This is a genomic window from Pseudomethylobacillus aquaticus, assembly GCF_003730115.1.
Taxonomy (GTDB): Bacteria; Pseudomonadota; Gammaproteobacteria; order Burkholderiales; family Methylophilaceae; genus Pseudomethylobacillus; species Pseudomethylobacillus aquaticus.
In genome coordinates, this window is record NZ_RJVP01000005.1 from 114,139 (window position 1) to 220,665 (window position 106,527).

96 protein-coding genes (1 of these 96 only partly in view) are annotated in these 106,527 nt (G+C 58.9%); 58 read left to right on the top strand and 38 right to left on the bottom strand.

From position 1 onward, the window contains the following. The 7 genes from ED236_RS09870 to waaC all read right to left on the bottom strand — a co-directional run. Positions 1-248, bottom strand: partial view of a hypothetical protein gene (locus ED236_RS09870; RefSeq protein WP_123237803.1) — the 5' portion only. 79 nt of this gene lie to the left of the window's left edge; only the first 248 of its 327 coding nucleotides appear in the window; its start codon is at positions 246-248; its stop codon lies beyond the left edge, outside the window. Between the two features lie 167 nt (positions 249-415). Continuing rightward, a complete protein-coding gene (dnaJ, locus tag ED236_RS09875; protein ID WP_123237804.1) occupies positions 416-1,546 on the bottom strand; it encodes a molecular chaperone DnaJ in 1,131 nt (376 codons plus the stop codon). Between the two features lie 45 nt (positions 1,547-1,591). Then, complete coding sequence (locus tag ED236_RS09880) at positions 1,592-1,951, bottom strand: four helix bundle protein (protein WP_275669246.1); 360 nt, start codon at positions 1,949-1,951, stop codon at positions 1,592-1,594. A 24-nt stretch (positions 1,952-1,975) separates the two neighbouring features. Then, entirely contained in the window at positions 1,976-3,904 is a 1,929-nt protein-coding gene (dnaK, locus tag ED236_RS09885) for a molecular chaperone DnaK (protein ID WP_123237806.1), read from the bottom strand. A gap of 92 nt (positions 3,905-3,996) precedes the next feature. After that, positions 3,997-4,509: a nucleotide exchange factor GrpE gene (gene grpE, locus ED236_RS09890; protein WP_123237896.1), complete on the bottom strand. Its 513-nt coding sequence runs from the start codon at positions 4,507-4,509 to the stop codon at positions 3,997-3,999. 117 nt (positions 4,510-4,626) lie between these two features. Then, complete coding sequence (locus tag ED236_RS09895) at positions 4,627-6,849, bottom strand: lipopolysaccharide kinase InaA family protein (RefSeq protein WP_123237807.1); 2,223 nt, start codon at positions 6,847-6,849, stop codon at positions 4,627-4,629. Beyond that, positions 6,846-7,865, bottom strand: a complete 1,020-nt coding sequence (gene waaC, locus ED236_RS09900; RefSeq protein ID WP_123237808.1) for a lipopolysaccharide heptosyltransferase I — start codon at positions 7,863-7,865, stop codon at positions 6,846-6,848. Before waaC ends, ED236_RS09895 begins: the two co-directional genes overlap by 4 nt. Positions 7,866-7,918: 53 nt before the next feature. On the opposite strand from waaC, the gene ED236_RS09905 reads away from it, so the two are divergent. The 11 genes from ED236_RS09905 (at position 7,919) to ED236_RS09955 (ending at position 20,023) form a co-directional block, all read left to right on the top strand. Further along, complete coding sequence (locus ED236_RS09905; RefSeq protein WP_123237897.1) at positions 7,919-9,034, top strand: glycosyltransferase family 4 protein; 1,116 nt, start codon at positions 7,919-7,921, stop codon at positions 9,032-9,034. Between the two features lie 34 nt (positions 9,035-9,068). Continuing rightward, positions 9,069-9,869: a lipopolysaccharide core heptose(I) kinase RfaP gene (gene rfaP, locus ED236_RS09910; RefSeq protein ID WP_240032115.1), complete on the top strand. Its 801-nt coding sequence runs from the start codon at positions 9,069-9,071 to the stop codon at positions 9,867-9,869. Between the two features lie 8 nt (positions 9,870-9,877). Next, a complete protein-coding gene (locus tag ED236_RS09915) occupies positions 9,878-10,666 on the top strand; it encodes a lipopolysaccharide kinase InaA family protein (protein WP_123237898.1) in 789 nt (262 codons plus the stop codon). Next, a complete protein-coding gene (locus tag ED236_RS09920; protein WP_123237810.1) occupies positions 10,663-11,658 on the top strand; it encodes a glycosyltransferase family 9 protein in 996 nt (331 codons plus the stop codon). The genes ED236_RS09915 and ED236_RS09920 overlap by 4 nt, the downstream gene beginning before the upstream one ends. Continuing rightward, positions 11,658-13,178, top strand: coding sequence for a lipopolysaccharide kinase InaA family protein (locus ED236_RS09925; RefSeq protein WP_123237811.1), 1,521 nt, complete (start codon positions 11,658-11,660; stop codon positions 13,176-13,178). The genes ED236_RS09920 and ED236_RS09925 overlap by 1 nt, the downstream gene beginning before the upstream one ends. Next, positions 13,175-14,893, top strand: a complete 1,719-nt coding sequence (locus tag ED236_RS09930) for a carbamoyltransferase family protein (protein ID WP_123237812.1) — start codon at positions 13,175-13,177, stop codon at positions 14,891-14,893. Before ED236_RS09925 ends, ED236_RS09930 begins: the two co-directional genes overlap by 4 nt. Before the next feature lie 190 nt (positions 14,894-15,083). Then, positions 15,084-16,898, top strand: a complete 1,815-nt coding sequence (gene edd, locus ED236_RS09935; protein ID WP_123237813.1) for a phosphogluconate dehydratase — start codon at positions 15,084-15,086, stop codon at positions 16,896-16,898. A 162-nt stretch (positions 16,899-17,060) separates the two neighbouring features. After that, complete coding sequence (locus ED236_RS09940) at positions 17,061-17,687, top strand: bifunctional 4-hydroxy-2-oxoglutarate aldolase/2-dehydro-3-deoxy-phosphogluconate aldolase (protein ID WP_123237814.1); 627 nt, start codon at positions 17,061-17,063, stop codon at positions 17,685-17,687. A gap of 75 nt (positions 17,688-17,762) precedes the next feature. Continuing rightward, positions 17,763-18,437 carry an HAD family hydrolase gene (locus ED236_RS09945; protein WP_338053169.1) on the top strand — a complete coding sequence of 225 codons (675 nt, stop codon included), beginning with the start codon at positions 17,763-17,765 and terminating at the stop codon, positions 18,435-18,437. A 92-nt stretch (positions 18,438-18,529) separates the two neighbouring features. Continuing rightward, the gene (locus ED236_RS09950) at positions 18,530-19,414 is read left to right on the top strand and encodes a glycosyltransferase family 2 protein (protein ID WP_123237815.1); all 885 of its coding nucleotides are present in this window, start codon (positions 18,530-18,532) and stop codon (positions 19,412-19,414) included. Between the two features lie 15 nt (positions 19,415-19,429). After that, positions 19,430-20,023, top strand: a complete 594-nt coding sequence (locus ED236_RS09955; protein WP_148042282.1) for a methyltransferase domain-containing protein — start codon at positions 19,430-19,432, stop codon at positions 20,021-20,023. Here the strand turns inward: ED236_RS09955 and ED236_RS12750 are convergent. From ED236_RS12750 to hrcA, 7 genes are all read right to left on the bottom strand, one after another. Continuing rightward, complete coding sequence (locus tag ED236_RS12750; protein WP_123237900.1) at positions 20,007-20,645, bottom strand: CatB-related O-acetyltransferase; 639 nt, start codon at positions 20,643-20,645, stop codon at positions 20,007-20,009. The two genes, ED236_RS09955 and ED236_RS12750, sit on opposite strands and share 17 nt — an antisense overlap. Beyond that, positions 20,638-21,663 carry a lipopolysaccharide heptosyltransferase II gene (gene waaF / locus ED236_RS09965; RefSeq protein WP_123237817.1) on the bottom strand — a complete coding sequence of 342 codons (1,026 nt, stop codon included), beginning with the start codon at positions 21,661-21,663 and terminating at the stop codon, positions 20,638-20,640. The genes ED236_RS12750 and waaF overlap by 8 nt, the downstream gene beginning before the upstream one ends. Beyond that, a complete protein-coding gene (rfaE1, locus tag ED236_RS09970) occupies positions 21,653-23,119 on the bottom strand; it encodes a D-glycero-beta-D-manno-heptose-7-phosphate kinase (protein ID WP_123237818.1) in 1,467 nt (488 codons plus the stop codon). Before rfaE1 ends, waaF begins: the two co-directional genes overlap by 11 nt. A 3-nt stretch (positions 23,120-23,122) precedes the next feature. After that, positions 23,123-23,689, bottom strand: a complete 567-nt coding sequence (locus tag ED236_RS09975) for a D-sedoheptulose 7-phosphate isomerase (RefSeq protein WP_123237819.1) — start codon at positions 23,687-23,689, stop codon at positions 23,123-23,125. A 71-nt stretch (positions 23,690-23,760) separates the two neighbouring features. Then, positions 23,761-24,741, bottom strand: a complete 981-nt coding sequence (gene rfaD, locus ED236_RS09980) for an ADP-glyceromanno-heptose 6-epimerase (RefSeq protein WP_123237820.1) — start codon at positions 24,739-24,741, stop codon at positions 23,761-23,763. Between the two features lie 94 nt (positions 24,742-24,835). After that, a complete protein-coding gene (gene hemH / locus ED236_RS09985) occupies positions 24,836-25,942 on the bottom strand; it encodes a ferrochelatase (RefSeq protein ID WP_123237821.1) in 1,107 nt (368 codons plus the stop codon). A gap of 25 nt (positions 25,943-25,967) precedes the next feature. Next, on the bottom strand, positions 25,968-26,987 hold the full coding sequence (gene hrcA / locus ED236_RS09990; RefSeq protein ID WP_193726092.1) for a heat-inducible transcriptional repressor HrcA: 1,020 nt from the start codon (positions 26,985-26,987) through the stop codon (positions 25,968-25,970). Between the two features lie 316 nt (positions 26,988-27,303). Between hrcA and ED236_RS09995 the strand changes: the two genes are divergently transcribed. Both ED236_RS09995 and recN read left to right on the top strand, forming a co-directional pair. After that, positions 27,304-28,167, top strand: coding sequence for an NAD kinase (locus ED236_RS09995; RefSeq protein ID WP_193726093.1), 864 nt, complete (start codon positions 27,304-27,306; stop codon positions 28,165-28,167). Positions 28,168-28,173: 6 nt separating this feature from the next. Then, positions 28,174-29,835, top strand: coding sequence for a DNA repair protein RecN (gene recN / locus ED236_RS10000; RefSeq protein WP_123237823.1), 1,662 nt, complete (start codon positions 28,174-28,176; stop codon positions 29,833-29,835). 93 nt (positions 29,836-29,928) lie between these two features. Here the strand turns inward: recN and fur are convergent, their stop codons facing one another. Then, positions 29,929-30,354: a ferric iron uptake transcriptional regulator gene (fur, locus tag ED236_RS10005; RefSeq protein WP_123237824.1), complete on the bottom strand. Its 426-nt coding sequence runs from the start codon at positions 30,352-30,354 to the stop codon at positions 29,929-29,931. Positions 30,355-30,442: 88 nt separating this feature from the next. Here fur and ED236_RS10010 point away from each other — a divergent pair, with 88 nt between their 5' ends. The 6 genes from ED236_RS10010 to ED236_RS10035 all read left to right on the top strand — a co-directional run bounded on the left by ED236_RS10010 (position 30,443) and on the right by ED236_RS10035 (position 37,958). Beyond that, a complete protein-coding gene (locus tag ED236_RS10010) occupies positions 30,443-31,249 on the top strand; it encodes an outer membrane protein assembly factor BamE (RefSeq protein ID WP_240032116.1) in 807 nt (268 codons plus the stop codon). Between the two features lie 132 nt (positions 31,250-31,381). After that, entirely contained in the window at positions 31,382-32,191 is an 810-nt protein-coding gene (gene dapB / locus ED236_RS10015) for a 4-hydroxy-tetrahydrodipicolinate reductase (protein WP_123237826.1), read from the top strand. 250 nt (positions 32,192-32,441) lie between these two features. Next, positions 32,442-33,569, top strand: coding sequence for a glutamine-hydrolyzing carbamoyl-phosphate synthase small subunit (gene carA / locus ED236_RS10020; protein ID WP_123237902.1), 1,128 nt, complete (start codon positions 32,442-32,444; stop codon positions 33,567-33,569). An 87-nt stretch (positions 33,570-33,656) separates the two neighbouring features. Next, a complete protein-coding gene (carB, locus tag ED236_RS10025) occupies positions 33,657-36,872 on the top strand; it encodes a carbamoyl-phosphate synthase large subunit (protein ID WP_123237827.1) in 3,216 nt (1,071 codons plus the stop codon). A gap of 154 nt (positions 36,873-37,026) precedes the next feature. Continuing rightward, a complete protein-coding gene (gene greA / locus ED236_RS10030; protein WP_123237828.1) occupies positions 37,027-37,503 on the top strand; it encodes a transcription elongation factor GreA in 477 nt (158 codons plus the stop codon). A gap of 2 nt (positions 37,504-37,505) precedes the next feature. Continuing rightward, positions 37,506-37,958: a DUF4149 domain-containing protein gene (locus tag ED236_RS10035; RefSeq protein ID WP_123237829.1), complete on the top strand. Its 453-nt coding sequence runs from the start codon at positions 37,506-37,508 to the stop codon at positions 37,956-37,958. A gap of 106 nt (positions 37,959-38,064) precedes the next feature. Here ED236_RS10035 and yhbY read toward each other — a convergent pair whose 3' ends face one another. After that, positions 38,065-38,358, bottom strand: coding sequence for a ribosome assembly RNA-binding protein YhbY (gene yhbY, locus ED236_RS10040; protein ID WP_123237830.1), 294 nt, complete (start codon positions 38,356-38,358; stop codon positions 38,065-38,067). Positions 38,359-38,421: 63 nt separating this feature from the next. On the opposite strand from yhbY, the gene ED236_RS10045 reads away from it, so the two are divergent. The 5 genes from ED236_RS10045 to ED236_RS10065 all read left to right on the top strand — a co-directional run bounded on the left by ED236_RS10045 (position 38,422) and on the right by ED236_RS10065 (position 44,005). Beyond that, entirely contained in the window at positions 38,422-39,075 is a 654-nt protein-coding gene (locus ED236_RS10045; RefSeq protein WP_123237831.1) for an RlmE family RNA methyltransferase, read from the top strand. Between the two features lie 51 nt (positions 39,076-39,126). Then, positions 39,127-41,022, top strand: coding sequence for an ATP-dependent zinc metalloprotease FtsH (gene ftsH / locus ED236_RS10050; RefSeq protein WP_123237832.1), 1,896 nt, complete (start codon positions 39,127-39,129; stop codon positions 41,020-41,022). A 65-nt stretch (positions 41,023-41,087) separates the two neighbouring features. Then, positions 41,088-41,921 (top strand): dihydropteroate synthase, encoded by an 834-nt coding sequence (gene folP, locus ED236_RS10055; RefSeq protein WP_123237903.1) that lies wholly within the window; start codon positions 41,088-41,090, stop codon positions 41,919-41,921. A gap of 31 nt (positions 41,922-41,952) precedes the next feature. After that, positions 41,953-43,293, top strand: a complete 1,341-nt coding sequence (gene glmM, locus ED236_RS10060) for a phosphoglucosamine mutase (RefSeq protein ID WP_123237833.1) — start codon at positions 41,953-41,955, stop codon at positions 43,291-43,293. Between the two features lie 172 nt (positions 43,294-43,465). Continuing rightward, a complete protein-coding gene (locus tag ED236_RS10065; RefSeq protein ID WP_240032117.1) occupies positions 43,466-44,005 on the top strand; it encodes a phosphatase PAP2 family protein in 540 nt (179 codons plus the stop codon). A 234-nt stretch (positions 44,006-44,239) separates the two neighbouring features. Here ED236_RS10065 and ED236_RS10070 read toward each other — a convergent pair whose 3' ends face one another. Beyond that, on the bottom strand, positions 44,240-45,124 hold the full coding sequence (locus ED236_RS10070) for a zinc dependent phospholipase C family protein (protein ID WP_123237834.1): 885 nt from the start codon (positions 45,122-45,124) through the stop codon (positions 44,240-44,242). A gap of 173 nt (positions 45,125-45,297) precedes the next feature. Between ED236_RS10070 and ED236_RS10075 the strand changes: the two genes are divergently transcribed. Together ED236_RS10075 and ED236_RS10080 are read left to right on the top strand one after the other, a co-directional pair. Beyond that, entirely contained in the window at positions 45,298-45,663 is a 366-nt protein-coding gene (locus ED236_RS10075; protein ID WP_123237835.1) for a diacylglycerol kinase, read from the top strand. A gap of 197 nt (positions 45,664-45,860) precedes the next feature. Next, a complete protein-coding gene (locus tag ED236_RS10080; protein WP_123237836.1) occupies positions 45,861-47,033 on the top strand; it encodes a glycosyltransferase in 1,173 nt (390 codons plus the stop codon). Positions 47,034-47,161: 128 nt separating this feature from the next. Here ED236_RS10080 and ED236_RS10085 read toward each other — a convergent pair whose 3' ends face one another. The 10 genes from ED236_RS10085 to ED236_RS10130 all read right to left on the bottom strand — a co-directional run bounded on the left by ED236_RS10085 (position 47,162) and on the right by ED236_RS10130 (position 56,982). Further along, positions 47,162-47,689, bottom strand: a complete 528-nt coding sequence (locus ED236_RS10085) for a glutathione peroxidase (protein ID WP_123237837.1) — start codon at positions 47,687-47,689, stop codon at positions 47,162-47,164. A 165-nt stretch (positions 47,690-47,854) separates the two neighbouring features. Next, positions 47,855-48,457, bottom strand: coding sequence for a Yip1 family protein (locus ED236_RS10090; RefSeq protein ID WP_123237838.1), 603 nt, complete (start codon positions 48,455-48,457; stop codon positions 47,855-47,857). Positions 48,458-48,529: 72 nt separating this feature from the next. Further along, positions 48,530-49,867 (bottom strand): chromate efflux transporter, encoded by a 1,338-nt coding sequence (chrA, locus tag ED236_RS10095; RefSeq protein ID WP_123237839.1) that lies wholly within the window; start codon positions 49,865-49,867, stop codon positions 48,530-48,532. A gap of 159 nt (positions 49,868-50,026) precedes the next feature. Beyond that, positions 50,027-50,266: a BrnA antitoxin family protein gene (locus ED236_RS10100; RefSeq protein WP_123237840.1), complete on the bottom strand. Its 240-nt coding sequence runs from the start codon at positions 50,264-50,266 to the stop codon at positions 50,027-50,029. Next, positions 50,266-50,793, bottom strand: a complete 528-nt coding sequence (locus ED236_RS10105) for an REP-associated tyrosine transposase (RefSeq protein WP_123237841.1) — start codon at positions 50,791-50,793, stop codon at positions 50,266-50,268. The genes ED236_RS10100 and ED236_RS10105 overlap by 1 nt, the downstream gene beginning before the upstream one ends. A gap of 139 nt (positions 50,794-50,932) precedes the next feature. After that, positions 50,933-52,846, bottom strand: a complete 1,914-nt coding sequence (locus tag ED236_RS10110; protein WP_123237842.1) for an ATP-binding cassette domain-containing protein — start codon at positions 52,844-52,846, stop codon at positions 50,933-50,935. Positions 52,847-52,889: 43 nt separating this feature from the next. Continuing rightward, a complete protein-coding gene (locus ED236_RS10115) occupies positions 52,890-54,296 on the bottom strand; it encodes a glycosyltransferase family 2 protein (RefSeq protein ID WP_123237843.1) in 1,407 nt (468 codons plus the stop codon). Then, on the bottom strand, positions 54,293-55,342 hold the full coding sequence (locus tag ED236_RS10120) for a HEAT repeat domain-containing protein (RefSeq protein ID WP_148042284.1): 1,050 nt from the start codon (positions 55,340-55,342) through the stop codon (positions 54,293-54,295). Before ED236_RS10120 ends, ED236_RS10115 begins: the two co-directional genes overlap by 4 nt. A gap of 7 nt (positions 55,343-55,349) precedes the next feature. Then, positions 55,350-56,615 (bottom strand): YaiO family outer membrane beta-barrel protein, encoded by a 1,266-nt coding sequence (locus tag ED236_RS10125; protein WP_162299608.1) that lies wholly within the window; start codon positions 56,613-56,615, stop codon positions 55,350-55,352. Continuing rightward, positions 56,599-56,982: a response regulator transcription factor gene (locus ED236_RS10130; RefSeq protein WP_123237846.1), complete on the bottom strand. Its 384-nt coding sequence runs from the start codon at positions 56,980-56,982 to the stop codon at positions 56,599-56,601. The genes ED236_RS10125 and ED236_RS10130 overlap by 17 nt, the downstream gene beginning before the upstream one ends. Before the next feature lie 308 nt (positions 56,983-57,290). On the opposite strand from ED236_RS10130, the gene ED236_RS10135 reads away from it, so the two are divergent. The 3 genes from ED236_RS10135 to ED236_RS12505 all read left to right on the top strand — a co-directional run bounded on the left by ED236_RS10135 (position 57,291) and on the right by ED236_RS12505 (position 61,124). Continuing rightward, a complete protein-coding gene (locus tag ED236_RS10135) occupies positions 57,291-59,837 on the top strand; it encodes a response regulator (protein ID WP_148042285.1) in 2,547 nt (848 codons plus the stop codon). 81 nt (positions 59,838-59,918) lie between these two features. Beyond that, the gene (locus ED236_RS10140) at positions 59,919-60,305 is read left to right on the top strand and encodes a response regulator (RefSeq protein WP_123237905.1); all 387 of its coding nucleotides are present in this window, start codon (positions 59,919-59,921) and stop codon (positions 60,303-60,305) included. A gap of 75 nt (positions 60,306-60,380) precedes the next feature. After that, entirely contained in the window at positions 60,381-61,124 is a 744-nt protein-coding gene (locus ED236_RS12505; protein ID WP_162299609.1) for a response regulator, read from the top strand. Between the two features lie 76 nt (positions 61,125-61,200). Here ED236_RS12505 and ED236_RS10150 read toward each other — a convergent pair whose 3' ends face one another. Both ED236_RS10150 and ED236_RS10155 read right to left on the bottom strand, forming a co-directional pair. Further along, positions 61,201-62,337, bottom strand: a complete 1,137-nt coding sequence (locus tag ED236_RS10150; protein WP_123237848.1) for an MFS transporter — start codon at positions 62,335-62,337, stop codon at positions 61,201-61,203. Between the two features lie 113 nt (positions 62,338-62,450). Then, a complete protein-coding gene (locus ED236_RS10155; protein ID WP_123237849.1) occupies positions 62,451-64,457 on the bottom strand; it encodes a UvrD-helicase domain-containing protein in 2,007 nt (668 codons plus the stop codon). An 88-nt stretch (positions 64,458-64,545) separates the two neighbouring features. On the opposite strand from ED236_RS10155, the gene ED236_RS10160 reads away from it, so the two are divergent. From ED236_RS10160 to ED236_RS10175, 4 genes are all read left to right on the top strand, one after another. Next, on the top strand, positions 64,546-65,007 hold the full coding sequence (locus ED236_RS10160) for an MEKHLA domain-containing protein (RefSeq protein WP_123237850.1): 462 nt from the start codon (positions 64,546-64,548) through the stop codon (positions 65,005-65,007). A 31-nt stretch (positions 65,008-65,038) separates the two neighbouring features. Further along, positions 65,039-65,665, top strand: coding sequence for a dihydroxyacetone kinase subunit DhaL (gene dhaL / locus ED236_RS10165; protein WP_123237851.1), 627 nt, complete (start codon positions 65,039-65,041; stop codon positions 65,663-65,665). A 67-nt stretch (positions 65,666-65,732) separates the two neighbouring features. After that, positions 65,733-66,722: a dihydroxyacetone kinase subunit DhaK gene (gene dhaK, locus ED236_RS10170; protein WP_123237852.1), complete on the top strand. Its 990-nt coding sequence runs from the start codon at positions 65,733-65,735 to the stop codon at positions 66,720-66,722. A 159-nt stretch (positions 66,723-66,881) separates the two neighbouring features. Further along, the gene (locus ED236_RS10175; protein WP_123237853.1) at positions 66,882-68,045 is read left to right on the top strand and encodes a nucleotide sugar dehydrogenase; all 1,164 of its coding nucleotides are present in this window, start codon (positions 66,882-66,884) and stop codon (positions 68,043-68,045) included. A 106-nt stretch (positions 68,046-68,151) separates the two neighbouring features. Here the strand turns inward: ED236_RS10175 and ylqF are convergent, their stop codons facing one another. Further along, entirely contained in the window at positions 68,152-69,108 is a 957-nt protein-coding gene (ylqF, locus tag ED236_RS10180) for a ribosome biogenesis GTPase YlqF (protein WP_123237854.1), read from the bottom strand. A 234-nt stretch (positions 69,109-69,342) separates the two neighbouring features. Here ylqF and ED236_RS10185 point away from each other — a divergent pair, with 234 nt between their 5' ends. From ED236_RS10185 to ED236_RS10240, 13 genes are all read left to right on the top strand, one after another. Continuing rightward, the gene (locus tag ED236_RS10185) at positions 69,343-70,182 is read left to right on the top strand and encodes a class I SAM-dependent methyltransferase (protein WP_123237855.1); all 840 of its coding nucleotides are present in this window, start codon (positions 69,343-69,345) and stop codon (positions 70,180-70,182) included. Between the two features lie 4 nt (positions 70,183-70,186). Then, positions 70,187-71,695, top strand: coding sequence for an NAD(P)H-hydrate dehydratase (locus tag ED236_RS10190; protein ID WP_123237856.1), 1,509 nt, complete (start codon positions 70,187-70,189; stop codon positions 71,693-71,695). A 38-nt stretch (positions 71,696-71,733) separates the two neighbouring features. Further along, on the top strand, positions 71,734-72,189 hold the full coding sequence (locus ED236_RS10195; RefSeq protein WP_240032118.1) for a hypothetical protein: 456 nt from the start codon (positions 71,734-71,736) through the stop codon (positions 72,187-72,189). Between the two features lie 51 nt (positions 72,190-72,240). Then, on the top strand, positions 72,241-72,504 hold the full coding sequence (locus tag ED236_RS12400; protein WP_148042286.1) for a hypothetical protein: 264 nt from the start codon (positions 72,241-72,243) through the stop codon (positions 72,502-72,504). Between the two features lie 230 nt (positions 72,505-72,734). Then, entirely contained in the window at positions 72,735-73,112 is a 378-nt protein-coding gene (gene rpsF / locus ED236_RS10200) for a 30S ribosomal protein S6 (RefSeq protein ID WP_123237857.1), read from the top strand. A 14-nt stretch (positions 73,113-73,126) separates the two neighbouring features. Continuing rightward, positions 73,127-73,417, top strand: coding sequence for a primosomal replication protein N (priB, locus tag ED236_RS10205; protein ID WP_123237858.1), 291 nt, complete (start codon positions 73,127-73,129; stop codon positions 73,415-73,417). A gap of 10 nt (positions 73,418-73,427) precedes the next feature. Continuing rightward, entirely contained in the window at positions 73,428-73,655 is a 228-nt protein-coding gene (gene rpsR / locus ED236_RS10210; protein ID WP_123237859.1) for a 30S ribosomal protein S18, read from the top strand. A 12-nt stretch (positions 73,656-73,667) separates the two neighbouring features. Next, entirely contained in the window at positions 73,668-74,117 is a 450-nt protein-coding gene (gene rplI, locus ED236_RS10215; protein ID WP_123237860.1) for a 50S ribosomal protein L9, read from the top strand. A gap of 445 nt (positions 74,118-74,562) precedes the next feature. Further along, a complete protein-coding gene (locus ED236_RS12680) occupies positions 74,563-78,333 on the top strand; it encodes a beta strand repeat-containing protein (RefSeq protein ID WP_123237861.1) in 3,771 nt (1,256 codons plus the stop codon). A 177-nt stretch (positions 78,334-78,510) separates the two neighbouring features. Next, on the top strand, positions 78,511-79,893 hold the full coding sequence (dnaB, locus tag ED236_RS10225; RefSeq protein ID WP_123237862.1) for a replicative DNA helicase: 1,383 nt from the start codon (positions 78,511-78,513) through the stop codon (positions 79,891-79,893). Between the two features lie 8 nt (positions 79,894-79,901). Then, complete coding sequence (gene alr, locus ED236_RS10230) at positions 79,902-80,969, top strand: alanine racemase (RefSeq protein ID WP_123237863.1); 1,068 nt, start codon at positions 79,902-79,904, stop codon at positions 80,967-80,969. Beyond that, a complete protein-coding gene (gene radA / locus ED236_RS10235; protein ID WP_123237864.1) occupies positions 80,969-82,333 on the top strand; it encodes a DNA repair protein RadA in 1,365 nt (454 codons plus the stop codon). Before alr ends, radA begins: the two co-directional genes overlap by 1 nt. 100 nt (positions 82,334-82,433) lie before the next feature. Further along, positions 82,434-83,681, top strand: coding sequence for a glycosyltransferase (locus ED236_RS10240; RefSeq protein ID WP_123237865.1), 1,248 nt, complete (start codon positions 82,434-82,436; stop codon positions 83,679-83,681). 148 nt (positions 83,682-83,829) lie between these two features. Here ED236_RS10240 and ED236_RS10245 read toward each other — a convergent pair whose 3' ends face one another. The 6 genes from ED236_RS10245 to ED236_RS10270 form a co-directional block, all read right to left on the bottom strand. Then, positions 83,830-85,293: a bifunctional 2-methylcitrate dehydratase/aconitate hydratase gene (locus ED236_RS10245; RefSeq protein WP_123237866.1), complete on the bottom strand. Its 1,464-nt coding sequence runs from the start codon at positions 85,291-85,293 to the stop codon at positions 83,830-83,832. Between the two features lie 126 nt (positions 85,294-85,419). Beyond that, on the bottom strand, positions 85,420-86,595 hold the full coding sequence (gene prpC / locus ED236_RS10250; protein WP_123237867.1) for a bifunctional 2-methylcitrate synthase/citrate synthase: 1,176 nt from the start codon (positions 86,593-86,595) through the stop codon (positions 85,420-85,422). Positions 86,596-86,632: 37 nt separating this feature from the next. Next, a complete protein-coding gene (gene prpB, locus ED236_RS10255) occupies positions 86,633-87,523 on the bottom strand; it encodes a methylisocitrate lyase (RefSeq protein ID WP_123237868.1) in 891 nt (296 codons plus the stop codon). A 9-nt stretch (positions 87,524-87,532) separates the two neighbouring features. Further along, on the bottom strand, positions 87,533-88,519 hold the full coding sequence (locus tag ED236_RS10260) for an HpcH/HpaI aldolase/citrate lyase family protein (RefSeq protein ID WP_123237869.1): 987 nt from the start codon (positions 88,517-88,519) through the stop codon (positions 87,533-87,535). 8 nt (positions 88,520-88,527) lie between these two features. Continuing rightward, positions 88,528-89,601: a MaoC family dehydratase gene (locus ED236_RS10265; protein WP_123237870.1), complete on the bottom strand. Its 1,074-nt coding sequence runs from the start codon at positions 89,599-89,601 to the stop codon at positions 88,528-88,530. Then, the gene (locus ED236_RS10270; protein ID WP_171001749.1) at positions 89,594-90,475 is read right to left on the bottom strand and encodes an HpcH/HpaI aldolase/citrate lyase family protein; all 882 of its coding nucleotides are present in this window, start codon (positions 90,473-90,475) and stop codon (positions 89,594-89,596) included. Before ED236_RS10270 ends, ED236_RS10265 begins: the two co-directional genes overlap by 8 nt. A 431-nt stretch (positions 90,476-90,906) precedes the next feature. Between ED236_RS10270 and mqo the strand changes: the two genes are divergently transcribed. After that, positions 90,907-92,415 (top strand): malate dehydrogenase (quinone), encoded by a 1,509-nt coding sequence (gene mqo / locus ED236_RS10275; protein ID WP_275669248.1) that lies wholly within the window; start codon positions 90,907-90,909, stop codon positions 92,413-92,415. 62 nt (positions 92,416-92,477) lie between these two features. Further along, the gene (locus ED236_RS10280; RefSeq protein ID WP_205125676.1) at positions 92,478-92,867 is read left to right on the top strand and encodes a DoxX family protein; all 390 of its coding nucleotides are present in this window, start codon (positions 92,478-92,480) and stop codon (positions 92,865-92,867) included. A 263-nt stretch (positions 92,868-93,130) separates the two neighbouring features. On the opposite strand, the gene acs is transcribed toward ED236_RS10280, so the two are convergent. Both acs and panD read right to left on the bottom strand, forming a co-directional pair. Beyond that, complete coding sequence (gene acs, locus ED236_RS10285; RefSeq protein ID WP_123237872.1) at positions 93,131-95,086, bottom strand: acetate--CoA ligase; 1,956 nt, start codon at positions 95,084-95,086, stop codon at positions 93,131-93,133. A gap of 78 nt (positions 95,087-95,164) precedes the next feature. Then, positions 95,165-95,554: an aspartate 1-decarboxylase gene (panD, locus tag ED236_RS10290; protein ID WP_123237909.1), complete on the bottom strand. Its 390-nt coding sequence runs from the start codon at positions 95,552-95,554 to the stop codon at positions 95,165-95,167. 207 nt (positions 95,555-95,761) lie between these two features. Between panD and ED236_RS10295 the strand changes: the two genes are divergently transcribed. From ED236_RS10295 to ED236_RS10340, 10 genes are all read left to right on the top strand, one after another. Then, positions 95,762-96,502 (top strand): GntR family transcriptional regulator, encoded by a 741-nt coding sequence (locus ED236_RS10295; RefSeq protein WP_123237873.1) that lies wholly within the window; start codon positions 95,762-95,764, stop codon positions 96,500-96,502. 95 nt (positions 96,503-96,597) lie between these two features. After that, complete coding sequence (locus ED236_RS10300; RefSeq protein ID WP_123237874.1) at positions 96,598-97,797, top strand: malic enzyme-like NAD(P)-binding protein; 1,200 nt, start codon at positions 96,598-96,600, stop codon at positions 97,795-97,797. Beyond that, on the top strand, positions 97,794-98,186 hold the full coding sequence (sdhC, locus tag ED236_RS10305) for a succinate dehydrogenase, cytochrome b556 subunit (protein ID WP_240032119.1): 393 nt from the start codon (positions 97,794-97,796) through the stop codon (positions 98,184-98,186). Before ED236_RS10300 ends, sdhC begins: the two co-directional genes overlap by 4 nt. Further along, a complete protein-coding gene (sdhD, locus tag ED236_RS10310; protein WP_123237876.1) occupies positions 98,180-98,539 on the top strand; it encodes a succinate dehydrogenase, hydrophobic membrane anchor protein in 360 nt (119 codons plus the stop codon). Before sdhC ends, sdhD begins: the two co-directional genes overlap by 7 nt. A 38-nt stretch (positions 98,540-98,577) precedes the next feature. Then, positions 98,578-100,332 (top strand): succinate dehydrogenase flavoprotein subunit, encoded by a 1,755-nt coding sequence (sdhA, locus tag ED236_RS10315; protein WP_123237877.1) that lies wholly within the window; start codon positions 98,578-98,580, stop codon positions 100,330-100,332. 178 nt (positions 100,333-100,510) lie between these two features. Continuing rightward, on the top strand, positions 100,511-101,278 hold the full coding sequence (locus ED236_RS10320; protein WP_123237878.1) for a succinate dehydrogenase iron-sulfur subunit: 768 nt from the start codon (positions 100,511-100,513) through the stop codon (positions 101,276-101,278). Beyond that, complete coding sequence (locus tag ED236_RS12510) at positions 101,275-101,535, top strand: FAD assembly factor SdhE (protein WP_162299610.1); 261 nt, start codon at positions 101,275-101,277, stop codon at positions 101,533-101,535. The genes ED236_RS10320 and ED236_RS12510 overlap by 4 nt, the downstream gene beginning before the upstream one ends. 79 nt (positions 101,536-101,614) lie before the next feature. Beyond that, complete coding sequence (locus ED236_RS10330; protein ID WP_123237879.1) at positions 101,615-102,772, top strand: HpcH/HpaI aldolase/citrate lyase family protein; 1,158 nt, start codon at positions 101,615-101,617, stop codon at positions 102,770-102,772. A 247-nt stretch (positions 102,773-103,019) separates the two neighbouring features. Next, entirely contained in the window at positions 103,020-104,663 is a 1,644-nt protein-coding gene (locus ED236_RS10335) for an acetate--CoA ligase (RefSeq protein WP_123237880.1), read from the top strand. Positions 104,664-104,811: 148 nt separating this feature from the next. Next, a complete protein-coding gene (locus ED236_RS10340) occupies positions 104,812-106,326 on the top strand; it encodes a fumarate hydratase (RefSeq protein ID WP_123237881.1) in 1,515 nt (504 codons plus the stop codon). Positions 106,327-106,527 lie beyond the last annotated feature (201 nt).

The following is a 106,527-nucleotide window of genomic DNA, read 5'->3' on the forward strand; positions in this document are numbered from 1 at the left end:
TGCGGATGCCAGTTATCCCGGTAGTAAGGACGGCTGTAAGAACGGTAATGAGGGCTGTAGTACGGGCTGTAATAGGGCCTGTAGCTATAGCCGAAGGTGACGATGGGAGGCTGATAGGCAGGTTCGACATAGACCACGCCTGGAGGCCCGCCATAACTGACACGTGCTGGTTGTATGGTGCAGCCGGTAAAGCTGATCAAGGCCAAGGTCGCCAAGCCAGCGAGTGACATGAAGCGTTTGATTTTCATGATGTGGGACACCTGAACGTGAACATTGACCTATAACGTTCCAACCCGGCTATGGTTTACTTGAGCGTTCATTACTTAGCCTGGCCGATAAAACAAAAAACCTGCGCAAGCAGGTTTTTTGTTAAGGGATCATGCGCGTTTCAAGCTTGCGCTTGGTGGCGGCGAACTCAGTTGAACAAGTCTTTCACCTTGGTCATCCAGGACTTCTCGCGTGGGCTGTGTTTAGCCGAGTCGGTCTGGTTGATCTCTTCCATCTCGCGCAGCAGTTCTTTCTGACGCTCGGTGAGCCGTACCGGCGTTTCCACCACCACATGGCACATCAGGTCGCCAAGCTCGTTGCTGCGCAGCGGCTTGATGCCCTTGCCACGCAAACGGAACACCGCGCCGGTTTGTGTTTCGGCCGGGATCTTCATCTTGGCGTGACCATCCAGTGTGGGGATCTCGATCTCGCCGCCCAGTGCTGCGGTGGTGAAGCTGATCGGCATCTCGCAGTGCAGATTGGCCCCGTCACGCTTGAAGATCTCGTGTGGTTTGAGGTGTACCACCACATACAGATCGCCGGTGGGGCCGCCGTTGACACCGGCTTCGCCTTCACCGGACAGGCGGATACGATCGCCTTCGTCCACGCCAGCCGGGATCTTCACCGACAGGGTCTTGTGCTGTTTGACGCGGCCGCCGCCATGGCAGGTGGGGCAGGGTTCTTTCACCATCTTGCCGCTGCCATGACACTTGGGGCAGGTCTGCTGCACCGAGAAGAAGCCTTGCTGCATGCGCACCTGGCCATGCCCGTTACACGTGGTGCAAGTCACTGGCTGGGTACCGGGACGCGCGCCTGAACCGTGGCAGGTCTCGCATTCCGACATGACCGGGATGCGGATCTTGGTTTCGGTGCCGCGTGCAGCGTCTTCCAGCGAGATCTCCATGTTGTAGCGCAGGTCGGCACCGCGATAGACGTTGGAGCGACGTCCGCCACCGCCTCCGCCACCAAAGATATCACCGAAGATATCGCCAAACGCATCAGAGAAGTTGCCGAAACCGGCACCACCGCCTCCGCCACCGCCCATGCTGGGGTCTACCCCGGCATGACCGTATTGGTCATAAGCGCCACGCTTCTCTTCGTCGGACAGGATCTCGTAAGCTTCCTTGGCTTCCTTGAAGCTTTCCTCGGCTTTCGGGTTGTCCGGGTTGCGATCCGGGTGGTACTTCATCGCCAGTTTGCGATACGCCTTCTTGATCTCCTCGTCGGAGGCATCGCGGTTGACGCCGAGTACTTCGTAAAAGTCTTTTTTGGTTGCCATATTGTTTGTCGTGAAATGTGAAACGTGAAAAGTGAAATGTAAAAATCACTCAAGCTTCTGCTTGAGTGATTTTATGAGCGCCATGTTCAGTGCAGATACCTCGTCCAGTCTGGTTTTCAAGGCCTCATCTGGTGTGGCATAAGCCAACCTGACAGCCAGTTCTATCTGGGTGTCGATCTCGGCCAGCGAGCCGGAGGCGATGCCCAAAAAATGGATCAACTCTTTAGCCCCGTTGCGGGCGGCACCCTCTGCAATGTTCGAAGGTACCGAGATCGCCGCACGTCTAAGCTGTGAAGTTAAACCGAACTGTTCGTCTTTTGGAAGGGTGGATGTGAAACGGTACACGTCTTCTACAAGCTGCATCGCAGCCTGCCAGACTCGAAGCTCCTTGTGCCCGCGTTTCACATTTCACCTTTCACTTTTTACACATTATTTCTTCGCATCCTTCACTTCTTCGAACTCGGCATCGACCACTTCCGCGTCGACGGTCTTCTCGGCTTGCGGTTGCGCTTCATCGCCAGCGCCTTGTTGCGCTTGCTGCTCGGCGTAGACCTTCTCGCCCAGCTTTTGTGAGGCGTCCATCAGCGCGTTGGTCTTGGCTTCGATGGCGTCCTTGTCGTCGGACTTCAGTACATCTTCCACGTCCTTGATGGCGGCTTCGATGTTGGCCTTTTCGTCAGCACTCAGCTTGTCGCCATGTTCGCCCAGCGATTTCTTGACGCTGTGGATCATGCCATCGGCCGCATTGCGGGCATCGACCAGTTCGCGCAGCTTCTTGTCTTCGTCTGCGTACTTGGCAGCATCTTCTTCCATGCGCTTGATCTCATCTTCAGACAAACCGGAGTTGGCCTTGATGGTGATCTTGTTTTCCTTGCCAGTGGCCTTGTCCTTGGCCGATACGTGCAGGATGCCGTTGGCGTCGATGTCAAAGGTGACTTCGATCTGTGGCATGCCACGTGGTGCCGGCGGGATGTCAGACAGGTTGAACTGGCCCAGGCTCTTGTTACCTGCGGCCATCTCGCGCTCGCCCTGCAGCACCTGGATGGTCACGGCATTCTGGTTGTCTTCGGCGGTGGAGAACACTTGCGACGCCTTGGTCGGGATGGTGGTGTTCTTCTTGATGAGCTTGGTCATCACGCCGCCCAGGGTCTCGATGCCCAGCGACAGCGGGCTGACGTCCAGCAGCAACACGTCCTTGACATCACCCTTGAGCACGCCACCCTGGATCGCAGCACCAACGGCCACGGCTTCGTCCGGGTTCACGTCCTTGCGTGGTTCCTTGCCGAAGAATTCCTGCACCTTTTCCTGCACCTTGGGCATGCGGGTCTGACCACCGACCAGGATCACGTCCTGAATGTCGGACAGCTTGACGCCTGCATCCTTGAGCGCCATTTCGCATGGCTTGATGGTACGTGCGATCAGGTCTTCCACCAGCGACTCGAACTTGGCGCGGGTGATCTTCACCACCAGGTGCTTGGGGCCGGTAGCGTCAGCCGTGATGTAGGGCAGGTTGACATCGGTTTGCGTGCTGGAGGACAGCTCGATCTTGGCTTTTTCGGCCGCTTCCTTGAGGCGCTGCTTGGCCAGCAAGTCGTTGCGCAGATCCAGGCCGCCGTTGTCCTTCTTGAATTCGTCCGCCAGGAAGTCGATCAGGCGGTTGTCGAAGTCTTCGCCACCCAGGAAGGTGTCACCGTTGGTGGACAGCACTTCGAACTGGTGTTCGCCGTCGATCTCGGAGATCTCGATGATGGAGATATCAAACGTACCACCGCCCAGGTCATAGACGGCGATCTTGCGATCACCTTCCTGCTTGTCCATACCGAACGCCAGTGCCGCGGCAGTGGGTTCATTGATGATGCGCTTCACTTCCAGACCAGCGATACGGCCGGCGTCCTTGGTGGCCTGACGCTGGCTGTCATTGAAGTAAGCCGGTACCGTGATCACGGCTTCGGTGACTTCTTCGCCCAGGTAGTCCTCGGCGGTCTTCTTCATCTTGCGCAGCACTTCGGCGGAGATCTGCGGTGGCGCCATCTTCTGACCGCGCACTTCTACCCAGGCGTCGCCGTTGTCAGCCTTGGCGATGGTGTAGGGCATCAGACCGATGTCTTTCTGCACTTCTTTTTCTTCAAAGCGACGGCCGATCAGGCGCTTTACTGCGTACAGCGTGTTCTTGGGGTTGGTCACCGCCTGACGCTTGGCGGGTGCGCCGGTCAGGATCTCGCCATCTTCCTGATAGGCGATGATGGAAGGGGTGGTGCGAGCGCCTTCGGCGTTCTCGATCACGCGTGGCTTGCCGCCTTCCATGACGGCTACGCAGGAGTTGGTGGTGCCCAGGTCAATACCGATGATTTTTGACATGATGTCTGTTTCCTCTACACATTCTTAGAATAAATACTGATGTTGCCAACATGGGGATTGCAGCAACGATTTCAAGGGGTGTCGCTGGCGGCTCAGGCCTTGGCTTTTGCCACCATCACCAGTGCCGGGCGCAGGATGCGCTCATTCAGCGTGTAGCCTTTTTGCAGCACGGTGATCACGGTGTTGGGTTCAGCATCGGATTCCAGCATGCTGATGGCCTGATGCTTGTTCGGGTCGAATTTCTCGCCTAGCGGATTGATCTCGGCGATACTGAATTTTTCGAACACGCTGCTCAATTGTTTCACGGTGAGTTCTACGCCGTTCCTGTAGCTGGCGATATCGGCGGTTTCCACCGTCAATGCGGCATCCAGGCTGTCTTTCACGGCCAGCAGTTCGCTGGAGAATTTCTCCAGCGCGTATTTGCGTGCCTTGTCGATGTCTTCTGCGGCACGGCGGCGGATGTTCTCGCCTTCGGCCTTGGCGTACAGCACCGCCGCTTGCTGTTCGGCGATCTGGGCTTCCAGCTCGGCGAAGCGCTCATCAAGCGAGCCAGCCGCACCGCTGTGCTCGTTGTCGTGAATCTCGTTATGTTGATCTTGTTGCATGGCATTCCCTGAATAGTTTGTCATCCATAGCACTGTATGGAGGCGGGTGAAAAGAATTCAAGCCTGCAGCACGCACAATTTTTAGTGAAATGTGCGTGTTGCAGGCCTTGTTCCAGCTTAGTGGGCGGGGCGTTTTTTGCGGAACAGGCGCGTGATGGCTTTGCGGCCCAGGTGGCGCTTGAGCCAGACTTTGCTGTCATACAGATAGAACGGCAGTTTGAAACGCAGGCTGAAGGGCCTGCCAAGGGCGGCGAGATAGCGGCCCACCAGTTGCTCGCGGCCTTCCCAGTGCAGCTTGTTGCAGATGCGCGTGAGGTCGGCGATACGCTTGGACAGTACCGTGGACTTGTTGAAGAAATGCGCACGGTTGATGTCGATCAGGCTGAACGCCAGCGTGCCATCCGCTTGTTTGCGAATCAGGATGTTGCCACCGGACAGGTCGCGGAAGAACACGCCACGCCCATGCAGCATGAGCAGGAACTGACTCAGTTGCTGATACGCCGCTTCCTGCGAGATCCCTTCGAATTCTGCTGCCCCGGCTGCAAATGCGGATAGCAGTTCGCGTGCAGAAAAATCCGCCGGGAAGAAGTCGCAGATATAGTAATTTTCTTTCAGCGAGCGGTCGTTGATGCGTTCGAAATAGGCGATCGGCTCGGCAGTGGGAATGCCGCGGCGCATCAGTTCGGCAGCGGCGTCCCAGCTGCGTCTGGCTTTGGATGGCTTGAAGCGGTCCACCAGGTGCTTCTGCAGCGCGATCTTGATGGGCTGTTTGGCGACCACTTTGCCGATCAGCGGGTTCTCTATAGCCCAGATCACATTGCGTGCATTGCGCAGCGTGGTGGCTTTGGTCGGTGCTGGCAAACGCGCCGGGTGCAGCACTTCTTGCAGGATGCCAGCCGCCGCTGCGCTGGATGCTACGAACATGCCGCGCCAGCCATCGGCCTCGAACAGATGATAATATCGGCCGCGCATGTGACGGTGGATGCTGAAGAACGGCGATGACGGTAATTTGCTTACGGCCTGATTGTTTGTATCGGCAGGCCAGCACAAATAGATAGGCGCTTCGCTGACCAGTGCAGGCAATGCAGCCAGCAACTCGCCATCTCTATCCAGGCAGCGCGCCTGTGACAGGGCGCTAGCTGGGTATACGCTAGCCAAGGCGATGGCTTTGCCATTGCTGGTCCAGACCGCGTGCACATACTGTTCGGCCGACCTGAAGGCATGCAGTTCCAGGCCACGCGTGGTGTGCATGGCGCCTTCATAACGCGAGCCCGGGATCAATGTATTGAAGGTACGCATGGCCAGCAATGCCGGGCGTGCGCGGAACTGGGTGCCGGCCACGCTGGCATAGTGCGTGATGCGCTCCAGTGCGGGGTAACCGTCACTGCCGTCATCGATCAAGCCTTCACGCTGGCAGATCAACGGCCCCCAGAATGCCTGTTCCAGCACCCCGGAAGCGGCACATAGCAGCATGTGGCGTGCCAGATAGTCGGCCTGTTTCTCTTCGCCGTCCGGCAGCAGGCGTTCGATACGTGGCAGGGTCCAGAACGCGGCGGGCGAGCTTAATCTGGATACCCCGAAATGCAGGCCGATGTCCTGCAATAGCCTGGCTTTTTTCACCAGATTGACTTTGAGTCTACGTGCCCATTGAAACCCCAGAATACGGTGATCATAGCGCTCCGGCTCGGTCACGCGTTCACTGAACAGATTGTTGGTGTGGATGTCGGGTAATTGGCCCAGTTGCGCCAGCTTACCCAGCACGGCGATGTTATAGAGCGGCTCGAAGTCGGTCACATTGGGACCGGCTAGGGTGACGCCGTGCGCGCGTATCAGCCGGTAGGCGATGTCCCAGGCAATGAAGAAGCCTTTGGAATCGTAGCCTGCCCAGCGTCTACGGTTGATGGTGGAGCCGATCTCGATACAACGGATGCGTTGCCCGTAGCGTTGCAGCACGTTGGCCACGAAATTATGCCATTCCTGCTGCACGCTGGCCTCGGCCATGCGGCGGGCAGCAGAGTACGGTTGCACCAGATGCAGCATCACGCCGATATCGGCGGCCAGCAAGCGTTCCAGCAGGCGGTTGGGTGGCCCTTCGAGATCCCCATAGCTAAGGTCTATCCTGGCCTGGCGTAAGCCCATGTGCTGCAACGCCTGCATCACCACCTCATCCACGGCCGTATCGTCAGCGGTGGCCACACCCACGCCAGCGAAATCGGCCGGAACCGTGTGCCCCGTTGATGGCAGATGCCCGCCAGGTTTTGCCAGGCCACCGCGCAACACATAACGCAGCCCGGCCCATAGCAGTGCCGGCGTCAGCACGCCTTTGTTTTCAGCACTCATGCGCTGCTCCTGTCGGATGGATGATGTGCTTGTGACCGGGCGCGATCGGGCATTTCACAGAGTGATTGCAAGGCTTGCCAGGCTTCATCAGGTGAGGGCGTGATGCCTTTGCCACCGATGGTGACCGCCTTGCCGGACGCGGCTGGCAAAGCGCCTGCCTGCCAGATATGGGTGTCGCAGAAAATGGCCAGCGTGGGGATATCGAGTGCCACGGCAAGATGCATCAGGCCTGTATCCAGGCCTATGGTCAGCGGGGCTTGCTGGATCAGTGCCGCCAACTGGCTCAAGCGCATGCGCGGCGGAACAATGGCGGCAGGCACCGCCTCGGCGATCTTTACCGCGCGCAAACGCTCCACCTCGCTTCCCCAGGGCAGCAGGATCTGCAAGCCGTGCTGCTGCATGGTGACGCCCAGTGCGATCCAGTGTTCCACCGGCCACAACTTGGCTGCACGCGCCGTGCCGTGGAACACGGGGACAATGTGCTTGCTGATGGCGAAGGGCAGGGCGGTGTCGGGCACCTTCAGCTCATAACGCAAGGGCAGGGTATCCAGGCTGTAGCCGAGCGCCTTGGCCGCCACCAGGCGATTGCGTGTTACGGCATGCAAATCCTTGGGGATGTCATGCGCATGGTCGTAGACACGGCCGGCGATGGCTTCTCTGGCGGTGTGGCGGTCTGCACCATGCGACGGCCCGTGCGCCCAGTGACAGATCAGCGCGCTCTTGAGCAGGCCCTGTGTGTCCAGGATGGCATCGTAAGGTCGCTGACGTAAACGCTGACGAAATGCAAAGAACGCCCGCCAGGTCGCTGTGCTGAACAGCTGCTTTTTCCAGCGCCGCATGGACACGATGATGCGCTGGTCGATGCGTGGGTTGAGGGCGGCGATCTCGGCGAAACTGTCTTCGGTGACCCAGTCGATCACGGCATCCGGATGGTGGGCGCGGATATCCGCGATCACCGGCATATTGTGGATCAGGTCTCCCATGGAGGAGGTTTTGACGAGCAGGATGTTCAGCATGGCCAATATTTTCGCATACAATGCCTCATTTACTCTCAGCCGGCTGCTACGCCTTGCGATTCGCTTTCCTGATCTTCAAATACTTTCCTTACGGCGGCGTGCAGCGCGATATGCTGCGCATTGCCAAAGATTGTGTCAGTAAAGGCCATCAAGTCACCATCTACACGGGCAGCTGGCGTGGTGACGCGCCGCCGGACAATATCCGGGTGGAGCTGCTGAAGGCACGTGGCATCCTCAATCATCAGCGTCATCAATCCCTGATCGACGGCATGGCCGCCTCGATACAGCGCGACGCTCCAGACTTGATCGTGGGTTTCAATCGCATGCCCGGCCTGGATGTCTATTACGCCGCAGACCCCTGTTTCCTCGAGCGCGCGCATCATGACCGCGGCTGGTGGTATCGCTTCAGCGGGCGTTATCGTTTTTTTGCTGGTACCGAACGTGCGGTATTCGGAGCAGAGGGCCGCTGTCATGTCCTGTTGTTGTCCTCGCGAGACTTGCACACCTTCCAGCGCTGGTATCAGACGCCTGCCGAGCGCTTCCACATCCTGCCCCCTTCCATTCCTGACTTTGCGGTCTTTGATCGCGCTAGACAGCGTCATGCGCTGCGTCAGGAATTCGGTTTGCCCGAGCAGGCAAATGTACTGTTGATGGTGGGCTCTGCTTTCGTGCGCAAGGGGCTGGATCGCAGCATACGGGCACTGGCCGCGTTGCCACAGCGCTTGCTTGATAACACCTGGCTACTGGCCGTAGGCGAGGACAGGGCGGAGCCCATGACGAAACTGGCGCGTGAGCTGGGCGTGGCGGATCGTGTGATCATCACGGCAGGCCGCCATGATGTGGCTCAGCTGATGCAGGGCGCGGATGTGTTGATGCATCTTGCGCGCTCCGAGCTGGCTGGCATCGTGATCATCGAAGCGCTCACCGTGGGCTTGCCGGTGATGGTCACTGCAGCGTGTGGCTATGCTCAGCATGTGGCGGATGCAGAGGCCGGGCGCGTGCTACCTGAACCCTATGATCAGGTGCACTGTCAGCAGCAATTGGCCGAGTTGCTGGACAGGAATGTGCTGGCTGCGTGCTCTGCGGCTGGCATGCGCTATACCGCGACTATCGCCGCACAGCATTCAGCCACGCTGGAAGCAGATTTATTGGAACACTATGCGCGATAGGCACGCGGCAAAGCATCGCCAGGGCACCGGGTGCGTGAATGAGCAGATACCGCTGCCCCTTGCCAGGCATTTTGGCGATGACCAGGCATTCACCCAGATCATGGCGCTCAGCGGCGAAGTGTTCCGCGAGATGCCGGGTCGCCGTACTTTACGCTTCCATCTGGATGGACGACCTTACTTCGTCAAGCTGCATTTTGGTGTGGGATGGCGCGAGATATTCAAGAACCTGCTGACGCTGCGCCTGCCTATCGTCAGCGCCATGCCCGAATGGCGGGCGATCCACCGCTTCAACAAAATCGGCATCCCCACGACGCCGCCGGTCGCGTTTGCGAGTCGTGGCTGCAACCCGGCACAACGGCAGTCATTCGTGATGACCGAGGACTTGGGCGATATCGTTTCGCTGGAGACGCTGTGTGCAGACTGGAAGACCCAGCCGCCAGAGCCAGCCTTCAAGCGCAGCTTGATCCTCGAGGTGGCGCGCCTGACGCAGTTGCTGCATGCAAACGGCATGAACCACCGTGACTTGTATATCTGCCATTTCTGCCTGGATCTGCCCAGGCTGGCGCAGGGTGATCTGCATCTTTATCTGATCGACCTGCACCGGGTCGGCATGCGCCGTCGCATTTCTTATACAGATCGTATGAAAGATATCGCGGCCCTGCATTTTTCGGCCATGGATATTGGCCTGACCCGGCGCGATGTTTTGCGATTCCTGAAAGCCTATTATGGGCAGCCGCTCGGAGATGTTCTGGTAGCACAGCGGGCATTGCTGGCCAAGGTTGAATCCAGAGCGCGACGCCTGTATATCAAGTTCCAGCAAAAATATACATCGTGAGTCATGCGGTGCAGAACACGGAATTTATTGCGGATGACTACCGCGCCTTATTGTCCAGCAATGCACTGGATCGCTTTGATCTGGCCTGGGCGAGGAATGTGGCCTGGGTAGAACCGCCCAACCTGGATCGTGGCGGCTTCAGTGGCGTAGGCCGGCTTGGTTTGCAAGCGGCCGGTGGCAGCACAGTGCATGTCTATCTCAAGCGTCAGGAAAACCATGTGCGCAAAAGCCTGGCTCACCCATGGCGCGGCGAACCCACCTTGCTGCGCGAGTTTTCCATCATCCAGCATTTGCAGCGCCACGGCGTTCCCACGCTGGAGCCCATCTTGTTCTGTACGCAGTCGCGTTCAGGGCAGCAGCGCGCTGTGATGGTCACGCTGTCGCTGGAGGGCTATGTCCCCATGGATGTGTTCACGCAGTCAGCGGACTTTTTGGGAATGTCGCTGACACAGAAAAGAGCGTTCATCGCGGCGGCGGCAAACATCATAAAAGAGATGCATGCCGCCGGAGTGCAGCACCGTGCCCTGTATGCCAAGCATGTGTTTGTAAAATTGCAGTCCGGGCAGTTCAAGCTTGCACTGATCGATCTGGAGAAGGCGCGTAAAAGCTGGTTGCCGCTGGCGAGCACCTACTTTGACCTGACGACCTTGAATTACCGTACAGCGGTCTGGAGCCGTACCAGCAGGCTGTATTTTCTAAAGCAATACTTTGCCGTTGCGCGCCTGACTGGCTGGCAAAAACTGATAGGCAGGCTGATCGCAGCACGTTCAATCAAGAAACAAAAGGTGTTGGTATGAACCAGGATAATCAACAGCGCTTACAGGACGGCGCACGCATTCTTGTGCTGACCTCGAGTAGTACAGGCAATAATGTGTTTTGCACGCCCGCCATCAGCCTGCTCAGGCGCCGATTCCCGCACAACAGGATCGATGTGGCAGCACTCAGCAAGCTCAGTGCTGAAGTGTTCGAGAATAATCCGGACGTGGGTCAGGTGCATGTGGTCAAACATGCCAGGGCACTGGACAAGCTGGCGCCGGGCTATGACAGCATCCTTGCCTTGAATGTCAACGCGCTCAAGAAAATGAAGGGCGCAAAAGCCACCATGCTGACGGTGGGGCCATTGTCGGAGAACCTGCATCATGCTGAACAATTGTTGCAGTTCGTTGCTGGCCTTGCAGGAGTCGAAGTGCTGGAAAGCGATAGGCGTTATGTTGTTTCCGGCAAGCCCTTTGTGGGGAAGTTGGCGCTGGATCCGGCCAGCCTCGCCGCCGACAGTCTGCTGGTGAACATTCATCTGGGCTGCGGGCGTACGCTGCTGCATGGATGGAAATTCTTTTACCGTAGCCGCGCCAACGATAAAAAGATGTGGCCTATCCAGTCCTATGTGGAATTGGGCAAGCAATTGATCGCGGCCAACCCCAGGATACGCATCGTGTTGACGGGCACCGCGAACGAAGCATATCTGGCCAGGCAATTCTGCCGCCTTGTGCCGGGCAGCATCAATCTGGCCGGCAAGACCACGGTGCCGCAACTCACTGCCTTGATGAAAAGCTTGAGCCTGTTCATCGCGCATGACTGCGGTGTGTTGCACATCGCCGCTGCCAGTGCAGTGCCTATCGTTGCTTTGTTCGGGCCAACCAATGAGGTACTGACCGGCCCTTATCCGTTAAGGCCACAGCATCGCTTGCTCAAGAAGCCATCCATGACGGATATCACACCCGCAGAAGCGAGTGCGGCAGCGATCGAGCTGATGACAGCGTTTCCCCGAACGCTGACACAGGCAAGCTGATGCTGCCTGCAACAGTGCCTACATTGCAGGCCAGCGACCTGTATGCCATCGAAAGGCCGTCTGAGCGGCGTTTCGTCATCATGCTCAATGCCGCGGACGATCTGCATGTAGAGGCAGTCGTCAGGGTGGTAAAGCATAGGCGTGTCGTGGTGCGTGCTGTCTGGCAGTCAAGGCCGGTGTATGCCAAGTTGTTCATAGGCCGCGATGCGGCCCGCTATGCCGAGCGTGACCGTCGTGGAGCGCAAGCGTTGGCGGATGCAGGGGTCATGACGCCTGCCTTGCTGTATGCCGCCGCATTGCCGGACTCTGCAGCGCACGTGTTGCTGTATGCAGCAGTGAGCGGCGCCATGAATGCTGATCAAGCCTGGAACAGCATGGATAGCGCACAGCGCAGCAGGCTGGCATTCGCGCTGGTGCGCGAGGTGGCGCTACATCATCAGGCCGGGCTGCAGCAGACCGACCTCTACCTGAAGAATTTTATGCTGCAGGGCGACACCATCTACACGCTGGATGGGGATGGGATCCGCGGTTTACCCAGCTGGTACACACGCAGGGCAGCATTGCAGAATCTGGCCATGCTGCTGGGCAAGCTGGATGTGCTGGACGTATGGCCAGTGTTGCCGGGCTTGCTGGATCAGTACGCGCGCTTGCGTGGCTGGGAGCACAGCCCGGCGCTGGGCAGGTTCAAGCGCATGATGGCGGCACAGCGTTATCATCTTGCGCAGGGCTACGCGCAGCGCAAAGTGCTACGTCAGTGCAGTGATGTGAACGTGCAGGTTTCATCCAGCCAGTTCCTGGCCATCAGCAGTGAACGTGATACCCCAGCACTGCGCTCTGTGTTGCAGGCGCCGGACCTGTGCATGGGTGCTGAGCACGTGCGACTTAAATCTGGAAACACGTGCACGGTCAGTTTGATCCAGCTTGGCGAGCGGAACATAGTCGTCAAGCGCTACAATATCAAGACTTTCTGGCACGGCCTGAACCGTGCCTTGCGCAAGACGCGTGCTGCGGCCTCCTGGTCGAATGCCTTCCGCTTGCAATTGCTGGGTGTGGCTACGCCATCACCAGTAGCATTATTGGAGCGGCGCATGGGATGCATACGGCGCGAAGCTTATTTTCTGGCCGAGTATCTGCCTGCGCCGGATGTTGCCGGGTATTTTGCAGCACCGATGGAACAGGCGCGACGTGATGCCAGCGCATTGCGTATTGCGCGCCTGTTTTATCAGTTGTATCTGCTGATGATCGTGCATGGTGACTGCAAGGCCAGCAATATCAAGATCGCTGATGACCAGCCTGTGCTGATCGACCTCGACAGCATGCGTCAATACGCGCCGGGCTGGCTGGGTGAGCGGCGTTTTTTGCGCGGTCATGTGCGGGATTTGCGGCGTTTTCTGCGCAACTGGTCGCCGGGAGATGTGGTCAGAGTGGCGATTGAACAGGCATTTGTGATGACTTATAAAGATCCGGCACTGTTGCGAGCGGCCGGTATCCACATTGAAAAAGACGTGAAAAACATATGATTATTCTCGGTTTATCTGGGGCGCTCGGGCACGATGCGTCCGCAGCGATCATCGTCAACGGCAAGATTGTGGCAGCAGCGGAAGAAGAGCGTTTCATCCGTGACAAGCATGCCAAGAACCTGTTTCCGTACGAAGCTGCCAGGTATTGTCTGCGCGAGGCAGGTGTACGCCCTGAGCAGGTCGATGTGGTGGCGTTTCCGTATGGCGAGATCCCACTCACAAGCGCTGCGCGCTGGCACTATGCCAAGCGCCACTGGTATGCGCCGGACCGTGTCATCGATGCCATCTTCAATGGCAACCGCCGTTTTCGACGTAACCGAGACAAGGCATTGACCTTGATGGCGGAGCTGGGACTCAGCAAGGCCGAGTATGTGCCGGTGGAACACCATCTGGCGCATGCCAGCAGTGCGTATCACCTGAGCGGTTTCAAGGAAAAGACCGCCATCGTCGGCATAGACGGCAAGGGGGAATACGCGACCACCTTCTTCGGCTATGGCGAGCATGGCAAGATCCACAAGATCAAGGAGTTCTACGATCCGGATTCGCTGGGGGGCATGTATGGCGCCATCACCGAATATCTGGGTTTCGAGATGCTGGACGGCGAGTTCAAGGTGATGGGCATGGCCCCGTATGGCGATGCGAACAAATACGACCTTTCCCGTCTGGTGCAATTCAAGGACGGTGAGCTGCGCGTCAACACCAAGCTGGTCAATGTGATCGGTCTGCGCCGCTACAAGGAAAATGGCAGAGGCCATTATTTCACGCCTGCACTGGTGGACTGGCTGGGGCCCAAACGTCAGGGCGACGAGATCGACGACCCGTACATCCACTACGCGGCTTCGGTGCAGCAATTGCTGGAAGATATCGCTTTGCAAATGATTGATTATTATGTCGGCGATATCATCCGCGAGACTGGCCGCATCGCCATGGCGGGTGGTGTCGCGCTGAATGTGAAATTGAATCAGCGCATCATCGCCATGCCGGGCGTGAAAGAGCTGTTCGTGCAGCCTGCTTCCGGAGATGCCGGCACCTCACTGGGCGCTGCCAGCTTCGTCGCTGCCGAACGTGGTGAGCCGCTGGAGGCGATGCCGCATGCTTACCTGGGCCCGTCCTTCACCACCGAAGAATGCCTGGCGGCCTGTGCTGCGCACCCGTCCAAGCCGGTGTTCAAGCGTGTAGCCGACGCAGCAGCGACGGGTGCCGAACTGCTGGCGAATGGTCATCCGCTGGCCTGGTTCCAGGGGCGCATGGAGTTCGGCCCGCGTGCGCTGGGCTGTCGCAGTATCCTGGGTGACCCCAGTCACCCGGGCGTGGCGGACCGCATCAATGCGCAGATCAAGTACCGCGAGCGCTGGCGTCCATTTTGTCCTTCCATGCTGGACCGGGCGGCTGAGGATATCCTGCAGACGGCCCATCCAGCGCCTTACATGACCTTCACCTTTGATGTGGCGGAGCATTGGAAGTCGCGTATCCCGGAAGTGGTGCATGAGGATGGCACGGCGCGCGCGCAAGTGGTGACCCGCGCTACCAATCCACGCTATTACGCGCTGATCGAGGCGCTGGAACAGCGCCGCAATGTGCCGGTGGTGCTGAACACCTCACTCAACCGTCGTGGCGAACCCATGATCTGCAGCCCCAAGGATGCGCTCGATATGTTTTTTGGCTGTGATCTGGAATACCTGATCATGGAAGATGTGCTGGTACAAAAGGTTTGATGTATCAGCTGGGCTGGCCGTTTGATTTAGCATCGAAAAGTCAATCCATTATTCCTGTTTCCTTGTGTCTAGAAACCTGCTGCATGCGCTCCGTGCATAAGGGTTGAGCCTTGCAAGCCTGCATCTGGTTTGACGATAGGGGTGGCTTTCTGCATAATCGGGAAGAGTTAATTTTGATAGCGCTATGACTATGAGACAGATCCTGAATGAAGTCACTGAGCGCATTCGTGAGCGTAGTGCCCCCACCCGCAAAGCATACCTGCAGCGCATTGAAGAAACACTGAAACGTGCGCGTGGTTCGGACCGCATGGGCTGTGCCAATGTGGCACATGCTTTCGCAGCGATGCCCGAGAATGACAAATTCCGCATCATTGCCGAAAAGGCGCCGCATATCGGCATCGTGACGGCTTACAACGACATGTTGTCGGCCCATCAGCCATATGAGGTCTATCCGGCTATCATCCGCGACGAAGCCAGAAAGCATGGTGCTACCGTGCAGGTGGCCGGTGGCGTGCCTGCCATGTGTGATGGCATCACCCAGGGTGAACCCGGCATGGAACTCAGCCTGTTTTCGCGCGATGTCATTGCCATGAGTACGGCAGTCGCGCTGTCTCACGATGTGTTCGACGCCGCCTTGCTGTTGGGCGTATGTGACAAGATCGTTCCGGGCTTGCTGATAGGCGCGCTTAACTTCGGTCATCTGCCTTGTGTATTCGTTCCAGCCGGCCCAATGAGTACCGGCATAGACAACACCACCAAATCCAAGGTGCGCGAGAAGTTCGCTCAAGGTCTGTGTGACCGTGATGAATTGCTGGCGTCAGAATCTGCTGCTTACCATGGCGCAGGTACCTGTACCTTCTACGGCACTGCCAACAGCAACCAGATGTTGTTGGAAGCCATGGGCTTGCACGTGCCGGGCGCCGCTTTCGTGCATCCGCATGATGGCATGCGTGAAGCATTGACACGTGAATCCGTACGCACAGTGCTGTCCAATATCCAGGGACGTCGCTTCACCCCCATCGGCCAGTTGGTCGATGAGCGCGTGATCGTCAATGCTATCGTGGCCTTGCTGGCCACCGGTGGCAGTACCAACCACTGTATCCATTGGGTGGCGGTGGCCCGTGCGGCTGGCATCATCATCGACTGGTCCGATTTCTCCAAGCTGTCCCAGGACACGCCGCTGCTGGCACGCGTCTACCCTAACGGCACGGCAGACGTGAACGAGTTCCAGAATGCCGGCGGCCCAAGTTTTGTGATCCGTGAGTTGATCGAAGGCGGTTATATGCACGCTGATGTGTCTTCCGTGGTGATCGGTGGGCTGCGTGATTTCTGCAAGAAACCGGTGATGTTCGACAATGAACTGACCTGGATCGACCTGCCGGAAGAAAGCCCGGACGAGACTATCGTGCGCTCGCCACGCAAACCGTTCAGCGCTTCCGGTGGCCTGCGTCTGCTGACCGGTAATCTGGGCCGTGCCGTGATCAAGACGTCCTCGGTGCCTGAAGACCGCATGATCATTGAAGCACCGGCCATCGTGTTCCACGCGCAGGAAGAGTTACTGGCTGCGTTCGAGCGCGGCGAACTGGAGAAGGATTTTGTCGCCGTGGTCAGGTTCCAGGGCCCGCGCGCCAACGGCATGCCGGAATTGCATAAACTGACGCCACCGTTGTCGGTATTACAGGGCAAGGGTTTCAAGGTGGCCATCGTGACCGATGGTCGTATGAGCGGTGCATCCGGCAAGGTGCCGGCCGCCATCCATGTCAGCCCCGAAGCGCTGGCCAGCGGGCCGATCAGCAAGATCCGCACTGGCGATATCATCCGCCTCAATGCCATCGTCGGCACCCTGAACGCGCTGGTCGATCAGGATCAGTGGAATGCACGCAGCCTGCAGACCATGACGGAAGCCGAGCGCAACAACAATGGTCATGGCATCGGTCGTGAACTGTTCGGTGGCATGCGTGGCAATGTGCGTTCTGCAGAAGAAGGCGCGGTCACCTGGCTGTAACTGCTTCAGAATCAACCATCTTCGTCGCCATGTGTGCCAGTGCTGGTACGCATGGCGATGTTTGGTTGTTAAATCGCCTGATGCCCAAGCGATGAGATGCGCTACGCCAATAGCGATGACAATCCGATTCATCCCGTTCGACAAAACTTTAGAGAGAAAAGCATGAACACATTAGATCTGGCCAAGCACGGTCCTGTCATTCCAGTCATCGTCATCAACAAGGTGGAAGATGCCGTTCCCATGGCAGAAGCCCTGCTTGAAGGTGGTATCCGTGTGCTGGAAGTGACCCTGCGTTCTTCCTGCGCACTGCAAGCCATGGAAGCCATCGCCAAATCTGTGCCGGATGCGATCCTGGGTTCTGGTACGGTGCGCAATATCGCCGATGCGCAAGCGTCCAAGGACGCGGGTTGCCAATTCGCGGTCAGCCCAGGCTACACCAGCGAGCTGGGTAAAGCCGCGCGTGCCATGGGCCTGCCCTTGTTGCCCGGCGTTTCTACCGGTAGCGAGATCATGCAAGCCAATGCCGACGACTACTTCTTCCTCAAGCTGTTCCCAGCAGTTGCTGTCGGTGGCATCAACCTGCTCAAGGGGTTTTCAGGTCCGTTCGGCGACGTGAAATTCTGCCCTACCGGTGGCGTGACCCCAGAGTCTGCTCCCCAATTCCTGGCACTGCCTAACGTGGTGGTATGTGGAGGTACCTGGCTGACCCCAGCCGATGCTGTTGCTGCCAAGAACTGGGCACACATCACCAAGCTGGCACGCGAAGCCAGCGCCATCAAAGCGGCTTAAGCTTTAGTATGACGCCAGCGGCGGTGGCAGTGAAAACTGCCACCGCCGTTTCATTTTCATAAAATGTACCAGGACATGATGGCACCTGATCTCAAGGCCTTAGCCAAGTACCGCACGCTGGTGTTCGATTGTGACGGTGTGGTGCTCGATTCCAATCAAGTCAAGATCCAGGCCTATTACGACACGGCCATGGCCTATGGCGCCACGCCTGTACAGGCGCAAGCCTTGGTCGACCACCATATTGCCTTGGGTGGTATCTCGCGCTACCCTAAATTCGAGTATTTTCTGCGCACGATATTGCACAAGACGATCACGGAAACGGAGATGCAGCGCCTGCTGGGCCTGTTCGCCGCCGAGTTGGAGCATAGCCTGCTGGCGTGTGCGGTGGCTCCCGGTCTGGAACAGCTAAGAACCCTGCTACCAGATACGCGCTGGATGATGATCTCGGGCGGCGACCAGGAAGAAGTGCGCGGTGTGATGCATAGGCGTGGACTGGCAGATTATTTTGATGCCGGTATCTACGGTAGCCCGGATAACAAAGACACCATCCTCGCGCGCGAGATCGCGTCGGGTGCACTGCAGACACCGGCCATCTTTTTCGGTGACAGCCGCTATGATCACCAGTCCTCCACACGCGCCGGGCTGGATTTCGTGTTCCTGACTGACTGGACCGACGTTCCCGGCTGGCAGGAGTATTGCCAGCTGCACGGCATTTGCGTTGCCCCTGCGTTAAAGACGTTTATTCAGTAAAGTGAGTAATGTCGATTTCACCCTCGGCTTGCTGAACCAGCGACCAACAATCACCCTGTTGATTTTGCTTACTGTATGCGGAATATGAAGCCATGCCACTAATCACAGTGATTATCGTGAATTACAAAACCAGTGCCCATGTGATGGAATGCATACCGTCACTTCTTGCGCAGCAGGGGGTGGAGCTGCAGATCATCGTGCTGGACAATGATAGTCAAGATGCCGGGCTGGACAATATCTCCAGTACATTCGGTGAGCGTGTGACCGTGATCAAAAATACGCAAAATTATGGATTTGGTCGTGCCAATAATATTGGTGCCAGCCTGGCAGTTGGCCAATATATTTTGTGCATCAATCCGGACATCAAGATCGACGCCAGTGATGTCTTGAGCAAGATGGCCGGGTATCTGGACGGTGATCAGGGCATTGGTGTGGCTGGGCCTGCGGTGCTCGAGCCACGCAAAAACCGTGTCATCAAACCTAAATTGCGTTATCCGCAGCAACACCGTACAAAATACAGCCAGCATCTGGATGGACTTCCAGGCCAGTATGCCTGGATACTGGGCGCGTTCATGTTGTTTCCCAAGCACGTCTATCAGGCGATTGCAGGGTTTGATGAGGATTATTTCCTTTACGGTGAAGATGCGGACATCTGCCTAAGAGTGCGTCAGGCTGGTTACACAGTGGCGCACTATGCTGATGTGAGCGTGAGCCACTGGAGCGGTGCGAGTGAGGCGGGGGCTAGTGATTACGAAAAGTGGAAGCGCAAGAAAACCGGCTACTTCACGTTTTTTACCAAGCATTATGATGCCCGTGATGTGAAGCGTATCGCCGCCTATCGACGCTTTGTTTGTCGTTATACTTTGTTATGCAGACGATTTACTTCGATATTCATTAAACAGCATCAGAACACTCATGCTGATGCTAAAGTGCGCGCCGAGCTGGATGTGATCAAATCGATGGATTTAATAACTTAATTGAACGAGCTTATTATGAATGACAGGCAGCATCTGGACCTTGGTTGTGGTGCTAAGCCGCGCAACCCTTACAATTGTTCCCAGCTTTTTGGTGTGGATATCTATAAAGCTCCTGGCGCAAGCAATTCGGATATCCGTATCGCCAACCTCAGCGTGGAGCCGATACCATTCGCATCGGATTCTTTTGATTCGCTTTCTGCATTCGACTTTATTGAACATATTCCCCGTATATTGCCCACTGCCGATGGCAAAACCAGATTTCCGTTCATCGAGCTGATGGATGAAGTTTGGCGCGTGTTAAAGCCGGGCGGTATTTTTTATGCAGTGACCCCGGCCTACCCCAGTCCTGAAGCATTTCAGGATCCAACTCACGTGAATATCATCACGGCAAAGACGCATTTATATTTTTGTGAAGAAAAGCTTTATGCGGAAAACTATGGATTCAAGGGGAAGTTTAAGGCCTCACGAGTGGAGTGGGTGCATATAAAATATGCACAGTCTGCAAGCGTGGACATGAAAACACGCTTATCCAGCTTGAATCGAACCTTGTTCAAAGCACGTCCAGCACATCTACTTTGGGAGTTGGTCGCGCTTAAGCCTCAGGCTTGATTCTGGATTCTGCGTAGTCGAGAAATAGCTGGATATCATCGTTGCAAAGCAAATGGCCGATATTCCTTAATTCTTCTTCCGGCCATTGCCACCATGTCGTTGCTAGCAGACGGGCGATGGTTTTATCATCAAACCGATAGCGAACTACTCTTGCAGGATTTCCGGCTACCACAGCGTATGCTGGAACATCCCTGGTCACTACTGCACCAGCAGCCACGACTGCCCCATCATTCACTTTCACGCCTGAAAGTATCATGCAGCTCCTGCCTAACCAGACGTCATTACCAATAGTGACATCCCCTTTTACTTTCCCGAATTTGCTGATCAAGTGCTTCATTTCTGGAAAATACTTGGGGAAAGGGAAGGTGCTGACCCAGTCCATTCGATGATTGCCACCCAGAAAAATATCGACATTCCCTGCGATTGAGCAGTAAGCGCCAATCCTGAGGGTAGTGCCTTCTTTCCAGTCGTGCACTTTGGGAAGGCCGTAGCTGCCTCTGCCAATTTCGTAATCAGGATACGTTTTTTTAAATCTGTGACGTGAAGAGTAGCTTTTGGTTGGTTTTGGCTTGTTCAGCAGCCAGCACCAGAAACTATGGATTAGTTTTTTTAGTTTATTCATGGCGATCATTGTCCAGTGGAATAGCGGCAATGATTTGTGATGGTTTGATTTTGGTCAAGCAATCCAGGTGCCCTAAAGGACATTTACGTTTGAAGCAGGGGCTACAACCTAGCCCAAGATAGACGATCACTGCTTGCGCATTCATGGGCGGGGTGTGGGCAGGGTCGGACGAGCCATAGATGGCGATGACTTTCTTGTCCAGCGCTGCCGCCACATGCATCAGGCCGGAGTCATTGCTGACCACGGCACTGGTCAGCGACATCAGGTCGATGGCGTCGCCCAGCTTGGTACGTCCACCCAGGTCCAGACAAAGACCGTCAGCGCGCTGATTGATCTCGGCAGTGACCGGCATGTCTTTCTCGGAACCGAACAGCCAGACTTGCCAGCCAGCCGCCAGCGCAGCATTTGCCACTTCAGCATAGTAGGCGATTGGCCAGCGTTTCGCCTCACCGTACTCTGCCCCCGGGCACAAACCCAATACAGGTTGTTGCGGGAGCGCATGCCCCAGGCCTTGCAACGCAGCCTGTGCATTGACCTGATCGGCGATCAGACGTGGTTGCGGTGGTGTCGGTACCGATCTGTCATTGGCCGGGCGCGCCAAGGCCAGGAAGCGATCCACGGTACGCGGCAGCCGCTGCTTGTCCAGGCGGCGCAGGTCGTTGAGCAGACCGTAGCGCAGTTCACCTACAAAGCCGGTACGCTGCGGGATGCGGGTGGCGAACGGCAGGATGGCGGATTTGAACGAATTGGTGAGCAGTATGGTTTGCGTATAGCCTTCATCGCGCAATCGGCGGCCCATCGCGATGCGGGCGCGCAACGCAAGTTCACCATGCCGGAACGGCAGGGCGATGCCACGCCTGACTTCCGGCATGCGCTCCAGTAATGGCAGTGTCCAGGAGGGCGCCGCGACATCGATCACCGCGTCCGGCTGTGACTGTTTGATCGCCCTGAACAGGCTGTGGGCCAGTACCATGTCCCCCACCCAGGAGGGACCGAAGATCAGGATCTTAGCCGCCAATTTTTTCCAGGATCCCGCTGGTGCTGCGGCCTGGCACGATGGGGATCAGCGCGATCTGACCACCCCAGGATTTGACCTCCTTGCCGCCCACCACCTGGTCTTCGCGGTAGTCGCTGCCCTTGACGATCACATCTGGCTGCACAGCGTTGATGAGAGCCAGTGGTGTGTCTTCATCGAACAGGATCACCGCATCCACAGCCGCCAGTGCTGCCAGCACACGGGCACGGTCCTGTTCATGGATGACAGGCCGCGTCGGGCCTTTCAGTGCGCTCACCGAGCGGTCGGTGTTGAGGCCGAGGATCAGCCGGTCGCCGGTCTTGCGCGCCGCTTCCAGATAAGTGACATGGCCCGCGTGCAGCAGGTCGAAGCAACCGTTGGTGAACACGATCTTCTGACCATTGCTGCGCCAGGCGCTCACACGGGTGAGCAGGGTGTCCAGGCTGCACACTTTGTCGGCCTGCTCCACCGAGCTTTGTTGTACCAGTTCATGCAGCAGTTCTTCACGGCTGATGGGCACGGTGCCGACTTTACCGACCACGATGCCAGCCGCGATATTGGCCAGTTGCAGTGCCATCTGGTGCGGCAAGTGGTGGACCAGCCCGGCGGCCAGCGTGGCGATCACGGTGTCGCCAGCGCCGGATACATCGAACACCTTTTTGGCTGCGGCCGGAATATGCAGGATGTTGGCTTCGTCGATCACCGAGATGCCTTCCTCGCCGCGCGTCACGGCAAAAAATGCCAGTCCCAGCGTCTTGCGCAGGATGGCGGCGGCCTGCATCAGTGCCGCGTTGTTGGTGATATCCACGCGGCAGGCTTGTGCGGTTTCGAGCTTGTTCGGGGTGAGCGCGGTTGCGCCCTGATATTTGCTGTAATCGTGACCTTTGGGGTCCACCAGCACCGGAATGCTTGCGGCGCGGCATTGCTGGATCACGGATTGGCACAGCTCCGCGCCGAGCACGCCTTTGGCATAGTCGGACAGGATGACCAGCGCGGGGTTTTGTGCCACCTGTGCGCTCACCAGCGCGAGCAGATCTGCTTGTTCTTCGGCATCGAAGGGGCTGCGGCTTTCCTGATCCAGCCTGACCATCTGCTGATGGCCACCCAGGATACGGGTCTTGGTGGTGGTGGGGCGTTTGCCGGAGCGCAGCACGCCACTGGCATCGACTTGCATGTTCGCCAGCATGCTGAGCAGCGTGTCACCATCCTTATCCTGGCCTATGCAACCTGCGATGCGGGTGCGTAGGCCCAAGCCCGCGATATTGGCCGCCACATTGGCAGCGCCACCGGCGCGGTGTTGTTCGCTTTTCAGCAACACCACCGGCACCGGGGCCTCCGGCGAGATACGCTCCACCTCACCGATCAGGTAACGGTCCAGCATCAGGTCGCCGATCACCAGTATCCATTGATCACCCTGGCCGAAGCCATGGCGTACCGTATCAATCAGGCCATGCTGCATCGTTCAGTCTGCCTCCAGAATGTCGCACACGCTGTGGCCGATGAAGATGTGCGCTTCCTGGATGCGTGCTGTCACGTTGGACGGCATCACCAGGTTGTAATCGCACAATGCCGCCAGTTTTCCGCCTGTGCCGCCAGTCAGGCCTATGGTGGTGGCGCCGATCTCTTTGGCTACTTCGATGGCGCGTACCACATTGATGCTGTTACCCGAGGTGGTGATGCCGATCACTGCGTCCAGCGGTGAACACAGCGCTTCAACCTGGCGCGAGAAGATGAATTCGTAGCCATAGTCGTTGCCCACCGAAGTGATGATGGAGGTGTCCGTGGTCAGCGCGATGGCGGGCAGGCCGCGGCGTTCTTTCTTGTACCGGCCCACGATCTCGGCGGCGATGTGCTGGCTGTCCGCCGCACTGCCGCCGTTGCCCATCAGCAGGATCTTGCCGCCGCGCGCCAGACAGTCGCGCAGCGCCTGCCCGACCTCACTGATCTGCGGTAGCAGTGCTTCCAGTTGGGTGAACAGAGCCTGATGCGCAGCCAGTTCTTCGCGCAGGAATCCAATGTAGTCTTTCAATCTTGCCTCGTTTCGCTCTTGCCGTGTTTTGTGCTTACTTTGTTGTGCTCTTGCTTTGTATTTCTAGCGCCTCAGCAGTAAGGGTCGGGCTGCATCAAATAATGTTGTACATAGTCACGTACCCCGTCTTCCAGGCTATGGAAGGCTTGTGTGTAGCCCGCCGCACGCAGCTTGCGCATGTCGGCTTCGGTGAAATACTGGTATTTACCATGCAGGTCGGTAGGCATGTCGATGTAAGTGATCGAGGGCTCGCGGTTCATGCTGTGCATCACTGCTGTGGCCAGGTCGCGGAACGCGCGTGCCTTGCCGGTACCGATGTTGTACAGCCCGGATGGAGCAGCCTGTTGCAGGAAATGACATACCACGGCTGCTGCATCCTTCACGTAAACGAAGTCGCGTAGCTGCATGCCATCCTCATACCCTTCCAGATGGCTGCGGAACAGCTGCATGGTGCCGTGTTCGCGGAACTGGTTGAAGGTGTGCAGTGCGACGCTGGCCATGCGTAGTTTGTGGTATTCGTTCGGGCCGTACACATTGAAGAACTTGAACCCATACCAGCGTGGCGGGCAAGGGCGGCCCTGGGCCTGCTGGCGCAGCGCCCACTGGTCGAAGAACTGCTTGGAATAGCCATAGCCATTGAGCGGGCGCAAGGTGGCAACGGCGTCATGTGCGTCACTGTAGCCCTGCTCGCCGCCGCCATAAGTGGCCGCGGAGCTGGCATATAGCAGCGGCACGCCGTGCTCGGCACACCAGTCCCACAGTTGCTGGCTATAGCGGATGTTGCTCTGCACCAGCTTGTTGAAATCGCGCTCGGTGGTGGCGCTGATGGCACCCATGTGGATAACCGCTTCCACGCCGCTGGCATTGTGCAGGCGCGCGAACAACTCGTCCTTGTCCAGATACTGCGCGTATTGGCGATGGACCAGGTTCTGCCACTGGTCCGGATGGTCCATGCGGTCGACGATCACCAGATCGTCGCGGTTCAGAACGGTGTTGAGATGCCAGGCGATCATGCTGCCTATCATGCCGGCGCCGCCGGTGATGACGATCATTGAGCGTCCCTGTGTCTAATCAAAATAAGAGTATAACAAATGCCTACATGTGCTGCGCTCATCGCGCTATGTTTGCGCTGCCCCTGAACGGGGCCTAGTCGCTGGCTCCCAGCGCCTTCGCACGCAGGCGGCTGAGCTGGGCCTCGTGGTATGCCGTTTCAGGGTCGGCGTCAGCGCTGACCCAACCTTGCAACTCGCCCAGCACGATCTGGCTCAGCGCTTCCATCCAACCAGTACCCACATTCAGGGCAGGGATGTAATGGAAACTGCCCCCACCGTTTTGCAGGAAGGTCGCTTTGCCTTCCATGGCGATCTCTTCCAGGGTTTCCAGGCAGTCGCTGGAAAAACCCGGGCAGATCACGTCCACACGTGCGAGTTTTTGCTTGCCCAGGGATTCCAGCGTGGCGGCAAGATAAGGTTTCAGCCATTCGGCTTTGCCGAAACGTGACTGGAAGCACACCATGTACTGGTCTTTTTCCAGGCCCAGTGCTTCCGCCAGCAAGCGCCCGGTCTTGTGGCATTCGCAATGGTAAGGGTCACCCAGATCCAGCGAGCGGCGGGGTACGCCATGGAAGCTCATCACCAGTTTGTCTGGCCGGCCGTGCGTGGACCAGTATTCACGCACACTGTCCGCCAGTGCAGTGATATAGGCTGGATGGTCATGGTAATGGCGTAGCGAGCGTATGGCCGGTACGTTACGCGTCCTCAATAACAGTCGCCACACTGCATCCAGTGCAGAAGCGGTGCTGCTGGCGGCGTATTGGGGGTACAAGGGCATCACCAGGATGCGGTCACAGCCTTCCGCGCGCAGCTTGTCCAGTGCACTTGCCACCGAGGGACTGCCGTAGCTCATGCCCAGCGCCACTGATACCGGGGTGCTGACTTTACTTGCCAGCAGCTTGCTCAACTGCTCGGTCTGCCGGGTGGCGTAGACCAGCAGTGGTGAGCCTTGCTCTGTCCATACCTGTGCATACTTTTCGGCTGATTTGCGTGGACGCAGCGGCAGGATGATGCCGTTCAGGATGAACCACCAGATGGCACGCGGTATCTCCACCACGCGGCGATCACTGAGGAATTGTTTCAGATACGGGCGCAGCGCCGCTGCTGTAGGCGCATCCGGCGTGCCCAGATTGAGTAACAGGATGCCGACACGTGGCAGCTGACCGTGATGGTAAGCGGGTTCTTTGGCGTAGTAGCCCATGATGGATGCTCTGAAAGGGTGGAAGTCAGTTCTTGGACAAGGCGTTGGACAATAGTTTTGCCGTCATGTCCACGATGGGGATCACACGTTCATACGCCATGCGGGTCGGGCCGATCACGCCCAGTGTGCCCACAGTCTGGCCGTTGGTCTCGTAGGTGGCGGTGACCATGCTGCATTCGTCCAGTGGAAGATAGCCGGATTCGCCACCGATGAAGATCTGGATGCCTTCGGCACGCTGGCTGTTGTCCAGCAGCTGCATCAGGCTGGTGCGGCGCTCGAACACCTCGAACAGTTTGCGCAGCGAACCGACATTGGTGGACAGCTCGTCCACCTGCAGCAGATTGCGCTCACCGGCGATCACCACGGCATCCTTGTCATCGTCCAGCGCCTTGCTGCTGGCTTCCATGGCGGCGCCCATCAGCCGTGTCATGTCGGCCTGCATCTGCTTGAGCTCGTCATGCAGGCGCTGCTTGACCTGTTCGAAGGTGTTGCCGGCATAGTGCTGGTTGAAATAGTTGCTGGCCTGGGTGAGCTCGCTGGCGCTGTAGCTCTTTTCGGTGATGATGATGCGGTTCTGCACATTGCCATCCGAAGTGACGATGATGACCAGGATGCGTTTTTCGGAGAGCGGCAGGAACTCCAGATGACGGAACGAGACGGTCTTGCGCTTGGGTACCATCACGATGCCGGCGAACTGGGTGAGGTTGGACAGCATGCCAGCGGCATTGGTGATCAGTTCTTGCGGGTCGGGCGAGGAGAGCTCGAACTCCAGGCGCTCGATCTGCTGCTGGTGCAAGGGTTGCACCGTGAGCAGGGTGTCGACAAAAAAGCGGTAACCGCGCTGTGTGGGGATGCGGCCGGCCGAGGTGTGCGGGCTGATGATGAAGCCCAGTTCTTCCAGATCCGACATCACATTGCGTATGGTGGCAGGGCTCAGGTCCAGTCCGGAACACTTGGAAAGCGTGCGCGAACCTACCGGTTGGCCATCACTGATGTAATGTTCAACCAGGGTCTTGAGCAGTATCTGAGCGCGTTTATCCAGCATCTGTGTTCAGGGAGTCATGTTCAGAAAGTAACAGTTCTTATTGTATCGACACATCCGTATGTGTTGCAGTGACGCTATTAAGCAATATGAGGCCTGCCATCACTATAGCAAGTGTTCTGCCTCAGGCGGCCACACTAGATCACCCTGTATGGCACCATGGCGAAAATTATCCGGCAGCCCCAGTCTCCCGGCAAGCAATATATCCGGTATCACTGGATATCCAGCCACTGAGGCAACCCATCCTGCCGTTTACCGCCGCGTTATTCGGTGCCGCCTTATCTTTGCCCGGCCCGGCTTCTATGATTAAATAGCCGCCATGCAAAACGCGTTTCAAACGGTCGCTCTGATCGGCAAATACATGAACCCGGAGATGCGCGCTCACATACTCGCGCTCGCCGATTTTCTGCTGCAGCGCGGCGTCCTTGTGCTGGTCGAGGACAAGACTGCAGTGCAGTCGGACATCACCGCTTATCCCACCGTTGCCATGGACCAGATCGGGCTGACAGCTGATCTGGCCGTGGTGCTGGGCGGTGATGGCACCATGCTGACCGTGGCGCGCGCCTTGGCACAGCACAAGATCCCATTGGTGGGGGTCAACCGGGGCCGTTTCGGCTTTCTCACCGATGTCAGTTCGGACACCATGCTGGATGCCATGGCGCGCATTCTGGCAGGCGAATTCAGTACCGAGCAGCGCATGCTGCTGGTGGCGGCCATCATGCGGCAGGGGCAGCTGGTCAGTGAAGGTCAGGCGCTCAATGATGTGGTCATCAACAAGGATGGCCTGGCCCGTCTGATCGAGCTGGAAGTCAATATCGACGGCCAGTTCGTGCACAGGCAGCGTTCGGACGGCCTCATCCTTGCTACGCCCACCGGCACGACGGCCTATTCGCTGTCGGCTGGCGGACCCATCCTGCATCCGACCCTGGATGCCATCGCGCTGGTGCCGATCTGTCCACACACGCTAAGTAACCGCCCCATCGCCATCCATGGCAACAGCAAAGTGGTGGTCACCGTGATCCAGTCGCAGGATGCGCGCGTGCATTTCGACGGGCAGCATCAAGTTTCACTGCAGCCTGGCGATCAGGTGCTGGTACAGCGTGCCCCGTGCTCGGTATGCCTGCTGCATCCGCAAGGCCATAGCCACTACGGCATGCTGCGCGACAAGCTGGGCTGGGGCTAGAGCGCCATGCTGCAAAGCCTCACCATCCGTGATTTCGTGATCGTTGATCGCCTGCAACTCGAATTCGATGCCGGTTTCAGTGTGCTGACTGGTGAGACCGGTGCGGGGAAATCTATCCTCATCGACGCATTGTCCCTGGCGCTGGGCGCGCGTGCCGAAGCCGGCGTGGCGCGGCATGGTTGTGAGCGTGCCGAAGTGGCGGCGCAGTTCGATGTGCAGGCGCTGCCCGATTTGCAGCAATGGCTGCTCGACAACGCCCTCAACGGCGAGGCTGACGAACTGTTGATGCGCCGCGTAGTGTATGCCGATGGAAAGTCGCGCGCCTTCATCAACGGCATGGCCGTGACCGTGCAGCAGTTGCGTGAGGCCGGTGATTTTCTGGTGGACATCTACAGCCAGCATGCGCACCACTCCTTGCTGAAGCCGGCCACACAGCGCCAGATACTGGATCAGTTCGCCGGTCATGCCGATCTCGCTGCGCAAGTGGCGGCGCATTATCAGGCCTGGCATGCGCTGCACAGGCGGCGTGTTGAAGCCGAGCAACATGCAGCAGCCTATGCCGATGAGCTGGCAACGCTGCGTGACCAGGCGCGTGAATTGAAGCAGTTGGCTCCGGATGCCGAAAGCTGGGAGCAGGAACAACAAGAGCATGCCCGTCTTTCCCATGGGGCCAGCTTGCTGAGTGGTGCGCAGCAGTGCCGTGCGCTGATCGCGGATGCCGACATCAATGCACTGGATCAGTTGGCTGCGGCGCAGCACGTGTTGCAGGCGTTGGTGGCGTTCGACCCGAATCTGCAGGAAGTGCTGGACGTGCTGGATCAGGCGGCCATCCAGCTGCAGGAGGCAGACCGTTTCCTGAACCGCTACCTGCAGCGCAGCGAGCTGGATCCGCAGCGCCTTGCGGAGCTGGAAGCCCGCATCGCCGAGCTGCATCAGGCGGCGCGGCGCTACCGTGTCAGGCCAGAGCAGCTGGCCGAGCAATTACAGCAATGGCAGGCACGCATCGCCGAACTGGAGCTGGCGGTGGACGATGGCCAACTGGCGCGTCTGGAAGCTGCCGCCTGGCAAGCCTATGAGCAATCTGCCCTACAGCTCAGTGCTGGACGCAAGCAGGCGGCGGAAAAACTCGCTGCCCATATCAGCGCCGAGATCCAGCGGCTGGCCTTGTCCGGTGGCCGTTTCGATGTGGCACTGACGTCGCAGGCAGCGGCAGCAACCGGTTTGGAGCAGATGGAGTTCCTGGTGGCCGGGCATGCTGGTGCTGAGCCGCGTGCCTTGTCCAAAGTGGCCTCCGGTGGTGAGTTGTCACGCATCAGTCTGGCCATTCGTGTGGTGACTGCGCAGCAGGGCGACGTTCCTACCATGATCTTTGATGAAGTGGATGTCGGCATAGGCGGCGGCGTGGCGGAAGTGGTCGGCCAACTGCTGACGCAGTTGGGTAACAAGCGCCAGGTGCTGGTCATCACTCACCTGCCGCAAGTCGCCGCACAGGGTGCACAGCATTTCCGGGTCAGCAAGCAGTTGCACGGGGAAGCGACCTTGAGTCATATTGCCCGACTGGAGCCGGAAGAGCGTGTGGAAGAAATTGCCCGTATGCTGGGTGGGGTGGAGATCACCGCTACCACCCGTCAACATGCCAGAGAGATGCTGGGCTATCGCGAGGCTTGATCGCCTTGTGAACAGGCTGACTGTTAAGACGGGTCAGCTAAAACGGCTCAGCGCAGAATCGGCCGGGCTGCCGCCCCAGTGTTGGCCAGCGGCTCAGCTTTTATGCGGGCAGGGCTTCTTGGTGCAATCCGCGTAGATGTACAGTGAGTGTTCGTGGATCTTGAAGCCACGCTCATCTGCCACCAGTTTCTGACGCTTTTCGATCTCGTCGTCACAGAACTCCTCTACCCGTCCGCATTGCAGGCAGACGATGTGGTCATGATGATGGCCTTCGTTGAGCTCGAACACGGCTTTGCCGCTCTCGAAATGGTGACGCACCAGCAAGCCAGCCTGCTCGAACTGGGTCAGCACGCGGTATACCGTCGCCAGGCCGACATCTTCACCAGTATTCAACAGGATCTTGTAGACATCTTCTGCCGACATGTGGCGTTGTTTGCTGGTTTCAAACAGGCTTAACACCTTGAGGCGGGGCAGGGTGGCTTTGAGGCCGGCATTCTTGAGGTCGTGGGGATCTCGCATGGTCTTTTATACTCTATTCGGTTTGGCCAACACAGTCTGGCAAATCAGTCATGGTATATTAACGCCATTTGTTGCCTAAGTCATGACGATGCGCCAAATCCTACTACTGCTCGCGCTGCTATGCGTTGGCTGCGACTTTTCACTACCCAAAGCGATCAAGCCTTACAAGCTGGATGTTCAACAGGGCAATGTGATCACTTCCAAGATGCTGCTGCAGCTCAAGCCTGGCATGACCAAGTCACAGGTGCGCTTCATCATGGGCACGCCGCTGATCCAGGACAGCTTCCACAGCAACCGCTGGGATTATTTTTACCAGTTCCGCAAGGACGGTAAAGTGGTCGAGCAGCGTCTCGTCATCATGGAGTTTGATGATGACGGCTTGCGCCGTATTCGTGGCGATGTGGTCCCCTCCGCTGTGCCTGAGGCCGGTGCCACCAATGCCCCCGAAAAATCTGCCCTGCCTGAAGAGCAGGAAAAGTCCTTGTCGGAGAAGCTAAAGTTCTGGAAGAGCGATAAACCTGAAGTGCAAGCACCGCAAGCTGCGCCGGCTGAACTGGTGAATCCGTCTGAAAAGTCGGCCCCTGCTGCTGATGCGCCTGGCACTGCTGCGCCCGAGGCAACAGAGCCAGCTACGCCGCCAGCATCTTCCGTCACTGCTCCTGCCACGCCAGCAGACTCTCCAGCGGTTGAGGCTACTCCAGCGCCGGTGAATGAACCTCCTGCAGCGCAGCCTGCGCCAGTAAGGCCTGCAGCAACGGCGCCAGCCGCAAAAGAAGCCAGCCCCGCTGCAGCCCAACCGGCAGCAACGGAGAGTAAACCTGCCGCTCAGCAAGAGCTGCCGCCTGAAGGCGAACCGGGCTATTTTGAGCGCATGCTGGAAAAGATCGGTTTCTGATTTTCCACGCAGGTCGATATATCAGCCTGTGAACCAGGCGACTGTTTCAGGCTTCAGGTCGTAGCAGGCATCGTAAAGCAGAGATCGTAAATACTGGCCGCTGATGGCCACCAGATTCAGGGATGTAGAAGCATGTTGAAGGTTGTGATTGCAGGTAGTAGCGGACGTATGGGCCATGCCTTGCTTGAGTCGGTGTTTGCCGATCCGGCGCTGACCCTGCATGCCGCGTTGGACCGTGCGGATAGCCAGCAGATCGGTCGTGATGCTGGTGATCAATTCGGGCGCCGCACTGGCGTGCTGGTCACGCACGATATTGCTGCTGCTCTGGAAGGGGCTGATGTGCTGGTGGATTTCACGCGTCCCGAAGCCAGCTTGCAATACCTTGAAGCTTGTCGTGCTGCTGGTGTGGGCATGGTGATAGGCACCACCGGTTTTACGGCGGAGCAAAAACAGGCTATTCATGCGGCTGCCCGTGCCATCCCGGTAGTGTTTGCGCCGAATATGAGTGTAGGCGTCACCTTGCTGATCAGTCTGGTGCAATCCGCAGCGCGCGTGCTGGCGGACGGTTATGACGTCGAGATCATCGAAGCCCATCATAGACACAAGGTAGATGCGCCCTCCGGTACCGCCTTGCGTCTGGGAGAAGCGGCGGCCTCCGCGCTTGGTCGCGATCTTGCCAGCTGTGCCGTGTATGGTCGCGAAGGTGTGACCGGTGAGCGTGACGCCAACACCATCGGATTTGCTACCGTGCGTGGTGGCGATGTGGTGGGTGATCACACGGTATTGTTCGCAGGTGTGGGGGAGCGTGTCGAGCTCACACACAAAGCCTCCAGTCGCGCCACGTTCGCACTGGGCGCTTTGCGCGCCGCCAAATTCCTGGCGCAGCATCAATCGGGCGTCTATGACATGCAGGACGTACTGGGGCTGCGTGCGGCGGCTTGAGGCTGGCTGTTGATCTGAGCCGGTTTGCCTGAATTCTGATTTGCCTGAGTTATTAATAGCGCCGACCTGGCTGGCGTAGTTGGGTATGTGCATCAAGCCGCCGTTGAAGCAGGCGGGCCGATGCGCTATAATATTGAGTATTACCAAGCGGGAAGAGTGCACACTCCTCCCGCTTTGCACATCCGCCCTCCGGAGTGCACATAATTAAATCGCTACAAGGAGTTACGAATTGCCGCAAAGCCTGCCAGCCATGCAGCCTGCTATCTTGGTTCTCGCAGACGGGACAGTGTTCAAGGGCATTTCTATCGGCGCTCCTGGCCACACCGTCGGCGAAGTCGTGTTCAACACGGCGATGACCGGCTACCAGGAAATCCTCACGGATCCCTCTTATACGCGCCAGATCGTCACGCTGACTTATCCGCACATCGGCAACACCGGGGTGAACAGTGAAGATGTGGAGGCGGACGAGATCTATGCCGCCGGCCTCATCATCCGCGACCTGCCACTCATCGAAAGCAACTGGCGCAGCGAGCAATCCCTGTCTGAGTATCTGAGTCAGCATCACATCGTCGGCATCGCCGACATTGATACCCGCAAACTCACGCGTATCCTGCGCGAGAAGGGCGCCCAGGGCGGCTGCCTGATGGCCGGTGAGGTCGATGAAGCCAAAGCCTTAGAGCTGGCCCGTGGCTTCCCGGGTTTGGCCGGTATGGACTTGGCCAAGGTGGTGAGCTGTACCCAGCCTTATGTGTTCGAGGAAGGCGAGTGGGATCTGGCCACTGGCTACAGCAAACCTGTCGATCCGCAACATCATGTGGTGGCCTTCGATTACGGCGTCAAGCGCAATATCCTGCGCATGCTGACCCAGCGTGGCTGCAAGGTCACCGTGCTGCCTGCACAGTCCACTGCCGAGCAAGTGCTGGCGCTGAATCCGGATGGCGTGTTCCTGTCCAACGGCCCCGGCGATCCGGAGCCCTGTGACTACGCGATCACGGCCATCCGTACACTGGTCGAAACCGGCATCCCCACCTTCGGCATCTGTCTGGGTCACCAGTTGTTGGGCCTGGCCAGTGGTGCCAAAACGGTGAAGATGAAGTTCGGTCACCACGGCGCCAACCACCCGGTGCAGGACGTGGATAGCAAGCAGGTCTATATCACCAGCCAGAACCATGGCTTTGCTGTGGACGCGGCGACCCTGCCGGCTAATCTGCGTGTGACCCATGTATCCCTGTTCGACGGTAGCCTGCAAGGCATCGCACGCACCGACAAGCCTGCATTCAGCTTCCAGGGGCACCCGGAAGCGAGCCCGGGCCCGCACGAAATGAGTTATTTGTTCGATCGCTTTATTGAATTAATGGAGAAAAGGATGAATCAGTGAAACGCGAAACGTAAAACGTGAAACGTAGATCCGAAGGGTTTTCGATTTTCACATTTCACTTTTCACATTTCACTTTTCACGGTATTCATGGCAAAACGTACAGATATCAAAAGCATTCTGATCATAGGCGCCGGCCCCATCGTCATCGGCCAGGCCTGTGAATTCGACTATTCCGGCGCACAGGCCTGCAAGGCGCTGCGTGAGGAAGGTTACCGCGTCATTCTGGTCAACTCCAATCCGGCCACCATCATGACCGACCCGGAGATGGCGGATGCCACCTATATCGAGCCGGTCACCTGGCAGATCGTGGAAAAGATCATCGCCATCGAGCGTCCCGATGCGCTGCTGCCGACCATGGGGGGGCAGACCGCGCTGAATTGTGCGCTGGATCTGGCCAAACACGGCGTGCTGGAAAAATACAATGTCGAGCTGATCGGTGCTTCCAAGGAAGCCATCGACAAAGCGGAAGACCGTGAAAAGTTCAAGCAGGCCATGACCAAGATCGGTCTGGGTTCTGCCCGTTCCGCCATCGCGCACAGCCTGGAAGAGGCGCTGCAGGTGCAAGCCAGCATCGGTTATCCGGCCATCATCCGCCCCTCGTTCACCATGGGTGGCAGTGGCGGCGGCATCGCCTATAACCGTGAAGAATTCCTGACCATCTGCGAGCGCGGCCTGGAAGCCTCGCCTACCAGCGAACTGCTGATCGAAGAATCGCTGCTGGGCTGGAAAGAATACGAAATGGAAGTGGTGCGTGACCGCCAGGACAACTGCATCATCATCTGTTCTATCGAGAACCTGGACCCGATGGGCGTGCATACTGGCGACTCCATCACGGTCGCGCCAGCGCAGACGCTGACCGACAAGGAATACCAGATCATGCGTAACGCCTCGCTGGCGGTACTGCGCGAGATCGGGGTGGATACCGGCGGTTCCAACGTACAGTTCGCCATCAATCCGGACGACGGCCGCATGATCGTCATCGAGATGAACCCGCGCGTGTCGCGTTCTTCCGCACTGGCCTCCAAGGCGACCGGCTTCCCGATCGCCAAGGTGGCGGCCAAGCTGGCGGTGGGCTATACGCTGGATGAGCTGCGCAACGAGATCACCGGCGGCCAGACCCCGGCATCGTTCGAGCCGTCCATCGATTACGTGGTCACCAAGATCCCGCGTTTCGCGTTCGAGAAATTCCCGCAGGCCGATTCCCGCCTGACCACGCAAATGAAGTCGGTGGGGGAAGTGATGGCCATAGGCCGCACCTTCCAGGAATCTTTCCAGAAGGCCCTGCGTGGCCTGGAAGTCGGCGTGGACGGTCTGGATGAAAAGACCACCGATATGGACCAGATCACCAAAGAGCTGGGTGAGCCCGGCCCTGAGCGTATCTGGTATGTGGGCGATGCTTTCCGTGCCGGTATGTCGGTGGCACAGGTGCATACCCACTCCAGGATCGACCCCTGGTTCCTGGTGCAGATCGAAGACATCATCCTGCGCGAACAAGCCCTGAAGGGGCGTCATCTGGCCGATATGGACCGTGACTGCCTGTTCCAGCTCAAGCGTCGTGGTTTCTCCGACCGTCGCCTGGCCAGGCTGCTGGATACCGATCAGCATGCGGTGCGCGCCTACCGTCAGGCACTTAAGGTGCGCCCGGTGTACAAGCGTGTGGATACCTGTGCGGCCGAGTTCGCCACCAATACTGCCTATATGTACTCGACCTATGAAGAAGAGTGCGAAGCCCAGCCTAGCAAGCGCAAGAAGATCATGGTGCTGGGTGGCGGCCCCAACCGTATCGGTCAGGGCATCGAATTCGACTATTGCTGTGTGCATGCGGCATTCGCCATGCGCGAAGATGGTTTTGAGACCATCATGGTCAACTGCAACCCGGAAACCGTATCCACCGATTACGACACGTCGGATCGTCTGTACTTCGAGCCCGTCACGCTGGAAGATGTGCTGGAGATCGTGGCACTGGAAAAACCAGTCGGCGTGATCGTCCAATACGGTGGCCAGACGCCACTCAAGCTGGCGCGCGATCTGGAAAAAGCCGGTGTGCCCATCATCGGCACCACGCCGGACGCTATCGACCGCGCTGAAGACCGCGAGCGTTTCCAGCAGATGCTGCACGAGCTCGGTCTGAAGCAACCACCTAACCGTACCGCACGTACCGAACAGGAAGCACTGCGTCTGGCTCAGGAGATCGGCTACCCTCTGGTGGTCCGTCCATCCTATGTGCTGGGTGGCCGTGCCATGGAGATCGTGCAGGAGCAGGCCCAGCTGGAGCGTTATATGCGCGAAGCGGTCAAGGTCTCCAACGAATCACCGGTGCTGCTGGACCGTTTCCTCAATGATGCACTGGAAGTGGACGTGGATGCACTGAGCGATGGCGACGACGTCATCATCGGCGGCATCATGGAGCACGTGGAACAGGCCGGCGTACACTCTGGCGACTCCGCCTGCTCACTGCCACCTTACAGCCTGTCCGCCGAACTGCAGGACGAACTGCGCAAGCAGACCGTGCAGATGGCCAAAGCGCTGGGTGTAGTGGGCCTCATGAACGTGCAGTTCGCCATCCAGGGTGAAACCGTCTACGTACTGGAAGTGAACCCGCGTGCCTCGCGTACCGTACCATTCGTGTCCAAAGCCTGTGGTTTGCAGCTGGCCAAGGTGGCCGCGCGTTGCATGACCGGCTTCAAGCTCAAGGACCAGGGCGTCACGCACGAGATCGTGCCACCGTATTATTCCGTCAAGGAAGCGGTGTTCCCGTTCATCAAGTTCCCGGGCGTGGACACCATCCTCGGGCCGGAAATGAAATCCACCGGTGAAGTCATGGGGGTAGGTCGTACTTTTGCCGAAGCCTTCGTGAAATCGCAGCTGGGTTCCGGCGACAAGCTGCCTAGCGGTGGCCGTGCCTTCATCAGTGTGCGCAAGGAAGACCGCGAGCGTGTGGTGGAGATCGCCCAGGCGCTGGCCGACCTTGGTTTCGAGCTGGTCGCGACGCGAGGTTCGGCTTCGGCGCTGGCGGCAGCTGGCCTCAAGGTGATGCCCGTGAACAAGGTGGCTGAAGGTCGCCCGCACATCGTCGACATGATCAAGAACGGCGAGATCAGTTTCATTGTCAATGTCACCGAAGACAAGCGTGCGGTTGCGGATTCCTACTCCATCCGTCGCAGTGCGCTGCAGCAGAAGGTGACCTATTACACCACGCTGGCCGGTGCCAAGGCGGCGTGTATGGGCATGTCGCATATCAGCGAGCTGGAAGTGCAATCCCTGCAAAGCTTGCATCAGCGCTTGCCTAAACAGCCAGCTTAGTCGTAGTATTGTTCGGCAAAACCACGCCGTGCCGGTGTGGTTTTTGCTTTTTTCAAGTGGCGTTGAGACCACCGGCCCCAATGGGGATGGCCGAGCTGTCAATGCAAACAATACATGCCCATAGACAGGCGTGTTTTATGGAAACAACCAATAGATGAACAAGATTCCAGTCACCGTTAACGGTATCGAGATGCTCCGTGTGGAGTTGTTGCGCCTGCGTAGTGTAGAGCGCCCCAGCGTGATCCAGGCGATCTCCGAGGCGCGTGCCCAGGGCGATCTGTCCGAGAATGCCGAATACGAATCGGCCAAGGAGCGTCAAAGCTTCATCGAAGGCCGCATCGCCGAGATCGAGTCCAAGCTGTCCAACGCCATGGTCATCGACCCGGCTACGCTGGACGCAGACGGGCGCTGCGTGTTTGGCGCCACGGTCGAGATGGAAGACATGAGTAATGGTGATGTGGTCACCTATCAGATCGTCGGTGAAGACGAAGCTGATATCAAGGGCGGCAAGATCTCGGTGAGTTCGCCGATCGCGCGTGCCCTGATCGGTAAATCCGCAGGGGATGTAGCCGAGGTGATGGCCCCCGGCGGCCTGCGTTCCTATGAAGTGCTGGACGTACAGTACATCTGATCATGACCACACATTGGTCGGACAAGCTGGCACTCATCGTCATCACCCTGTGGGTGGGTGGGCTATGGGCGATCGGCTATCTGGCTGCACCGTCGCTGTTCATGAGCCTGGATGACAAACCGCTGGCTGGCAGCCTGGCCGGACGCATGTTCACCTTGATGTCCTATGTCGGCATGGTCAGCGCTGCTTATCTGATATTGCATGGCCTGCTGGGACATGGTTTGCGCGTGATGCGCACAGCGACGTTCTGGATCGTGGTGTTGATGCTGGCGCTGGTGCTGATCGGGCACTTTGGTGTGCAGCCCATCATTGCCGGCCTCAAGGCGCAAGCCTGGCCAGCGGATGTCATGCACAGCGTGTTCGCAGACCGTTTCCGTACCTGGCACGGCGTGGCCAGCATCGCCTACCTGCTGCAAAGCCTGCTGGGCTTGTGGCTGGTGTTACGCAGTCGCTAAACCGTAATCGCGAGGCCGTAATCGCCAGGCCTGCAGAGACAACACCATGAAGCCTGATTTGATGCCAGGCTTGCGCTGTCAGGTTTGGAATGGCAGGTTTTGAATATCAGGGAAGTACGATCTTGGGCGTTTCGCCGCGACGGTAGATGACCAGCTGCTTGCCGATATGATGGATGGCAGTGGCACCGGTCTCGCTGCAGATCTGTGTCAGCATGGCGATACGCGCTTCACGATCATCGCCAGCCACTTGAACCTTGATCAGTTCATGCGCTTTCAGACTATGGTCGATTTCCTTGATGACCGCTTCGGTCAGGCCGTGCTGGCCTATCATCACAACAGGATGGAGTTTATGGCCAAGGCCGCGCAGGAAGCTGGTTTGTTTGGAGTTCAATGATTGCATGTGGTTGATTCAAAAAGGTTCGCAGTGTATCACATCCACGCCAGCAGGGAACACAACTAGTCCATGAAAAGAACCCGTACCAGCAAGGCCTGGATGCAGGAACATGTCAACGACGAATACGTCAAACGTGCCCAGCGTGATGGCTATCGCGCGCGCGCCGCTTATAAACTACTGGAGATCGACGACCGGGATCGCCTGATCCGCCCCGGCATGGTGATCGTGGATCTGGGCTCGGCGCCGGGCAGCTGGTCGCAGGTGGCGGTACAGCGCCTTAACGGTCAGGGCAAGGTCATCGCGCTGGACATCCTCGATATGCAGGGCATTCCAGGCGTGGAGTTCATTCAGGGCGATTTCCGTGAAGACGCTGTGCTGTCACAGCTTGAAAAAGCGCTGGCAGGTCGTCAGGTAGACCTTGTAATTGCCGATATGGCCCCCAATATCTCCGGTATCAGCGTGATGGATCAGGCCAGGGCAGCCCACCTGATCGAGCTGGCCCTCGATTTCAGTCTCAAATGGTTGAAACCGGGCGGTCATTTCCTGGTCAAAGTTTTTGCTGGTACTGGCTTTGAAGACATCATGAGCCAGATGCGGGCAGGCTTCAGTAAGGTGCACACGCGCAAGCCCAAAGCCTCGCGTGACCGCAGTACGGAAACCTACCTGCTGGGCTGGCAACGCGTCGCGCCGGACGATACAGCGACTGCAAATGAATCGGTATAGAATGCGTGTATCACGTTTAGAAGCGCTCAGCTTCGGATAGGGACGATAGCCTTGAACAATATGCTCAAAAACATTGCCATCTGGTTGGTGGTCGCACTGGTGCTGATGACGGTCTTCAACCAGATCGCCACCAAGCAACCCGCCAGCAGCCAGTTGGTGTACTCGCAGTTCATGGAGCAGGTGAAAGAAGGCCGCATCGCCAAAGTCACCATCGACGGCCATGTCATCCAGGGTGTTTCCAGCGATGGCAAGACCTTCAGCACCTACGCGCCCACCGACCCATGGCTGGTGTCCGACCTGCTCAAGAATAATGTCACCGTAGAAGCCAAACCAGAAGAGCAGCCTTCGCTGCTCATGAATATCCTGGTGTCCTGGTTCCCCATGTTGCTACTGATCGGCGTATGGATATTTTTCATGCGTCAGATGCAGGGCGGCGGAAAGGGCGGCGCGTTCTCGTTCGGCAAGAGCCGTGCGCGTCAGCTGGATGAAAGCGCCAATCAGGTGACCTTTGCCGACGTGGCAGGCTGTGATGAATCCAAAGAACAAGTCTCCGAGCTGGTGGAGTTCCTGCGCGATCCGGGCAAGTTCCAGAAGCTGGGTGCACGCATCCCGCGTGGTGTGCTGATGGTTGGCCCTCCAGGTACCGGCAAGACCCTGCTGGCCAAGGCCATCGCAGGTGAAGCCAAGGTGCCGTTCTTCACCATTTCCGGTTCTGATTTCGTCGAGATGTTCGTCGGTGTGGGCGCGGCACGTGTGCGCGACATGTTCGAGCAGGCCAAGAAAAGTGCGCCGTGCATCATCTTCATCGACGAGATCGATGCGGTCGGTCGTCATCGTGGCGCCGGTACTGGCGGTGGCAATGACGAACGTGAACAGACGCTGAACCAGTTGCTGGTCGAGCTGGATGGTTTCGAAGCCAACTCCGGTGTGATCGTCATCGCAGCGACCAACCGTGCCGATGTGCTGGACAAGGCGCTGCTACGTCCTGGCCGCTTCGACCGTCAGGTCATGGTCGGTCTGCCGGACATCCGTGGTCGCGAACAGATCCTGCTGGTACACATGCGCAAGGTGCCTATCGACATGGACGTCAAGGCCGATATATTGGCACGCGGCACCCCCGGTTTCTCGGGTGCAGATCTCGCTAATCTGGTCAATGAAGCGGCACTGATCGCGGCCAACCGCAACAAGCGCAGCGTGGACATGCAGGACTTTGAAGACGCCAAGGACAAGATCTTCATGGGGCCGGAACGCCGCTCCATGGTGATGCGTGAGGAAGAACGCCGCAATACCGCCTATCACGAATCTGGTCATGCCGTGGTCGCCAAGCTGCTGCCCAAGGCCGACCCGGTGCACAAGGTCACCATCATGCCGCGTGGCTGGGCACTGGGCCTGACCTGGCAGTTGCCGGAGTTCGACCGCATCAGCAATTACAAGGACAAGATGCTGGAAGAGATCTCCATCCTGTTCGGTGGCCGTATCGCCGAAGAGATCTTCATGCATCAGATGTCCACCGGTGCTTCCAACGACTTTGAGCGTGCCACCAAGCTGGCACGTGACATGGTCACCCGTTACGGCATGTCCGATGCACTGGGCACCATGGTCTATGCAGGCAACGAGCAGGATTCCATGTTCGGCAGCATGAGTTCGCGCACCATCTCGGAGGCCACCCAGCAGAAGGTGGATGCCGAAGTGCGCCGCATCCTGGATGAGCAGTACGGTGTTGCCCGCAAGTTGCTGGAAGACAACCGTGACAAGGTGGAAGCCATGGTCGTGGCGCTGATGGAATGGGAAACCATCGATGCAGACCAGATCAACGACATCATGGATGGCAAGCCGCCACGCGCGCCCAAGCCACCACCTGTGGTCATCAAGCCGTCGGGCGACAAGGGTGGCAAAGGCAATGCGCCTGCCGGTGAGACTGCACCACAAGCCGCTGCCAAGACCTGATTCGAACGCGACACATCAAGCCACGCCTGCAAGCAGGGGTGGCTTTTTTATTGGATAATCGCAGCATGCAATTTCATTGTGGTAAACACGTGTTGGCCTTGTCCAGGCCGCTGGTCATGGGCATCGTCAATGTCACGCCGGATTCCTTTTCGGATGGTGGTCGCTATGCGGCCACCGAACTGGCTGTAGCGCATGCGCTACAGCTGGTGGAAGAGGGCGCGGATATCCTCGATATCGGTGGGGAATCCACCCGTCCCGGTGCTACGCCGGTCGCGCTGGAAGAGGAGTTGTCGCGCGTGATCCCGGTGATCACGGCACTGGCGCAACGCGTCAGCGTCCCTATCTCCATCGATACCTACAAGCCTGCCGTGATGCAGGCCGCCATCGCAGCCGGGGCTGATCTGGTCAACGACGTGCGTGCCTTGCAGGAGCCAGGCGCGCTGGAGATCGTGGCCGCCAGCACGGCTGGCGTTTGCCTCATGCACATGCAGGGCACGCCAGCCACCATGCAGCAGGAACCGCATTACAGCGATGTGCTGACCGAGGTCGCCACCTTCCTGCAGGCTCGCAAAGCTGCCGCCATGGCAGCCGGCATCCCGGCGGCGCGCATCGTGCTCGATCCGGGTTTCGGGTTCGGCAAGCGCAGCCTGCATAACCTCACCTTGCTGCAGCGCCTGCCGCAGCTGGGAGCGCTGGGACAGCCCTTGTTGATCGGTTTGTCACGCAAGTCGGTATTGGGGCAGATCACTGGCAACGATGTCGATGCGCGCCTGCATGCCAGCCTGGCCGCCGCCGTGATCGCTGCCATGAAAGGCGCCAGCATTCTGCGGGTACATGACGTGAAAGCCACCTGCGACGCGCTGAAGGTGGTCGCGGCCGTGCAGGGCGAGCTGGACTAGCCACCCAATCAATGAACAGGAGCCTTGCTGTATGAGTAGAAAGTATTTTGGGACGGATGGTGTGCGTGGGCGTGTGGGGCAGTTTCCGATCACGCCGGATTTTGTCATGCGCCTTGGTTATGCCGCAGGGCGGGTGCTGGCCAGCAGTGACCCGGCCAAGCGTGCCACGGTCATCATCGGCAAGGACACGCGCCTGTCCGGCTACATGCTGGAGGCTGCGCTGGAAGCGGGCTTGTCTGCGGCCGGTGTGGACGTGCTGCTCACCGGCCCCATGCCTACCCCGGCGGTGGCTTATCTGACGCGTGCACTGCGCGCGCAGATCGGCATCGTCATCACCGCCTCGCACAATCCCTTTGAGGATAACGGCATCAAGTTCTTCTCTGCGGAAGGTACCAAGCTGCCGGACGAGGTCGAGTTGGCCATCGAAGCCGAAATGGACAAGCCGCTGGAAGTGATCTCGCCAGCACGGCTGGGCAAGGCACGTCGTATCAACGATGCGCCTGGCCGCTACATCGAATTCTGCAAGAGTGCCTTCCCCAACGCGCTCGACCTGCGTGGCATGAAGATCGTGCTGGATTGTGCCAATGGCGCGACCTACCATGTGGCGACGCCGGTGTTCCATGAACTGGGCGCCGAAGTGGTCGCCATCGGCAATCACCCTGACGGCCTCAACATCAACCTCAACTGTGGCTCCACGCATCCCGAAGGGCTGTGCGCGGCCGTGATCGAGCATGGCGCTGATCTGGGTATCGCCTTCGACGGTGACGGTGACCGTGTGATGATGGCGGATGCGCATGGCCGCTTGCTGGATGGTGACCAGTTGCTGTACATCATCGCCATGCACCGTCAGCAACGCGGGCGCCTGCAAGGTGGGGTGGTCGGCACGCTGATGACCAACCTAGCGCTGGAGCATGCGCTGGCTGCGGCAGGTATTCCGTTCGCGCGGGCCAAGGTCGGTGACCGCTATGTACTGGAGTTGCTGGCTGAACAGGATTGGCAACTGGGCGGCGAGAATTCCGGCCACATTCTGTGTCTGGACAAGCATAGCAGTGGTGATGGCATCATCGCCGCTTTGCAAGTGCTGCATGCCATGCTGAGCCAGAACATGAGCCTGGCCGCGCTGGGTGCGCAACTGGTCCTGTATCCGCAAGTGCTCATCAACGTCAAGGTACAGCAGCGCCTGGACCTGACCACGCCCGCCTTGCAACAGGCAGTACAGCAAGCCGAGGCCAGGCTGAATGGTCAGGGGCGGGTGCTGCTGCGTGCTTCCGGTACCGAGCCCAAGATCCGTGTCATGGTGGAAGGCCAGGATGGCGTGCTGGTACAGCAACTGGCCGAACAGATCGCACAGGTGGTCAGCTCACTGGCCTGAGCGCACTCGCTTGAGCTATCTGGCTTGAGTTCTCTGGCTTGAGTTCTCTGGTTCGAGCCTTGCCACCAGGTGGGTGTCACAAAAATGACACCCAGTATTCATCTGCTATTCATGCGTGCATGCCATTCTGCGCACATGAAAAAAGCCATGATGAAGCTGTTGGAGGTGCCCAGTGACGTATAGGATCCGCTTGTACCTGCATCGCATGCACGCGCTGGACAGCTCCTTGTGCATACGCGTCAACCACGCCAGCCAGTATCTGTGGGTGCGCTGGTTGTTCCGTCTCATCAGCCGTCTGGGTGACGGTGTGTTCTGGTACACGCTGATGTGCCTGCTGATCCTGACGCAGGGTCAACAAGGCGCTACCGCCGCGCTGCACATGGCGCTGGTCGGCATCGCGGGGACTTTGTTGTATAAATGGCTGAAGGGCAAGACCTTGCGTCCCCGGCCTTATGAAGTCCATCAGGACATCTGGCTGACCGGCCGCCCGCTGGACCGCTTCAGCTTCCCGTCTGGCCACACCTTGCACGCCGTGGGCTTTTGCACCGTGGCACTGGCTTACTTCCCGGCTCTGGCGCCTGTGCTGTTGCCGTTCACCATCCTGGTCGGCATGTCGCGCGTAGTGCTTGGATTGCACTACCCGAGTGATGTGCTGGCTGGCGCGACACTGGGTGGCCTGATCGCCACAGCCACGCTGCTGTTGCTCGCCTAATATCGTTTATCCAAGCTGGCCAAAGGCTGGCGACTAGTGACGCTTGATACTTGCACCATAAGCTTTACACCCACAGACCAGCCAGATGGCTGGTTTTTTTACGCCATGATTGGATAAATGCTTCGATAAATGTTTGGCGAGATGAATGCCATGAGACCAGGAGACCAGCTCAGACCACTGTCGGGTGCTTGCTGAAGGCTCTCGGGGTGTGACTAAGGCTAGCCGCGCTGCAGACTAGCCCGGCAGGTTGCCCAGGATGGTCTGCTGCAAGGCTTTGTCAAAGTAATGGATGGGCACCGGATGCTGTGCACGCAGGTGTTGCAGGCAAGCGGCGCGCCAGCGTGCAAGTTCTTCTTCTGACAAGTGCTTGAGTTCGGCTTCCCAGTGCGGACGCTTGCCAGTGAGCACGCTGCCGATCTCGAACAGCGCCGTCTGTGTCTTGGCGATGTAGTAGGTGAAATGTTCAACCACCTGCCGGTTCAGCAAGCGCGTACCCTGATAGATCAGGCCAGGGATGCGCAAGCGGCGCAGCACGCTATCCCAGAAGCTCAGCCGGCCTAGTGCCAGTTCGGCACGTAACACAGAGCAACCGAACAAGCGTGTGATGCTGGGAGTCAGGCTGTGTTTGTGGCGTTTGAGTAATTGGCCAGGGGTGATATCCAGCAGCGGGCCCAGATGGGCATCCATGGCCCATTCGGCGGCAATGTGCGTGACGATGCTGTTTTGCTGCCACATGGCCTCATGTGCAGGGACAAAGTGATTGTGTGCAACCACATCCACGTACAAGTGGCTGGCATAACCGATGGCGATCGCGGTCTCGGCATCATCTTCTGCCTGTGTCAGCAGTCGGTAAGCTTGGTCCCAGGCATGCGTGCCACGAAAATCACGCGACACGATGGCCAGGTCCGGCAAGCAGGAGCCCGCCATCACCAGTTCGGGAAAGCGGCGGATGGCGCGTTGCAGGCGCGGGTCCAGCAAAGGCATCGCCCACAACAGCGATTGTGCAAAATAGACATGGGTGACCAGTCCCCAGGCGTTGGCATCCTGGCTGAATGTCACCAGCGGCATCAGCCACACGGTCGCGGTGAGCAGGCGTCGGTCACTGCGCCGTTTGCTCATGCGAGGTGTGTTCCCTGGACAGCGCTGCAATCTGGATTGGCCATGCTGGCCACAATGCGTGCCCGGCATGACGTGATTGTGGCGCTTTCATGATTTTATTGTGACAGCGAAGCCGCTGTGCCGGTGTTTGCTATACTGCGACGCAAACCATATACCGCGATTCAGGAACCTCCATGGAAAGTCCATACAAAGGCAAGACCGGCCTGCGCCGATTGATCAACGCGTTCGGTTATTCGCTGGCCGGGCTGAGCGCAGCCTACAAGAACGAAGACGCCTTCCGTCAGGAAGTGCGCATGGCCATCGTGCTCATTCCGCTGGCCTTCTACCTGGGCGATACCGGCATCGAGCGTGCCATCATGATCGCCGCAGTATTGCTGGTGATGATGGTGGAATTGCTCAATTCATCCATCGAAGCCACAGTGGACCGCATTTCGCTGGAGAATCACCTGCTCGCCAAGCGTGCCAAGGACATCGGCAGTGCCGCGGTGCTGGTCAGCCTGGTGAATCTGGCGGTGGTGTGGGCTTTGCTATTGGTATAAGTGCGAGTGATATAAGCGCGTGCAAGCACGAGCCGGTATCAGTATAAAGACAGGCGCAAGATGCCGCGCCCCTGCACGGCAGTTTGCAGTGTTTTGGTTGGCTTGCGTGACATTTTGATGGCATTCATGTGATTGTCATAAACTCGGGTTAGCATGCTGCGCATGAATCTGAACCCAGTCGTCAAAGCGAGCCACGTGTGAAAATCCTCTTCATCTCCGATGTTTATTTTCCACGCATCAATGGTGTCTCCACATCCATCCGCACCTTTGTGCATGAGTTCCAGGCGCTGGGGCATCATGTCGATCTGATCGCCCCGGATTACGGCATCACCACAGCCGATGAACACTGGATCAAGCGTATCCCGGCGCGCGGCATCTACTTCGACCCCGAAGACAAGCTGATGCGTTACGGGCAGGCGCTGGACCGGCTGATCGAGCTGCGTCGTGCCAACTATGACCTGATCCATATCCACACCCCGTTCGTCGCGCATTATCTGGGCCTCAAGCTGGCGCATCTGCTGGATGTGCCAGTGGTTGAGACCTACCACACCTTCTTCGAAGATTATCTGCACCATTATCTGCCCTGGCTACCCAGTGGTTTTTCACGCAGTTTTGCGCGTTTCGTGTCACGCAGGCAGTGCAATGCGGTGGATGCCATCATCGCACCATCGCAGCCCATGCTGGATGTGTTACGTGCTTATGGCGTGAAGACGCTGGCAGAAGTGGTGCCTACCGGCTTGCAGGCCCACAGTTTTGTAGAAGGGGATGGTGCACGCTTCCGTGAGCAGCATGGCATCCCTGCGGAGCGGCCGTTGCTGCTGTATGTGGGGCGCGTGGCGTTCGAGAAAAGCATCGATTTCCTGTTGCACATGGTGGATGTGCTGCGCAAGCAGCAGCCCGAAGTATTGCTGGTGATCGCGGGAGAAGGCCCGGCAGAAGCCAGTCTGCACGCCCTGAACGAGCAACTGGGTTTGCAGGCTAATGTGATGTTCATCGGCTATCTGGATAGGGAAAAAGAACTCAACAGCTGCTACCACGCAGCGGATATCTTTGTGTTCGCTTCGCGCTCGGAAACGCAGGGTTTGGTGCTGCTGGAGGCGATGGCGCAAGCCGTGCCCGTGGTGGCGATCGCGGAGCTGGGCACGCGTTCCATCCTGGTCGAGGGGCAGGGCGCCCACATCGCCGAAGCGGATGTGCAGCAGTTCGCCGGACGGGTGCATCAGCTGCTGCAAGATCATGAAGAACGTGCTGCGCTGGGTCAGGCGGCACACCACTATGCCAGCAAACACTGGACTTCGCGGGCGCAGGCCTTACGCATGTTGCAGTTGTACCAGCGCCTGATCGAGCCGCGCTCCAATTTCCCCGATTAAGTGCATTCGCCTTGATGCAATGGCAAAGTGCATGGTCCGGCCGGAGCATGCCCTTGGTTTATTCAACTAAGCAGCGTGTGTGTGTCTGAACTCGCTGGTTTAATGGATAGTCCTGATTCTATTGCGGATCACTTGAGATGCGGTTTCAGCCTGCGCATCACCTCATGGGATTCTGGCTCCACATCGCTGCTGTAGACATACACCTGCTTGCCGCCTGGCAGGATCAGGTATTTGTAGAAATTCCACATCGGTGGTTGCTGCGTCATGTTGGTTAGCTGTTGGTAAAGCGGGTTGGCTTGTGGGCCGACCACAGAGGTCTTTTCCATCATCGGGAATTTGACAGCGTAGGTGAGCTTGCAGAAATCCCCGATCTCCTTGTTACTGGCAGGTTCCTGACGGAAATCGTTGGAGGGGAAACCCACTACCAGCAAGCCTTTGTCCTTGTATTTGCTGTACATGCTTTCCAGCTTCTCGAATTGCGGGGTAAAGCCGCATTTGCTGGCGGTGTTTACCACCAGGATCGCTTGATGCTGGTGTTCGCACAGGTTGACCTTGTCGCCCTGCAAGGTAGTGAACTGATGGTTGTAGAGGCCGCTGCAAGCGGCGTGGCTGACGGCAGGTAGCATCAGACAGCTGACGACGCCGATCCAGGCCATGGGATTGAATAATGATTTCATGCGTGATCCTAACGACAAGGGCTCTAATGTAACAGTATTGCTACCTTGCTAGGACTGCATAGTGTCCAGTTTGTTCATGCGCATCAAATAGTAAAGCTGGTGGCGTGGGGCACCACCAGCTTACAGGGTGACTGCAGCGGACGCTCAGCTCAGGGCAGGTGCGAAGTCCAGGCTTTGTACGCTGCTCCATACCAGCAGTGAACAGATCATCAGGAAGGCCCAGCCTATGATGCCAGCCATGAGGATGCCACCGAACAGCAGCAAGGCATGGCCCTGCTCACGCAGGTTGAACACTTCCGGGATGCCGTAATAAATGAAGCCGGCCGCTGCCATCATCGCCAGCGAAGTCACGGCGATATTCACCGAGAAATCCGGGATCAGCAGGAACACCGGTGCCATCCACAAGGGCGTAGGCGCCACGGCGGCCAGCGTGAATGCATCTTTGAACGGCGGGTGGATCTCGGCGATCTCGGCCAATTGTCGAATGATGGAGGCCATCACCGGCACTGCAACCAGTTGCACGATGAAGATGGCCAGCGCCACCAATAGCAGCTTGTTGCCGGGCAGCAACTTGAACAGCAGTTCGCTGTGATTATTACCCGCCAGATAGATCATGAGCGGTGGGATAAGCGAGAACGGGATGACATGCAGGAGATACAGCCGGTGCACGCTGGGTTTGCTGTCCAGCAAAGCGCGCCAACCGCGGGACGGGGTGAAAAACAACTTGAACAATGTAACAGGATTCACTTCTAAGCTCCCCCTATAAATTTAGTGTTGTTGTGACTCCAGTATATGCCAATTTTTGAGGCTGTACAGTGGCTACGTCATCAGCCGGTAAGCAAGGCCCAGTAAGGCGAACAGCGCGATCAGCATCAGCACGCCCAGCTTGAAACGGATCAGCAGGACCAGTGCCAGTACGCTGGCAAAAAGTGCGAACCAGTCGGGTGTTGACGACATGCCCTGTGGCCAGGTGATGTGCATGGCGAAGAACACCGCCAGGTTCAGGATCACCCCCACCACGGCAGCAGTGATCGCGGTCAATGGCGCGGTGAAGCGCAGGTTGCCACGCGTTGACTCCACCAAGGGACCACCTGCGAAGATGAAAATGAAGGAGGGCAGAAAGGTGAAAAAGGTCACCACACACGCCGCCGCGATGCCTGCCCATAACAACTGGTCCGCACCGAACAGCGCCTGACCCCAGCCGCCGACAAAACCGACGAAGGCCACCACCATGATCAGCGGGCCAGGCGTGGTCTCACCCAGCGCCAGCCCGTCCATCATCTGCGCAGGGCTCAGCCAGGCAAAACTCTGTACCGCCCCCTGATACAGATAAGGCAGCACGGCATACGCCCCGCCAAAGGTCAGCAAGGCAGCCTTGCTGAAAAAGCTGGCCATGTCCAGCAGCACCGGCTGGCCGCTCCAGCGCAACACGGCCATGGCCGCTAGCCAGGTGAGCAGGCCGCAGACTAGGGCCAGCAGCAGTTTGCGCAGTTGAAAGCGCGCATGTGGCGGTGGTGGCGTGTCATCGGCTATCAAGGCCGGTGCATGCTGCTCAGCCCCACTAGGTGCATGACCAGGGCTGGTCGCACGGAAATAGTGTGGTGCAAACTTGCCGCCGATCACCCCGATGATGGCTGCGCACAGGATCACATAAGGGAAGGGGAGGTGGAACACGGTCAACGCCAGAAACGCCATCAGACTGATGGCGCATAACAGCATGTTATTGAGTACCCTGCGCCCGATGCGCCAGGCCGCGAACGCCACGATGCCCACCACGGCCGGTTTGATGCCATACAGTACAGCAGCTACGGCGGGCACTTCGCCAAAACGCAGGTAGACCCAGCTTAATAGCATCAGCAACAGCAGGGATGGCAGCACGAACAGCCCCCCCGCGATCAAGCCACCCCAGGTGCGGTGCATCAGCCAGCCGATATAGGTGGCCAGTTGCTGCGCCTCCGGCCCTGGCAGCAGCATGCAGTAGTTGAGAGCATGCAGAAAACGGCGCTCCGAGATCCAGCGTCTTTTCTCCACCAGGTCTTCATGCATGATGGCGATCTGGCCGGCCGGCCCGCCAAAACTGATGCAACCTAGCTTGAACCAGTAACGTACGGCCTGCCACAGGCTGATATGGGGGACTAATTCTTCTTGTTTTGGCATGTGAGGTGCGCTGCGCTTGGCAGATTAATGAGTCAGGCTTATGGTACCTGTGATGTGTTGCATTTGACCAGTGATGGCAGGTGTCGGCCGGCCGGCCGAGGCATGCGCTTAATTAAGTGATTCCAAGGCGACGTCTGACTTGATTTATTTCTGGTGGCGCTAAGTGGTCTTGTGCTGAGATACGTATTCCCGCAAAGCATCGTCCATGCGAGTCTGCCAACCTGCACCAGTGGCGCGGAAATAAGCAAGAACTTCAGGACTGTATCGCACTGCAACTTGCTCCTTGGTTGGATGTTTGTTTGGCCCACGAGCGCGTCGTGCAGAAACCGTTTTGCGCAGTTCGTTTGCTGAGCTCGCGTAGGGCGCAATAACCAACGGGCATTGCGCCGTATCGAGCATCAATCTGAATAGCTCAAGAGATCCTCGTTTCCACCTGCCCAGTCAACAGTGTAGATCCCTTGCTTTACCAGTCGGTGGAATGTCGAATGGGGCCAGTCTTTTACCATGCTCACCAAGCCATGTTTGACCGGGTTGATGTGCATGTAGTCCATGTGGGCCCGGTAATCGGCCTCATCCCGAATGCAATGCTCCCAATAGCGTCTTTGCCAAACGCCGCGCTCCCCGCGCTTGCGTCTGGTGGCAGATCGGTATTCCCGATCAGGAATACTCTTGGAAAATTCCGACTTGATCAATCGCCACCGGGTAGCGTAATCGGCATCGTTAGCTGGCAATTCAATCAGGGCATGCAGATGGTCGGGCAAGACGACCCAGCCATGGATGGTGAAAGGATGGCGCTGCTGTACAGATAACACTACTAGACGTAGCGAATCGACATGGCGAAGCAATAAATCATTCTCTCGCCGTTGCAATAAATTAACGGTGAAGAAATAGGCACCGCCTGCATGCCATACGCGCCTGTAGTCCATGCAGGAAAGTGTATCGAGGCTGAAGTGTCCGGCGCAATGCCCCTTGGTTATTGCGCCCTACGCGGGTCAGTTAAGTGCCATACACTTTTGAGTGTGGCATGACCCCCATGAGAGTCTAGATGAAATCTGCTTGATCGGATCAATCCGCCAGACTGGCTAATTCTTCCCAGCGTTGCATGGCCGTCTGGATGGCCAGTTCTGTCTGGTTGATCTTGACTTGCAGGCTGGCCGCGGTGCCCGGTGCGTCCTTGTACAGTTTGGGGTCAGCCAGTTGGAGTTGCATACTGGCGAGTTGTTGCTCCAGGTCATCGATCTGGGCTGGCAGGCTGTCCAGCTCTTTTTGTTGTTTGAAGCTGAGTTTGGCAGGCTTGGCCGCTGCTGGGGCGGGGACAGGCGTTGCGGTGTTGGTCTTGCGTTCGGATTTGAGGTTGCTGGCCGCATCGGCGCTGCGCTGACGCGTGAAGCGCAGCCAGTCGTCATAACCACCGCCGAATTCGTCCAGCTTGCCATTGCCTTCGAAGGCAATAATCTGGGTGACGGTATTCTCCAGGAAGGCGCGGTCATGGCTGACCAGGAACAGCGTGCCATCGAATTCTTGCAGCAGGCTTTCCAGCAGTTCCAGCGTGTCGATATCGAGGTCGTTGGTGGGTTCATCCAGCACCAGTACGTTCGCGGGGCGGGCGAACAGGCGCGCCAGCAGCAGCCGGTTGCGCTCGCCACCAGACAGCGATTTCACCGGCGAGCGTGAGCGTTGTGGCGGGAACAGGAAGTCTTCCAGATAGCTGATGACGTGCTTGCGCTCGTTGCCGATCTGCACGAATTCCGAGCCCGGGCTGATGGTGTCGGCCAGCGTGGCTTCTTCATCCAGTTGCTCGCGCATCTGATCGAAATAAGCGATGTTGAGGTTGGTGCCGCGCTGGATGTCGCCGCTGTCTGCTTCCAGTTCGCCCAGGATCAGTTTGAGCAGCGTGGTCTTGCCTGCACCGTTGGGGCCGAGCAGACCGATGCGGTCGCCACGCAGGATGCGCGTGCTGAAGTTGCTGATCAGTGTGCGCTCGCCGTAGGCCTTGTTGACGCCTTCCAGCACGGCCACCAGTTTGCCGGAGCGTTCGCCGCTGTCCAGCGCGAGTTGCACCTTGCCCTGACGCTCGCGGCGTGCAGCGCGTTCCAGGCGCAGTCTTTCAAGCTGGCGTACGCGGCCTTCGTTACGCGTGCGGCGCGCTTTGATGCCCTGGCGTATCCAGGCTTCTTCCTGCGCCAGCACCTTGTCGAATTTGGCCGCATGGGTGGCTTCCACCGCCAGCAGTTCTTCCTTTTTGACCAGATATTGGCTGTAGCTGCCGACGAAATCGGTGAGATTGCCACGGTCCAGTTCCACGATGCGCGTGGCCAGGCGGTCCAAGAAGCGGCGGTCATGGGTGATGAACAGCACACTGCCGCTGAAGCCCAGCAGCAGTTCTTCCAGCCATTCGATGGCGGCCAGGTCCAGGTGGTTGGTGGGTTCGTCCAGCAGCAGCACTTCCGGCTCTGCCACCAAGGCGCGTGCCAGTGCGACGCGTTTGCGCCAGCCGCCGGAAAGTGCGCCTACCGACTGGTCGGCAGACAGGCCCAGGCGACTGAGCACGGTTTCGATGCGGCTCTGCGACTGCCAGCCATTGACGGCATCCAGCTCGTGCTGCAGGTGTTGCATCTGCTCCAGCAGGCTGTCGATATCTGCTGCCGGGTCAGCCATCTGCTGGGTGACATGGTGGTAATCCACCAGCAGTTGCTGCAGATTACCAAGGCCTTCCGAGACCGCTTCGAAGATGGTGTGCTCAGCGTCCAGCTGTGGTTCTTGTGGCACGTACACCACGCGCAGGCCGGGTGCCACCCACAGTCTGCCATCGTCTAGCTTGCTGTCGCCCGCCATGACTTTGAGCAGGCTGGATTTACCGGCGCCATTACGGCCGATCAGGCCGACGCGTTCGCCCGGGTCGAGCTGGAAACTGGCGTGGTCCAGAAGTGGATGGTGGCCATAGGCCAGAGAAGCGTTGTCGAGTGTGATATGAGGCATGGCGGCATTTTAAAGCATCGCCGCCCGCCTGACTGCCGTTAACTCAGCTTTGTTGCCAGCTTGCTTTGCGCTTCATGTCACCCCACTGGTGTTTGGTGCCTATCGCCCAGCGGAACAGGCCGCGCAAACGCCAGATCGAGTTGAGCTGGCGATAGCCGAAGTTCTCCACGATGACAGCAAAGATCAGCCACAGCAGATGCTGGGGTTTCTTGTACAGGCTGAACGAGATCTCTTCCAGCAACAGACCGGACAGCGACAGCAGCACGCCGAAGCTGAACGTGGCGAACATGAAGATGGCGAACATCTGCCAGGAGATCATATCGAAGATGAAAAACAGCACCATCAGCAGATAACCCAGCACTTCCAGCAGCGGGCCCAGCCATTCGAAGATCATCATGAACGGGAAGGTGACCCAGCCTGGCACGCCGCCCTTGCGGCTGAGCATCAATCCGAAGTTGCTGGACAGGCTCTCGGACAAGCCGCGCTGCCAACGGATGCGCTGATTGCGCAGCGTACGCAGGTCTTCCGGCGCTTCGGTCCAGCACACCGGGTCTGGCAAGAACACGATACGGTAGGCGCGGCCCTGCTCACGCAGCAGGCGGTGCATGCGTACCACCAGTTCCATGTCCTCGCCTACCGTGTCGGTGCGATAGCCGCCGATCTCTTGCACCACGTCGCGCTTGAACACGCCGAATGCGCCGGAAATGATCAACAAGCCCTGGATGCTGCTCCAGCCCAGGCGCCCGAACAGGAATGCACGCAGGTATTCCACCACCTGGAACAGGGCCAGCAGATTGCGTGGCAGACCGATCTTGGTGAGATAACCGCCGCTCACCTCGCAGCCATTGGCGATGCGTACCGTGCCCCCCGTGGCAACCACGCGGTTGTCATCCAGAAACGGCTGCACGATGCGCTGCATGCTGTCGCGCTGCAGCACCGTGTCCGCGTCCACGCCACAGAACAGCGGATGGCGTGCGGCGTTGATACCGGCATTGAGTGAATCGGCCTTGCCGCCATTTTCTTTGTCGATGACACGCAGGTTGGGGTAACGCATGGAACGGTAGATACCGCGTACCGGCTTGGTGGCGATGCGGTCGTCATAATCTTCCGGATATACTGCCAGCGCGAATTCGCGTTTCAGCACCTCCAGCGTGTCATCCCTGGAGCCATCGTTGATGACCACGATCTCGAAGTTGGGGTAGCTGAGTTGCAGCATGGACAACAGCGAACCGGCGATGGTGGCTTGCTCGTTATAGGCTGGCACCAAAATACTCACAGCGGGTTCCAGTCCGGAGTGGGGTTGGGGCAGCGTGTGCAACACGCCACTGCTGATGTATTCGCGCATGCTGCGCAAGGAGAGCAGATTCAGCAGCAAGTAGCCGCAGTTCATGCTGATGAAATAAAGCAGGATCAGCCACTGGCTGATCTCCACCCAGGCTTGCCAGTTCATTTGAACTCCAGATCGGCGATGGCTTGTTGCAGAGCGGCCGCTGCGTGTTCACCCCGGTGCTGCTGTATCAGGGCGTCCAGTGTGCCGGGTTGAATGAACGGCGCAGCCACCAGTGCGCGTGCGGCCTGACGACGTACGCCCCATTCCCGGGCTTGCAACAACTGCTCCAGATGGGGCAGATCGTCAGCCGAACCCAGTCTGCCCAGTGTGCTGGCCACTTCAGCGCGTACATGCCAGTCTGGATGTTGCAGGTGCAGGTGCACCAGATGGATGTCTTGCGGACTGCGGAACAGGCGCAGCGCCGAAAGCAGGGTGCCCGGATCTTCATTGCCGATCAGGATGGGCGCCAGGAACTGCTTGTCCGGGTGGAAGCCTATCGGTTCCAGCAAGCGCATCAAGCGTCCCAGATGGGGCAGTTTTTGCCAGGCAGCCAGGCCTATGGCTTCCAGCAAGGGTGGCACCAGCGCACTGCCTTCATTCGATAACAGATTGGACAGGCGCGCTTGCGACCAGTCGCGATGCGCAAGGATCTGCGGGATCACCAGCGGCGCTGCACGCTGGGCGTCGATCTGCACCAGACTGCGAGCCGCCACGATGGCGATGGGGGAATGCTTGTGCATCAAGCGGACCAGCACCTCCCACATCTCCCCGTCCTGCAAGTGCCCGACCGTGGTGGCGGCCAACAGGCGCTGGCGCAGATTACCGTGCTTGAGCAGACGGTGCAGCCTGCGGCGCAGCGCTTGTTGCGCGAAGATCTGGTTAAGCAGCTGGTGTGATTCACCACGCAGGGATTCCTGATAATGCAGCCACAGTTGCAAAAAATCCAGCAGGTAGACTGCAGGCAGTTTAGGCAGCACCAGCTTGTCGTCACCCGCCAGCGCACGACTGATCAGCGGCCGCCATTCGGCCAGGAACTGGCGTGTGTTGCGTTCACGATGCAGTGAGACCATGCGCTGCAGGATCAGGCAGACCATGGCCACCAGCGTGAGCGCGAGTGCGCCCACCCCCAGCCAGAACACGCCCTGTACCAGTGGGTCCAGCTGCATCAGCCAATCAAAATGCGCGGCGTAGGCCAATACCTATCCCGTTACGCTGATATGAGTCACCCTGCTGGGTCTGATTGAGCTGCCAGCTCACCGCCCAGTCCTGATTGAGCCAGTGGCGGCCATTGAGGCCGAAGCTGTAAACATCGCTGATCAGGAAAGTGGACAGGAACTGATCCGACTCCTCACCGCGGCTATAGCTTGCCGTGATGAAGCTGTTGTCATGGTAATAGCGTGATACTTGTATGCGGTGGTTATACAGGGTGCGCCCTTCGGTGAAAATGGGCGTGGGGCTGTAAGCGAAGCGCCAGTTGCCCACATAACGTTCCACGCCCAAGGGCAATAACGTGGCGCTGGAGGCGTTATATTCGGCATGGCGCACGCCTGCGTGCAGCACCCAGCCGTCATCGAGTGCATATTGCAGGCTGGCCAGCAGGCTGTTCCTGGCGACCACCTTGTGGGCCGGGCTATACATCCCTTCCACGTTCAAGGTCAGCCGTTGATTGAGCGGCAGGTAAGCCCCGGCCATCAGCTCATGGTCCGTTTCGTCGAAACGCTCGCTGCGCCGCAGCGCACCATACACCACTTGGCGCGGACCAATGCGATGGATCAGGTCCAGTTGCACGCCTTGCCAGTTGCGGTTGCCTCGGGACAGGAAGTCCTGGAACAGGCTGAGCTCCACCTGCTGGTCGTGGCGCGGGTCCAGCGTGCGTTCTATGTTGGTGAGCACGATGCCCGGTTCGCTGCTAGCGGGCATCGCTGGCGGTACCAGGTCCCAGCTGGCCTGCGGGAACAGTTGGGCTGCCTCGGTCTGCAGGCTGAGTGCCTGATCGCGTTGCGGTACTTGCAGGCTCATCAAGGCCTGGATATTCAGCCGCCACAGATCGGCATAGGCGGGGTTGTGTTCGCGCGCGGGCGTCACCACATCCAGGGCGGCTTGTGGTTCGCCACCCCAGAGATGGCTTTGCGCCAGCCCGAGGGCGACGTCAGAGTCCTGCGGATAACGTGTCAGCAGCCATTGATACGCCTCTGCGGCCTCGGCATAACGTTGCTGACGCAGCAGGCTGCGCGCCAGCAGGGCGCGGGCTTCGACGTTGTCCGGTTCACTGTTCAATACCTCGCGCAGCAACTGCTCGGCGGCTGCGTAATCTTGCGTCTGCATCTTTTGCTGCGCAGTTTCCAGCGCGGCTGCATGTGCTGCCAGGCTGGCCAGCAGGCAAACCATGGCAAGCGCGTCACGCAGGCGGCTTGTCTGCCGCTCAGGCCGTTTTGACATGACGTCGGATTCTGGCCAGTACTTCATTCGGCTGGAAGGGTTTGACTACATAATCATTGGCCCCCAGCTCCAGTGCCCGCACGATGTCGCTTTCGTGGGACTTGGTGGTGAGCATGATGATGATGGTGTCTTTCCAGCTGGCTTGTTCACGCATCTGGCGCAGTAGCTCGATGCCATCCACATAGGGCAGCATGATGTCCAGGATCACCAGATGAGGCGGTGCTTCCGGGGTGATCAGTGCAGTTGCGGCACGGCCGTCTTCCAGTACTTGAGTGTCATAACCCGCCCGCTGCAGCAAAAATTGCAGCAGCATGGCGATCGAAGGGTCATCTTCGATCACCAGGGCAGTGGGTAGATTGTCTGCCATATAGCATCCTACGAACTAAAAATTAGCAACTAAAATCAGGTGCGGTGCGTCTGGCTGGGCATGGGATGATGCGCCTGGCTTGAATAACAGCACTCTAAAAATTAACCATACTTTGAAGCTGATGCCGATTAACACTATGCTTGAAAATTGATTGCCGGCATTCGGCATCGACACATTAACCTGAATTCGAGCCGCTCAATTCGATGAACTACGAGGTTATTCTGCAGTTTGGCGTTACCGGAAAATGATTCATCATGCATAAAATAGCCTGATAACATCATACCTGAAACGAATAAAAGGATGCTGCCGTGCCATTGAAACAGCAACTCAGCAAGTCCACCACCTCGCTACTGGTGATCGTCACGGGGCTGGTATTACTGATCGGCTTTGCCATCTGGAGCTACATGCGATTACTCGAATCGCAAAGCTGGAGCGAACATACCTACGAAGTCCTGACCCATGTCGCGGAGCTGGAAAGCCTGATGCTCTCGGACCGTGGCCTGAGCCTGTGCGTGGCCACTGGCGACGGGCGCCTGACCGAAAAGCCGGGCTGGGAGAAGCGCCTGGACACCCAACTGGCTCTGCTCAAGCAACTTACGGCGGATAATCCAGTACAGCATAGCAATGTGCTCAACATCGAGAAGCGCATGCGTGACTGGCAGCTGGAGTATGTGTTCCCAGCGCAGCGTGCCTGTGAACAGGCACGCGCCGGTGCCAACAAACCGGAGCTGGCGTTTCAGCTGGCCGGGATCGCAGAGCGGCATCACCGTGACATCGGCCAGCTGATCGGCTATGTCAGTGAAAGCGAGCAGGCCTTGCTGACCGTGCGCCAGAACAATAACCGCCGCACCCAGCATGTCACCAATCTGCTGCTATTGCTGGGCATGCTCAGCCTGGCGATGCTGATCCTGGTGTTTTTGCGCACGCAGCTGCGTTCGGCACGTGAGTTGCAGCAGGCCAATCAGCAGCTGCAGGACACCCTGACCGCACAGACGCAGATACAGGCGGATCTGGCCGCCGCTGAAGCGCGTGCTTCCGCCATCGTCGACAATGTGTCGGACGCCATCGTCATCCTCAACACCGAAGGCCGCATCGGCAGTTTCAACCGTGCAGCGGAACGTATCTTCGGGCACCGCGAGCAAGACATACGGGAGCACAATCTGTTGATGCTGTTCCCGCCCGATCAGGAAGTGCTGGCCATGCAGGATTTCCTGGCATTCGAGGCGGACGCCGAAGCCTGCGCACTGGGCACGGTGGATTACGAGATGGAGGGCTTGCGCCGCAATGGCGTGCGCTTCCCGCTGGAGCTGTCCATCAGCCAGATGCGCGTCAACGACACCTTGTATCTGATCGCTTTGATGCGCGATGTGACCGAACGCAAGCGTGTGGAAAAGATGAAGAACGAGTTCGTTTCCACCGTCAGCCATGAACTGCGCACGCCGCTCACGGCGATCCGTGGGGCACTGGGCCTGGTCAGCGGCACCATGACGGCAGATATCCCGGCGTCCATGCGCAGCCTGGTGGAGATCGCCACCAGCAACAGCGAACGTCTGGTGCGCCTCATCAACGACATCCTGGACATCGAGAAGATCGAATCCGGCCACATGCGCTTCGACCTCAGCGTACAAACCCTGTCCAGGTTGTTGGAGCAGGCGGTACAGGCCAACCGTCATTATGCCGAGCAGTTCGGTGTGACACTTAGTATCCGTCCGCCCGTGCCTGCCTGTGAACTCCGCGTGGATGCAGACCGGTTCATGCAGCTGATGGCCAACCTGCTTTCCAATGCCGCCAAGTTCTCGCCGCCTGGCCAGCAAGTGGAGATCGAAGCCAGCGTGCAAGGTCAGGATGTGGTGGTCAAGGTCATGGACCGGGGCGCTGGCATCCCGGCCAATTTCCGCGACAAGATCTTCCAGAAATTCTCGCAGGCGGATAGCTCCGACACGCGCGCCAAGGGCGGCACTGGCCTGGGCTTGAGTATCTGCAAAGCCATCGTGGAGCAGATGGGCGGCAGCATGGGTTTTGACAGCGTGGAGGGCAAAGGCACCACCATGCATTTCAGCCTGCCTTTGCTAAGACAACTGGAGCTGCCTGTGCAGCAGCCGGTCTTGAGTGACACGGCGCGACTACTGGTGTGTGAGGATGACCCGGATATCGCCAGCCTGCTGCAGATGATTTTGCGTCAGGCCGATTTCAATGTGGATGTGGCCCATGATGCGGATACGGCATTGCGCATGTTGCTGGAGGGCAATTACAGCGCGCTGACGCTGGACATCGCCCTGCCGGGTAAGGACGGCCTCAGTCTGCTGCACGAATTGCAGCAGTACGAAAAGACGCGTGCATTGCGCGTGGTGGTGGTATCTGCCAAGGCGGCAGAGGCGCGTGCCAGTTTGTTCAGAACCAGCCAGGAGGCGGAGCAGGGCATGGTGGTCGACTGGCTGGAGAAGCCCATCGATCAGGCCAGACTGCTGCGTAGCATAGGGGTGGCGCGTCAGGATGCCAGCGGCCCCCTGCGCGTGTTGCATGTGGAAGACGATGCCGATATCCGTACCGTGGTCGGCGCCATGCTGGCAGGTAAATGCGAGCTGAAAGCCGCCGCCACGCTGGCAGAGGCTTACCAGTGCTGTGCCAGTGGCAGCTTTGACGTGATCATTCTGGATCAGGGCTTGCCGGATGGCTCCGGCCTGGATCTGTTGCCTTATCTCGCCAGCCATGGAATCACCACGCCAGTGGTGGTGTTCTCTGCCAACGAGGTGGACGATCCGGACGCGGTCAGTGCCAGCCTGGTCAAGTCACGCACCAGCGACCAGCAACTGCTGGACACCATCCTGGGCCTGGCCAGGACCGGTCGTCAATAGGCCGACCAGCTTGAAAATGCAGGTGCTGGGTCGATCGCCATCAGGCGCTATCCAGCACAATGGAATGAAAGGAAAACGATGATGCAAGCATTGAAACATATCGCCTATGTGGAAGATGAAGCGGATATCCGTACCGTGGCGCAAATGGCCCTGCAGATGGTGGGCGGCTACGAGGTGAGTCTGTATGCTTCCGGGGAAGAAGCGCTGCAAAAGCTGCCCTTGTCCATGCCGCAGCTCGTGCTCATGGATGTGATGATGCCGGGTCAGGATGGCCCGACCACACTGAGCGAGCTGCGCAAACTGCCTGCCTGTGCCGATCTGCCGGTGATCTTCATGACGGCCAAGGCACAACAAAGCGAGATCGCTTATTACAAATCGCTGGGCGCACTGGATGTGATCACCAAGCCGTTCGACCCGATGGCACTGTCGGCCACCGTTGAGCGCATCTGGACTGCACACCAGTCCTAGCCTGCTTGTCAGCCCACTCAGCTAGCTTACTGGCCTACCCCTGCCACATGAGCACAGCCACATGAGCACAGCCACATGAGCACAGCCACCAGCGACATAAGCAAATTGCAGCGCATCCTGCTGCTGGAAGACGATGCCGATATCCGTACCATTGCCAGCCTGGCGCTGACCCAGCTGGGTGGTTTCTCTGTGCTGGCCTGCGAACATGGGCAACAGGCCCTGCAGCAGGCGGCTGCCTTCGAGCCGCAGCTATTCCTGTTCGATGTGATGCTACCAGGCCTGGACGGGCCTGGCACTTTGTTGCAGCTGCGCGAGCAGGCGATGTTTGCCAGCACGCCGGTCATCTTCATGACCACCAAGACACAGCAGCAGGACCACCAGCGTTATCAGCAACTGGGCGCCGCTGGCGTGATAGCCAAGCCCTTCGACCCGGCTACCCTCCCCGATCAGATCGGGCTGATCTGGTCAGGGCTGCGCCAGCGAGCTGCGCCTGCGGACGATCTATCGGCACTTTTGGCGGTGAAACTGCAGGAGCTGTCATTGCACTTTCGTGCGCAATTGCCGACACGCCTGCAGACCCTGCAGCGGTTGCTGCAGCAGGCGGTGCACGATCAGGTGCAGCTGCTAGATGCGATACGTGAAGCCCACAGTCTGGCTGGGGCAGGTGGTACCTTCGGCTTGGGGTGGCTGTCCGAGCAAATGGCGGAGGTCGAGGGCGCGTTGCTGACAGCCAGACAGGCGGGCGGCTTGCTGTCTGAGCTGGCCGACCAATTGCAACATCAGATCGCACAGGTACAGCAACAGATGGCGCTGGACTAGTATCTGGCTGCTTGATCCAATGCGCGAGTTTGAGTCAGCCTATCACCACGGACTTTAGCCAGCGACGTCCGGCTGCCTAGCCACCCCGCATGCTATGCAGCGTCAATGCCAGACCGCATAGCGCCACTGCGGTGCCAGCCAGCGCCACGGCAGGCAGCCCGAGTTCAAAGTGGATCACCGCACCCCCCAGAAAAGCGCCGCCAGCATTGCCCAGGTTGAACGCACTCTGATTGACGGTAGAGGCCATCAGCGGCGAATCCCCGGCGCGCTGCATGGCATTGGTCTGCAAGCCTGGCCCCACGGCAAAGCTGGCTACCGCCCAGATGAAAACGGTGACCAGGGCTGGCCAGGTGGCCGACATGGTCCAGGAGAACAGCGCGCTCATCACTGCCATGCCGATCAGCGACAAGGCGATGGTGGGCATCAGTTTCCAGTCCGCCAGTTTGCCGCCGATGTTGAGGCCTATGGTCGCAGCGATGCCCAGTGCCACCAGCATGGCACTCACTGCATGTGGCGTCAGACCGGACTGGTCTTGCAGGATAGGGGTGATGTAAGTGAACACGGTGAACACGCCGCCAAAGCCGATCACCGTGATGGCCATGGCCAGCAACACCGCAGGGCGGGTGACCGCGCGAAGTTCGGCACGCAGGTCAGGCTTGGGCATGTGGCTCAGGTCCGGGATGAAGCGCCATACCGCCAGCAGTGCCAGCACGCCGCATGCAGAAACGGTCCAGAACGGCATGCGCCAGTCAGTCAGCTGGCCCAGCAGGGTGCCCAGTGGCACGCCCAGCACATTGGCCAGCGTCAGGCCGGTGAACATCAGGGCCAGCGCGCGCGAGCTTTGACCGGGGGGCGCGAGATGCAGCGCCACCACCGCCCCGATGCCAAAGAATGAGCCATGACTGAGTGCGGTGAACACGCGTGCCGCCGCCAGCATGCCATAATCAGGCGCCAGTGCGCACAACGCGTTTCCCAGCACGAACACCCCCATCAAGCCCAGCAGGGTGGCCTTGCGTGGCAAGCGGATGGTGAGGGCTACCACCAGCGGGCCGCCTATCACCACGCCCAGTGCATACACCGTCACCAGGTTGCCGGTGGCGGGGATGGAGGCATGAAGGCTATGCGCGATATCCGGCAGCAGGCCCATGGGCAGAAACTCGGTCATGCCTATGCAGAAGGCACCAGCCGCCAAGGCCAACATCCAGCTACCCATCAGTACCCAGTTCCAGTGCTTGTGTGGATATGCAAGGCGCGCTGGAGCAGTGTCGCAGCGAAGTGCTTTGCAGGCATGCCTAAATCAGTCAGTAGTTTCATGGGCTGAGGGGTTCATTTCCCCAGCATGGCGCGGATCTGCGCCATGCGTTCGCGGCCATGTTCCTTGCTGGCCACCGGGTCGGCACTGGGGCTGCCAAAGTGCCGCACGTCATCGGCTGGCAGTTCGGCGATGAAACGGCTGGGTTCGCAGGCCTCGGTCTCACCGGCGCGTTTGCGCTTGCGGCACCAGGAGATGTGCAGTGATTTCTGCGCACGCGTGATACCCACATACATCAGGCGACGCTCTTCCTCGACACGGTCGGTGTCGATGCTCTCGCGGTGCGGCAGGATGCCTTCCTCGCAGCCGATCAGGAACACGTGGCCATATTCCAGGCCCTTGGCGGCATGCAGCGTGGACAGTTTGACGGCATCCGGCTCACCGTTCTCGCGGCCTTCCAGCATGCTCATCAGCGACACCATCTGCGTCAGTTCCAGCAGATTGCGGCCATCGTCACCGCCTTCGCTCTCCGGCTCGCTTTTCTTTTTGAGCCAGCCTATGAATTCCTGCAGGTTGTTCCATTTGGTCTCGGCGCTGCGCGATTCCTCGCTGTCATACAGAAAGGCTTCGTACTGGATGCCATTCAGCAGGTCGTCCAGCACTTCACCGGCCGGGTCGCGCACGGCGCGCTCCTGCAGGCGCTGGATGTACTGACAGAAGGTGAGCAGGTCATCCAGCTGCTTGTTGCCCAGCTCGCGCTGGAACTCGCCCTCGAACGCGGCGGCAAACAAGGACAGATGATGTGCGCTGGCATAGGTGCCCAGGCGCTCCAGTGTGGTGTTGCCTATGCCTTTCTTGGGTGTGGTGGCGGCGCGGATGAACGCCGGGTCGTCGTCTTCGTTGGCGATCAGGCGCAGATAACTGACGATGTCCTTGATCTCGGCCTTATCAAAGAAGGACTGGCCGCCGGAGATGGTGTACGGGATCTTGTTGTTGCGCAGCTGTTGCTCGATGATGCGCGCCTGATGATTGCCACGGTACAGGATGGCGTAATCGGCATGGCGCGTGCGGTGCTCGAATTTGTGCGCCATCAACTTCATGACCACGGATTCCGCTTCGTGATCCTCGTCACGCGCGGCACTCACCTGCAACTGCTCGCCGGTGCCCAGGTCGCTCCACAGTTTTTTGTCGAACAGTTTGGGGTTGTTGGCGATGACCTGGTTGGCCGCGCGCAGGATGCGCACCGTGGAGCGGTAGTTCTGCTCCAGCTTGATGACCTTGAGGCGGCTGAAGTCCTCGGTGAGCTGGCGCAGGTTCTCCACATCCGCGCCGCGCCAGCCGTAGATGGCCTGGTCATCGTCGCCCACCGCCGTGAAGCGGCCTTCGATGCCGGTCAGCAGCTTGACCAGCCGATACTGACAACTATTGGTGTCCTGATATTCATCGATGAGCAGGTATTTAAGTTTGCGCTGCCATTTTTCCAGCGCTTGCGGGTGCTGCTCGAACAGCTCCACGGGCAGCTTGATCAGGTCATCAAAATCCACCGCCTGGTAGGCTTTCAGGGTTTGCTGATACAGCTGGTACACCTTGGCGGCAGCGACTTTCAGTTCGTCGTCCGCGCTGGCTTTGGCCTGATCCGGCGACATGAACGCGTTCTTCCAGCTGGAGATCTGCCACTGCGTCTTGCGCAGCAACTGCTTGTCCGTGGTGGCCAGCACATCGGACAGGATCTTGAAGCTGTCAGCACTGTCCAGGATGGAGAATTGTGGTTTGTAGCCCAGTAGTGCGGCTTCTGCGCGCAACATCTGCAAGCCCAGCGAGTGGAAAGTGGCGATGGTCAGGCCTTTGGTGGATTTGCCTTCCATCAGTTGCGCCACACGTTCCTGCATCTCGCGTGCCGCCTTGTTGGTGAAGGTGATGGCGGCGATCTCACGCGGGCTGTAGCCGCATTGCTCGATCAGATACACGATCTTGTGAGTGATGACGCGGGTCTTGCCACTGCCTGCGCCTGCCAGTACCAACAGTGGGCCATCCAGGTATTTTGCAGCTTCCCGTTGCGGGGCGTTGAGTTTCGACAGCATGTGCGGTTAACTAAATGAACAGCAAACAGTGTATAGGCTGAGCAGGTCAGTAGTCACTGCCATTGTCGCTATCGGCATATAATCGGCCATGGCCAACGACAAGTACACCCGTGTCAACGATGACGTTTTCCTGCAGCAGCACAGCCTGCTGCTGTGCCAGAGTTACCGGCACTGGACCGGTCAGGACCTGTTGCTGGCCGAGCCCGGCCAACTGGTGTCAACCCTGATGCAGGCGCCATTCGCCGTAGTATCGCATGACACGCAGGACGACCCCATCTTCAACTATGCCAATCTGCGCGCCCAGCAACTGTTTGGCATGGACTGGCAGCAGATCACCGCATTACCCTCTCGCTTGTCTGCCGAAGCGATGCTGAGGGAAGAACGTGCCATGCTGCTGGAACGTGTGCAAACAAACGGGTATATCGACGACTATTGTGGTGTGCGTATCGCCAGCGATGGCAGCTGCTTCACCATCCGTAATGCGACGGTCTGGAATCTGATCGATAGTCAGGGCCGCTACTGTGGTCAGGCGGCGAAATTCGATGTGTAGCTATAAAAGTAACAAGGAGCAAGAGACAGGTATGAATACCGACGACATCCTGAACGCCATCATGGCAGTCGACCAGGCGCTGGCCGCCCATGAAGCCGAGATCGAATCACTGGACCGCGCCATTGGTGATGGCGATCATTACATCAATATTTCGCGCGGCAGTCAGGTGGCCGTCGCCATGCGTGGCGAACTGGCGGCACTATCGCCCGATGCGGCATTGCAAAAGCTGGCCATGAAGCTGCTGTCCACCATAGGCGGCGCATCTGGCCCGCTGGTTGCCAGCTTTTTCATGGGTATGGGCAAGGCTATCAAGGAACACAACAGCAGCCTGGCCGATGTGGCGGCCGCCTTTGCTGCTGGTGTGGAGGCGATCCGCGCACGTGGCAAAGCCGATCTGGGCGAAAAGACCATGCTGGACGTATTGATCCCGGTGTCGCGCTGCTTCACCGAGCTGACGGCGGCTGGTGCTGAACCCAGGCTGATTTTTAAGGAACTGAAACAGGTGGCCGAGCAGGGCATGCTGAGTACGCGTGACCTTGTCGCCACCAAAGGCCGTGCCGCTTTTCTGGGCGACCGTGCCATCGGCCATATCGACGCCGGTGCCAAGAGCAGCCAGGTGATGGTCAGCGCCGTGTGTGACCTGGCTCTGCAGACATAGTCAGCGTTTCGTCTCGTTTCCATACACCAGATTCAAACCGCACAGCAAACCTAGCAGGGGAGACAGCATGAAAAAATTCATCAACAAGGTCAATGATGTCCTGGTCGAAAGCCTGTCCGGCTTTGCCATGGCGCATCAGGACATCGTGCAACTGCATCTGGACCCGCACTTTGTGGTGCGCGCCAACAAAGCCAGCAACAAGGTGGCGCTGATCTCCGGTGGTGGCTCCGGTCACGAACCGCTACACGCCGGTTTTGTCGGTTATGGCATGCTGGACGCGGCCTGTCCCGGCCATGTGTTCACCTCGCCCAGCCCGGACCAGATGCTGGCCGCGGCCGAAGCCGTGGATGCAGGCAAAGGCGTGCTGTTCATCGTCAAGAACTACGCCGGTGACGTGATGAACTTCGAGATGGCAGCCGAGATGCTGTCCGTGCCCAATGCCACGGTGCTGACCAGTGACGACGTGGCCGTGGAGAACTCCACCTGGACCAGCGGCCGCCGTGGTGTGGCGGGCACCGTCATCGTCGAGAAGGTGGTGGGCAGCCTGGCGGAAACCGGTGCCGACCTCGCGGCATGCAAGGCGCTGGGCGACAAGGTCAACCAGCGCACCGGCTCCATGGGCGTGGCGCTGACCAGCTGTACCGTGCCAGCGGCCGGGCGTGCCACCTTCGATATCGGCGACAACGAACTGGAGATGGGCGTGGGCATCCACGGCGAGCCAGGTCGCCGGCGTGAAGCCATGCGTCCGGCCGATGCCATCGTGGCCGATCTGGTAGCAGCCATCCTGCATGACCTCAAGCCAGCGGCGGGTGCCGAAGTGTTGTTGATGGTGAACGGCTTTGCCGCCACGCCGCTGATGGAGCTGTATCTCTTGTACCACAGTGCGGAAAAGCTGTTGAAGGCACAGGGTCTGATCGTGAGCCGTTCGCTGGTGGGCAATTACACCACCGCGCTGGATATGGCCGGTGCTTCCATCACGCTATGCCTGCTGGATGACGAGATCAAACAGCACTGGGACAGCCCGGTGCATACGGCGGGCCTGCGCCGCGGCTGCTGAATCTTGCAATTGCTGTTTGGCCGCGCACCTGCATGCCCGGCTAGGCATCGTCATTAAATCGATATAAAAGTGACTTGTTAATGACGTATTAGTATCACTGCTTATTCATGTTGTATCACTATGATTTGTCACCACAATGACACATCAGCAAAGTGCAACATGAACATCAGTGTGGTTGGTATCGGCTACGTAGGCTTATCGAATGCGATCTTGCTGGCACAGCATCACGCGGTGACCATGCTGGATGTGGAGCCTGCCCGGGTCGACATGGTCAATCGCAGGGAGTCGCCCATTTCGGATCCCGAGATCAGCCACTATCTGCAGACGGATCTCAATCTGGGCGCCACGCTGGATAAAACGCTGGCTTACCGTGACGCAGAACTGGTCATCGTGGCCACGCCCACCGACTACGATATACAAAGCAATTTCTTCAACACCGGCTCGGTGGAAGCGGTCATCAAGGATGTGCTGGCCATCAATCCGGCTTGTCTGATCGTGATCAAATCCACGATTCCGGTGGGCTACACAGCCAGTATCCGGCTGCAGTTCAATAGCGATAACATCATCTTCTCGCCCGAGTTCCTGCGCGAAGGCAAGGCGCTCACCGACAACTTGTACCCGTCGCGTATCGTGGTGGGCGAGCGCTCCGAACGTGCCCGTCAGTTCGCTGCACTGATGCAGCAAGGGGCCATCAAGCAGGATATCCCGGTGCTGCTTACCGACAGTGATGAGGCGGAAGCGATCAAGCTGTTTGCCAACACCTACCTGGCCATGCGGGTGGCCTACTTCAACGAGCTGGATACTTATGCGGCCGCGCATGGATTGAACAGTCGTCAGATCATCGACGGCGTTTGTCTGGACCCGCGTGTCGGCCAGCATTACAACAACCCGTCGTTTGGCTATGGCGGCTATTGCCTGCCCAAGGATACCAAGCAGCTGCTCGCCAACTACCGGCAAGTGCCGCAGAACCTGATACGCGCCATCGTGGATGCCAATACCACGCGCAAGGATTTCATCGCGGACGAGGTGATACGCAGGCAGCCGCGCGTGGTGGGGATACACCGTTTGATCATGAAGGCGGGTTCGGATAATTTCCGCACCAGCAGCATCCAGGGCATCATGAAGCGCATCAAGGCCAAAGGTATCGAAGTGATCGTGTACGAGCCGGTGCTCAAAGAGGCCGAGTTCTTCCGCTCGCGCGTGGTGAATGATCTGGAGGCGTTCAAGCGTGAGGCGGATATCATCGTGGCCAATCGCCACACGCCGGATCTGGCTGATGTGACGGACAAGGTCTACACGCGTGACCTTTTCGGGGCTGACTGACGGCGCCAGACTACTTACGCTTGGGTTAGGCGCCGGATTCTGTAAGCCTGGATTCTGCAAGACCAGAATCTGTGTGACAGAACCAGTAGTTCATTATTTTGTAAGCTTAATCCGGTGCGGCAGATTTCAGGCTGGGAGAATCAGTCTCTGCATCCTGGTCTGATGCTTCAGTCGCGCTGTCCGGCTGATGTTTGCGCTGCTCGGCTACCCGTTGCTGCATGAGCGCGCGGCTGTCGGGTGTCTCCAGGCTGACCCGTCCCAGTGCACCACTGCGGTAGTCGGTCAGCAGTGCCATCGCGGCTTTTTCCATGTCCGCCTCGCCACCCTTGAGGCGGTAGCCGCGACGTTTGGCCACGTGCTCCACCAGATCCACGCCATCCATGCCGCTGACATCGGTCTTGTAACGCGCATTCAACAATGCCGGATAGCGTTCCAGCAACACATTGCCCAGAAAGATCGCCACGTCCTCGTCAATGACGGCATTGCGACCGATAGCGTGACTGGCGGCCAGCATGAAGCCGTCACTGTCGTATTCGATCTTGGGCCACATCATGCCCGGGGTGTCGGTGATGCTCATGGTGTCGTCCAGCTCGAAACGCTGCTGCGATTTGGTCACCGCCGGCTCGTCGCCCACTTTAGCGATACGGCGGTTCAGCAGTGCGTTCATCAGCGTGGATTTACCCACGTTGGGGATGCCCATGATCATCATTCGCAAGGGCTTCAGCGAACTGCCGCGGTGTGGTGCCAGTGCGCGACAAAGGCTAGGGATCTTGTTGGCGTCGCCTGGCTTCTTGCAGGACAAGGCCACGGCTTTAACGCCGGGCTGGCGGTTGAAGTGATTGAGCCAGGCCTGCGTGGCGGCCGGGTCGGCCAGGTCGGCCTTGTTGAGGATCTTGAGGTTGGGGCGCTGCCGGAACAGGCGCAGCTGCTCGATCATGGGATTGTGGCTGGCTTCGGGCAGACGCGCATCCAGCACTTCGATGACCACATCGATGAATTCCATGGTTTCCGCGGCTTTTTTGCGCGCGGAGGTCATGTGGCCCGGGTACCATTGAATCGCCATTACTGCTCCGTTTGAAAATAAAAAAATGTCGGCGTGCCTTGCCGTACCAAGATGTACTGTCTGCGGCACGCCTTCGCGTCTTTTTCGATTTTGAAACGGCGCTTGCTGTTGGGCAGGCGCGCTGGTCTTCAGCAGACATTTTCAGCAGACAATCACGCGGGCGGTTAGCAGGTGCTTGCCACGAAACGGGATTTTAACATTCAATGCCGTCAGCCCCTCGGTTAAACTTATGCCATGACCTTAATCCCCGAAATCAAGCCACAACAATCCATCGCCTTGCTGAAGGCGCTGCATATCCTCACGCGTGACGGAAAACTCAATCAGGACACGCGCCGCAAGCTCAAACAGGTGTATCACCTGTACCAGTTCATCGAACCCCTGATGCAGGAGGTCATGGATAAACAAAGTGACCTGAGCCTCGTGGATCATGGCGCCGGCAAGTCCTATCTTGGTTTCATCCTGTATGACCTGTTCCTGAAACAGCAGCCCGCCGGGCAGGTGATCGGCATCGAGACGCGTGCCGAGCTGGTGCAGAAATCGCGTGAACTGGCCGCTGAGCTGGGCTTTGAGCGCATGGCGTTCGAGCACTTGAGTGTGGAGCAATCCATGCATGCGCCACAGATCCCGGCACGCGTGGACATGGTCACCGCGCTGCACGCATGCAATACCGCAACGGATGATGCCATCCGCTTTGGTCTGGCCCGCAAGGCGCAGTTCATGGTGCTGGTGCCGTGCTGTCAGGCCGAGGTGGCGGAAGTGTTACGCCGTCACAAGAATGCGTCGTTCGGCCTGACGCCGTTGTCCGAGTTGTGGCGTCACCCCATCCATACCCGCGAATTCGGCAGCCAGATCACCAATGTGCTGCGCTGCCTGCAGCTGGAAGCGCATGGCTATCAGCTCACCGTGACCGAGCTGGTGGGTTGGGAGCATTCCATGAAGAACGAACTGATCATCGCGCGCCGTACCGGCAAGCCGCGTGGCGATGCGCAGCAGCGCCTGGCCGACATCCTGCTTAGCCTGAATCTGGAAAGCCTGCGCGCGCGCTTCATGCCCGAGGCGCTGACGGCGGATTGAAGCCATGACGCCGCTCCTCTTGAGGTCTCAGATCCATGCGCTCGAACTGGCGCATGCTGCGTTGCCACTGATGCAGCGTGCCGGTGCTGCCATCGCGGCCTATGTGCGCCAGATCGCCCTGCCGGGGTCGCGTCTGCTGGTGCTGGCCGGGCCCGGCAACAATGGTGGCGATGCACTGGTGGCTGCCAGCTTGTTGCATCATGACTATGTACTGAACGTCGTGATGTTCGGTGACCCCCAGCGTCTGCCCGATCAGGCAGCGCAGGCCTGCCGGGATTGGCAGGCGAGTGGAGGCGAGCTGCATACAGCGCTCCCTGTGCTGGGTGACACACCAGGCTACGCACTGGTACTGGACGGTTTGTTTGGCATAGGCCTGGCGCGGCCACTGCAAGGCGGGGCTGCCGCGCTGGTGCAGCAGGTCAACGCGCTGGGTGTGCCAGTGCTGGCGCTTGATGTGCCGAGCGGCTTGTGCGCTGACACCGGCGCTGTGCTGGGGGTGGCGATCCAGGCGCGCTACACCTTGACCTTCCTTGCTCACAAGCCAGGCTTGTATACCCATGATGGCCCGGATCATGCCGGGCGGGTGCAGTTGGCTAGGCTGGATGTGCCGGGGCCGGATGTTGCCGATTTGGTGGCCGGGGATGCGGGCGTGGCCGGGTACGGTCACTTGCTGGACGCACCAGGTGAGCTGCACGCCTTGAAGCGGCGGCTTAACTCCAATAAAGGCAATCATGGCCGTGTGGCGGTGATCGGAGGGGCCGGCGGCATGATGGGAGCCGCTTTGCTGGCAGCGCGGGCGGCACTGCTGTGCGGCGCAGGACGTGTCTATGCAGGTTTGCTCGATGCACAGGCATATGGATTGGATTATTTGTACCCAGAGCTCATGTTGCGCGATCCGCTGCCGTTAACTGAGGTAGATGCCGCAGATTGTGTGGTGCTGGGGCCGGGCCTGGGGCAGGGTGATCTTGCCTTGTACCTGCTGGAAGCGGCCTTGAGACTGCCGGCACCACTGGTGCTGGATGCGGACGCGCTGAATCTGATGGCATGCACCCCCACCTGTGCCGAGCAGTCATGCGCGCGGAGTGCAGCCACCATCATCACCCCACATCCGGGAGAAGCCGCGCGGTTGCTGGCTTGCAGCGTAGCCGAGGTGCAGCAGGACCGGATCGGTAGCGCCATCCGCCTGGCGCAGCAGTATGCGGCCATTACGGTGCTCAAAGGCTGTGGCAGCGTGATCGCTACACCGGCTGGGCACTGGTGGATCAACCGTAGCGGCAATCCCGGTTTGGCCAGTGCCGGTATGGGAGATGTCTTGGCAGGCATCATCGCCGCTTTGCTGGTACAGGGCCTGCAGCCGCAGCAGTCGGTGCTGACAGCAGTGCATCTGCATGGTGCGGCCGCAGATGGTCTGGTGGCTTCCGGGATAGGCCCGCTGGGCTTGACGGCTTCGGAAGTGGGGCTGCAAGCAAGGCGTATTCTTAATCTCTGGCTGGCGAGAGCTGACGCCAGTTAAGTCAGGCGGTAACCATCAAGAAAGGCAGTGGATACACAATGAGCAGCACGAAACAGAACAAGGTCAAGGGGCTGGTATGCCCGTCAGTGATAACGGTATTGGCGCTGTTTGCGACATCCTTGCAGGCAGCAGCCACTTTCACCGGCCAGGACTACAGCGGCGTGTACGATTGCATGGGTCAGGACGGACATGAGGGCCAATATGCGGGTGTGGTCACCATGCGCTTGCAGCCTGAACATAGCCATGGCGACTACGCCAGTTATGATTTCAAGCTGGAAGTACCCGAATACGGCGTCTACCTGGGGCATGCAGCGGCTCACGGCGCTCAGGTGGCCATGCATTTTGGCCTGAGCGATCCTGCCACACAGGATGTGGGCACCGGAGTGGCGACCATGAGCACGGATGCTCGGGGGCGCCTGACGTTCCATAAGTTCTATTATCAGCCGGCTTACAAGGGGGGTAACACCGGCACCGAAGATTGCACCCGGCGCTAGCGGTGCGGACGGCCGTGTGGTCACGAAGGGCGTGACGACAAGAAAGAAACTATGCATCGCCGGTCGGTAAGTCATCGAAGATCGAGTGAGCGTCTTCTGGCGCGCTGTGGCTTCAATCGCTGGATCAAGGCCGGGCTATTGTTGCTACTGTTCGGTTGGGGGCCCTTGCTGCTGGTATTGCTCGCATCCTGGCTGGGCTTGTGGCAGAACCTGGACCCGGTCGGCCTGGGCTTGTTGTTTGTGGTGACCCTGATCCCGGCGCTGGCCTGTCTGGGTATAGGCTTGCTGCAGAGCTGGATCAACAAGTCCGAATGACGCTGATGAAACGCGGTCAGGCGGCATGTCTGGCCGCCCTCCGCTCATTGCCTTCCAAGCTTGCGCCTGCCCTAAATGCCGGCATAGAAATGATTGATTCCTCACATTAATTCTGTCGGCATTGTGGATTATTCCTTGATTCACCCCCGCATTCCGCCTATAATCGCGCGCTTTCCACCTTGCTGCACTGTTAACGCATGACAGGCAGCTACTAACCATAAGGAGATTACATGCGCCATTACGAGATCGTATTTATCGTCCATCCGGACCAGAGCGAGCAAGTGCCCGCCATGATCGAGCGCTATCGCACGCTGGTCACTTCCAACGAAGGTGCAATCCACCGTCTGGAAGACTGGGGTCGCCGCCAACTGGCTTACCCGATCCAGAAGATCCACAAGGCACACTACGTGCTGATGAACATCGAGTGCAACCAGTTCGTGCTGGATGAGCTGGAACACGCGTTCAAGTTCAACGATGCCGTGCTGCGTCATCTGACCATCGCCACCAAGGACGCTGTGACCGCACCTTCCCCGATGATGAAGGAAGAGAAGTCCAAGTCCGTGCTGACCAAGGACGCTGCGCCAGCTGCCGAGGTGGCTGCCGCCTAACCGGCGCTTGCTCAATGAACAGGCTGGCCATATCCGGCATGATCGCCGGGCTGGCAGTGCTGCGTTACACCCCGGCCGGCATCCCGGTGCTGGAGCTGGTGATAGAACACCAGTCCGAGCAAACCGAAGCCGGCATGGCACGACGGGTCAACTGTGCAGTGAATGCGGTGATCATGGGCAAACTGGCCGAGCAATCGACCACACTGACCAACGGTACCGCGATCAAGGCCACAGGATTCCTCGCCAAACGCAGCATGAAAAGCACACAGCTGGTTTTACACATCGATACATTAGAGATTATTTAAGGATTCAATCATGGCAAGAGATATGTTCAAGCGTCGCCGCTACTGCCGTTTCTCGGCAGAGGGCATCAAGGAAGTGGATTACAAGGATGTAGACCTGCTCAAGGACTTCATCACCGAGAACGGCAAGATCATTCCAGCTCGCATCACCGGTACCAAGGCCCGTTATCAGCGTCAACTGACCTCCGCGGTCAAGCGTGCGCGTTTCCTGGCACTGCTGCCTTACACCGACAAGCACTAAGAGGAGCCTGACATGCAAATTATTCTTCTGGAAAAAGTGGTTAACCTGGGTAACCTCGGTGACGTGGTCAAGGTCAAGGATGGCTACGGCCGTAACTTCCTGATCCCTCAAGGCAAGGCCAAGCGCGCCACCGAAGCCAACAAGGCTGAGTTCGCTGCACGCCGTGCCGAGCTGGAAAAGCTGCAAGCCGAGCAACTGGTGGCTGCACAAGCCCGTGGCGAAAAGCTGGCTGGTTTCCTGCTGCAAGTATCGCAAAAGGCTGGCGTTGATGGCCGTCTGTTCGGTTCCGTGACCAACGGCGACATCGCCGAAGGCCTGACCGCACAAGGCTTTGAAGTGGCCAAGTCGGAAGTACGTCTGCCAGAAGGCCCGCTGAAGACCGTGGGTGACCACGTTGTCAGCGTTGCTCTGCACCATGACGTTGTCGTTGAGATCACCGTCTCGGTACTCGGCGAGCAGTAATCTGCTTGTGATCCGCTTCTGACGGATGCAGCAAGCCTGCAAAAGCCCCATCGCAAGATGGGGCTTTTTTATTGCCTTAACCCCACCCATGACTCGGCACTGAGTCGCTTCTTTCTCTCTGTTACCAGCAGCCAAGCGGCTGCGGAGTGCATTTCCGTTTTTTTATCGCTCATGCATCCGAAACGTCACGGGACGCGTACATCTAAACGTAACTCTAAAAATCTGCTGTGCATGGCTGTGCCATGCCGGCATTGAATATTCAATTACTGATGCCAACAAATTGTTTGCGTTGTTTTATATTCGTTAAGTAATATTTATTGAATAAATTATCTGATGACGACAGATGGAAACGTCAGTAACTCAAGTTTTAACGAAGCAAGTCGTGTTTTCAAAGTAGGTCCGGTACTAGCAGCATTTATTTTAAATAACTGTTTGGAGGATTGTGATGGCAGACCCGATTATTGGTACAGAAATGGATGATGTGCTTCCAGGCACACCAGGTGATGACGTGATCATTGGTGGTGCAGGCAATGATGAGCTATCTGGTGGGGACGGTAATGATGTTCTGAACGGTGGCGAAGGAGACGACACCATCAACGGAGGTAACGGCAACGACATGGTGGAGGCCTACAACCTGGCCACAGACGGATCGGATCAGATCGATCTGGGGGCAGACCTGGACCTTGTGAATGTTTCTTCTACTGGCGCTAGCCAGATACGCCTCAGCTTCACCAGCACTGAAGTCGGTAACGGCAGCGCAACAGAAAGTGGTCTGGTCGCTGGCCAGGATGGTGGTCTGGCCGTGCGTATCCAGGCTGAAGACGCCATGGGTGACCTGACCGGCAATATCGGCCGTGCTGACGATGAAGGTATCGCATTCGCCGCACCGGAAGGCACCACTTTTGATGTGCGCGATATTTCGGGCACACAACGCGGCGATCGCTTCAATCTGGTGGTGCTTGGCACCCAGGGCACCGACATGTTCAACACCGTTCCCCTGGAGTTCGCTGGCAATGTCTATGCAAATGGCGGTGCTGGCGATGATGTGTTCCGCGGTGGTGCGGGTGACGATCTTGCTGTTGGCGGTGGTGGTCACGATGTGGTGGAAAGTTATGACCTGGCCACTGGTGGCACAGACAGCTTTATCGGTGGCGCTGGCGATGATGTGTTCAACATTTCTGCTACAGGTTCGAGTCAGATCCGGGTGAGCTTCACCAGTGCCGAGGTGGGTAACGGTAATGTGAACGACGCGGGTAATCTCGCTAATCAGGACGGTGGCCTGGCGGTGCGTTTGCAGGCGGAGGATGCGCTGGGCAACCTGACCGGTAACGTAGGCCGTGCGGACGACGAAGGCATCAGTTTTGTGGCGGGTGCGGGCACCACGCTGGATGTACGTGACCTGGTCTCGGGCGTTGCGCGAGGTGACCAGTTCAAGGTGGCGACACTGGGCACCAATGGCAATGACGTGTTTGACGAAACCGGCGAGACGGTCAACTACTACATCAATGCAGGTGCTGGTAACGACAGCCTGGTGGGTGGTAATGGCAACGACTTCCTGGTGGGCGGTGCAGGTAATGACACGCTGAATGGCGGCAATGGCAACGACAGCTTCATTGGTGGCGGTGGCAATGATCTGGTTCTTGGCCGTAACGGCAACGATGTGGTGGCCGCTTACAACCTGGCAACGGACGGCGTGGACCGGATGAACCTGGGTGCGGGCGATGACATCGTCAACGTGTCGTCCACGGGTGCGAGTCAGATCCGGGTGAGCTTCACGAGTGCGGAAGTGGGTAATGGCAACGCGAATGATGCAGGTGTGCTTGCGAATCAGGACGGCAGTCTGGCGGTACGTCTGCAGGCTGAGGATGCGCTGGGCAACCTGACCGGCAACGTAGGCCGTGCGGATGACGAAGGCATCAGTTTTGTAGCGGGCGCAGGCACCACGCTGGATGTGCGTGACCTGGTCTCGGGCGTTGCGCGTGGTGACCAGTTCAAGGTGGCGACGCTGGGTACCAATGGCAATGACGTGTTTGACGAAACCGGTGAGACGGTCAACTACTACATCAATGCAGGTGCTGGTAACGACAGCCTGGTGGGTGGCGACGGCAACGACTTCCTGGTGGGCGGTGCTGGCAACGACAGCCTGTTCGGTGGGTTCGGTAATGACAGCTTCATCGGCGGCGGTGGTGATGACCTCATCAATGGTGGTGCAGGCCATGATGTGGTGGCGGCTTACAACCTGGCTACAGATGGTGTGGATCAGATCGATCTGGGTGCTGATGACGATACCCTGAATGTTTCAGCCACAGGCGCGAGCCAGATCCGTGTGACCTTCACCAGCGCCGAGGTAGGCAACGGTAACGCGAACGATGCGGGTGTGCTTGCCAACCAGGATGGTGGTCTGGCGGTACGTCTGCAGGCTGAGGATGCGCTGGGCAATCTGACCGGCAATGTGGGTCGTGCGGACGACGAAGGCATCAGCTTTGTGGCGGGCGCAGGCACCACGCTGGATGTGCGTGATCTTACCAACGGGGCTGCGCGTGGCGATCAGTTCAAGGTAGCCACGCTGGGCAGCAATGCCAATGACGTGTTCAACGAAACCGGCGAAACCGTCAATTACTACATCAATGCAGGTGCCGGTAATGACAGCCTGACCGGTGGCAGTGGCAACGACTTCCTGGTGGGTGGTGCTGGCAATGACAGTCTGAACGGTGGTATCGGTAACGACAGCTTTATTGGTGGCGGTGGCAATGACCTGGTTCTGGGCGGTGTAGGTAACGACACGGTGGTAGCCTACAACCTGGCGTCAGATGGCGCTGACCGCATCAATCTGGGGTCTGGCGACGACATCGTCAATGTGTCGTCCACGGGTGCCAGCCAGGTGCGCGTCACATTCACCAGTGCCGAAGTGGGTAACGCCAAAGCCAATGATGGCAACAGCCTTGCCAATCAGGACGGTGGCTTTGCAGTACGCTTGCAGGCGGAGGATGCGCTGGGCAACCTGACCGGCAACGTAGGCCGTGCGGATGACGAAGGCATCAGTTTTGTAGCGGGCGCAGGCACCACGCTGGATGTGCGTGACCTGGTCTCGGGCGTTGCGCGTGGTGACCAGTTCAAGGTGGCGACGCTGGGTACCAATGGCAATGACGTGTTTGACGAAACCGGTGAGACGGTCAACTACTACATCAATGCAGGTGCTGGTAACGACAGCCTGGTGGGTGGCGACGGCAACGACTTCCTGGTGGGCGGTGCAGGTAATGACACGCTGAATGGCGGCAATGGCAACGACAGCTTCATTGGTGGCGGTGGCAACGACCTGGTTCTTGGCCGTAACGGCAACGATGTGGTGGCCGCTTACAACCTGGCAACGGACGGCGTGGACCGGATGAACCTGGGTGCGGGCGATGACATCGTCAACGTGTCGTCCACGGGTGCGAGTCAGATCCGGGTGAGCTTCACGAGTGCGGAAGTGGGTAATGGCAACGCGAATGATGCAGGTGTGCTTGCGAATCAGGACGGCAGTCTGGCGGTACGTCTGCAGGCTGAGGATGGCTTGGGCAATCTGACCGGTAACGTAGGCCGTGCGGACGACGAAGGCATCAGTTTTGTAGCGGGCGCAGGCACCACGCTGGATGTGCGTGACCTGGTCTCGGGCGTTGCGCGTGGTGACCAGTTCAAGGTGGCGACACTGGGTACCAATGGCAATGACGTGTTTGACGAAACCGGTGAGACGGTCAACTACTACATCAATGCAGGTGCTGGTAACGACAGCCTGGTGGGTGGCGACGGCAACGACTTCCTGGTGGGCGGTGCTGGCAACGACAGCCTGTTCGGTGGGTTCGGTAATGACAGCTTCATCGGCGGCGGTGGTAGTGATGTGTTTGTGGATGCCGAGTTTTCCACCGGGCAAACCCTCGCACTTTCTGACACCATTTTCGACTTTACAACCGCAGTGGACACGATCGATACCGAGGTTGAGTTCGGTGTGCAGATCGTCGATGGCAGTGCATTCGCTGACTTTGATGCCTTCCTGGCGGCAGCCGATGAGTCCAATGAGACCATGGATGTGTTTGTGGCATTCAATGCCGCTGGCTCTGGTAATGCCTGGGTGTATGTCGATCATGACCAGAATGGTGATATCAATAGCCCGGACAGCATCATTACCCTGGTTGGCATCAACACAGCCGCTGAGATCGCAGTGTCGGACTTTGTCTGATCAGGCGGCTTGTCATCTCAAGCCGATGAGATGAGCAAGGCACTTATCGGAAGCACGCCGCAATTGACGTGTTGAGATGTCAGTAGAAAAAACGCCCTGAGCAATCAGGGCGTTTTGTTTATTGACGCCTGTACTTTTTGCCGGCCTTATCGCCAGCCAGCATTGCTATAATGCCGCATGGCTGACGATACCCTGGACCAACTAAAACTCCCGCCCCATTCGGTAGAGGCTGAACAATCCGTGCTGGGCGGCCTGCTGCTCGAGAACGAGGCGCTGGACCGCATCGCGGATATCCTGGGTTCTGCGGATTTCTACCGTCACGATCACCGCCTGATCTACACGCACATCAGCAAGCTCATCGAGCTGAACCGGCCCGCCGATATCGTCACGGTGGCCGAGTCGCTGGAGAACAGTGCCGAGCTTTCCAGTGTGGGCGGCATCGCTTATCTGGGTGCGCTGGCGCAGAACACGCCCACCGCTGCCAACATCCGCCGTTATGCCGAGATCGTGCGTGAGCGCGCGGTCATGCGCAAGCTGGTGGAAGTCGGCTCCAGCATCGCCGAGAGTGCCTACCGTCCGCAGGGGCGCGATGCGCAGCAGTTGCTGGATGAAGCCGAAGCCAAGATCTTCCAGATCGCCGAAGGTGGCAAGCGCAGTAGCGAAGGCTTTGTGGATATCAAGGTGCTGTTACCGCAGGTGGCAGACCGCATCGACTATCTGTATCAGCGCGAGAACCAGGGCGATGTCACCGGTGTGCCAACCGGTTTCACTGATCTGGATGAACGTACCTCCGGCTTCCAGCCCGGCGACCTCATCATCGTGGCGGGGCGTCCGTCCATGGGTAAAACCGCGTTCTCGCTCAACATCGCCGAGAACATCGCGCTGGATACCAAGCTGCCGGTGGCGGTGTTCTCCATGGAAATGGGCGCGACCCAGCTCGCCACCCGGATGATAGGCTCGGTGGGCCGTCTCGATCAGCATCGCATGCGTAACGGCAACCTCGAGGACGAGGATTGGGTGCGGCTGACCACCGCGCTGGGCAAGCTCAACGATGCGCCCATTTTCATCGACGAAGGTGCAGGCCTGAGCTCTTTCGACGTGCGTGCGCGTGCGCGCCGTTTGCACCGCCAGTGCGGCAAGCTGGGGCTTATCGTGGTCGATTACCTGCAGCTGATGTCGGCGCCTTCCGGCCGACAGGGCGAGAACCGCGCCACCGAGATCTCCGAGATCTCGCGCTCGCTGAAATCGCTGGCCAAGGAGCTGGATGTGCCGGTAGTGGCTTTGTCACAGCTGAATCGTAGCGTGGAGCAGCGCCCGGACAAACGCCCGGTGATGTCGGATCTGCGCGAATCCGGCGCCATCGAGCAGGATGCCGACTTGATCCTGTTCATCTACCGCGACGAAGTCTACAACGCCGATTCGCAGGACAAAGGCACGGCCGAGATCATCATCGCCAAGCAGCGTAACGGTCCGATCGGCCGCGTACGCCTGACCTTCCTGGGCGAACACACGCGCTTCGAGAATTTTGCTGGCAACTCCAATATGCATGACAGTTATTAAGGCGGACCATGCGCCCGCTCGTCTGTAGCATCCATCTCGACGCTTTGCGTCACAACCTCGCCGTTGCCCGACGTGCCGCGCCGCAGTCGCGCATCATGGCGGTGGTCAAAGCCAATGGCTATGGCCATGGCTTGCTCAATGTGGCACGCGGCCTGGCGGCTGCCGACGGGTTCGCCGTGCTTGGCCTTAACGAAGCCTTGATGTTGCGCGCCGCTGGTTACAGCCAGACGCTGTTACTGCTGGAAGGCGTGTTCATTGCCGACGAGTTGCAGCAAGCCGCCAGCCAGCACATCAGTGTGGTGGTGCACAACGAGCAGCAGCTGCAGATGCTGGAACAGGCCAGTCTGCCTGCGCCGGTGTCGGTGTTCATTAAAATGAACACCGGCATGAACCGGCTGGGGTTCACCCCGGCCCGCTATGCCGATGCAGTGGCGCGGCTGCAGGCTTGCCCCACAGTCGGCGGCATCACGCTGATGACCCACTTCGCTACCGCAGACGATGACCAGGGCGTGGAGCCGGCCTGGACGCTATTCCAGCAACACACCAGCCAGCTGACGCATGCCCGTTCGCTGGCCAATTCGGCCGCTTTGCTACGTTATCCGCATACCCATGCAGACTGGGTGCGCCCCGGCATCATGCTCTACGGCGCCAGCCCGGTCACGGGCACGCCTGCCGCCAGTTTGGACTTGCAGGCGGTGATGCAGCTGCACAGCGAGCTCATCGCCGTACAGACGCTGCAGCCCGGTGACAGTGTGGGCTATGGTCAGCGTTTCACCGCTACACGCACAACGCATATCGGCATCGTGGCTTGCGGCTATGCCGATGGTTATCCGCGCCATGCCCCGAATGGCACGCCCATCGCCGTCTCTGGCACGCTGACACGCACCGTGGGGCGTGTTTCGATGGACATGCTGTTCGCGGATATTACCGATATTCCGCAAGCCGATATCGGCAGCCCGGTCGAGCTGTGGGGCGCGCAGGTGCCGGTGGATGCCGTGGCCGAGGCCAGCGGCACGGTTGGATACGAATTATTGTGCGCGCTGGCGCCACGTGTGCACGTCAAGGTGGTGGGGTGATGGCCAAAGCCAAAACCGTGTACAGCTGTACCGAATGTGGCGCCCAGGCCCCCAAGTGGCAGGGCCAGTGCCCCGGCTGCGCAGCCTGGAACACGCTGGTGGAAACCATCGCCGAGCCGGTCTTCACCGGCCAGAACCGTTATGCCGCGCTGTCACAGACGGCGGGCCTGCAGAAGCTGGCGGAAGTGGAAGCAGCAGAAACGCCGCGTCAGCCGACTGGCATCGCCGAATTCGACCGTGTGCTGGGCGGCGGCCTGGTGCCTGGCGGCGTGGTGCTGATCGGGGGTGATCCGGGCATAGGTAAATCCACCTTGCTGCTGCAGACGCTGTGCCATATCGGCGATCGCCAGTCTGCCATCTATGTCAGCGGCGAGGAATCTGCCCAGCAGATCGCCATGCGTGCGCGTCGCCTGGGGCTGGATGCCAGCCCGATCCAGCTGCTGGCCGAGATCCAGCTGGAAAAGATCCTCGCCACGCTGCAAACGCACCAGCCGGACGTGGCGGTCATCGACTCTATCCAGACCATGTATTCCGAAGCGCTGCAATCCGCACCGGGCTCGGTGGCGCAAGTGCGTGAATGCTCGGCGCAGCTTACACGCCTCGCCAAACAGCTCGGTATCACCGTTATTCTGGTCGGTCACGTCACTAAAGAAGGTGCACTGGCCGGGCCACGCGTCCTGGAGCACATCGTTGATACCGTGCTGTATTTCGAGGGCGACCCGAATTCCAGCTTCCGTCTGGTGCGCGCGTTCAAGAACCGCTTTGGCGCCGTCAACGAGCTGGGCGTGTTCGCCATGACCGAAAAGGGCTTGCGCGAAGTCAGCAATCCGTCGGCGCTATTCCTCTCGCATCATGCAGAGCAGGTGGCCGGTTCCTGCATCACCGTGACGCAGGAGGGTACACGTCCTTTGCTGGTGGAAGTGCAGGCACTGGTCGATGAAGCGCATGCACCCAACCCCAAGCGGCTGTGCGTAGGCCTGGAGCAGAACCGCCTGGCCATGTTGCTGGCGGTGTTGCATCGCCACGCCGGTGTGGCCTGTTTCGATCAGGACGTGTTCGTCAATGCCGTGGGCGGTGTGCGTATCGGCGAGCCAGCGGTCGATCTGGCCGTGCTGCTCGCTATCGTTTCGTCCCTCAAGAACAAACCTATCCCCAACAAGCTGGTGGTGTTTGGCGAAGTCGGCCTGGCTGGTGAAGTGCGTCCGGTACAGCGCGGACAGGAGCGTTTGAAAGAAGCCGCCAAGCTGGGTTTCACGCATGCCATCGTGCCCAAGGGCAATGCGCCCAAGCAGGCCATCAGCGGCATGCAGGTCTATGCGGTTTCCAGGCTGGAACAGGCGCTGGAGCAGTTGCGTAGTCTGTAGCCTGATTTTAGCGGGGTCTGGTTTTGATAGGGGCAGAAAAGTCTGTCTGTGGCGTTGACGAGGTGCCAGTTCGTTGAGGCTGGATGGTCAGAAAGGGCACATGCGTATTTTATTCATACATCAGAATTTCCCTGGCCAGTTCAAGCATCTGGCACCCGCGCTCGCTGCGCGTGGCCACCAGGTACACGCCCTCACCATGCGCGACATCGGCACCTCGTTATGGCAGGGGGTGGCCATCTTGCGCTATCAGCCGGAGCGGGGCAGTTCGCCAGAGATCCACCCCTGGCTGGTCGATCTCGAGACCAAGCTGATCCGTGCCGAGGCGTGCAGCAAGGCGGCCTATGCCATGAAAGATCAGGGCTATGCCCCCGACCTCATCATCGCGCATCCGGGCTGGGGCGAAAGCCTGTTCCTCAAGCAGGTGTGGCCCCACGCAAAACTGATGGTGTATAGCGAGTTCTATTACCGCGCTCAGGGAAGCGATGTGAATTTCGACCCGGAATTCTCGCTGGAAGACCGCACACTCGATGCGCGCATGATGATCAAGAACATCAATAACGATCTGAATCTAACGCAGGCGGATCTGGCCATCTCGCCTACCCATTGGCAGGCCGATTCGCATCCGCCGCAATTCCGCCACAAGATCAGCGTGATCCATGACGGCATCGACACCCAAAAGATCGTGCCCAATGCGGCGGTCAGCATGTCGATACGCAGTTCTGTCCGTGACGAGATGATCCACCTCAACGCGCAAAGCGAAGTGGTGACCTTTGTGAACCGCAATCTGGAACCCTATCGCGGTTACCACGTGTTCATGCGCGCCTTGCCTGCACTGCTCAAGGCGCGTCCACAGGCGCGCGTGCTGATCGTGGGCGGGGACGAGACCGGTTACGGTGCCAAGCCTCCCGAAGGTCAGCGCTGGCGTGATATTTTCTTTAACGAGATCAGGCCGCAGCTGGACCAACAAGCGCTGTCCAGGATCCATTTTCTGGGCAAGTTGCCGTATGACGATTTCATCGCGCTGCTGCAGCTTTCATCGGTACATGTGTACCTCACCTACCCGTTCGTGCTGAGCTGGAGTCTGCTGGAGGCCATGAGCGCGGGGTGCAGCATCGTGGCAAGTGACACTGCACCGCTACGCGAAGTCCTGCGGCAAGACGACAATGGCGTACTGGTGGATTTCTTTGATAGTGCGGCGCTGGCCGCCAATGTCGCGGCTTTGCTGGCTGATCCGGCGCGGCGCCAGCATATGGGCCAGGCTGCGCGGAAATTTGCCCAGGCGCATTACGATCTGCGCACGGTATGCCTGCCGCGCCAGATCGCCTTGATCGAGAGCATACAGTGTTGAAGTGGGGCTGGCCCAGTGCATGCGACCCGCGTTAAAACCTCGATATCCGCACTGCGCAAACAATAAGGGCTGCACTATTTCCAGTTGGTTAGTTTCCAGTTGGTTAGTGCAGCCCTTTTTATGGACACGCCTGTAGCGATAAGCGAGATCAGGCCGTCACAAACAGATCCACGAACTGATGCACCGGCGTGCTCTCCAGCTGTTGCTGGTTGCTACACAAAGCCAGGATGCGGGCTTGTTGTGCCGCGTCAAAACGGCGTGCCAGATTGACCTGGAATTTCTTGACCAGCTCGGGGATGCCTTCACCACGGCGGCGGCGGTGCCCGATCGGGTATTCCACCGCGATGTTGTCCGAGCTGCTGCCATCCTTGAAGAAGATCTGCACGGCGTTGGCGATGGAGCGCTTTTCCGGGTCGTGGTAATCGCGGCTGTATTCGGCTTTTTCCACACATACCATCTTGGCGCGCAGTGCATCCACACGCGGATCGGCAGCGACAGCGTCCTCGTAGTCGGCGGCGGTCAGCGAGCCCTTGAGCAGGCCGATGGCGGTCATGTACTGGATGCAATGGTCACGGTCGGCCGGGTTGTTGAGCGGGCCGGTCTTGTCGATGATGCGGATCGCGGATTCATGTGTGGTCAGCACGATCCTGTCGATCTGCGCGATCTTGTCCAGGCTGTCGATGCGGCTGTTCACCTTGGGGTAGAGCTGCATGGCGCATTCCACCGCAGTCTGCGCGTGGAATTCGGCCGGGAAGGAGATCTTGAACAGCACATGCTCCATCACATACGACCCATACGGGCGCTGGAACGTGAATGGCTTGCCCTTGAACAGCACGTCATAGAAGCCCCAGGTCTTGGCGGTGAGCGCGGAGGGGTAGCCCATCTCGCCTTTCATGACCATCAGTGCCAGGCGCACGGCACGGCTGGTGGCATCCCCGGCCGCCCAGGATTTGCGTGAGCCGGTGTTGGGGCTGTGGCGGTAGGTGCGCAGGCTTTGCCCATCCACCCAGGCGTTGGACACCGCGTCGATGATTTGCGATTTGCTGGCGCCCAGCATGCCGGCCACGACCGCTGTGGAGGCGATCTTGACCAGCACCACATGATCCAGCCCGACGCGGTTGAAGCTGTTCTCCAGCGCCAGCACGCCCTGGATCTCGTGCGCCTTGATCATGGCAGTGAGCACGTCGCGCATGGTCAAGGGGGCTTTGCCTTCGGCGACGCGCGTGCGCGACAGCCAGTCAGCAGTGGCCAGGATGCCGCCCAGATTGTCAGAAGGATGGCCCCATTCGGCCGCCAGCCAGGTATCGTTGAAATCCAGCCAGCGTATCATCGCGCCGATATTGAACGCGCCCAGCACCGGGTCCAGTTGATAAGAGGTGCCCGGTACCTTGCTGCCGTTCGGGACGGTAGTGCCGGGCACGATGGGGCCGAGCAGCTTGGTGCAGGCCGGGTATTCCAGCGCTTCCAACCCACAGCCCAGCGTGTCCATCAGGCAATTGCGAGCGGTGTCGTAGGCCTCGGAACTGTTGATGACGTAGTCATGCACGTAGTTGGCGATATCGACCAGTACCTGATCGGGTTCCGGACGGACGTTGGAGATGTGCGCGGACATGGCGAATTCCTTGAAAATGATCTAAAAGTTGATGAGCTGAAAAATAAGCAGTTTTTAAGTTTTGGCGTAAAAAATCCCGCCTGCCAAATGGCAGTAAAGCAGGCGGGTCCCTAAAACAGAGGCTAGTTATTTAGGTTGGCGCTGGTCTCGTTGTGCGATCGGCACATAAGCACGCTCTTCCGGCCCGGTGTATTCGGCGTTGGGGCGGATGATCTTGTTGTCGATGCGCTGCTCGATCACGTGCGCCACCCAGCCGGTGGTGCGGCTGATTACGAAGATGGGTGTGAACATGCCGGTGGGAATGCCCATCATGTGGTAGCTGGAGGCGCTGTACCAATCCAGGTTGGGGAACATCTTTTTCTCGCGCCACATCACCGTCTCCAGTCGGTCCGAGATGTCGAACAGGGTCATGTCGCCGGCGTCCTGACACAGGGCACGCGAGACTTCCTTGATGGCCACGTTGCGTGGGTCGGCGATGGTGTACACCGGGTGACCGAAGCCGATGATGATCTCCTTGCTGGCGATGCGGCGCACGATGTCCGCTTCTGCTTCATCTGGCGTGGTATAGCGTTCGATGATCTCCATGGCGGCTTCGTTGGCGCCGCCATGCTTGGGGCCGCGCAGGGCCCCGATGGCACCGGTGATGCAGGAATACATATCCGACAAGGTGCCGGCCACCACGCGCGCGGTGAAGGTGGAAGCGTTGAACTCATGCTCGGCATACAGTACCAGCGAGGTGTTCATGGCGCGGATGTGCAGCCCGGACGGCTTCTTGCCATGCAGCATGTGCAGAAAGTGCGCAGCGATGGAGTCATCGTCGGTTTCCACATCGATGCGCTTGCCATGGTGGCTGTACTGGTACCAGTACACCAGGATGGAGCCGAAGCAGGCGATCAAGCGGTCGCCCAGGTCACGTGCCGCCTGGATGTTGCGGTCTGCCGCTTCCGGTTGCAGCGTGCCCAGCATGGAGCAGCCGGTGCGCATCACGTCCATGGGGTGGGCGCTGGCCGGAATCTGCTCCAGCACGGTCTTGAGAGCATCGGGCAGGCCACGCAGGGTCTTTAATCGGGCGTGGTAGGCCGTCAGTTGCTGCTGGGTAGGCAGTTCGCCATGCATCAGCAAGTAAGCCACTTCCTCGAAGGTGGCATGGTTGGCCAGCTCCAGGATGTCATAACCACGGTAGTGAAGGTCATTGCCGGTATGGCCCACGGTACAGATGGCCGTGGTACCTGCAGCCACGCCAGCCAGCGCGACGCCTTTCTTTTTCCTGGGTTCTATCCCTGCATTGGACACGGTGTTCATGTGCGTCTCCTCATTCGGTTGTCAGCTGTTGCAGTCATCAGATGTTGTCCTGTTGTGCGAACAGCTGGTCCAGCTTTTCTTCGAAAGCGTGGTAGTCCAGGTACTTGTACAGATCGGCACGTGTCTGCATCAGCTCCACCACATTCTTCTGCGTGCCGTCCCTGCGCACGTTGCGGTACACCTGTAGCGCGGCCTGGTTCATGGCGCGGAACGCTGACAGCGGGTACAGCACCATGCTCACGTCCACGCTGGCCAGCTCATCCACGGTGAACAGCGGCGTGGCGCCGAACTCGGTGATGTTGGCCAGGATGGGCACCTTCACCGCCTGGGCGAACTGCTTGTACATCTGCAGACTGGTGATGGCTTCCGGGAAGATCATGTCGGCACCGGCTTCCACACAGGCAGAGGCGCGGTCGATGGCCGATTGCAGACCTTCCACGGCCAATGCGTCGGTGCGTGCCATGATGACGAAATCCGGGTCTGTCCTGGCGTCCACGGCCGCTTTGATGCGATCCACCATCTCGGCCTGCGTGACGATGGCCTTGTTGGGTCGATGGCCGCAGCGCTTGGCTTGCACCTGGTCTTCGATATGCACCGCCGCAGCGCCCGCCTTGATCACCGCCTTGATACTGCGTGCGATGTTGAACGCGCCGCCAAAACCGGTATCGATATCGACCAGCAGCGGCGTATCGACATTGTCGGTGATGCGGCGCACGTCGATGAGCACGTCTTCCAGCGTGGAGATACCCAGGTCAGGCAGCCCCAGCGAGCCGGCGGCGACGCCACCACCGGACAGGTAGATGGCTTTGAAGCCGCTCTGCGTAGCGAGGCGCGCATGGTAGGCGTTGATGGTGCCTATGATCTGCAGCGGCTTTTCGGCCGCCAGTGCAGCCCGGAAGCGCGCACCTGCGGAATGGAGTTGGGTCATGACGGGTCCTTAACTAAAGAAAGCTGCGACTGCGTTGGCCGGGATATCAACCTTGGTCAGCCGGGCTTTTTGCAGCACTTCCCAGAAATAGCGGTAGGTGGCGCGATCGTGCAGCTCGCCTGCGTACTGGATCGGGCCCCATTCCACCGCTTGTGCGGCCAGCAGAATGTTGGCGGCGTCTTCCACCTCGCTGTAATCGGGCTTCATGGCGTCGACGATGGCCTGGATCTGGGTCGGGTAGATGCTCCACATGCGCAGGAAGCCGAATTCATTACGGGCACGGCTGGCGTCACTGAAGGTGGTCTCCACGTTCTTGAGGTCCAGCGTCACGTTGTGTGCAGGCACCACACCGTGCGCCAGTGCGGCGGCCACCACTTCGGCCTTGGCGCGCGCCAGCAGACGGTGTTCGAACTGGCCCGGACTGCGCATGGCTGCAGCCGGAATGGCGCCGTGGTGGCCACTGACGAAATCCATCAGACCAAAGTCCAGGACCTGCAGCCAGGGCAGGGCGGCGATCTCGTGCACTTGATGCAGTGCACCGTGCGTTTCCACCAGCACATGTACCGGGATCTGGCGCTTGATGCCGTGCTGGGCCGCCACCTTCTGGATGTAGGCGATCATTTCAGCGGCCTGGGCGGCACGTGTACATTTGGGGATGGTCAGGTAAGCCAGTTGTGCGCCAGCACCGCCCACCAGGATGTCGATGTCCTGCTTCCAGGCCGGGTGCGTGTGATCGTGGATGCGCGCCCCGGCCATGTGGTGCTTGTTGGCATCCGAAGTGAGCACGCGCACGATCATTTCGGCATGTTCGCGCTCCTGGCCAGCGGCTGCACCGTCTTCACAGTCACAGGTGATATCGAAGATGGGCCCCAGGCTGTCCTGCAGCTGCAGGGCTTTCAGAATGAGCTTTTCGCTGCCGGCGAAATGCTCGCAGGACGGAATCACGGGGAACGGTTGTTCACCGACGAACAGGGCATCTTGTGGATGGGTGGCCATCTGGGTTCCTATCTTCTTGGCATCAAAACGGTGTAATCGAGGTCGAGCACGACCTGCGGGTGGTAGCCGGACTTGCCGTCCTGCTCAATATGCAGGCTGTCGAACTGATCGGCAGGCAGGTTGCGCAGGCCGATCAGGCGCAGGCGCAGGGCGCCCAGGTCGTGATGGCCGGGCAGTTCCCATTTTTCCAGTACCTCGGTGACGGCGTAGAAGGTGTCGCCACCAAAGCTCGGGTTGCTGTGCGTGCCGCCATTGATGGCGGCGATGGAGATCACGTTTTCCAGGCCGTCGTAACTCAGTGCACGGCATACCGAGATCACATGGCCGCCATACATCAGGCGGCGCTTGAACGGGGAGTCCTGCATCATCAGCGCGTCGAAATGCAGACGCGCATTGTTCTGGTAAAGCTTGGTGGCCAGCGTGTGGTCAGCCTCCTCCACGGTCATGCCCGCCGGATGGGCGATGCGCTCGCCAATCACATAATCGTTCCACAGGCGAGCACTGCCGGTGACCTGTGCATCTAGTTGCGCTGCGCGCAGGAAGCGCGGCACGGCAAGATTGGCACGGATCACCACTTCGGGCAGTGTGGGGATCACGGTTTCGGGAGCAGGCGCCTGCAGATCGTGCTTGTGCACCATCACCCAGCGCACCCAGCTCAGCACCACTTCGCTATGCTGATTGCGGCTTTCCGAGCGCACATACACCACACCGGATTTGCCATTGGAGTTCTGCTTGAGGCCGATCACGGTGGAGGCGGTGCTGAGCGTGTCACCCACATACACCGGGCGCAGGAAACGCACATCCGCATAACCCAGGTTGGCGACTGCATTGACGGAGATATCCGGCACGGTCTTGGCAAAGGCGATGTGGAAGGCCAGCAGGTCGTCTACGGGCTTGCTCGGGTAGCCCAGGTCCTGCGCTACCGGCGTTGCACAATGCACAGGCTGGCGTGCGCCGGTGAGCGCGATATACAGCGCACACTCACCATCCGTGATGGTGCGCGGCGTGGCATGCTCGATATGCTGCCCCAGCCGGAAATCCTCGAAGAAATTGCCGGCCGGACGTGGCGTGGGCTTAGTCATAGCCTTCCTCCAGGGTGGTGATGGTGGCGCTCAGTTCCAGCAGTTGCTGGGCTGCAGCCACATGGTGGTGTTCGACCAGCTTGCCATCCACCACCACGGTGCCACGCCCGGCCGCATTGGCCTGGGCAAGCGCTTCGATGATGGTCTGGGCATGCTTGATCTCGGTCGGGCGCGGCGTGTAGGCGTCGTTGCTATAATCCAGTTGTGAGGGATGTACCAGCGTCTTGCCATCAAAACCGAGGTCGCGGCCCAGACGGCAGGAATATTCAAAGGTCTGCATGTCGTTGAGGTCATTGGTGATGCCATCCACCACGGCGCGGCCGTAAGCGCGTGCCGCCAGGATCACCAGCGACAGGCTGGTGACCAGCGCGATGCGCTCATGGGTCTTGCGCGCACGCAGTTGCGACATCAGGTCCGAGGTGGCGATCACCATGCAGGCGATGCGGTCCGAGGCGCTGGCGATCTCCTTGGCGTTCAGCACGGCCAGCGGGCTTTCTATCATCACCATGATGGGCGTGGTGGTGTTGCCCGCCGCATTCAGTGCATCGATGGCATTCAGCACATCTTCACGCGTTTCCACATTGGGGAACAGGATGGCATCCGCGCCTATATTGGCTACCGCCTTGATGTCGTCCTGACCCCAGGGGGAGTCGAAGTCGTTGACGCGCACCACCACTTCGCGTGGGCCATAGCCGCCTTGCTTGACGGCCTCGACCACGTTGAGGCGCGACTGCACCTTGGCTTCCACCAGGATGGGGTCGCCCAGATCGAGTATGACCGAATCCACGCGCAGCGAGCGCGCCTTGTTCAAGTAGCGCAGGTTGCAGCCCGGTACATACAGCATGGAGCGTCGTGGTCGTGCGTAGTTATTCATCCAGATGGCCTTGTATTGTCAGCGGTGTTGTATAGGCAGGCACCATGAGGTTGCCATATTCACATGCTGATAGGGTGTCTATCGTTTGGCAATACCGATCTTTATGCAAACCGATTCTATCGGCTGCTGTTCACGAGTGTCAATCAATATCTTATGTCTTATATAAGATATAAAACAATAGACCATGGAATGAGGCTATGTTATAAGCTTGAATATGCAAACCAGGCCGTAAAATCGAGGTTTGCATGATGACGGTGGAAGCGGCCGCACGCGTTGCTGGCCGCAGGCGGTGCCCGAAATAGCCTTCATTTGTGCAGTGATAAACCGGCAAATCATTTTACACAGACGATGGGCTTGCATATCATGCCGCCTGGTGTTGATTGTTAACTGCTGTTTGCGCAACGTTCTGATGGATTCATCTCATACATCGCATGTCTGAAAACTACATGACACAGACCAATGTGGACATCCTGCTGGTAGGTGGCGGCATCATGAGTGCCACGCTGGGCACCATGCTGATGCAACTGGACCCCACACTCAAGGTGCTGATGGTAGAGCGCCTGGACGCGGTTGCCCATGAAAGTACCGACGGCTGGAACAATGCCGGTACCGGCCATGCCGGCTACTGTGAGTTGAACTACACCCCGCAGGCCGCCGATGGCCGTATCCAGATCCAGCGTGCCCTCAATATCAATGCCGCATTCGAAGTTTCGCTGCAATTCTGGTCTGCGCTGGTAGAACAGGGCTGGCTGGAGTCGCCCGAGACCTTCATCAATGCCACGCCGCATGACAGTTTTGTTTGGGGGGAGGCCGATGTCGCCTTCCTGCGCCAGCGTCACGCCGTGCTCAGCCAGCACCATCTGTTCAAGGACATGCAATACAGCGAAGACCCGGACGTGATCCGGCAGTGGATGCCGCTGGTGATGCAGGGGCGCGATCCTGCACAAGCGGTGGCGGCGACGCGGATTCCGTATGGTAGCGATGTGGATTTCGGCTCATTGACGCGCCAGATGGTGGCCGCGCTGCAAACGCAAGCCGGTTTCGAGCTGCGTACCGGCCAGGTAGTGAGCAAGCTCACGCGCAACAATAGCGGTTGGCAGGTCACGCTGCAGCCGCGTGGCATCAGCAAAAGTAAAAAGACGCAGCGTGTGGTGAACAGTCGCTTCGTATTCCTGGGTGCGGGCGGCGGAGCCTTGCCCTTGCTGCAGAAATCGGCCATCCCGGAAAGCCGCGGTTATGGCGGCTTCCCGGTCAGCGGGCAGTGGCTGGTGTGCACCAACCCGGCCGTTGTGCGTCAGCATCAGGCCAAGGTGTATGGCAAAGCCGCTGTGGGCGCGCCACCCATGTCGGTGCCGCATCTGGATACGCGCATCATCAATGGCGAACCTGCTTTGCTGTTCGGCCCCTATGCGGGCTTCACCACGCGTTTCCTCAAGCAGGGCTCCATGCTGGACCTGCCAGGCTCGGTCAAGCGCAGCAATCTCAAACAGATGGTGGTAGCCGGCAAGGACAATATGGACCTGACACGCTACCTGGTCTCGGAAGTGTTCCAGCGCCAGAAGACCAGGGTGGCCACCCTGCGCCAGTTCTACCCGCAGGCCGATGCAGCAGACTGGACCCTCATGAAAGCCGGACAGCGCGTGCAGATCATCAAGCACTGCGACAACAAAGGCGGCAAGCTGGAATTTGGTACCGAACTGGTTACCTCCAATGACGGCAGCCTGGCGGCACTGCTGGGCGCATCGCCCGGCGCCTCCACGGCGGTCGACGCCATGCTGCAACTGCTGGAACGTTGCTTCGCGTCCTCCATGCCCGCCTGGCAAAGCAGGCTGGATGCCATGATCCCGGCCCGCAGCCGCGTGCTGGTCGAAGATGCTGCCGTGGCGCAGGCCGTGCGGCACAGAGTGTTAAGCTGCCTGAAACTGGACTCTGATCGCTAGATTCAAGCGGGCCAGTATTCGAAGCAGGGCTTGCTAGTTCAGAGTAATCGACAAGGCGCTACATGAAATCATTTGCCACCGGCTTTGTATTCCTATGGTTCCTGCTCGGTGGCATCGCGCACTTTGTCTTTGACGCTGCCATGATGAAGATCATGCCGCCCTATGTGCCTGCCCCTTTGGCGGTGATCCATATCAGCGGCGTGTTCGAGTTGCTGGGTGCCTTTGGCCTGCTGCTGGCCAGCACGCGCAAGCTGGCAGGGAACTGCCTGATCGCGCTCACCATGGCTGTTTCGCTGGCCAATATCCACATGTGGCAACACCCGGAGCTGTTCCCGCAATTCCCGGAGTGGCTGCTCAGCTTCCGTCTGCTGTTCCAGGTGTTGTTCATGCTGTGTATCTACTGGGTAAGCCGCCCGGATAACCAGGCCTTGCTGATCTCGATACGCCGTTGAGGTTCGGTCGTGCAGGCGGCCTGCGCTTTGTAAAAGCAAACGACGCTGCAAATAAAAAGCCGGTCGTCATGGCGAACGAACCGGCTGTGTAGGAAGGCTGGATTCTACTAGTAGCGAATCAGTCCTGACTTAAACGCTAGTGCACCTGTTTGAACTGATCCAGGATCGCCGGGTTTTAGTTTCGACATCACCTGCTGGCGCAGATGAGTCTGCACTGAAACCCGTCTCTTGACTCACAGTGGTGTTGATTATTAGCGCTGCCGTTAGTGCACCTGTTTGAATTGATCCAGGATCGCCGGGTTTTCCAATGTCGAGATATCGGCCGTGATCTCTTCGCCCTTGGCCAGGGTGCGCAGCAGGCGGCGCATGATCTTGCCAGAGCGGGTCTTGGGCAGGTTGTCGCCAAAGCGGATGTCGTCGGGCTTGGCGATGGGGCCGATCTCCTTGCCTACCCAGTCACGCAGTTGTGCGACGATCTTCTTGGCCTCTTCGCCGCTAGGACGCGTGCCCTTCAGCACCACATAGGCGACGATGGCTTCGCCCTTGATGTCGTGCGGCTTGCCGACGACAGCAGCTTCTGCCACCAGTGGGTTGCCGACCAGCGCCGATTCGATCTCCATGGTGCCCATGCGGTGGCCGGACACATTCAATACATCGTCGATGCGGCCCATGATGGTGAAGTAGCCGGTGTGCTTGTCACGGATGGCGCCATCGCCTGCCAGATAAAGCTGACCGCCCAGGTCTTCCGGGAAGTAGGATTTTTTGTAGCGCTCCGGGTCGTTCCAGATGGTGCGTATCATCGACGGCCAGGGTTTTTTGATGACCAGAAAGCCACCAGTACCCCATTCCACGTCCTTACCCGCTTCATCGACTACCGCCATCTGCAGGCCAGGGAAGGGCAGCGTACAGGAGCCGGCCACCAGCGGCGTGACAGGCAGCGGGGTGATCACGTGGCCGCCGGTCTCGGTCTGCCAGAAGGTGTCCACGATAGGGCAGCGCGAGCCGCCTACTGTTTCGTAGTACCACAGCCAGGCGGCCGGGTTGATCGGTTCGCCCACCGAGCCCAGCAGACGCAGGCTGGACAGGTCGTGCTGTTTGGGCAGGTCCGCACCCAGCTTGATCAGCGAGCGGATCGCGGTAGGCGCGGTGTAGAAGATGCTGACCTTGTGTTTTTCGATGACTTTCCAGAAGCGCGAGGCATCCGGGTAGGTGGGTACGCCTTCGAACACCACCTGGGTGCAGCCTGCCGCCAGCGGGCCATAGGCCACATAGCTGTGGCCGGTGATCCAGCCCACATCGGCGGTACACCAGAACACATCGCTGTCCTTGATATCGAAGGTCCAGCGCATGGTGTTGAGGGCATGCAGCAGATACCCGCCTGATGAATGCTGTACGCCTTTGGGTTTGCCGGTGGAGCCAGAGGTGTAAAGCAGGAACAGCGGATGTTCGGCATTGACGAATACGGGGGCACATTCGTCCGACAGTTCGGCGATCAGGTCATGCCACCAGATCTCGCGGGCCGGGTTCCAGTTGACGGCGCCGCCGGTGCGCTTGAACACCACGACTTTTTCCACGCAGGCACAGTCGGCGTCCTGCAGGGCTTCATCCACAGCGGGTTTGAGCGGCATCTCCTTGCCACCACGGAACTGGCCGTCACAAGTGATGATGACGCGCGCGCTGGCATCGTGGATGCGTTCGATCAGGCTCTTGGCTGAAAAACCACCGAACACCACGGAGTGGATCAGGCCAAGGCGGGCACAGGCTTGCATGGCGACTACGGCTTCCACCCCCATGGGCATGTAGATCACCACACGGTCGCCGGTATTCAGATTCAGGCTCTTCAGGCCATTGGCGAACTTGCACACGCGGTGATACAGCTCGCGGTAAGTCACGGCGCTGGAGCTGCCGTCATCGGCTTCGAAGATGATGGCGGTCTTGTTGCCCCTGGTCTCCAGATGGCGATCCAGGCAGTTGTAAGACACATTCAGCTCGCCATCGCCGAACCAGCGGTAGAACGGCGCATTGGATTCGTCCAGTACCTGCGTGAATGGCTTGTGCCAATCCAGCAGTTCATTGGCCAGCCCACCCCAGAAGCCCGTGTAATCCGTCTCTGCCTGTTTGCATAGCGCATGGTAGGCCTCCATGCTGGGGACGGCTGCTTTCGCCTTCACTTCGGCGCTGGGCTCGAAGATACGGTTTTCCAATGATTCGGCACTCATGTCACTTCCTCCACTATTTATCAAATCTGCGTTCTTTATTATCTAGGCTGCGTTCTGTGCGCATGTAGACCGGCCTGTTCAGGCCGATTTCGCAAGCTGTATCGGGATGGCCTGCGCGCGGCGTTGGATCCTGTTGGTTGCATCGACGTACACCAGCGTGGGCTGAAACGTGGTCAGCTCCGCCTCCGGATAGGTGGCATAGCTGGCGATGATAAGGATGTCACCCGGCGCGGCCTTACGCGCTGCAGCGCCATTGACAGAAATTATGCCAGAGCCGGGCTCGGCGCGTATCGCATAGGTAGTGAATCGCTCGCCATTGTTCACATTATAAATAGCGATCTGCTGGTATTCGTGGATATCGGCCGCTTGCAGCAGCTGTTCATCAATAGCGCAGGAGCCTTCATAGCCCAGTTCGGCATGGGTCACCGTCACGCGGTGCAGCTTGGATTTCAGCATGGTTCGTTGCATGCGGGCGCTGTCAGCCAATCTGGCCGTCCTCGGATAAAAAAATCGTCATCGATGCATAAAAGTGCTTGACGTGGTGGGACTGTATCTGCGACATTAGGCGCTGTCAACATATCTTATATCTTATATAAGACTTGCAGCCGGAAAACTTGAAGAAAGAAAACGTGCAGCTAGCAGAGTTGCAACTTGAGAACAAAAGAAGAGTACACCATGACCCCGACCAAACAGCATACCTCGCCCAGCTTTCGGCCACTCTATGAGCAGATCAAGGTCTTGCTCACCCAGAGCCTGATCGCAGGAGAATGGCATCCGGGCGAGGCCATCCCCAGCGAGCATGAGCTGGCTGCGCGCTTCAAGGTCAGCCAGGGCACCGTGCGCAAGGCCATCGACGAGCTTGCTGCAGAAAATATCCTGATTCGTCGTCAGGGTAAAGGCACATTTGTCGCTACCCATAATGAAGAAGGCATCAAGTTGCGTTTTTTGCGCCTGACGGCGGCGGACGGCCAGAAAGAGTTGCTGGAGAACCAGATGGTGGATTTTTCCAAGACCAAGGCACAAGGCGACATCGCCCGCATGCTGGATCTCAAGGCGGGCACCTCGGTCATCGAAGCCAAGCGTCTGCTGACCTTCTCGGGTCGCCCCATGATCCTGGATCACATCATCATCCCGGCCGGGCCATTCAAAGGCATCACCGCCACCAAGATCCAGGAAAAGAACGGCTCCATGTACAGCATGTACGAAACCGAATTCAAGATCCGCATGATACGTGCGGAAGAGCGTCTGAAAGCGGTGGCTGCGGATGAAGAGGTGTCGCGTCTGCTCGGCATACCGCTGCATTCGCCTTTGCTGAGCATCGAGCGCGTGTCCTACACCTATGGTGACGTGCCCATGGAATGGCGACTGGGCTTGTGCATCACCGATACCCACCATTACATGAACGAGCTTGAATAGACCCACACGCCCGCAGCTTGTGAAGCAGGTCGCACCTGCTGGCAGGCAAGCATTAACAACTAAGCAAGCGCCATCACTGACACTGGAACAACCGAATGAGCGATCTAAAGCAACGTGCCCTTGATTACCACGCGTTTCCGCGCCCCGGCAAACTGTCGGTGGAATCGTCCAAGCCATGCACGACACAGAGTGATCTTTCGCTGGCCTACACGCCTGGCGTGGCCGAGCCGGTGCGCGAGATCCACCGCGACCCGGCCAACGCCTACCGTTACACCAACAAGGGCAATCTGGTGGCCGTGATCACCGACGGCACGGCAGTATTGGGGCTGGGTGACATGGGCGCATTGGCCAGCAAGCCGGTCATGGAAGGCAAGGCCGTGCTGTTCAAGCGCTTTGCCGGTATCGATGTGTTCGATATCGAGATCAATGCTCCCAGTGTGGAGGCCTTCATCGAAACCGTGGTCAACATCGCGCCCACCTTTGGCGGTATCAACTTGGAAGACATCGCCGCACCCCATTGCTTCCGCATCGAGAAGGAATTGCGTGAGCGCCTGGATATCCCGGTGTTCCACGACGACCAGCACGGTACCGCCGTCATCGTTGCGGCCGGCCTGCTCAATGCACTGGAGTTGCAGGGCAAGCAGCTCAATCAGGTCAATATCGTATTTTTGGGGGCGGGGGCGGCCGGTTGCGCCTGTGCTCGCCTACTCAAGGTGATGGGCGCACAGCACATCACCATGGTGGATCGCAGCGGTGTGCTGTATGGCCAGCGCGACGATCTGCATGACATGAACCGTGACCTGGCGCGGGATACCGATGCACGTACGCTGGAGGATGTCATGCCGGGTGCGGATGTGTTCATCGGTGTGTCGGCAGCCAACGCGCTGGCGCCGGACCTGCTCAAACTCATGGCTGCCAAGCCCATCGTGTTCGCGCTGGCCAACCCGGACCCGGAGATCCTGCCGGTGCAGGCCCATGCGGTACGCGACGACCTGATCATGGCCACAGGCCGTTCCGATTTTCCCAACCAGGTGAACAACGTACTCGGTTTTCCATTCCTGTTCCGTGGCGCACTGGATGCGCGTGCCAGGCAGATCAGCATCGCCATGCAGATCGCCGCATCGCGCGCGCTGGCTGAGCTGGCACGCCTGCCGGTTCCGCAGGAGGTGCTGGATGCCTACAAGCTGGATGCGCTGGAGTTCGGCAAGGAGTACATCATCCCCAAACCGTTCGACCCACGCCTGCTTGAGCATGTGGCTGGCGCGGTGGCGCGTGCCGCAGTAGCGCAGGCATGAGTACGGGGATCGCCATGCCTTACGACCAACGACCCAAGAACCTCAATCTGGCTAGCATCCGTTTGCCGGTGCCTGCGCTGGTGTCCATCCTGCACCGCGCTTCGGGTGCCCTGATCTTTCTGCTGCTGCCGGTGCTGTTGTGGGCGCTGCAGCAATCCACGGAGGCGGGCGGCTATGCCGGGCTGGTCAATATGATGGATAGCGCTTGGATCAAGCTGCCCTTGCTGGTGCTGATCTGGGCCTTCATCCATCACTTTCTGGCAGGCATACGCCATCTGACGCTGGATATGCGTTTCGGTCTGGAGATCCGTCAGGCGCGCCGCAGCAGCAAGCTGGTGCTGGTGGCTGGCCTGCTGCTGACCTTGCTGACGGGGATCTGGCTATGGTGAACCTGCCACCACGCGCTGTCGCCGGGGCCAAGCATCACGGCTCGTATGAGTGGCTGTTGCAGCGTTTCACTGCCGCCATCATGGCCATCTACACGCTAGGCATGATCTCGCTGCTGATGATCAGACAGCCGGACGGGTATAGCGAGTGGGTCGCCATCACCGACAACAACACCTGGCGTTTCGGCACGCTGCTCACGCTGCTCAGCCTGTTCGTGCATGCCTGGCAGGGCGTGCTGGATATTCTCAACGACTACATCAAGCCGCTGGCGCTGCGTAAAGCACTGAAGCTCGCCACATTGCTGGCGCTGGTGTGGTACGCCGTATGGTCGGTGCTTATCTTGTGGAAACTCTAGTCTTATGGAAGCTCTAGTTTTATGGAAGCGGTAGCGGTATGAGTCTCATCAGTCAATCGTTCGATGCCCTGATCGTGGGTGGCGGTGGTGCCGGTTTGCGCGCTGCCTTGCAGTTGTCCGAGGCAGGCCTGAATGTCGCGGTCATCTCCAAGGTGTTCCCTACCCGTTCGCATACTGTGGCGGCGCAGGGCGGCATCGCGGCCTCGCTGGGCAATGTCAGTGAAGATAACTGGCTGTGGCATATGTACGACACCATCAAGGGGTCGGATTATCTGGGTGACCAGGATGCCATCGAGTTCATGTGCCGCAACGCGCCTGCCGCCATCTACGAGCTGGAGCATTTCGGCATGCCATTCGACCGTATGGACAGCGGCAAGATCTACCAGCGACCGTTCGGCGGCATGACGCAGAATTTCGGCGCTTCCCCCATCTCGCGCACCTGTGCCTCAGCCGACCGTACCGGTCATGCCATGCTGCATACCTTGTATCAGCGCAATCTGCGCTGCAATACCAGGTTCTTTGTGGAATGGCTGGCGCTGGACCTGATCCGCGACAGCGAAGGCAGCGTGCATGGCATCACTGCCATGCAGATGGAGACCGGCGAAGTCAGTATCCTGCAGGCCAAGACCACGCTGTTCGCCACCGGCGGTGCCGGACGTATCTTCCAGGCCAGCACCAATGCTTTCATCAACACCGGCGATGGCCTGGGTATGGCGGCACGTGCCGGCATCCCGCTGCAAGACATGGAGTTCTGGCAGTTCCACCCCACCGGGGTGGCCGGAGCCGGTGTGCTGATCACCGAAGGCGTGCGCGGTGAGGGCGGCTATCTGCTCAATAGTGAAGGCGAGCGCTTCATGGAGCGCTATGCGCCTGGTGCCAAGGATCTGGCCAGCCGCGACGTGGTGTCGCGCGCCATGGCCACCGAGATCAAGCAAGGGCGTGGCGTGGGCCCGGAAAAGGACTGTCTGCTGCTCAAGCTGGATCATCTGGGTGAAGAGCTCATCAAGCACAAGCTGCCGGGCATACGCGAGATCGCCAGGAATTTCGCTGATGTGGACCCGGTGAAAGACCCTATCCCGGTAGTGCCCACCGCGCATTACATGATGGGCGGCATCCCCACCAATCTGGATGGCCAGGTGGTCAAGAACGCTGCCGGTGATGTCGTACAAGGTTTCTACGCCGTAGGGGAATGTGCCTGCGTGTCGGTGCATGGTGCCAACCGGTTGGGTTCGAATTCGCTGCTCGATCTGATGGTGTTCGGCCGCGCGGCGGGTGAGCACATGCTGAACCACGTGCGTCAGCATCCCAATCACCGGCCTTTGCCTCGAGATGCAGGTGAGCAGACGCTGGCGCGTCTGGCCAGGCTGGATCAGCAAAAAGAGGGTGAGAATGTCACCGAAGTGGGTGCCGAGATGCGCCGTGCCATGCAGACCCACTGTGGCGTATTCCGCTTCCCGGATCTGCTGGAAGCGGGTGTCAGCAAGATACATGAACTGCAACAGCGCATCGCCCGTACCGGGATCAAGGACAAGAGCCAGGTGTTCAACACCGCGCGCATTGAAGCCCTGGAGCTGGACAACCTGATCGAAGTGGCAGTGGCCACCATGGTGGCTGCCGAGGCGCGCAAAGAGAGTCGCGGTGCGCACTGCCGTGAAGACCACCCCCAGCGCGATGACGCCAACTGGCTCAAGCATTCCCTGTATCACAGCACGGAAGCGAGGCTGGATTTCCGCGCCGTGCGCATGCAGCCGCTGACGGTGGAACCTTTCCCACTTAAAACACGGGTTTATTGATGATTTACCAATCAAATAACAAGCTCGTCATACCGGCGAAAGCCGGTATCCAGTGCTGCGCAGTGCGAAACGATGGTTGGATGTCTGCTGCGCAGCGCTTGCTCAAAACTTCGCCACAAATGGCTTGTTTTTCGGGTAGGCCCGCAATGACAGCTGGTTTTTTTAAAGGATTCTGAGCATGCGTTTTTCCATCTATCGCTTCAACCCGGATGTGGATCTTGAGCCCTATATGCAGGACTACGAGGTGGCTTTGCAGCCCGAGGACCGCATGCTGCTGGATGCCTTGTTGCGCATCAAAACCATGGACGACACGCTGAGCATGCGTAAATCCTGCCGTGAAGGCGTGTGCGGTTCCGATGCCATGAACATCAACGGCAAGAACGGCCTGGCCTGCGTGACCAAGCTGTCGTCCCTGAGCGAGCCGGTGGTGGTGCGCCCCATGCCCGGCCTGCCCGTGGTGCGTGATCTGGTGGTGGACATGACGCAGTTCTTCGAGAACTACAACTCGGTGAAGCCGTATCTGGTCAATCACGACCCGGTGCCCGAGACCGAGCGTCTGCAGTCGCCAGAGCAGCGCGCCAAACTGGACGGCTTGTACGAGTGCATCCTGTGCGGTGCCTGCACGACTTCGTGCCCGTCGTTCTGGTGGAACCCGGACAAATTCGTCGGTCCGGCCGGCCTGCTGCAGGCCTACCGCTTCATGGCCGACAGCCGCGATCAGGTGCTGGAACAGCGGCTGGATAATCTGGAAGACCCGTTCCGCCTGTACAAATGCCACAACATCATGAATTGCGTGGACGTGTGCCCCAAGGGTCTGAGCCCGGCCAAGGCCATCAGCAAGATCAAGGAGCTGAAGATGAAAGGGCTGAAGTCCGGTGGCTTCAAGGCGCCCGCATCCGGCACGGCGCTGGCAGGCAAACAGATCAGCATCAAGAGAGTCCCTTGAGGCCGACACGCAATCAGGTGCTATGGCGTTGCCGTCGTGGCTTGCTGGAGCTGGACATCGTGCTGCGCCAGTTCATCGAAGCGCGTTACGACGATCTGGACGATGTGCTGGCCAAGGCTTTGCTGGAACTGCTGGAGCTGCCGGACAACGACCTGCTGGATCTGGTCACCGACCACAAGCAGTCCAGCGAGATGCAACAGCAGACCGTATTGCTGATGATGCGTGAACACCATCTGCGCACTCCGCACCAGGGCTGAACAGCGTGAGCGCATAACCATCATTGCATCAGCGCATAGCAGCGCATAAAGAATAAGCATGACCAGAGGAGTGTAGTCCATGAATAACATTGCCAGTGCAGCGGCGGACAATTTCCAGCAGGGCGAATATTGCCGCGTGTTCAATGCCAGCCTGCTGGGCGATAACTGGCCGGGCATACAGCTGTATTACCCGCCAGTGAAATACGCGCCTTCGCTTGGCATCTACGAAGACCTGCCCACTGCCGCGCAGCGCATGAAAAAGCATGCGCACCACACACATGCGCATACGCTGATCTTCGATCTGGAAGACGGTTGCCGCATGAAGGAGATGAGCCGCACGCTGTTGCGTCAGGAGCTGCCGCTGCTGCGCGAGAAGAACCGTAACGTCACGGTGGCACTGCGCGTCAATCCGTTCCGCACCGATGAATACGAGCTGGACATGGCGCTGGTGCGCGACATGGCCGATTACATCGACGTCATCATGCTGTCCAAGGCAGGCGAGTCCTACGGCGCGGCCGAGGTGCGTGATCTGTCCAACACGCTGGTGGATGTGAACAGCAAGATCACCATCCAGCCCATCATCGAGCATCCCAAGTCGCTCAAGATCGCGCCAGATCTGATGCAGTACGCCACCGTCAAGCACGTGGTGTTCGGCATCCACGACTTCTCCAAAGCCATGGGCATCAGCATCACACCGGAAAACTGGGTGGAAGAGCTGTTCTATTTCCTTAACCAGATCATGTTCGAGGCGCGTATCGCCGGTAAGGGCGTGATCGGTGGCGTGGAAACCCTGATCGGTTCCAGCAGCATGCCGGAGAAGTTCCTGGAGCCACACGACGTGCGGCGCTGGCTGGACCTGCATGGCGAGAAGGAATCGCGCATCGTCTACAAGCATGCCTGCCAGGAAGCGGCCATGGGCCTCACCGGCAAGCAGGTCATCCATCCTGGTCACATCCACTTGTGCAAGGTGGCGTATACGCCTTCGCCTACCGAGGTGCGCCAGAAAGTGAATGTGCTGAAAGCCGCTATCGAGGCCGATGCACTGCTGGGCGGCGCCATCAAGTTCGAAGGCGAGATGCTGGACCCGCCCATGTTCGGCAAGGCGTTGCAGACCCTGCTACGCGCGCATGCCTTGCGTGCGCTGGGCGAGGAAGACACCGAGTTCGCCATCACCGTGTTGCAGAGGTTGCCGGCACAAGTGATCAGACAGAACTGGCCATACGGCGTCATTCTGTGATGTTGATGATGACTGGGCGTGTACTTTGTTGCGCTTGCTTGCCGTACTGGCATGTACTGTGGTTACGGCCGCTGCGCTTAACCTGCCAAGGCGGGTTAGCCTGCACCGCAACTACGTTGTCTCGCGTCTTGCGCTCCGTACGCCTTGCACTCAAGCCGCTCGCTACGGTTTTAGGATGCACTACCAATAGCGTCGCCAATAAAAGTGATAACAAAGTCAGTCCGGAGGGTGTGTCATGAATGCCACTATGCAAGTTACCAAACCAGATCTGAAGCCATTTGAGCCCTGGGCCTGGCAAGTGCCGGAGTACTTCAATATCGGCGTGGCCTGTACCGATGCCCACCTCGGTACCCCGACTGAGCAGCGCATCGCCATGATCGTGGAAGATGATGTGCTGGGCTGTTCCGAGATCAGTTTTGCCGGTCTTGCCGCCCGCACCAGTCAGTTCGCGCAGTTGTTGCGCGAGTTGCAGGTAGGCACTGGCGAGCGGGTGTTGATCCGCCTGCCTAACTGTCTGGATTATCCGACCGCCTTTCTGGGTGCCATGAAGCGCGGCGCCATCGCGGTGCCGACCTCGACCTTGCTGACGGTGGAAGAGGTGCTGTATCTGGCGCGCGATTCAGGCGCAGCGGTGCTGGTCACCGACAAGCCGATGTGGGCCAGGCTGCATGACCAGTTAGGTGATCTGCCGCAGTTGCAGCATGTGTTGTTGTCCGGGCCGGGCGAGGTGCAGGCGGGCGTGGGCGTACAAGTGCATGATCTGGATGCGGCGCTGGCGGCGATCACGGTGTGGTCCGGGGCTGCAGAGACGCGTGCCGATGATCCGGCCTATCTGGTCTACACCTCGGGCACCACCGGTTACCCCAAAGGCGTACTGCATGCGCACCGCGCCATGATAGGCCGCACGCCGGCCTCGCGGTACTGGTTCGATTTTGCAGCGGATGGCGACCGCATCATGCACTCGGGCAAATTCAACTGGACCTATGTGCTGGGCTCCGGCCTGATGGATCCGCTGTTCCTGGGCAAGACCGTGATCGTGCACGAAGGCAAGAACGACGCCACCACCTGGCCACGGCTGATCGCCAAGCACAATGCCACCATCTTCATCGGCGTGCCCACCATCTACAGGCAGATCCTGCAGAAGACCGCGCTGACCCGCGTGGATGTGCCCAGTCTGCGGCACTGCATGAGCGCAGGCGAACACCTGTCCGACGAGGTGTTCGAGCAATGGCATGCCAGGTTTGCCACGGATATCTATGAAGCGGTGGGCATGTCCGAGTTTTCGTATTACCTGTGTCAGACCAAGTCACGCCCCATACGCCCCGGCTCGGCGGGCTTTCCGCAGCCCGGCCATGCCATCCAGTTGCTCAATCCGGACACCTTGCAGCCGGTGGCAGCAGGCGAGGAGGGCATGATCTGCGTGCCGGACAGCGACCCCGGCCTGTTCCTGGAATACTGGAACCTGCCCGAAGAGACCGCCAAACTGCGCCATGATGGCTGGTTCTTCACGGGCGACTATGCGCGTTACGACGCGGATGGCTATATCTGGTTCCTGGGCCGCAAGGACGACATCATCAAGAGTTTCGGTTATCGCGTGTCGCCCTACGAGATCGAACGCGTACTGAAATCGCACCCGGCGGTGGCCGACTGCGCCGCCATCGGCGAAGAGATCGAAAAGGACAAGGTGTTGGTGGTGGCCTATGTGATCCCGCATGCGGGGCAGGACGTCACGCCGGATCAGTTGCTGGCCTTCGGCAAACAGCATCTGGCCGCTTACAAGGCTCCCAAGGCGATCTATCTGGCTCGGGATTTTCCACGTACCAAGAATGGTAAAATCCTGCGTCGCGATGTGAACCCTGGCATCGCCACGGCAAAATCGAGCGCAAGCTGATGCAGGCACGTCATTCCGACCTTGTCATTCCAGCGTAAGCTGGAATCCACTGACGCGTAAAACCTGCAGCTTGCATGATGGAAGTGGATTCCAGGGCTAGTCCTAAATAAGATAGCCCGGAATGACGATCAGGGAAATCTGGCACCCAATGACCATAATTAAAGAACAAGACTTCATCCACAGCATCGCCGACGCGCTGCAGTTCATCTCTTATTACCATCCTGCCGATTACATTCAGGCGCTGGGTGCGGCGTATGCGCGTGAGCAGTCCCCTGCCGCCAGGGATGCCATCGCGCAGATCCTCACCAACTCGCGCATGTGTGCCGAGGGCAAGCGCCCCATCTGCCAGGACACCGGCATCGTGGTGGCCTTCGTCAAGGTAGGCATGCAGGTGCGCTGGGACACCGACCGTGGTGTGGAAGACATGGTCAACGAGGGTGTGCGCATCGCTTATCTGCATCCGGACAACACCCTGCGCGCCTCCATGGTGAGTGACCCGGCAGGCAAGCGCGGCAACACGCGCGACAATACGCCAGCGGTGGTGCATGTGTCGCTGGTGCCGGGTGCCGAGGTCGAGATCAGCATCGCCGCCAAGGGCGGCGGCTCCGAGAACAAAGCCAAATTCGTGATGCTGAATCCCAGCGACAGCATCGTGGACTGGGTGGTGAAAACCGTGCCGACCATGGGGGCAGGCTGGTGCCCGCCCGGCATGCTGGGCATAGGCATAGGCGGTTCGGCAGAAAAAGCCATGGTCATGGCCAAAGAGTCGCTGATGGCGCCGATCGACATGCATGAACTGCAGGCGCGTGGCCCGCAAAGCCGCATCGAGGAACTGCGTCTGCAGCTCTATGACAAAGTGAACGCGCTGGGCATAGGCGCACAGGGCCTGGGCGGCCTGAGCACCGTGCTGGACGTGAAGATCCTCGATTACCCCACGCATGCGGCTTCGCTGCCGGTGGCCATGATCCCCAACTGTGCCGCTACGCGCCATGTGCACTTCACGCTGGATGGTAGTGGTCCGGCGGTGCTGACGCCGCCCTCGCTGGCCAGTTGGCCGGATGTCACCTGGTCACCCAGCCCGCAGGCGCGCCGTGTGGACCTCAACATGGTCACAAAGGCAGACGTCGCAAGCTGGCAACCCGGCGAGACCCTGCTGCTGAATGGCAAGCTGCTTACCGGGCGCGACGCCGCACATAAGCGCATGGCCGAGATACTGGCGCGCGGCGAAGCGCTGCCGGTGGATTTCACCAACCGCTTCATCTACTACGTCGGCCCCGTCGATCCGGTGCGTGACGAGGCGGTCGGCCCGGCCGGACCCACCACCGCCACGCGCATGGACAAGTTCACCGACCTCATGCTGGACAGCACCGGCCTGCTGGGCATGATAGGCAAGGCAGAACGCGGCCAAGCCACCATAGACAGCATACGCAGTCACCAATCGGTGTATCTGATCGCGGTGGGTGGTGCCGCCTACCTGGTTTCCAAAGCCATCAAATCGGCCCAAGTGCTGGCATTCGCCGACCTCGGCATGGAAGCCATCTACGAGTTCGACGTGCAGGACATGCCGGTGACCGTGGCCGTGGACAGTCAGGGCGTGTCCGTGCACAGCACCGGCCCGGCACAATGGCGCGGCAAAGCCAGCATCCCTATCCAGTCCGAATAGCCGTCGTTCCCGTATGGGCGGCAGTGTCATGCCGCCTTTAATCTTCTTCCGTCCTAGTCATTCAATTCGAATGGCCGTCGTTCCCGCGCAGGCGGGAACCCAGGCAAGGCCCATCACCCGTGATATGCACGTCCCGGCAAGATGTCGATACCGTCATTCAGACGGGAGCACAGCGGAACCCGCATCCCACATCCCGCATCC

Excerpts from the sequence above, each read along its gene's own strand:
- dnaJ (WP_123237804.1), bottom strand. The coding sequence starts at position 1,546 with ATGGCAACCAAAAAAGACTTTTACGAAGTACTCGGCGTCAACCGCGAT.
- dnaK (WP_123237806.1), bottom strand. The coding sequence starts at position 3,904 with ATGTCAAAAATCATCGGTATTGACCTGGGCACCACCAACTCCTGCGTA.
- grpE (WP_123237896.1), bottom strand. The coding sequence starts at position 4,509 with ATGCAACAAGATCAACATAACGAGATTCACGACAACGAGCACAGCGGT.
- ED236_RS09895 (WP_123237807.1), bottom strand. The coding sequence starts at position 6,849 with ATGAGTGCTGAAAACAAAGGCGTGCTGACGCCGGCACTGCTATGGGCC.
- waaC (WP_123237808.1), bottom strand. The coding sequence starts at position 7,865 with ATGCTGAACATCCTGCTCGTCAAAACCTCCTCCATGGGAGACCTGATC.
- ED236_RS09920 (WP_123237810.1), top strand. The coding sequence starts at position 10,663 with ATGAACCAGGATAATCAACAGCGCTTACAGGACGGCGCACGCATTCTT.
- ED236_RS09925 (WP_123237811.1), top strand. The coding sequence starts at position 11,658 with ATGCTGCCTGCAACAGTGCCTACATTGCAGGCCAGCGACCTGTATGCC.
- ED236_RS09930 (WP_123237812.1), top strand. The coding sequence starts at position 13,175 with ATGATTATTCTCGGTTTATCTGGGGCGCTCGGGCACGATGCGTCCGCA.
- edd (WP_123237813.1), top strand. The coding sequence starts at position 15,084 with ATGAGACAGATCCTGAATGAAGTCACTGAGCGCATTCGTGAGCGTAGT.
- ED236_RS09940 (WP_123237814.1), top strand. The coding sequence starts at position 17,061 with ATGAACACATTAGATCTGGCCAAGCACGGTCCTGTCATTCCAGTCATC.
- ED236_RS09945 (WP_338053169.1), top strand. The coding sequence starts at position 17,763 with ATGATGGCACCTGATCTCAAGGCCTTAGCCAAGTACCGCACGCTGGTG.
- ED236_RS09950 (WP_123237815.1), top strand. The coding sequence starts at position 18,530 with ATGCCACTAATCACAGTGATTATCGTGAATTACAAAACCAGTGCCCAT.
- ED236_RS09955 (WP_148042282.1), top strand. The coding sequence starts at position 19,430 with ATGAATGACAGGCAGCATCTGGACCTTGGTTGTGGTGCTAAGCCGCGC.
- ED236_RS12750 (WP_123237900.1), bottom strand. The coding sequence starts at position 20,645 with ATGAATAAACTAAAAAAACTAATCCATAGTTTCTGGTGCTGGCTGCTG.
- rfaE1 (WP_123237818.1), bottom strand. The coding sequence starts at position 23,119 with ATGCAGCATGGCCTGATTGATACGGTACGCCATGGCTTCGGCCAGGGT.
- rfaD (WP_123237820.1), bottom strand. The coding sequence starts at position 24,741 with ATGATCGTCATCACCGGCGGCGCCGGCATGATAGGCAGCATGATCGCC.
- hemH (WP_123237821.1), bottom strand. The coding sequence starts at position 25,942 with ATGGGCTACTACGCCAAAGAACCCGCTTACCATCACGGTCAGCTGCCA.
- hrcA (WP_193726092.1), bottom strand. The coding sequence starts at position 26,987 with ATGCTGGATAAACGCGCTCAGATACTGCTCAAGACCCTGGTTGAACAT.
- ED236_RS09995 (WP_193726093.1), top strand. The coding sequence starts at position 27,304 with ATGCAAAACGCGTTTCAAACGGTCGCTCTGATCGGCAAATACATGAAC.
- recN (WP_123237823.1), top strand. The coding sequence starts at position 28,174 with ATGCTGCAAAGCCTCACCATCCGTGATTTCGTGATCGTTGATCGCCTG.
- fur (WP_123237824.1), bottom strand. The coding sequence starts at position 30,354 with ATGCGAGATCCCCACGACCTCAAGAATGCCGGCCTCAAAGCCACCCTG.
- ED236_RS10010 (WP_240032116.1), top strand. The coding sequence starts at position 30,443 with ATGCGCCAAATCCTACTACTGCTCGCGCTGCTATGCGTTGGCTGCGAC.
- dapB (WP_123237826.1), top strand. The coding sequence starts at position 31,382 with ATGTTGAAGGTTGTGATTGCAGGTAGTAGCGGACGTATGGGCCATGCC.
- carA (WP_123237902.1), top strand. The coding sequence starts at position 32,442 with ATGCAGCCTGCTATCTTGGTTCTCGCAGACGGGACAGTGTTCAAGGGC.
- carB (WP_123237827.1), top strand. The coding sequence starts at position 33,657 with ATGGCAAAACGTACAGATATCAAAAGCATTCTGATCATAGGCGCCGGC.
- greA (WP_123237828.1), top strand. The coding sequence starts at position 37,027 with ATGAACAAGATTCCAGTCACCGTTAACGGTATCGAGATGCTCCGTGTG.
- ED236_RS10035 (WP_123237829.1), top strand. The coding sequence starts at position 37,506 with ATGACCACACATTGGTCGGACAAGCTGGCACTCATCGTCATCACCCTG.
- yhbY (WP_123237830.1), bottom strand. The coding sequence starts at position 38,358 with ATGCAATCATTGAACTCCAAACAAACCAGCTTCCTGCGCGGCCTTGGC.
- ED236_RS10045 (WP_123237831.1), top strand. The coding sequence starts at position 38,422 with ATGAAAAGAACCCGTACCAGCAAGGCCTGGATGCAGGAACATGTCAAC.
- folP (WP_123237903.1), top strand. The coding sequence starts at position 41,088 with ATGCAATTTCATTGTGGTAAACACGTGTTGGCCTTGTCCAGGCCGCTG.
- glmM (WP_123237833.1), top strand. The coding sequence starts at position 41,953 with ATGAGTAGAAAGTATTTTGGGACGGATGGTGTGCGTGGGCGTGTGGGG.
- ED236_RS10070 (WP_123237834.1), bottom strand. The coding sequence starts at position 45,124 with ATGAGCAAACGGCGCAGTGACCGACGCCTGCTCACCGCGACCGTGTGG.
- ED236_RS10075 (WP_123237835.1), top strand. The coding sequence starts at position 45,298 with ATGGAAAGTCCATACAAAGGCAAGACCGGCCTGCGCCGATTGATCAAC.
- ED236_RS10085 (WP_123237837.1), bottom strand. The coding sequence starts at position 47,689 with ATGGCCTGGATCGGCGTCGTCAGCTGTCTGATGCTACCTGCCGTCAGC.
- chrA (WP_123237839.1), bottom strand. The coding sequence starts at position 49,867 with ATGCCAAAACAAGAAGAATTAGTCCCCCATATCAGCCTGTGGCAGGCC.
- ED236_RS10100 (WP_123237840.1), bottom strand. The coding sequence starts at position 50,266 with ATGCTCGATACGGCGCAATGCCCGTTGGTTATTGCGCCCTACGCGAGC.
- ED236_RS10105 (WP_123237841.1), bottom strand. The coding sequence starts at position 50,793 with ATGGACTACAGGCGCGTATGGCATGCAGGCGGTGCCTATTTCTTCACC.
- ED236_RS10110 (WP_123237842.1), bottom strand. The coding sequence starts at position 52,846 with ATGCCTCATATCACACTCGACAACGCTTCTCTGGCCTATGGCCACCAT.
- ED236_RS10115 (WP_123237843.1), bottom strand. The coding sequence starts at position 54,296 with ATGAACTGGCAAGCCTGGGTGGAGATCAGCCAGTGGCTGATCCTGCTT.
- ED236_RS10120 (WP_148042284.1), bottom strand. The coding sequence starts at position 55,342 with ATGCAGCTGGACCCACTGGTACAGGGCGTGTTCTGGCTGGGGGTGGGC.
- ED236_RS10125 (WP_162299608.1), bottom strand. The coding sequence starts at position 56,615 with ATGTCAAAACGGCCTGAGCGGCAGACAAGCCGCCTGCGTGACGCGCTT.
- ED236_RS10130 (WP_123237846.1), bottom strand. The coding sequence starts at position 56,982 with ATGGCAGACAATCTACCCACTGCCCTGGTGATCGAAGATGACCCTTCG.
- ED236_RS10140 (WP_123237905.1), top strand. The coding sequence starts at position 59,919 with ATGCAAGCATTGAAACATATCGCCTATGTGGAAGATGAAGCGGATATC.
- ED236_RS12505 (WP_162299609.1), top strand. The coding sequence starts at position 60,381 with ATGAGCACAGCCACCAGCGACATAAGCAAATTGCAGCGCATCCTGCTG.
- ED236_RS10150 (WP_123237848.1), bottom strand. The coding sequence starts at position 62,337 with ATGGGTAGCTGGATGTTGGCCTTGGCGGCTGGTGCCTTCTGCATAGGC.
- ED236_RS10155 (WP_123237849.1), bottom strand. The coding sequence starts at position 64,457 with ATGCTGTCGAAACTCAACGCCCCGCAACGGGAAGCTGCAAAATACCTG.
- ED236_RS10160 (WP_123237850.1), top strand. The coding sequence starts at position 64,546 with ATGGCCAACGACAAGTACACCCGTGTCAACGATGACGTTTTCCTGCAG.
- dhaL (WP_123237851.1), top strand. The coding sequence starts at position 65,039 with ATGAATACCGACGACATCCTGAACGCCATCATGGCAGTCGACCAGGCG.
- dhaK (WP_123237852.1), top strand. The coding sequence starts at position 65,733 with ATGAAAAAATTCATCAACAAGGTCAATGATGTCCTGGTCGAAAGCCTG.
- ED236_RS10175 (WP_123237853.1), top strand. The coding sequence starts at position 66,882 with ATGAACATCAGTGTGGTTGGTATCGGCTACGTAGGCTTATCGAATGCG.
- ylqF (WP_123237854.1), bottom strand. The coding sequence starts at position 69,108 with ATGGCGATTCAATGGTACCCGGGCCACATGACCTCCGCGCGCAAAAAA.
- ED236_RS10185 (WP_123237855.1), top strand. The coding sequence starts at position 69,343 with ATGACCTTAATCCCCGAAATCAAGCCACAACAATCCATCGCCTTGCTG.
- ED236_RS10190 (WP_123237856.1), top strand. The coding sequence starts at position 70,187 with ATGACGCCGCTCCTCTTGAGGTCTCAGATCCATGCGCTCGAACTGGCG.
- ED236_RS10195 (WP_240032118.1), top strand. The coding sequence starts at position 71,734 with ATGAGCAGCACGAAACAGAACAAGGTCAAGGGGCTGGTATGCCCGTCA.
- ED236_RS12400 (WP_148042286.1), top strand. The coding sequence starts at position 72,241 with ATGCATCGCCGGTCGGTAAGTCATCGAAGATCGAGTGAGCGTCTTCTG.
- rpsF (WP_123237857.1), top strand. The coding sequence starts at position 72,735 with ATGCGCCATTACGAGATCGTATTTATCGTCCATCCGGACCAGAGCGAG.
- priB (WP_123237858.1), top strand. The coding sequence starts at position 73,127 with ATGAACAGGCTGGCCATATCCGGCATGATCGCCGGGCTGGCAGTGCTG.
- rpsR (WP_123237859.1), top strand. The coding sequence starts at position 73,428 with ATGGCAAGAGATATGTTCAAGCGTCGCCGCTACTGCCGTTTCTCGGCA.
- rplI (WP_123237860.1), top strand. The coding sequence starts at position 73,668 with ATGCAAATTATTCTTCTGGAAAAAGTGGTTAACCTGGGTAACCTCGGT.
- ED236_RS12680 (WP_123237861.1), top strand. The coding sequence starts at position 74,563 with ATGGCAGACCCGATTATTGGTACAGAAATGGATGATGTGCTTCCAGGC.
- dnaB (WP_123237862.1), top strand. The coding sequence starts at position 78,511 with ATGGCTGACGATACCCTGGACCAACTAAAACTCCCGCCCCATTCGGTA.
- alr (WP_123237863.1), top strand. The coding sequence starts at position 79,902 with ATGCGCCCGCTCGTCTGTAGCATCCATCTCGACGCTTTGCGTCACAAC.
- radA (WP_123237864.1), top strand. The coding sequence starts at position 80,969 with ATGGCCAAAGCCAAAACCGTGTACAGCTGTACCGAATGTGGCGCCCAG.
- ED236_RS10240 (WP_123237865.1), top strand. The coding sequence starts at position 82,434 with ATGCGTATTTTATTCATACATCAGAATTTCCCTGGCCAGTTCAAGCAT.
- ED236_RS10245 (WP_123237866.1), bottom strand. The coding sequence starts at position 85,293 with ATGTCCGCGCACATCTCCAACGTCCGTCCGGAACCCGATCAGGTACTG.
- prpC (WP_123237867.1), bottom strand. The coding sequence starts at position 86,595 with ATGAACACCGTGTCCAATGCAGGGATAGAACCCAGGAAAAAGAAAGGC.
- prpB (WP_123237868.1), bottom strand. The coding sequence starts at position 87,523 with ATGACCCAACTCCATTCCGCAGGTGCGCGCTTCCGGGCTGCACTGGCG.
- ED236_RS10260 (WP_123237869.1), bottom strand. The coding sequence starts at position 88,519 with ATGGCCACCCATCCACAAGATGCCCTGTTCGTCGGTGAACAACCGTTC.
- ED236_RS10265 (WP_123237870.1), bottom strand. The coding sequence starts at position 89,601 with ATGACTAAGCCCACGCCACGTCCGGCCGGCAATTTCTTCGAGGATTTC.
- ED236_RS10270 (WP_171001749.1), bottom strand. The coding sequence starts at position 90,475 with ATGAATAACTACGCACGACCACGACGCTCCATGCTGTATGTACCGGGC.
- mqo (WP_275669248.1), top strand. The coding sequence starts at position 90,907 with ATGTCTGAAAACTACATGACACAGACCAATGTGGACATCCTGCTGGTA.
- ED236_RS10280 (WP_205125676.1), top strand. The coding sequence starts at position 92,478 with ATGAAATCATTTGCCACCGGCTTTGTATTCCTATGGTTCCTGCTCGGT.
- acs (WP_123237872.1), bottom strand. The coding sequence starts at position 95,086 with ATGAGTGCCGAATCATTGGAAAACCGTATCTTCGAGCCCAGCGCCGAA.
- panD (WP_123237909.1), bottom strand. The coding sequence starts at position 95,554 with ATGCAACGAACCATGCTGAAATCCAAGCTGCACCGCGTGACGGTGACC.
- ED236_RS10295 (WP_123237873.1), top strand. The coding sequence starts at position 95,762 with ATGACCCCGACCAAACAGCATACCTCGCCCAGCTTTCGGCCACTCTAT.
- ED236_RS10300 (WP_123237874.1), top strand. The coding sequence starts at position 96,598 with ATGAGCGATCTAAAGCAACGTGCCCTTGATTACCACGCGTTTCCGCGC.
- sdhC (WP_240032119.1), top strand. The coding sequence starts at position 97,794 with ATGAGTACGGGGATCGCCATGCCTTACGACCAACGACCCAAGAACCTC.
- sdhD (WP_123237876.1), top strand. The coding sequence starts at position 98,180 with ATGGTGAACCTGCCACCACGCGCTGTCGCCGGGGCCAAGCATCACGGC.
- sdhA (WP_123237877.1), top strand. The coding sequence starts at position 98,578 with ATGAGTCTCATCAGTCAATCGTTCGATGCCCTGATCGTGGGTGGCGGT.
- ED236_RS10320 (WP_123237878.1), top strand. The coding sequence starts at position 100,511 with ATGCGTTTTTCCATCTATCGCTTCAACCCGGATGTGGATCTTGAGCCC.
- ED236_RS10330 (WP_123237879.1), top strand. The coding sequence starts at position 101,615 with ATGAATAACATTGCCAGTGCAGCGGCGGACAATTTCCAGCAGGGCGAA.
- ED236_RS10335 (WP_123237880.1), top strand. The coding sequence starts at position 103,020 with ATGCAAGTTACCAAACCAGATCTGAAGCCATTTGAGCCCTGGGCCTGG.
- ED236_RS10340 (WP_123237881.1), top strand. The coding sequence starts at position 104,812 with ATGACCATAATTAAAGAACAAGACTTCATCCACAGCATCGCCGACGCG.